Origin of the sequence: Streptomyces chattanoogensis (assembly GCF_001294335.1) — a bacterium.
GTDB lineage: Bacteria > Actinomycetota > Actinomycetes > Streptomycetales > Streptomycetaceae > Streptomyces > Streptomyces chattanoogensis.
This window is the reverse complement of the sequence record NZ_LGKG01000152.1, coordinates 55,903-171,245: the sequence shown is the minus strand read 5'-3', so window position 1 is coordinate 171,245 and position 115,343 is coordinate 55,903. Positions and strand designations below refer to the sequence as shown.

The following is a 115,343-nucleotide window of genomic DNA, read 5'->3' as shown; positions in this document are numbered from 1 at the left end:
ACCGGCGGCCGTACCCGTGGTGACCACCACGCTGTCGGCGCCATGGGCCGGCACATGGCCCACCGCGCGGTTCTCCAGCCCGCGGCGGAGTGCGGCCGCCTCCGCCACGGCGGCCAGCTGGCGGTCGTCGAGCGAGACGGCGCGGGCCCGCTCTCGGGCGATGTCGACGGCGTCGGACTCGACATGGCGGCGGATGCCGCGCTGGACGTCCCGGATCTCCGCCATCTGCCGGTTGGCGCGCCATTCGAGGTCGGCGAACGGCCAGCGGACCGACCACCGCGCGCGCTCCATGGTGACCTCGGGGGTGCCGGCGGTGACGGCCCGCCAGAGGGGCGTGAGGCGGCGCAGGCGGCGCCAGGCGGCGGCCCGGGGGCCGGCGGCGGGCAGGGCGAATCCGGTGAGGACGAGGATCGCCGCCACGGAGGCGCTGAGCGGGGCCACGCCGTTGGAGAGCCAGAGGACCGGGTGGCCCGCCCACGACATGCCGAAGCCGATGAGTTTGCAGGTGCAGTAGAGCAGGCCGAGCCCGCAGCCCGCGCCCATCACCCGCAGACCACGCGCGAGCCAGGAGGCGCCGAACCGGGCGGCGTAGCGCGTGCAGAGCGACGCCAGGCCCGCGAGGCTGGAGCCGAAGATGGCCAGATACAGCACCAGAAAGAGCATCACGCCGGGAGAGCCGGTGTAGGCGGTGCTGAAGTCGCGGGGGTGCTCGACGGCGTCCGGACGGCCGACGGCGAAGCCGACGACGGCCACCGCCCACACCGCCGCCACGCCCCCGACGGCGGCACGCGCCTTGGTCCGCGCGCGGGCCCGCGCGGCCTCGCCCTCGCCCGCCGTCCAGCGCAGCAGCAGGACGAGCGCCCCCGCGGCGAACACCACGACGGAGGAGTAGAGGAAGACCATGGCGAGATTGGCCACGCCGACCAGCCGGTCGAACCAGCGGTAGAGGCTGGGTGCGGAGAAGAGGAAGACCGTCGCCACGCCGCCCGTCATCACACAGGTGAGGCCCAGGTCGGCGTTGCCGCGGTCGCGCATCCAGGCGGCGGACTTGTAGGCGACGAGGGTCCAGGCGACGGCCGCGAAGGAGAGGTAGATGACATCAAACACGCGGCGAGCCCCCGTCCCTCTCCCCGTGCCCGGCCCCATCCCCAGCCTGCTCGTCCCGCTCCTCCTGCTGCTTGCGGATGTGCTGCAGCGCGGGCCCGAGCGCCGCGGCCAGTTCGGCCGCCCGTCCCTCCAGGGGGAGTTCGCGTTCACCGGCCGACGGTGCGACCCGCTCCATCAGCAGCGTGCCCAGCACCTCGGTCTCCCGCTCGGCGAGGTTGTCGTAGCCGTGGTGCCGGGCGAAGCCCGCGGTCAGCCCCATCCGGCGCATGGCGGTGGCCGCGTCGATGGACGGGGTCCACATCCGCAGCGCGTCCTCCGTGATGGCCGGATCCTGCGCATGGCCCAACAGGAGGTGGCTCAGTTCGTGCAGCACGATGTGCGCCTGGTGCCAGGGCGACGTCTTCAGTTCGAAGAAGATCCAGTAGCCGTCGTCGGTGGAGGCCGTCATCCCCGAGACCACACCGTCGAGGCTCATCGGGACCATGTGGACGGGCCGTGCCACACGTGTGGCGACGATGTCGCACATCCCCTGGAGGTCGATGGCGGCGGGCACCGCCAGCTCCTTGATCAGCTGCTTGCACCGCCGGCGTATCTGCCCCACTCGCATGCTCGTCCCGTCCTCGTGCTCGGCCCGCCGCCAGAGAGCGAAGATCTGATCGCGCCCAGCGGTCCGTAGGGGGTCACGTATCGGATCACTCAGCACGCCGCTCACCGCCCTGATCCGGGGGATCGGCCGGCAGATTCATCTGCTGCCGGAACTGGGAGATGATCGTCGTCAGGCTCTCCTGCACCTCCGGCGGCAGCCCGACGGAGCGCAGCGCGATGGCCCGCACCCGCTGATCCCGCATGGCCGCCAGGAAACGGACCTCTTCCTCCACCCGCGCGGCCTGCGGCTGCGAGAGGTCACCCAGCAGATATCCCACCGGTACGGCGAAGAACTTGGCCAGTGCGCGCAGCAGCTCCGGACTCGGGTTCGTACGCCGCCCGTTGCGCAGCATCGATAAGTACTGCTCGGTGACCCTGACCCCGCCGTACTCGCCCGTACCGGCGCTGATCTCGTCCGCCACAAAGGCGTTGGTGTACGGAGCCCCGGCCGGGTGCATATGCGCGAAGAGATGGTTGAGCCGCTCCGCGAGCGTGCTGCCCGCCCCCTTGGACCGGCCCTCGTCCCCTGCCGTCATGCCACCGTCCCCGCCCCTCGGACTCCCGCGGTCCCCTACGGCGGCCGTGGGCCGAGCCCAACGAACAGTTAAGGTCGCCGGGACCTGTGTTCACATCCTTTCATGCCGGGAACGCACTGCACCAGTCTCCTTACGGAACGTCACGACAGCGGACTTAACCGGGAGTTGAGTTCACCCTGCGCACACGGAACGGTCGGCGTCCGGGCTCCCAAGGAGTGCCCGGACGGATGCGGGAGCGGCCGACCCGCCGCCCCTGAGGCCCTCCGGAGACCCTTCGGCCCGGGGGTTAACGTTCCACCATGACCATTTCGAGCCGACCGGGCACAGCGACAGCAACCACCGCGGAAGGTGCCGTACGCGGCACCCACAAAGGCCCGGTGACCGCTTTTCAGGGCATTCCGTACGCCGCGCCGCCGGTCGGTGCGCTGCGCTTCGCGCCCCCGGAGCCGCATCCGGGCTGGTCGGGAATCCGCCCGGCGACGCATTCCGGGCCCGCCGTGCCGCAACACCCTTCGGCGCTGGCCTGGCTCACCGGCCAGGCCACTCCGGAAGGCTCCGAGGAGGGCTGCCTGAACCTCAACGTCTGGAGCCCTGCCGCGGCGGTGCGCGACGCGGGGCCCCGCCCGGTGCTGGTGTGGTTCCACGGCGGCGCCTTCACCAGCGGTTCGGGCGGCGGGGGCGATGTCGACGGCGCCCGGCTCGCCGCGCTGGGCGATATCGTCGTCGTCACCGCCAACTTCCGTATGGGGCCGCTGGGTTACCTCCATCTGCCGGAGATCGGCGCGGACAACCTCGGGCTGCTGGACCAGACCGCGGTACTGCGCTGGGTACGGACGAACATCGCAGCGTTCGGCGGCGATCCGGACCTGATCACGGTCGGCGGTCAGTCGTCGGGCGCGTACTCGGCCCTGCTGCTGGCGCTCTCCCCGGACGCCGGACCGCTGCTGCGGCGGGTGATCGCCCAGAGCGCTCCGCTGAACCTTCCCCCGCAGGATCCGGCGCAGGCGGCCGAGACCGCCGCATCGTATCTGCGGGTGCTGGGCGTCTCCGGGAACACCACGGCGCAGCGGGCCGCCGCCCTCCGCGCCCTTCCCGTGGGCCAACTGCTCGACGGATACCGCGAGTTGCGGAACGAGGCGCTGCGGGCCGGCCGCACCGCGCCGCCGATGTATCCGGTGCTCGGCGGGGCCGGACTGCCCCGGCCGCTGCTCGGCGCGGCCGCCGACGGCGGGCTGCGCGGGATCGACGTCCTGGCCGGGACGACGGCCGACGAGATGGCCGCCTTCTTCGCCCGTGACGAGCGGATCCGCGCGGCGGACCGGGAGGACGCGATACGGATGCTGACCGCCTGGGTGGGCGGCCGCGACCGGGCGGAGGAGATCTACGGCCGGTCCGAGGAACGGCACCCCGGCGCCGCTCCGGCGCGGATCCTCACCGACGCGGCGTCGGACCTCAACTTCCGCACGGGGGTCCGGGAGATCGCCGGACGGCGCGCAGAGCACGGCGAGCCGACGTACGTCTACCGCTTCGACCGGCGCCCGCCCGGCGACGACGGAACCATCGGCGCCGCGCACTGCGCCGAACTCCCCTTCCTCTTCGGCAATCTCGAGGCCTTCCGGGGCAGCCCGCTGCTCGGCGACCTCGGCGGTCCGGGAGACCCACGCCGCGCACGCGCCGAGGCGCTCGCCCGGACGTTCGGTGGGGCGCTCGCCGCGTTCGTGGCGACCGGTTCGCCGAACGGGGAGGGCCTGGCGGCCTGGCATCCGTACACCGAGGAAGCGGCGGACGGGGCCTCGGTCAGGGTGTTCGAGGAGGACGCAGGATCAGGATGAGGTCGCGGGCCTGCCGGCCCCCCCTCAGCGGAGCTCCGCGGTCGTCAGGAGTCTCAGCTGGGCCTCCACCCAGGCGGTGGGCATGCCGTCGGGGTCGCCCTCGGCCAGGGCCTTCGAGAGCGCCGTGACCCGCTCCGCTGCGGTGTGCAGACCCACGGCGGACAGTGCCGCCGCCGCATCGCCGAGGCGGCGGCGGACGCCGGGCGGTACGTGGCGCAGGCCGTGGTGGGCGGCGTCGGCGCAGGCGGCGAGCGCGGTGTGGAGGGCGTCGTCCACCGGGTCGTACGGTCCCTGCCCGTCCTCGGGGGCGGCGTCGAGGTCCGTGGAGCCGTCCCCGGGCGCGAGGTCGGGGAGCACCGGGCCGTCGTCGGTCAGTACGGCGAGGGGGCGCAGGGTGATGCGGCCGCCGGAGCGGTGTACCAGACCGCTGAGGTAGCGGGGGGTGCCGAGCTCCCCTGCCAGGGCGGCGGCCAGGCAGTCCAGCGCCGCCGGGCTCGCGCCGTCGTAGGTGGCGGTCACCAGGGCCGTCGTTCCCGCCGCGTCCGCGATGACGGCGTCGAGCCGCTGGTCGCCGGGGTCGTAGCCGATCGTGTGCACCTCGGCCACGGGCACCGCCCGGACCAGCTCGGCCTCGACCCTGGGGCGGATCAGCTTCGGTGGCAGCCCGGACAGTTGGCGTTCCAGCGTGGCAAGGTCCGGGGCCGTCACGGATGCGGGCAGACGCCGCCAGTCCTGGCTGCCGCCCAGCGGGGTGACGCCGGTCCTGGCGACCCGGCCGGCTGCCAGGCGGACGACCCGGCTCGCGCTGCGGGACGCGGATTCGGTCACCACCTGCCCGGTGGCCAGGGTGCGCAGCGGTATGCCGCCGAGTCTGCGGGCGGCGAGCTGCGCGCCGGTCGGCGGCCGTTCCTCGTCCTCGGGCACCGGCCAGTGTTTGCGGAGCACCAGGACCGTGCCGCTCTCGGGGTGCGCGAAGAACAGCTCGGCGGTGCGCCCCGTGTCGCCGCCGCCGATCCGGCAGCCCAGGCCGGTGAGGTGTACCCGGCGCAGCGGCGTTTCGGCGGGCTCGTCGCTGCCCAGCACCCGGGAGCGGGGGCTGTCGCCGCCGTTGACCGCCGCCCGGTGCCGGGCGTGGAGCTCGGTGAGGAGTTCGGCGAGGCGCTCGGGGCGGTGCCGGGCGGTGCGGTCCCGGTAGGCGTCCAGCTGCTCGACCAGTTCGTTCAGGGCGGCGGCCGGCCAGCGCAGTCCCTGCTTTTCCAGCTCCCGCGCGGCGCGGCGCAGCGCGGCCGTCGCCACGGCGCCCGCGTGCACGGCACCGTCGAGCAGCAGCTCATCGGCCAGGCCGACGACGGAGGCAAGTCCGGGGCGGGTACCGGGGGCGGCGATGGAGCCCTTCGGGCCGCCTCCCACGTCGAGTCGGACGTCATCGGCGTCCAGCCCCCGCTCGTCCGCCGCGCGGAACGCCCATACGGCGAGGACGACCATCTCGTGGCGGGCGGCATCGGCGGCGTCGGTGTGGGCGTAGCGCACCTCGCCGGGCACCAGGAACCGGACCGTGCAGGAGCGCAGTTCCGCGCGCGCCACGGGATCGGCGGGGGTGGGGCGGATCAGCCGCGCCGGGAAGCCGGCGGTGAGGGCGCGGCGGGCGGCGGCGACGGCCGGTGCGCCGTACAGGGCGGTCAGGGCGTCGTCGTCGACGCTGCCCGGTGACCAGGGGGTGAAGGGCCCGGATGCCTCGTCCGTCTGCTGCCGGCCGAACTGCCGTTGGTACGCCAGGACCAGGCCGATGCGGTGACGGCAGACGCCGGACGCCGCGCAGGAGCAGGATGCCTCTTGGAGATCGGCGTCGGGGGGCAGCGCGGTGGTCACGCCGTCGTCGAACCTGCCCCGGACGGTGCCGTCCTCGCCGGTCTCGACGGCCGGCACCGTACCGGCGTCGAGGGCCTTGGCCGCGCGTTTGACCAGGCCGCGGTTGGCCAGCGCGGCGAGCGCGTCGGGGGTGAGGGTGAGCAGGTCGTCGCGGGTCATCGGCCCAGCCTTTCCGCGACGAACGCCGCGAGTTGCCCGGGGGTCATGGCGCCGACATGGGCGCCGGCATCGGCCAGCCGCTGCGCCAGCCCGTGGTCGTAGTCGGGGTTGGCCGCCTCGTCGAGTGCGGCGAGGCCGAGCACCTGTGTGCCCTGCTGCACCAGCTCGCGCACCGTACGGACCAGCCACTGCCCGTCGCCGCCCTCGTAGAAGTCGGTGATCAGCGCGACGATCGTCCGGCGGGGGTTGTCGATGAGCGAGGCGCCGTACGCGACCGCCTTGGCGATGTCCGTACCGCCGCCCAGCTGGGCGGTCATCAGCAGCTCCACCGGGTCCGTGACGTCCTGGGTGAGGTCGACCACGCTGGTGTCGAAGGCGACCAGATGGGTGCGCAGGCCCGGCAGGCCCCACAGGCAGGCGGCGGTGACCGCCGAGTGGATCACCGAGGCCGTCATCGACGCGGACTGGTCCACCAGGAGGATCAGCTGCCACTGCTTCATATGGCGCCGGGTGCGGGAGAAGAACCGGGGGTTCTCGATGGCCAGTCGGCGGGCCTCGGGGTCGTAGTGGGCGAGGTTGGCCCGGATGGTGGCGCGGAAGTCGAAGTTACGCGCCTGACGGAACCGGCTGGGGCGGCGGACCCGGGTGCCGGAGAACGACTGCCGGATCTCGGGTTTCAGCCGCTCCATCAGATCGCGGACCACGGCCTCGACGATGCGCCGGGCGAGGGCCAGCACCTGAGGGTTCATCAGGTGTTTGGTGCGCAGTACGGCGCGCAGCAGCGTGGCATTGGGCTCGATGCGGGCCAGGACGTCCGGGTCGGTGACCACCTCCTGGATGTCGTACGTCTCGACGGCGTCCCGCTCCAGCCGTTCGATGGTCTCCTTCGGGAACAGGCGGTGGATGCCGTCGAGCCACTCCACGGTGGTGAGCGCGGAGGGTTCGGACCCGCCGCTCCGTTTCCGGTCGGCGTCGTGGCCGTCCTCGGCGGCGCCCGCACCGTCGGCTCCCTCCGCACCGTCCGTGCCACGCACCCCGCCGATGCGTATCTGCCGGCCCGCCCGGTCCGGGTCGCGGCCGTAGAGCCATTCCAGTGCGGCGTCGCGCTCGGCGGCCTCGCCCTGCAGGGCACCCGTACGGCGCTCGGCCGGGGCGCCGAGGATCAGCCGCCAGCGTTCGAGTTCGGGGTCCGGCGCCGTCATGAAGTCCCCTTTGTGCGTGTTGAGTTGATGACAGCGGGGTAGTTGCCGACGGGGCCGAGCCCCTCCCGGGCCAGGAGGCGGGTCACCCGGTCCTCCAGGGCCATCGCCTCGGCGGCGAGCACCGGATCGGCCGCCGTCCGGGTCAGCCCCCTGGCCGAGCCGCGCAGCCCCCGGCGGTCCAGCAGGCCGCGGGCGATGGCCTCCCGTTCGCGGGGCGGGAAGTACGCGAACGCCTGACGGAGGGCAGGCAGCGCCACCAGGAACTCGTCCCCCGTCATGGCGGAGACCACGGTGTCCAGCACCCCGAGGACGCTCTCGCTGTCGCGCTCCCTCCCGTCGCCCAGCACCTCGGCCCTGGCCAGCGCGAACAGCCCGGCGAGCCAGTCGCCCAGCACATCGGGGCCGGCCGTCCCGGCGATGGCCTCGGCCGGGTCCGGGGCGGGGCCGGCTCCCTTCCCGTCCTGGCCGTCGCTCGCGTTCTCGCTCTCGCTCCTGTTCTCGTTCTTGCTCCCGCTCTCATTCTCGCTCGCACCGGTGGGCCGTTCGCCGGCCAGCGACCAGCACAGGCCGAAGGCGGCGCCACGCAGATCGGGCGGTGCCGTGGTGTCCGCGCTGATCCGGCGCGCGGTGGCCAGCGCCGGCGCACGGTCCAGGGCGAGTTGCTCCCCGGCGTGCACCAGCGCATCCCGGACCGCCGCCAGGGCATACAGCCGCGCCCGGTCGGCGGGCGCGGGGCCGCCGTGCACCCCCTCGGCCAGCCACAGGATCCGGGTGACGGCGGCGCTGATGACGGCGCCGAGCAGCGGGCTCCTGGCCACCCCCAGGAGGCGGTCATGCCGCCACAGGCCGAGCACGGTGGCCAGCGCCCTGCCGAGCTCGCCCAGGTCCACCGCCGCCGCAACTCCGGCATCGATGGCGTCGATCGCCCCCTCCGAGAGCTCGGCGAGCCCGCAGAGGGCGACGTCGAACAGCACCCCGGCGAGCAGCCCGGCGTCGTTGCCCGCATCGGCGATCCGCTCCCGCAGCAGTGCCGCCGCGGCATCCCGCAAGGTGGCGCCGTAGGCTCCCGCTTCGATCAGCCGGGGCAACCGGCGGTCGGAGAGGGACAGCTGCCAGCGCTCCTTCAGCACCGCATCGGCCCCGGTGGCTGGCCCCGACTGCCGTACGCATCCCGGGATGCCGAGCACCCGCAACCGGTGCAGCACCCTGCTACGGCGCAGCCCCCGGTCGTCGGCGAGGTCCAGGACCGGCGCCGACACCCCGGCCGGATCCAGGCCGACGCGCTCGAGCTGCGCGGTCGCGTCATGGACCAGAGGGGGCATCGGGGTGTCCGGATGCAGCCGGCCGACCCGGTCGCCGCTGAACGCCGCCACGAGCTCCGCCACGACCGGGTGGGCCCCCGGGGCCAGCGGTCCGCGTGCGGCCCAGGGCAGCCGCTGCCCCAGATCGTCCGAGACCAGCGCCCCGGCCAGGCCGTCCAGCACGTCCGTACGGGAGGGGATGCGAGGGCCGCGCAACTGGGCGAGGCCCTCGGTCATGGCACGGGCCGCGATCAGATCCGCGGTGGACACCACCTGCCCGCGCCTCCGCAGCTGGGTCACCGCCTCCGCGGCCAGCCCGTCGGCGGCGGCCCGCGCCCCGCCGTCCCACAGCCGTTGGTAGTACTCGGGCGACGGCATGCCCGACTCATAGCCGGTGAAGGCGTCCAGCCGCCGGAAGGAGTACGGCACGAGGTAACTGGCCGCCACCGCCTCCTCGGGCGGCCGGGGCACCTCGGGCCAGCCGCTTTCCCCGGCCGTCTCCTGGGCGGACAGGGCGCGCAGGGCCGGCTGGTGGAACCCGCCGGTGACGACCACGACCGGCCGGTCACCGGCCTCGGCGACCGCCGCCCTGACCCACCGCGCCATATACGCCTCGCGGGCCAGATCGTCCTCCCCCGCGCGCTCCTCCCCACGGATGAGAGAGAAATAGGCCGAGAGCCGCTCCGCCAGCCCGTGCTCCTCGAGCCCGAGCTCCAGAGGCCCCTTCTCTGCCTGCCCCGTCTCCTCGGGCCTCGTCCCTACCGGCCTCTTCTCCCCTCCTTCTACGGATTCGGCCCCGGATTCGGATTCGGGTTCGGGTTCGGGTTCGGGTTCGGCCTCGGATTCGACCTCGAAGAGGTGGTCCCAAAGGACGTCCTCGTTGTCGATCCCGAAGGTCTTGCAGAGGCGGTCGACCGCCTCCGCACCCCAACGGTCCGCGTCGGCATAGCGGTTGCTGCGCCCTGCGAAGGCGGGGTGCCAGGCGGGCAGGTCGATGAACCGCACCTCGGCGCCGCACGCCCGGCCCGCGCTGAGGGCCACCCACTCCGGGGAGTACGCACACAACGGCGCCCAGGAATTCTGATAGCGCTCGCCGTCCCGGTAGGAGCTGAACACCGCTATCGGCAGGTCATGCCCGAGCAGCAGCTCATCGATCCGGTCGTTGACATCGGCCGGCCCCTCCACCAGGACGAACGCCGGACGCAGCGACTCGATGGTCGAGGCCACCAGCCGGGCGCAGGCCGGACTGTGATGGCGGACCCCGACGAAACGGACTGTCACTTGGCCGTCCCCCCGCCTACCGGTCCGGCAGAAGGTGCCGGGCGCGGTGGAGTGCCTTCCACTGGGCGCCCTTCTTCCGCGGCACCCGCTGCTCCAGATAGCGACGCAGCCGGGCGAGGTCCTCGGCGTTGTCCTTCGCCGCCGTGCCCGCCAGGCACTCCACGATGTCGGCGGGCGTGCCCGCCTCGCCCCGCAGATACCAGCCGCGCAGACCCACGGCGTGGGCGACCGAGACCGCCTCGGCGGTACTCATCACGGTGGAGAGCCGGTCACCCGGCCCGCCACCGCGTTCCGCCTCCGCGCCGCCGGTGCGCAGCTCGCGGAACGTCGTGACCAGCACCTCCAGTACGTCCCGGGGCGCCGGTATCGCCACCCCGGATCGCTGCAGCAGGGTGTTGGCCTCCTGCTCGACCAGGTCGAGCTCGGTCGCCAGGTCGGCGATGGGGAACACCGTCTCGAAGTTGAAGCGGCGCTTGAGGGCCGCGCTCATCTCGTTGACACCGCGGTCGCGGGTGTTGGCGGTGGCGATGACGTTGAACCCCTCGGCGGCGAAGACCATGCCGTCGGCGCCGGTCAGCTCGGGGATGGCGAGCGCCCGCTCGGACAGCAGCGAGAGCATGGAGTCCTGGACCTCGAGCGGACAGCGGGTGATCTCCTCGAACCGCACGATCTTGCCCTCGGTCATCCCGCGCAGCATCGGCGCCGGCACCAGGGACCGAGGAGAGGGCCCCTCGGACACCAACAGGGCGTAGTTCCAGGAGTACTTGATCTGGTCCTCGGTCGTGGCCGCGCCGCCCTGGACGGTCAGGGTGGATGCCCCGCTGACGGCAGCGGCGATCAGCTCGGACAGCAGCGATTTGGCGGTGCCCGGCTCGCCGACCAGCATGAGCCCGCGGCTGGTCGCCAGGGTGACCAGGGCACGGTCGACCAGGGCGGGGTCGCCGACGAACTTCCGGCTGACGCCGCGCTTGTCGTCCCCGACGATGAACCGCCGCGCGGCATCCAGGCTCAGCGCCCAGCCGGGCGGCCGGTGGCCGTCGTCGCCGTCGCGCAGCCGGGCCAGCTCATCGGCGAACCTGGCCTCGGCGGGCGGCCGCTGCGCGACGGCGGTTTCGGTCTCGTCCGGTACGGGTGGGGATGTCATGGTGTGGTGCCTCACGGTCCAGGGGGTCGGTGCAGCAGGTCGCTTCAGCAGATCGGTACGGGAGATCGGCTCGAGAGATCGGCTCAGGCGGTGGGCGCGGTCAGGTCGATGAGGTCGGTGAGCAGTTCGCTGAGGGTGACCGGGTCGATGTCGGCAAAGCGCGGCTCTGCACCGGACGGCAGGAGACGGCCGTCGTCGGAGCAGGCGCTGATCCGGACATGGGTGACGGCCTGCTCGGGGCGTTCGTAGGGCGCTCGGACGACGATGCCCGGGTTCAGGCCGACGACCACACAGCGGTTGCCGGGTATCTCCCGGGAGATCCACGGCTGTACGCCCCCGTCCTGGGGCGCGGACCGCCGCCACCCCCGCTTCTCCAGACCGAGGACCTTGCCGGTGGCCACGGTGAGGTCGTGGAAGCGCTCGAGCTCGGTGCCGTTCCGCTCGTCGTCGCTCAGCGCATGGACGGGCCGTTCGAGCTGGGCGAAGGGCTGGAGGATTTCGTAATCGGCGAACACCTCCGCCCATTCCCCGACCGCGTCGAGGTGGACGGGGTGGACGATGCCGACCGTCGCGGAGTCCGGCAGGGCCAGGGTCTCGTCCTCGACGTCGGCGAGCGTGCGGTCCTCCGCCAGGCGGAAGTCGCGGCGGATGTCCCCGTGTTCACCGGTCCACACCACTCGCCGGGCAAGGTGCCACAGCAGCGGATGATCGGCGAAGGCCGCCCGGAACTCGGCCAGGGACCAGCGGTGCTGCGTCACCATCGCCCGCTCCATGCGCCGGATCTGGTCCGCGGCGACGACCCGTACGTCCTTCTTCAGCCCCGCGAACCGCCGGTGTGCGAGCGGCCCGAGGACCTGGTCGTCGCGGACACCGGGCCGGGGAAGGTTCTTGCGCCGCTTGCCGTCCTCGTCGGTGACATACGGCCGCAGCTGCTCATCGAAGCCGGCGGTGAACCGGCGCCTGCCGTAATCGAGGACCAGGCTGCCGTTCGGCTCCAGGCCGAAGCCGGGCACCAGCCGCTCGGCGAACTGCTCCGCGGTCAGCCCGCGCTCGCGGGCGAGCCGGTCGAGGTGATCCCAGGCCGTCTTCCTGACGCTGCTGTGCCTGGTCCGCTGTGCGATGCCGCTCAGATGCATCAGGGCGACGTCGCTGCCGATGGCGGCCAGCACCTCCACCCCGGTCACCGCCTTGCGGTAGTGGCCCCGCCGCGGCCAGGTGCGGATGAGGTGGGTGAGCTCGCGCGCCGTCTCGTCGCCGCCGAGCCGCTCCAGCGCGGCCAGCGCCCAGGCCGGCTCCTGGCGCGCCTGCCGGAACAGCGCCCAGACGAATTCGTCCAGCGACGCCGGTTCGCACAGCTCCTTGACGACGTCGATACCGGCGGACGCCTGCCCGGCGGGCCCTGCCGCACCAGGATCGGCCATCGCCAGCATCCCCACCAGATGCCGGACGGCCGGCACCGGCAGGGCCTGGCGGCCCCCGCGCACCAGCACCTGCGGCAGCAGATGGACATCGATCTCGTCGCCCGCGGCCGGCACCGCACCGGCCTCGCCCCCGCTCCCCCAGGGCGGGTCGACCAGCACTGCGGGCAGCGCGTCCGGCGTGGCCTCCGCCACCCACTCCCGCGCCCGCATGGCCGCGCCTATCGTCTTCCGGGCGTTGTCGGACAGCGTCGGGACCACGTCCTCGACGAGCGCGGGGTGGGCCCTGAGGTGCTCGCGCAGCAGCCGTCCGGCCATCCGCGCCCTGCGGGAGGCGCCGGTGGCCGCGCCGGCCAGCAGCCGCAGCGCCCGCACCGGGAACCGCTGCTTCGCCTCCAGTACGGCCCCGTGCACGCCCGGCCGACCGAGCCGGGCGGCCAGCGCGCCGAACGCCTCATCGCCCGGCATCGCGGCCAGCACCCCGTACACGGCGTTGAGGTGCCCGGGGTGCGGCACCCGGTCCTCGTCGAGGAGCGCGACCAGCGTCGGCACCAGCGCGGGGCCGACCCCCTCGGCCACGGTGTGCACCACCGCCGGAATCTGCAGCCATGCCTCGCTCTGGCGCTCCCGCAGCAGCGCGAGCTGCTCCCCCGAGCTCAGCGCGCCGACCAGCAGGGGCGAACGCCTCGCATACCTGGCCGTCAAGGGGGTCGCGACCAGCTCGTCCCCCCAGTCCTCCCGGGTGGGCACCAGATAGGAGACCACCACTCGCTGATACTGGGTCAGCCGATGGTCCGCCAGCGCCGCGACCACCTCCTGGTACTCCGCCTCCCCGGCGGCCGCCAGCAGCTCCCGGGTCCGGCGCGCGGCCCCCTCGATGTCGTCGAAACCGGAGGCGGAGCTGTCGTCCTCCAGGACCTTCACCCAGCCGTCGAACGTGGGCTTCTTCTTCCGGTGCAGTACGAGCACGCGGCTGAGCTCCGCGGTGGCCACCGCGGCGAAGAGCAGCCCGTGCTGCGCCGCCCAGGCGTCCGTGAACCCCTCGCACTTCTCCTCGTCCCACCCCGACATCGACCAGATGACCGCCGCGACCACGGCCGCGCCCAGCGGATCCGGCTCCCCGCCGAGATGGGCCCGCGCCGCCTCCGCCATCTCCTTGTTGCTCGAGCTGTGGTCCAGCACCCCGTCCAGGTCGTCCCGGACCTTCGTCAGCCGGCGCCGGATGACGGCCGCCGCCCGCGTGTCGATCTCGACCGGCGGCCCGTCGATCCCTCCGGGCCGCACATGCACCCGCTCCCGCCACTCCTCCGGAACCACGAACGCATCCTCGTCCGCCGCACCGACCGCGCCGCCGCTTCCCCGCTCCGACCCGACCATCCGTGCCTCCCCGTTGAACATCAACATCGGTGGCGCCAAGACTAGTTCGGGGGTCTGACACTGCCCTCCGAGAGGCCATGAGGGCGGGGTGCGTCCCGAATTGCGGGGACCCCTGCACGGCGTATCGCCGCGCGCCGGGACGGCCCGCACCGACCCCGGCTCGAGGACGACCGGACGGTCCGGAAGCAGATCGCCGAGTACCCGACCACCCGTACATCGTGATCTTCCGGGCGCCGCACCGGCCCCGGAAATGACGAGGGGCCCTGCCTCACCGAAGTGAAGCAGGGCCCCTCACCTGGGCCGAAGCCCTGGAAAACCGTCGGGACGACAGGATTTGAACCTGCGACCCCTTGACCCCCAGTCAAGTGCGCTACCAAGCTGCGCCACGTCCCGGTTTGCCCGTTCCGGCGGGGAGATGTCCCGGACCGGCCGTGCACAAGAACAATACCCCATGTCAGCGGGTGGGTGCCGCCATATTCGGGCACGGCGGGCCGGTGGGGTGGGTGGCGGGGATGAGTACCGGTACTCATGCGCCCGCGTCGCGGTGCCGCCACGCTACGCGCATGACTACTCCATCGATTCAGCGGCCGACGACCACGGCGTTCTTCGTTCAGGCCGCGATCTCGTTCGGGCTGTCGCTGGTGGCGCTGGTGATCGGGATCATCAGGCTGCCGGTCGGGCCCTGGGAGCGCGGGTTTCTCGCCCTCGGGCTGGTCTTCGTGGTGTCGTCGGCGTTCACGCTGGCCAAGTGCGTGCGCGACCGGCAGGAGGTCGCCGAGGTGACGAACCGGGTGGACAAGGCCCGGATCGACAAGATCCTCATCGAGCAGGACGTCTTCAACTCGGGCAGCCAGACCTGATCGCGGGCGGCCCGGGCAGGCACCGGGCCCCCGCCTCCCCGTCTTGACCTCAAGGGAACTTGAGGTTGCAGGCTCTGTCGCATGACGCACGCAACCAGCACCGCGATCGCCGCCCCCTCCGGTTTCGCCGAACTGCCGTATCTCATGGGCCTGATGACGGGCGATGAGAAGCACGGCCCGGCCGCCACTTCCACCCTCGATGCCCTCTGGGTGCTGTACGACCGGGTGCTGCGGGTCTCCCCCGCCACCGCCACGCACCCCGGCCGGGACCGTTTTCTGCTCTCCAAGGGGCACGGCCCGATGGCCTACTACGCCGTGCTGGCCGCCAAGGGCTTCTTCCCCGCCGACTGGCTGCCCGGCTTCGGCGGGTACGACTCGCCGCTGGGGCACCACCCCGACCGGCGGCTCGTCCCCGGCGCCGAGATCGGCAGCGGCTCGCTGGGACACGGACTGCCGCTCGGTGTCGGCACCGCGCTCGGGCTGCGGGCGCAGGGCCGTACGGAACCGGCCGTCTGGGTGCTGATCGGTGACGCCGAACTGGACGAGGGCAGCAACCACGAGGCGCTGGCCTACGCGGGCGCCACCGGGCTGGACCGGCTGCACACGCTCGTCATCGACAATTCCTCCGCCACGCACGGCCGCCCCGGCGGGATCGCGGCCCGTTTCGAGGCCGCCGGCTGGTCCGTTGCCACCGTCGACGGCCGCAACCACGAGGCGCTGTACGAGGCCTTCAGCGCGCCGCACCCGGGCCGCCCCCATGCCGTGGTCGCCCGCGTCGAGCCCAAGGACGCCTGACCGGCCGCCCCCTCCCTTCCCTCCCCCCACCAGTACTTCGAACCAGCATCTCGAAAGGTCTCAGTGATGGACGCAATGACGGGCGCAGTGACGGACGCCAGGACGGACGCAGCGGAGACGGTGTCGGACACCATGCGCGAGCGCTTCGCCTCGGTCACCTCGCGGCTGCTCGACGAGGACCCGCGGCTCGCGGTCGTCCTCGCCGAGATCGGCAGGGACGGTTTCGCCGATGCGGCCCGGCGTCATCCGGACCGGGTGGTGAACGTGGGCATCAGGGAGCAGCTGCTGATCGGGGTGGGCGGCGGACTGGCGCTCACCGGGCTCCGGCCGGTTCTGCACACCTTCGCCAGCTTCCTGGTGGAACGGCCCTTCGAGCAGGTGAAGCTGGACTTCGGGCACCAGGGCGTGGGCGGCGTGCTGGTCAGCGCCGGTGGCTCGTACGACTGGCCCAGCGGCGGCTTCACCCATATGGCGCCGGGTGATGTCGGTCTGCTGGACACGCTCGACGGCTGGACCGTGCATGTGCCCGGCCACCCGGACGAGGCGGAGACGCTGCTGCGCCGGGCCGCCGCGGCCGGTGACGACAAGGTGTATGTGCGGCTGTCGGTGCAGGTCAACGAGGCGCCGCGGCCGGTGGACGGGGTCCGTTTCCTGACCTTGCGGGAGGGGCGTGGCGGGGTTGTGGTGGCGGTCGGGCCGATGCTGGACAACGTCCTCGCCGCGACCGGGGGGATGGATGTGACGGTGCTGTACGCGACGACCGTGCGGCCCTTCGACACGGCGACACTGCGGGCCGCGATCGGTACGGGCGGCGCCGCGAAGGTCGCGATCGTGGAGCCGTATCTGGCCGGCACCTCCACCCGCTTCGCGAACGAGGCCCTGGAGGACCTTCCGCACCGGGTGGTCGGGCTCGGCGTCGGCCGCCAGGAGCTGCGCCGTTACGGGGGGATCGACGAGCACCTGGCGGGACACGGACTCGACCCGCACAGCCTGCGCGAGCGGATCGCCGGGTTCCTGGGGCGGTAGCCGGGCGTGCCGGATATGCCAGGTGCGTCAGGTGCCTCAGGTGCGTCAGGTGCGTCAGGTGCGTCAGGTGCGTCAGGTGCGTCAGATGCGCTTGTCCAGCCACGCCAGCAGGTCGGCCTGGACCTCGTCCCGGTTCGTCTCGTTGAGGATCTCGTGGCGGGCGTCCGGGTACGCCTTCCAGGTGAGGTCGCGGGTGCCCAGGTAGCGGAAGTCCTCCAGGAGTTCATGGACCAGGGTCAGGCGCTGGTTGCAGGGGTCCTGGTCGCCGACGGCGACGTGGACGGGAAGGCCGCGCGGGATACGGGCGAGGTTGGCGGGGTCGTTGATCTTGCGGATGGCCTGGATCCAGTCGAGGGCGAGTCCCGCGCAGAAGGGGAAGCCGCAGTCGTCGTCGGCGACATAGCGGTCCACCTCGGCGGCGTCGCGGGAGAGCCATTCGTAGCCGGTGCGGTGGGGGAAGGCGTCGTTGAAGGAGCTGAAGTTACGGGGGATGAAGGACGAGAGGTGGCTCCGGCCGTGGGTGGCGATCTCCGCCTCGAGTGCGGTGACGGAGCCGTCGATGTCCAGGCCGGGCAGGGTGCGGAAGGTGCCGGAGAGGATCAGTCCGGCCAGGTCGGCGCCGTACTCCTGGGCGTAGTCGCGGGCCAGCATCGAGCCCATGCTGTGGCCGAGCAGGACCAGGGGGACGCCGGGGTGCTCGGCGGCGGCGTGGTTGCCGATGCCCTTGAGGTCGGCGACGATCGCCCGCCAGGAGTCCTCGCCGACGACGCCGCGGCCCCCGGTGGCGGGCGCGGTGGCCCCGTGGCCGCGGTGGTCGGAGGCGATGACGCCATAGCCTTGGCCGGCCAGGAAGCGGGCGAAGCGGTCGTAGCGGCGGCCGTGTTCCGCGGCGCCGTGCGCGATCTGGACGAGGGCGCGCGGCCGGGTGGACTCCGGAAGCCAGGTGTAGGTGGCGATACGGGCGCCGTCGGGGGCCTGGTGGAAGTCCTGCCGCATGACCTGCATGGCGTCGTCCATGGCTGCGTCGTCTCCTGACTGCCGGGGTGGTGGCCGAGATCGTCGGCGCCCACTCTTCCGGTCGCGGCGGGGTCCGCCAAGAGGGGCGCGCGTGCCGTGGTTGACCCCTGACCCGCGTGACATGACACGATCATGCGGTTCTTTCCGGGCATCTGTGCCGCAACCCCCTTTCGCAGGAGGAACGTTGGACACCACGGACCGTTGTGAGGGCCTGTCTCCCGAACCGCCGTCGCCCGCCCCGATTCCGCCGTCCGGCCCGCCCGGCCCGCCCGGTCTGTCCCGGCGCAGATTTCTGCAGGGCACGGCGTCGGCCGCCGCCACGACGGGGCTGGCCTCGGTCGCCGCCCCCGCCACCGCATTAGCGCAGGATGCCGGGGCGGCCGGCGCGACGCTTTCCTTCACCGCCGCCACCAATGGCGCGGCCTCCCTCTCCCCGGCGGGTGACCGGCTGATCGCCGAGGTCCAGAACGTCCTGTGGTCGCTGCCCCGCAAGGGCGGCACGGCGGTGGCCCTGACGCCGCCCGATCTGGAACCCACCCGTCCGGTGCACTCCCCCGACGGCCGCCGCATCGCCGTCTGCGCCTACCGGGGCGGCAATTTCCATCTGTGGACGCTCGCCGCCGACGGCAGCGGCCTGACGCAACTGACCGACGGCCCCTGGGACGACCGGGGCCCCGCCTGGTCACCCGACGGGACCCGGATCGCCTTCGCCTCGGAGCGGGGCGGCGATGCGGTGGCGGGCGGGCCGTACCGGATCTGGGTGCTGGAGGTGGCGACGAAGCGGCTGACGCGGGTGACCGGGCTGCCCGGCCAGGACGGTCCCCACCAGGACGGCGCCTGGGAGGACTTCGATCCCTGCTGGTCGGCGGACGGCTCCCGGATCACCTTCGTACGGGGCACGGTCACGGGCACCACCCTGACGTCCCGCACGGTGGCGTCGGTGCCCGCCGACGGCGGCGGCGCGGTGCGCACCGAGCACACGGAGACGGCCGCCGCCCAGGTGATGGCGCCGGCCCTGTCCCCCACCGGGCGGCTGGCCTATCTGCGGACCACCGACTATCCGGGCCCGACCTGCGCCCTGGTGGTCGACGGCGCGCGGGTCGAGGTCGGGGGCGATGTGGAGCCGGTACCGCCGCGCTGGGTCTCCGGGGACGCCCTGCTGCTGACGGTGGGCGGGCAGTTCCGGATCGTCCCGGTGGACGCCCCGCAGCGGGCCGAGACCGTCCCGTTCCGGGCCGAGCTGCCCCTTGACCGCCCGGAGTACCGCGTCAAGGACTACGGTTTCGAGCGGACGGCGGCGGGACCGGTGCGCGGGGTGCATCTGCCCGCCCTCTCCCCCGACGGCCGCAGGATCGCCTTCGCCGCACTCAACTCCCTGTGGATCGCGCCCACTTCGGGCGGCAGCACGCCGCGCCGGATCGTCCGGGCCGCGGCCACCCGGTACGTCCTCGCGCCGAGCTGGTCACGCGACGGCCGTTCGCTGGTCTATGCGGACGACCGGGACGGACTGTTCGCCGTCCGCCGCCGCGATATGGCCTCCGGCGAGGAGACCGTGCTGGCCACCGGCGGCCGGGTGCAGCCGGCGCTGTCGCCGGACGGCGGGCGGCTGGCCGCGCTCGACATGTCGGGGAACCTCGTCGTACGGACCCTGGCGGACGGCCGCGAGAAGGTGCTGGCCGCGCCGATGGGCGGGGGCGGGCTGCCGGGGCGCCCCAGCTGGTCGCCCGACGGCCGCTGTCTGGCGTACTGCGACCGCAATCGGCTCAACCGCCGCTTCCGCGAGGGCTACAACGTCATCCGGGTCCTCGACACCGAGACCGGGAAGGGACGGCTGTACGCGCTCGCCGAGCATGTCTCGATCGCCGACCGGTACGACTCCGGGCCCGTCTGGTCCCCCGACGGCCGGTGGATGGCGGTCGTCGCCGAGTCCGCGCTGTGGGTGCTGCCGGTACGCGCCGACGGCACGCCGGACGGTGCGCCACGGCAGCTGACCGAGGAGGCCGCCGACCATCCGTCGTGGTCCGGCGACTCGGCCACCCTTCTCTATCTCTCGGCCGGGAGGCTGCGGCTGATCGGCGTGGACGGGAGCCGGGCGCGCACCGTCCCGCTGACCCTCGCCCACCGCCCGTCACGCGCCCGGGACACCGTCGTCCATGCGGGCAGGTTCTGGGACGGCACCGGAGCGGAGGTGCGCGAGGACGTCGATGTCGTCGTACGGGACGGGCGCATCACAGCGGTCGAACCGCACCGGCCGCACCGGAGCGGCGCGGCGCGCAGGGTGGACGCCTCCGCAGGGACCGTGCTGCCCGGCCTCTGGGACGCACACACCCACCCCTGGCAGACCACGTACGGCGGGCGGCAGACGGCGCTGCAGCTGGCGTACGGGATCACCACCGCGGTGTCCTGCGGCGGCTTCTCGTACGAGCAGGCCCGGATCCGGGAGGCCGTGGCGGCCGGCGTGCTGGCCGGACCGCGGCTGCTGACCTGCGGGGAGCTGCTGGACGGCGGGCGGGTCGCGTACAGCATGGGGCGGGCGCACCGGACCCGTGCGGGGCTGCGGCGGACTCTGGACCGGGGTGCGGCCCTGGACTGGGACTTCGTCAAGACCTACGTCCGGGCGCCGGGCTGGGTGATGGCGGAGGCCGCGCGCTTCGCGCACCGGCGGCTGGGGGTACGGGCCGGAAGCCATCTGCTGACGCCCGGCGCACAGCTCGGCCAGGACCTGACGACACATCTGCAAGCCACGCAAAGACTGGAGTTCGGACATGCCGTCTCCGGTTCGGCGCACTCCTACCAGGACGTCGAGGAGATCTACACCCGCACCGGCTTCCACCTGATCGCCACCCCGTTCTCGGCGGGCGCGCTGCTCGGTGACGACCCTACGCTGGCGGATGACGACCGGGTGGGGACGCTGATGCCGCCCTGGGACACCGCGTTCGTACGGGAGAACGCCGGGCACCGGCCCACCCCGGCGCAGCTCGCCGACATCCAGCGCGAAATCGCCATCTACCAGAGGATTCTGGACGGTGGCGGACTGGTCGCGCTGGGCACCGATCAGCCCCTCGCACCGGTCGGCCTGTCCCTGCATCTGGGCCTGCGGGCGCTGCACCGGGGCGGCCTCAGTGTGAGCCAGGCGCTGCGGACGGCGACCGCGCTGCCGGCCCGGGCGTTCGGGGCGGAGCGGGACCTGGGGACGCTGGAGGCCGGCAAGCTCGGCGACATGACGCTGGTGGACGGCGATCCGTTCGCCGACTTCGACGCGCTGGTACGGATCTCGGCGGTGCTGCGCGGCGGACGGGTCTTCGAGCGGCGGGAACTGGTCGATTCCTTCCCTGCCCCCGCCTCGTCCGCCTCCCTCTCCGGCCGTTCACCGCGGTCGCCCGCCACCGACTGGCTGGAGGTGGGCCGGCAGCAGCGGCGCGAGTCCTGCTGCGACGCCCGGCACTGAACGGCCTCCGGACCTGCCCGGGAGGCGTGGGGTGGCGCGGTTCCGGGAGGCGTCCGGAACCGCGCCACGGCCGTCGTCGGGCAGGGCTTCGGGAGGGGTTGTGCGCAACTTCCTCGCGCATCAACTCTTCGTGTATATAACGCCAGTTGATGTTTCATGCGACGCGCAGCAGGTATGCCAACGAAGTATTGCGCCGAGTAAGCGACACATCACGTTCCGGAACGACAGTGGCGACGAATCAGACGGCACCGCCAGTGCCGCCCCGAGGCGGGAAGCGACCAGCGCGGGAAGGATCGCGGAGGAGGGCTCGTCTTGCATCGCTATTTCACCGACCAGCGGCATGAAGTGCTCCGGCAGCGGGTGCGGGACTTCGCCGAGTGTGAGGTCCGCCCCCGGATTGCGGAGATGGAGGCGAGCCGTTCCGTTTGCCACGGCCTTTCGCGACTGATCGCCCGTCAGGGGTGGATCGGCGCGACCATACAGCGCGCGTACGGCGGGATGGGCGCCGGGCACATGGCCAAGACCGTCATCATCGAGGAGCTGTCCCGGGTCAGCGCCGCCATGGGCGCCATGGTGCAGGCATCCCAGCTGGGCGTCGCGAAGATCGTCCACTTCGGCAACGAGGAACAGAAGAAGACCTGGCTGCCGGCCATTGCGTCCGGTGACTGCCTGCCGACCATAGCCGTGACCGAACCGGAGTCCGGCGGCCATGTGCTGGGCATGGCGAGCACCGCGGTCCGGGACGGCGACGACTACGTCCTCAACGGCCGCAAGATCTATGTCGGCAACAGCCATGTCGGCGATCTGCACGGCGTGGTCGTCCGCACCGGCGAGGGTTCCAGGGGCCTGTCCGCGTTTCTCGTCGAGTCCGACAGACCCGGCTTCCGGGTCGGGGAGCAGGAGCCCGCGATGGGACTGCACGGCTTCAGCTTCGGCGAACTGTTCTTCGACAACTGCCGGGTTCCGGCGGCGAATCTGCTGGGCCGGGAGGGCGACGGGCTGTCCGTCGCGTACTCCTCCAGCGTGCTCTACGGCCGGCCCAATCTGACCGCGGTCTCGCTGGGGATCCATCAGGCGGTGCTGGACGAGACCTCGCGGTTCTGCGCCGAGCGGCAGCGTTACGGCAAGCCGCTGGCCGAGCTGAGCAACATCAAGCTCAAGCTGGGGCGGATCCAGTCCCGGCTGCTGCTGGCCCGGCTGTCCGCGTATCACGCCGTCCATCTGCTGGACCAGGGGCTGCCGTGCGATGCGGAGCTGATGAACGCCAAGCTGGTCAATGTGGAGTCGGCGCTGGAGTCGGCGCGCGATGCGATGGACATCCACGCCGCGTGCGGCCTGTTCACCGACCGGCCGGTGGAGCGCTTCCTGCGGGATGCGCACCACATCTTCGCACCGGCCGGGACCTCCGATGTCCAGCTGCTGCGGCTGGGCGAGCTGGCGCTGGGCCAGGTGAAGGGCGAGTGGTCGAGCCGGCTGTCGGAGCTGCTGCGCCTGGAACCGTCCGAGCGGCCCGAGGAGGACGCCCCGGCCACCCTGCCGGGTCAGCGCACCGGATCGGGACGTTCCTGGTTCGCGCGGCTCAGGTGAGCAGACAGGCCGCGGCCCCGGTCACCAGGACCGGGGCCGCGGCCCGTCACCCGAAGCGTCCGGTCAGGACGCGTCCGACTGCTGCCTCTGCTGTTGCTCCTGCTCCATGTGATGGATCTACTCGACGAGTTCCGCGGCCAGCGACTTGATGGTCGCCAGCCCCTCCCGCCCCCAAGGGCGCGGTTCGAGGTCCACCACGCAGACGGTGCCCAGCGTCATTCCCGTACGGTCGATCAGCGGTGCGCCCATGTAGGAGCGGATGCCGATCTCGTCGACGACGGGGTTGCCCGCGAACCGGGGATAGTCGCAGACGTCCTCCAGGACCAGCGCCTTGCGGCGGACCACGACATGCGGGCAGTAGCCGTGGTCGCGGGCCATCACCCGGCCCGGCCGGCCGCTGGGCGGCGCCGGGCCCAGCTCGACGGCCCGGTCGAGGTCGGGCGCGTACAGTCCGGCGAAGTACTGCCGCGTCTCGTCGATGAAGTTGACCATGGCGTACGGCGTCCGGGTCGTCCGGGCCAGTTTCCGGGCGAAGTCGTCGAACGCGGGCAACGGGGAGCTGCCGATGCCCAGTTCACGCAGCCGGGCCACCCGCGCCGGGGCCTCGTTGTCCTCCGGGGTGAGCAGCAGACGGCGCGTCGGGTCGTAGGAGACGTACGGGGCGCGGGAGACGGGATGCTTCATGGCAGCTCCGGGGTGGCGGCTAGGGCGGGGGTGAGCAGATGCTCGACGAGCGAGACCAGGATGTGGGTGGCCGAGCTGCACTGGCGGGCGTCGCAGAGCACGACCGGAGTGCTCGCCGAGAGGTCTATTGCGGCGCGGACTTCGTCCGGTTCGTAGTGATAGGAGCCGTCGAACTCATTGACCGCGACGATGAACTGAATGCCGCGCCGTTCGAAGAAGTCGACCGCGGCGAAGCACTGGTCCAGTCGTCGGGTGTCGGCGAGGATCACCGCGCCCAGGGCACCGTTGGACAGCTCGTCCCACATGAACCAGAAGCGCTGCTGGCCCGGCGTGCCGAAGAGATAGAGGACGTGCTCGGAGCTCAGGGTGATCCGGCCGAAGTCCATGGCGACGGTGGTGGTGTTCTTGTCCTCGATGCCCTCCAGATCGTCGGTACCGATGCCGATCTGGGTGAGGAGTTCCTCCGTACTGAGCGGTTCGATCTCGCTCACCGCCCCGACGAAGGTCGTCTTGCCGACTCCGAAGCCGCCCGCGACCAGGATCTTGAGTGCGGTCGGAAAGGGGTCGGACGCGAGATCCCCCGGGGCGCGAGGTCCCGGGGTGTGGGTGTCACAGTCGTTTACGAAGTCCATTCAGCACCGCCTCCAGCAGGGCTCGGTCAGTACGGGACGCGGGGCCTGCCGAAACTGCCGCGGGGGCCCGCGCGGTGAGCGCCCCGCAGTCGACGAGGTCAGCGAGGAGCACCTTGGTGACCACAGCGGGCAGGTGTATGTGGGCGGCGATCTCGGCCACCGAGACCGGGCCCCGGCACAGTCCCAGTACCTGGGCGTGGTCCGGCCCCTGGCAGGCGGGAGTCCGTCGTCCGGTGGCCATGACCATGGTCAGCAGGTCGAAATGCGCGGTGGGGCGGGTCCGGCCGTTGCTCACCGTGTACGGCCGGACGAGCCGGCCCGCCGCGTCGTCGAACCACGCCGGGTCCTGGCCGTCCTGCCGCACCCGGCGCCCCAGCGGCATGGTCACCGACCGCCGGCCGGCGTCTGCTGCCGGGCGGGCGTGGACAGATAGGGCCGCACGCTCTTGACCAGCATCCCCATCTCGTACGACAGCACCCCGACATCGGCGTCGCGCCCGGCCAGGACGGCCAGGCAGGCGCCGGATCCGGCGGCGGAGACGAACAGGAAGCTGGACTCCAGCTCCACGGCGACCTGCAGGACCTTGTCGCCCGGTGCGAAGCGCGCGCCGGTGCTGCGGGCGAGGGAGTAGAGGCCGGAGGCCAGGGCGGCCATGTGGTCGGCGCTGTCCGGGTCGAAGCCGTGGGCGGCCTTCACCAGGCCGTCGGAGGACAGCAGGAGCGCGCTGTCGGTGTGCGGGACGCGCTGTACGAGTCCGGTCAGCAGCCAGGCGAGCTCTCCTTGCTGCTGTGCATGCGACTGCGGGTGCGGCTGCGTGTGCACATCACTCACCATGGTTGTGGTCGTCTCCTCGGGGACGGGCCGTCGTGGCCTCGTGGTCGTGGTCGTCGGATCGCTCGGTGCCGCCGGGACTGCTGGTGTCGCCGCCCTGGCCTGCGGTGTTGCGGTTGCGGTAAGCGGCCAGGCCGGCCGCGTAGGTGTCGTCGCCGAGGCTGAAGCCACGCTGGAAGGTGGCCATCAGGGTCGGGTCGTGGTCGGGTTCGGGGCCCGTGCTCCGGGACGGCAGGATCGGCTCGCCGCGGAGTTCGGGGACCAGATGCGTCTGCTTGATCCGGCGCGGCAGCCGGGGGCGGGTGCCGTCGTCCGGCTCCGCGGGCGGGGCGGGCGGCAGCTGGACGGGGCCGGCGTCGGAGCGGGGGTGCGCGGGGCCGGTGGGGGCCACGGGGCCGGTGGGCGGCATGACCGAGCGGTCGTCGTAGCCGCGCGTGGGGGCCTCGAGCGCGAGGTCGGGCGCGGGCGCGGCGTCGAGGCTCTGGTGGCTCCGGACGTGCCGGCCGTTGTGGGCGTCGGCGTACAGGCCGTCGTAGGCGTCCGCGTAGGGGTACCGGTCCTCGCGCTCCAGCGGCGGCGCGGATTCCATGGCCCCGCCGGCCGCCGCGCCCTGCTCGGCCTGGTCCGCCGGCTTGGCCGGTTCGTCGCCGAGCAGCTCCTGGGGCACGATCAGTACGGCCTGCACTCCGCCGTAGATGTTGCTCTGCAGCTGGACGACGATGCCGTGCCGCCGGGCGAGCGAGGCGACGACGAAGAGGCCGATCCGGCCGTCGCTCAACAGCTCGGCGACATCGACGTTTTCGGGGTCCGCGAGCAGCGCGTTCATCTGCTTCTGCTCGTCCGGGTCCATGCCCAGGCCGCGGTCCTCGACCTCGACGGCGAGGCCGGCGGTGACCAGCTGGGCGCGCAGCAGGATCGGGGTCTGCGGGGCGGAGTAGACGGAGGCGTTCTCGACGAGCTCGGCGAGCAGGTGGACGACGTCGGCGACGGCGTGGCCCTGCAGATGGCCCTCGATCGGCGGGACGAGCTTGACGCGGGGGTACTGCTCGACCTCGGCGATGGCGGAGCGCAGTACCTCGATCATGGAGATCGGGCGGGTCCACTGGCGGCGCGAGATGGCGCCGCCGAGGACGGCGAGATTCTCGGCGTGCCGCCGGGTGCGGGTGGCCAGGTGGTCGACGTGGAAGATGCCCTTGAGCAGGTCGGGGTCCTCGACCGCGTGCTCCAGCTCGTCCAGCAGCAGGATCTCGCGGTGGACGAGGGACTGCAGGCGCCGGGCGAGATTGACGAACACCTCGACCTTCTGCTCGCTGCCGGTGGCGTTGCTGCGGGCGATGGCGACGGCGTCGATGACGGCGGCCTCGGCGGCCCGTCCGGCGGCGGTCACTTCGTGGGCGAGCAGGTCGAGGGTGTCGGCGTCCGGTGCGGCGACGGGGGCGGACTCGGGGTCACGGTGGCGGAGGCGCTCGCCGTGGCGTACCCGTTCCAGAAGGTCGTAGAGGTCGGACTTGCTGCGGGCGCAGACCTCGCGGAGGCGGGCGTAGCGTGCCACGACCGCGCGGGCCTCGGAGTTGGCGGCGGCGCCGGCGATGAGCACGATGACGCAGACCAGGCCCAGCCCGCCGCCCAGCACCGGCCACTCACGGCCGGTGATACGGGCGCCACCGGCCTGGACGGCGAAGGCCGCGACGGCGGTACAGATGACCGCGACGAGCAGACAGGGGACGGCGGCGAGCCGGACCAGGCGGGACCGTATCGCCGAGTCGGCGGTCGACTCCGGGAAGGCGGCCCGGCCGTGCCGTCCGCCTTCCCGCTCCCGCCGCCGGGTGGGGAGGGGTACGGGGACACCTCCCGGGGAACGCTGATCCCCAGAGGAAGTCTCCTCCTCTGGGGACCTGTGAACCTCCGGGGACGTCTGGGTCCCCTGGGGGAATGCGGTAGGCATCGGTGCCCTCCGGATCGGCCGTTGGCAGTTCGCGGAGCACGCACGCTAGTTGTTGCCGGGGTGGGGATCGGACCCACTTCGAGGTTTCGCTACCCCTCGCTACCTCCCTAAGTGGGCGCGACACACACGACAGTGCGAATTTTTCCGAACTCCCGTTCATCACAGGTCAGTTGACAAGTTGAAGACTTGACCAGCTGCGGTCTACTCTGCGACGTTGCCCGGGCGGACGGCGAGGCGCAAGGCGAAACGTGACCCCACGGAGGGGACGCGCATGCCGTTGCGGCACACTCCGAGTTGACCGGAACAGCCGACAACGACCGTGGGATACCGATCGCATGGCACACTTAGCCGTCATCACAGCGCCGAACATCGGGTACCGGAACACCGGAATGGTGACCGTGGACCTCGCCTTGGAGTCACTGCGGCTGCGGACGGCGGCAGCGAGCGGCAAGGACATCGAGGCCACCTGGTACACACTGCACCCACCGGAGAGCGCACCGCTGCGCGACGACTTGCGGGGAGCCGAATTCCCGTTCCGCTTCCGGTCTCTGGACGAGCACCGTGACGAGCTGCGCGACCACGATGCGGTGGTGTTCTGGGGCGATTTCCTGCACGCGCGTCACTATCTGGTCCAGGATGCGACGAACCGGCTCATGGACCACGGCATGGCGGCGGACCGCGCCGCCGCACAGGAGCTGCTGCACCGGAACCTCCTGCTCGCGGACGAGCCGGACGACGTGCTGGCGCGGACGCTGGTGTACGGGGGCACCATCCTGCACAACACCCAGTCCGACCACGACGACAAGGAGTACGGCCCGGCGTTCGCCCGGCTGATGAAGCACAGTCACCGGGTGTGGATGCGCGATCCGATATCGGCGGCGAAGGTCGCGCAGCTGCGCGGGGACCGTACGACGGAGTCCTTCGGGTCGGACGCGGCGCTGCTGTCACGCCCGGTGGAGCTGGGCCTGCTCCCCGCCACACCATGGTCGCAGGGGCTCCCGGAGGGCGAGGCGATCGGGGTGTTCCTCGGGTCGCGTACGGAGATCCCGGAGTGGCTGCCGGGCTTCTGCCACGACGTGGCGGACAGGTTCGGGGCCCGGCTGGAATGGCTGCCGTGGTTCGACCGGAGGGTTCCGGCGGCGGTCGAGCACCTCGCCGTGCGTCCGGGCGAGCGGACCCTCGGGGACCTGGTGGGGGTGCTCCCGCGGTACCGGCTGGTGATCACGGACACCTACCACCTGGCCGTGAACAGCTGGGGGGCCGGGACGCCGGTGATGTGTGTCGGGGCGCCGCAGCCGACGGTGCCGGGGGACGACGACTACCTCTCGCTGAGCGACCTGAAGAAGCACGTCTTCCACCTCGCCTACGACGCGGCCGACTTCTACCTCACCACCGACCCGGACACCCCCGACCGGCTGGCGCGGCGCATCGACCGGCTCGTACGCCTGGTGGAGGGCGGCGGGGCGGCTGCCGTTGCGGGCCGGATCCGTGAGCACGCGGAACGATCGGCCGCGGACGTCGCCGGAGCGCTGGCGTCGGTGCTGTTCGGGCCGTCAGTCTGAGGCCGGGATACCCCTGTCTGTGCCGTCTCCGCCGGCCGGGTCGTGCGGGGTCGGCGTCACCGCTCGCCCGCGAAGTCGAAATCCTCCCGGGTGGCCTGCTGTGTGAGGTCCGGCTCCTCGAGGCGGCGCCACGGGTGGGTGAGGGGAACGGAGACGGCTCGCCACCAGGGGTCGGTGGGGAGGCTTCCGGCAGGCTCGAAGGGCTCGCCGGGCCGGGGGAACGCAGCGGTCTGGCCGGCCTCCTCGGCGGCGTCCTTCGTCCACTCGCCGGGCTGCGCCCACGGATGCAGGGCCAGGTTGAAGGTGCCCCAGTGGATCGGCAGCAGCACCCCGTGCGGCTGGTGTCCTTGCAGGTCAAGGTGTGCCCGGACGCCCTGCGCGGGCGTCATGTGGATGTCGGGCCAGGCTCCGGGGAGCGGTGTGCTGTCCGTGTGGTTCCCGGGCCAGAAGTCGGAGTACGCGCCGACCTGCATCATCGTCGCGTCGAACGGGCCGTGTGCGGCGCCGATTTCGGCGAACCCGGAGAAGTAACCGGTGTCGCCGCTGTGGAAAATGCGGTGGTCGGGTCCCGTCACCACCCACGAGGCCCACAGGGTGTGCTGCAGGCCGCGCAGCCCGCGGCCGCAGAAGTGCTGTGCGGGGGTGGCCGTCAGGGTCAGCGTGCCGACGCGGGTGGACTCGTGCCAGTCCAGCTCGGTGATCCGCGCCGCGGGTACGCCCCAGAATTCCAGGTCGGCGCCGACGCCCAGCGGTACGACGAAGGCGGCGCCGGAGCCCGCCAGGCCCCGGATCGTGGGCATGTCGAGGTGGTCGTAATGGTCGTGCGAGATGACGACGGCGTCGACCGGGGGGAGCTCGGACGGCTCGGCCGGCACCGGGTGCATCCGTTTGGGGCCGATCCAGCTGAACGGTGAGCAGCGCTCACCCCAGACCGGGTCGAAGAGCACCCGCTGCCCGTCGATCTCGGCGAGCACGCTCGAATGTCCCATCCAGGTGATCCGCAAGCCGGATGCCGGCGGCGGGCCCCAGTCGGCGGCGGCCGGGCGATGCACCGGAATCGGGTGGACCGGTGCCCTGCCCCGCCGCGCCTCGCGGCTGAGCTGCGTACGAGCCATCGCCAGGCCGGACCCCCGCAGGACCCGCCGGATCGGCACCGGGTTGCGGAACTGGCCGTCCCGGAACTGCGGTGATCTGCGTATCCTGGCCAGCCGCTCGCCGGTGGGCTCGGCGCCGAAGCTCGCGGGGCGCAGGGCACTGAGGGGCGTACGGCGGGGTCGGGAACCGGTCACGGCACCTCCATGGTCGGGGCGGTCCTCATACGCCAACCACGCGAGCGACCGGGGCATTCCCGGGAAGAGACGCCGGCCCGGGCGGACGGCCGTGGGCGTGCGTCGCCGCCGCCCCGGTCGCAGGCTGAGGGTATGGCCGAACATCCGCCACACCCCCCGCATCCGCCGGATCCCCCGCATCGGCCGCATCCGCCCGTCATCGTCCATCCGCCGTCCCCGGGCGGCGGCCGGCCGGTGACCATCGGGGGCGAGGCCGTGGGGCGCGCCTACAGCGTCGTCGACGTGCTGGAGTTTCTGCGCCGGGCGGGTCTGGGCACGGACGTGGTGACGCTCGACGACCGTGAGGTGATCGAGTGGCAGGGCGGCGATCACGATGTCTGGTCGTGAGGCGGTGCGGCCGCCGCCGGGGCCGTTGGGGTGACGGTGGCGCCACGGGGACGGGCTGATGTCACGTCAGGAACCGGCCGGAACCCCGGCCGCGCGCACCCGATCCACGTACCGACCGTAGTCATCGGGTTACCACATGTGGCGAGCGGTCGCGATCGCCCATAGCTTCGCCTCATGACGAGTCGACAGATGAAGTATGTGGCGTGCCTGGCGGCGGCCACGGTCGGCGGGCTCGGTACGGCCCCGCCGGCCGATGCCTCGGAACAGCATGCGGTCCAGCACCGGCATGCCGTCCACCGGCACGCGATCCACCGGGCCGAGCCGACCATCCAGGCGGCGGTGGACGCGGCGAGACCCGGGGACACCGTCGTCATCCCGCCCGGCGTCTACCGGGAGAGCGTGCTGATCACCAAGCCGCGGGTGACGCTGCGCGGGTCGGGCCCGAAGACGGTGATCTCCCCGCGGGCCGAGCGGGCGGAGAACGCCTGCGGGCAGCAGGGCAACGGCATCTGCGTCATCGGCGGTCCGGGGCACCGTCTGCGGGGCGTGACCATCCGGTCCCTGACCGTCGCGGGATTCAAGAAGAACGGCATCTGGGCCAGCGGGACCAGCCGGCTGCGGGTGCGCAACGTCCGCGCGCGGAACAACGGCCAGTGGGGCATCGCGCTGGAGAAGTCCGTACGCAGCTCCGTGCGGCACAACAGCGTCCGCGGCAACGGCGACGCGGGCATCTTCCTGGCGAACACGGTCGAGGAGGAGGGCGGTGCCACGGACACCCGTGGCACCACGGTCAACAACAACCGTGCCGTGGGGAACCGGATCGGCATCACGATCCGGCGGGTCAGAAACCTGCGGGCGGACGGCAATCGCATCACCGGCAACTGCGCCGGTGTGTTCGTCGTGGGCGACGAGTCCCGGCCCCGGGCGGGGGATCTCTCGGTGAGCGGCAACGTCGTGTCGGACAACAACAAACACTGCCCCGCGACCAAACGGCTGCCGTTCCTCCAGGGCGTCGGCATCGTCCTGACGGGCGCCGAGGAGACCCGCGTCGGGGGGAATCTGGTCCACCGCAACGTCGGCACGTCCCCGCTCTCCGGCGGCATCGTGCTCTTCCCCAGCTTTGCGAAGGCTCCCAACGAGCGCAATGTCATCAGCGGCAACTCCGCGCTGGGCAACCAGCCGGCCGACCTGCTGAACCTGGACCCCGCGGGTTCCGGGAACCGGTTCGCCGGCAATCAGTGCCGGACCTCGAAGCCCGCGGGCCTGTGCTGACGGGTGTGCCCAATTCCCTGAGAAGAATCGAGGCGGAATGACCACCGTAAGCCCCACTCCCCAGCCGGCCATGCGGCTGCGGGAACTCGTCTTCGGAGCCGCCTGTGCGGCGTCCGTACGCGCGGCAGCGAGACTCGGCGTGGCGGATGCGCTGGGGGATGCGCCCGCCACCGCGGAGGAGCTGGCCGCCACGGTGCACACCGAGGCGCGTCCGCTGCAGCGGCTGCTGCGCGCCCTGTCCTGCTACGGGATCTTCGAGGAGACCGACGACGGGAAGTTCGCCCACACCGAGATGTCCCGGCTGCTGCGGGAGGACGTCCCCAACAGCCTGCGCTACATCTCCCTGTGGTGCACCGAGCCCTGGACCTGGGAGGCCTGGCCGCGGCTCGAGGAGGCGGTACGGTCCGGCCGGAACGTCTTCGACGACCTGTACGGCAAGAACTTCTTCGAGTATCTGCACCAGGACGCCCGGGAGTCGGCACAGGTCTTCGACCGCGCGATGACCACCTCCAGCAAGCAGTCCGCGCAGGACCTCGCCGAGCTCCTCGATCTGACGGGGGTGTCCACGGTGGCGGACATCGGCGGCGGTCAGGGGCATGTGCTGGCCAGTCTGCTGGAGAAGCACCCGGACCTCGAAGGGGCGCTGCTCGATCTGCCCACCGTGGTCGCGAACGCGGACCGGCGGCTGCGGGACGGCGGCCCGCTCGCCTCCCGGGTGCGGCTCGTGCCCGGGGACTGCCGGGTGGAGATCCCGGTGCAGGCCGATCTCTACATCGTCAAGAACATCCTGGAATGGGACGACGAGAGCACCCGGCGGACCCTGGGCAACGTCCTGGAGACCGCCCGGCCCGGCGCCCGGGTCGTGATCATCGAGAACCTGGTCGACGACAGCCCGTCGATGAAGTTCACCACCTCCATGGACCTGCTGCTTCTGCTGAACGTCGGCGGGGCCAAGCACTCCAAGGAGAGCCTGATCAGCCGGATGTCGGAGGCCGGGCTGCTGGTGCACGACATCATGCCGGTCAACCCGTATCTGCACGCCTTCGAGTGCACCGTGCCCGGCTGAGCGGTGCCCGGGTCGTGCCCGGGTCGTGATCACGCCGGTGCCCGCGATCCACGGTGATCGCGGGCACCGGCTGCCGGCCGCCGGTCAGCCGGCGGCGTCGCGCTCCCAGCGGTAGAACTGACGGGCCATCGCGTCCTTCGGGCTGCGCCAGGTCTCGGGGTCGTACGCGCTGACGTAGGCCGACAGCTTGTCGCTGATGGAGCGGAACTCCGGGTGGTCCGTCAGCTTGGCGATCTCGGGGCCCGGCGGCCGTTCGGACTCGATGAGGTGCAGATACACCTCGCCGAACTGGAACAGGCTCCGCCGGCTGACGCCGATCAGATGCGGCAGTTCCGTGCGGTCGGAGGCCTCGAAGACCTCGGCGATCTTCGGAGCCGACTCCGGCGCCATGCGGGCGACGATCAGGGCATGGTGCATGGGTGGCTTCCTTTCGGTCGGGAGCGGTCGGACTGCCAGGTCCGGCGGGTCTGGCCTGCCGACATGGTCAGTTGGGGCTGGCCGAGTCCCGGATGGCGCGGTTGCGCGCCTCGATCTTGTCCCGGATCAGCTCCAGCTGGATCTTGGAGTTGCGGTTGATGTGCTCGGTCATGCCCGCGTCGTCGACCGGGGCCTCCGGCTTCATCGCGAAGTCCTGGGTCCAGTACATCCCCGTACCGCCGGGGAGCTTGCGGTACGACCAGTGGATGTCCATGTGCTCGAAGGGGCCGGTTTCGACGCGGCGGGCGCTGACCGTGAGCCCCTTGCGGTCGGTGACCCGCTCCGAGACCCAGCTCCAGACGGTGCCGTTGTCGTCGGGGTGCATGGTCAGCCGGAAGGTCGTCTTGTTGCCCTCGCGGGAGAGCACATCGACCGAGGCGTACTCGCTGAACAGCTGCGGCCAGTTCTCGAGGTCGTTGGTCATGTCCCAGACGAGGTCGAGGGGGGCCGCGATCTTGATGTCGTTCTCGGTGTGGCCGGGCATGTCAGGCTCCTGTCGTAGGCACGGTGTTGACCAGGTCGAGGAAGTCGTGCGGCGTCTTGCTGCGCTCGGCGTCGTTGGGCAGCGACCGGCCCAGCCGGTTCTCCAGCTCGCCGACGATGCCGAGCAGGCCGAGCGAGTCCAGGCCGTAGTCGGCGAAGGTCGCTTCGCGCCGGCCCGCCAAGTCCTCCGGCTTGACGGTGAGACCGGCGGCCGATTTCATCAGCGCGGCCAGCTCGTCGAAGGTCAGTTCAGTGGTCATGACGGGTTTCTCCTTCTCACGAGAGGGACTCGGCGGAGCTCTTGCGCAGCACCAGCGCCGCGTTCGAGCCCATGAGTCCCCGGCTCAGCACCAACGCCGTCCGCAGCTCGGCCGGGCGGGCCGAGCCGGTGACCAGGTCGAGGTCGTAGCTCACCTCGAAGACGTTGGGGGTGGGGGGCACGACGCCGTGCTCCATCGCCAGCACCGCGGCCGCCGCGTCCAGGACGGGGGCGCCGCAGTACGCCCGGCCGGTGCCGGTCTTGGGTGCGGTCACGGGGACCACCTCGGCATGCCGGCCGAGTGCGTCCGCGATCGCGAGCGCCTCGGCGCGGTCGGCCGCCGGCACACCGAAGGCGTCCGCGAAGACCACGTCGATCTCCTCGGGGGCGCACCGCGCGTCCTCCAGTGCCCCGGTGATCGCATGGACCAGCCCCTCGCGGGACTCGCACCAGCGGGCCGCCCCGGTGAAGGTCGCGGCGTGCCCGGCCACCACGGCGCGCACCGGCGCCCCGCGGTCGAGGGCCGACGTCTCCTCCTCGACCACCAGCATCGCTCCGCCCTCGGCGGGGACGAAGCCGCAGGCGGCGTCGGTGAAGGGGCGGTAGGCCCGGTCGGGGTCCGCGACCTTGCTGAGGTCGTCGTACCCGAGCTGGCAGACCACCGAGTACGGGGCGAGCGGCGCCTCGGCGGCGCCGACGACGATGGCGTCGGTACCGCGCTGGATGGTGTGGGCGGCGTGCGCCAGCGCGTCCAGACCGCCGGCCTCGTCGCTGGCCACCACTCCGCAGGGCCCCTTGAAGCCGCCGCGGATGGAGATCTGGCCCGTACTGGCCGCGTAGAACCAGGCGATGGACTGGTAGGGCCCGACGTGCTTGGAGCCCTGGCCCCACAGGTGCTGCAGTTCCCGCTGGCCGAACTCGCCGCCGCCGGAGCCGGCGGCGGTCACCACGCCCACCGCGAACGGCGAGTCGTTGTAGTCGGCACGGCCCAGTCGGGCGTCGTCCAGCGCGAGGTTGGCGGCGGCCATGGCGAAGTGCGTGAACCGGTCGGTCTGCACCAGGTAGCGCTCTTCGATGAGCACCGCCGGGTCGAAGTCGCGGACCTCGCCGGCGACCTTGAGCGGCAGGTTCTCGCACCCTTCCCGGGTGACCAGGTCGAGCACGCTCATGCCCTCTCTGGTCGCCTTCCAGAAGGCCTCGGTGCTCACCCCGTTGGGGGCGATGACACCGATGCCGGTGACGACGGACCGTCGTTGACGGTGTGGCAGCTGATGCAGGGAGCTCATCGGGCCCTCCCACCCTGTCTGGTCAGCACCACCGCGGACTGGAAGCCGCCGAACCCGCTGCCGACCGAGAGCACGGACCGCAGCGGCAGCTCCCGCGCGGTCTTCGGCACATAGTCGAGGTCACACTCCGGGTCCGGGGTCTCGTAGTTGGCCGTCGGCGGTACGACCTGGTGGGCGAGCGCCAGCACACACGCGACGATCTCGATCGCCCCGATCGCGCCGAGCGAGTGGCCCACCATGGATTTGATGGAGCTCATGGGCACGTGGTAGGCGTGCTCACCCAGCGATTTCTTGACCGCGGCGGTCTCGTGCCGGTCGTTCTGCTGGGTGCCCGAGCCATGCGCGTTGACATAGTCGATCTGGGAGCTGTCGACCTTCGCGTGGGCGAGTGCGCGGTTGATCGCCTCGGCCATCTCCAGGCCCTCCTGGGTGAGCCCGGTCATGTGGTACGCGTTGCCGAAGGTGGCGTAGCCCCGTATCTCGCAGTGCACGGTGGCACCGCGGGCGCGGGCGTGTTCCAGCTCCTCGAGTACGAGGACGGCGCCGCCCTCCCCCATGACGAATCCGTCGCGGTGGGCGTCGAACGGCCGCGAGGCATGGGCGGGGTCGTCGTTGTTGGCGGAGGTCGCCTTGATCGCGTCGAAGCAGGCCACCGTGATCGGGGAGATCGGCGAGTCCGACGCGCCGGCGATGCACACGTCGAGCCGGCCCTCCTCGATGGAGTGGAAGGCGTAGCCGATGGCGTCGAGGCCGGAGGTACAGCCCGTGGAGACGGTCTGCACCGGGCCGCGGGCACCGACCTGTTCGGCCACCGCGGAGGCGAGCGAACTGGGCGAGAACGCCCGCTGCAGATGGCGGCCGGCCGGCCGGTGGTCCACGTCCCACAGCTGCCCGACGTGGCTGACGTCGACGTAGTCGTGCTCGAGCCGGGTGGTGCCGCCGACCGCGGTGCCCAGCGACACGCCCATGCGCCAGCGGTTCTCCGCGCCGGTGTCCAGGCCCGCGTTCCGTACGGCCTCCTCGGCGGCGACCATCGCGAACTGGATGTACCGGTCCTGCGCGGCCACCTGGTCCGCGGTCAGCCCGTGGCCGGCCGGGTCGAAGTCGCACTCGGCGGCGATCCGCGAGCGGAAGCCCTCCGGGTTGAAGAGGGTGATACCGCGGGTCGCGGTGCGCCCGGCGGAGAGGAGGTCCCAGAAGGCGGGCACCCCCACACCGCCCGGTGCGACGATCCCGACACCGGTGACCGCCACACGGCGGGTCATGACACCGGCTCCGTACGTTCCGGTGGGCCTGACGGCGCGGTGCCGTCCGTCTCCTCGGTGTCGACATGGCCCAGGTCGGGGCGCGGCGCCAGCGGGCCGAGGTGGAAGACCATCCGGGCCTCCTCGTCGCCGACGTTGCGGAAGCGGTGGCGCAGATACGGCGGGATCAGCAGGCCCTGGTCCGGCCGCAGCGGGTGCGGCTCGCCGTCCAGGTCCACTTCGAGCGCGCCGCGCACGACATAGACGAACTCCTCGGAGTACGGGTGGTAGTGCTCGCCGATGCGCTCCCCGGGCTGCACCAGGGCCATGCCCATGAAGCCGCTGGTGGCGCCCACCGCGGTGGGTGTCAGCATGGCGCGCAGGTCGCCTCCGCGCCGGCGGTTGGGCTTGGTCTCGTTGAGGTCCACGATGCGTGGGCGGTGCGTGGTCATGGCTGCTCCTCCAGGTACGGGGCGGCGTCGGACGTGGGACGTCGTACGTGAGGCCTTCGGCGGCCGGCGGCGGGTCAGGAGTCCGCCGCCCGGCGGTCGGTGATCAGGTCCATGTCGGAGCGCGCCAGGAAGTGCGCCAGCTCCCGGTCGGTCGTCAGACCGCCTGCCTCGTCGGTGTCCATCAGGCGCTTGAAGACGCCCCGCTTGCGGGGACCGCGCACGCCGATGACGAGGTCGGGATCGGTGTCGTCGAGGGGGACCCGGAGGTCGATGAGCCGGACGACGATGTCGTCGCGCTGGAAGACGGTGCTGCCGGCGATCGGGCAGGTGGGGTCGTCCGCGGCCAGCTCGTCCTGCTGGGCCAGCATCTGGGCCAGCGCCATGCCGCAGCCTTCCTTGGCCGCGTAGTACAGCGCGTGCCGCCGTGCGTCGCGGGATTCCGGTCCGGCATTCGCGACGTGGTGTACCGCGGGCAGCGCGGCCCGGGTGAAGAAGACGCGGGCGGAGTTGGGGTCGCTCAGGTCCCGGTCCTGCTCGAGGTACGGGTTGATGGCCTCCTCGACCTCCCGGACCTCGGGCTGTTCCGAGACGTGGCGCAGCGCCGCGACCAGGTCGCCCTGCACCTCGACGGCCCGTACGACGCGGTTGCCGTGCATGAACAGCGAGGTGCGGCGCAGCCGGGTGGTGTCGTCGACCCGGGCCTCGGGCGAGGTGTAGCCGGCCAGGATCTCGGCGACCATCTCCTCGCTGCCGGGCTTGACGGTGAAGGTCAGGGCGTGGCGGACCACACCGTCGCCGACGCGGGGTTCGGCCTGCAGCCGCCCCTTGGAGGGCTCGGGGGCGCGGGTGGTGGCGTTGGTGGTCTCGCGCAGCACGCTGAAGCGCAGGGAACGGGTGCTTCGTACGCAGTCGTGCAGGGGCTGCACCATCTGGACGTGTTCCTCGCTGTTGACCCAGGCCAGGAACGGCGGTGCGCTCTCCCACTCACTGGTGATCAGCCACTGCGAGGGGTTCTCGATGGACTGGCACAGCTGGTCCGTGATGTGACCGGGGACGGAGGCCACCTGGTTGCGCAGGTGCTCGTAGGCTTCGAGGAACCGCTGCTGGGCGCCGTCCTGGAGGTCCAGCATCAGGACGACCCGGAGTCTCGAGCCGTCGAACGCGGACTGCGAAATTCGTTCCGACACTGTTGTCATCGTCTACGCATCTCCCTCGGAGCGGGCTGGCTCCTGTGGTGCGTCGTCAGGTCCGGAGGTCTTCCGGGCACTGACCCGGCGTACGGGGACGACCGGCCCCGCGGCAGGGGATGGCCGACCCGGAATCGATCGTGGCGGGGGTACCCGGGCCGCGCGATATCTGTGAGCCATGCGGGTGAACCATGATCGAGCGCTCCTGCGACCGGGGAAACTCCCCCTCCGTAGTGCCACAGGAGCTGGAGCAGACGATGAACGCAGCGGCAGAAGAGCGGGTTCCGGTACTTGTTGTGGGCGGTTCCCTGGTGGGCCTGTCCGCCTCGCTGTTCCTGGGGCGCCTGGGCGTACGGCACATCCTGGTGGAGAAGCATTCCGATACGTCACGGCACCCGCGCGGGCGGGGGAACAACGTCCGCACGATGGAGCTGTACCGGGTTGCGGGCGCCGAGCAGCGGATCCGCGAGGCCGCGTCCGTACTGGCGGACAACCACGGCATCCTGCAGGCGCCGTCGCTGACCGGCGAGGAGCAGGAGTGGCTGTTCAAGGAGATCGACCCGGGCGGCGGGCTGGCGAAGTTCAGCCCCGCCGGCTGGTGTCTGTGCAGCCAGAACGACCTGGAACCGGTGCTGGTGCGCTGTGCCCGCGAGCTCGGCGGTGATCTGCGGTTCAGCGCCGAGCTGCTCTCCTTCGACCAGGACCGGGAGGGGGTGACGGCGGTGGTGAAGAACCGGGAGACCGGCGAGCACAGCACCGTCCGCGCGGACTACGTCATCGCTGCCGACGGCCCGCGCAGCCCGTCCCGGGAGCGGCTCGGCATCGGGCAGACGGGACCCGGCGACCTGTTCCATAACGTGAGCATCACCTTCCGAGCTCCGGAACTGGCCGCCGCGGTGGGCGACCGCCGTTTCATCGCCTGCTATCTGACCAACCCGGAGGCCGACGGCTGTCTGCTCCCGGTGGACAACGAGGCCGACTGGGTCTTCCACGCCCCCTGGCACCCCGACCAGGGCGAAACGCTGGAGGACTTCACGGACGAGCGGTGCATCGACCACATCCGCCGGGCCACCGGCGTCCTGGACATGGAGGTGCAGATCACGGGCAAGGCCCCGTGGCATGCTGCCGAACGTGTCGCCGAGCGGTACACGGCCGGCCGGGTCTTCCTCGCCGGGGACTCGGCGCATGAGATGTCACCCACCGGGGCGTTCGGCTCCAACACCGGCATCCAGGACGCACACAACCTCGCCTGGAAGCTGGCCGCCGTACTGGACGGCTGGGCAGGTCCGGGGCTGCTGGACACGTACGAGACCGAGCGCCGTCCGGTCGCGAGCGCGACCAGCGCCCGCGCCTCGGCCCGCTCCGCCGAGCACAGCCACCCCGGTTACGCCGCGGCTCCGGGCGCGGGCGGCGGCCGGCAGAGCGGGGTGCTCACCGTCGCACTCGGCTACAGCTATCCGCGCGGCGCGGTGCTCGGCACCGCCCCCGAACTCCCGGTCGTCCCGGCCCGGATGCAGCTGACCGGCGCCCCCGGCACCCGGGCCCCGCACATGTGGCTGCAGCGCGCCGGCGTGCGGCAGTCGACGCTGGACCTCTACGAGAAGACGCTGGTCCTGCTGACCGGCCCGGAGGGCGCCGCCTGGCGCGCCGCCGCCGCGAACGCCGCCGAGCGCTGGTCGGTCCCCCTCCCCTCGTACAGCATCGGCACCCGTCCCGAGGACGATCTGGCCCCCGAGAAGGGCGCCGACTGGGCCGAGGTCCACGGCACCACGCCCCAGGGCGCGGTGCTGGTGCGCCCCGACGGGTTCGTGGCGTGGCGGGCGGAGGGCATGGCGGCCGACCCGGAGGCGGAGCTCGACCGGGTGCTGGCCGCGGTGCTCTGCCGGGGCTGACGGGCCGTCGGACGGACCGGCCGGCCGGGCCCCGCCGCCTCAGTCCTTTCTGCCCACCCCGCCGTAGAACACGATGTCGTTGAGCTCGGCGGCGCCGGGCACCTCGCCGTCCGGCCGCCACAGCGGCACCCGTACGACACCCGGCTCGAGCAGGGTGAACGGGCCGAAGAGCGAGGTGACCTCGGCCTTGGACCGCAGCGTGAGCGGGGCGGCCGACCCCTGGTAGACCTCTTCCACGGCCGTCCGCTTCCACTCCTCCACCCGGCCCTCGGCGTACCCCTCGTAGGGCTCGTAGGTGGAGTGGGTCAGCACGAGATGGCTCCCGGCCGGCAGTGCGTCGGCGAAAGCGGCGACGCAGGCGGCCGGATCGTCCTCGTCCCGGAGGAAGGTCAGGACGATGCACATGACCAGTGCCACCGGCTGCTCGAAGTCGATCAGCGCGCGGACGTCGGGGTGGTCCAGGATCGCTTTCGGGTCGCGGAGGTCGGCGAGCACGAAGGCGGTGCGTTCCGCATTGGTGAGCCGGGCCCCGGCGTGGGTGGCGACGATCGGGTCGTTGTCGACGTACACGACAACGGTGTCCGGCGCGACCTCGCGGGCCATCTCATGGGCGTTGGGCGAGGTGGGGATGCCCGTACCGATGTCGATGATCTGGCGGATGCCGCCGCCGGTCAGCTCCCGCAGGGCCCGGCCCAGGAACGCGCGGTTGGCGACGGCGCTCTCGCGGACCTGGGGGTGCATGGCCAGGACCCGGTCCCCGGCCTCCCGGTCGACCTCGTAGTTGTCCCAGCCGCCGAGGTAGTAGTCGTTCATCCGGGCCGGGTGCGCCTTGCTGGTGTCGATCGCGTCGGCGGAGAAGCCGGAGTGCTCGGGCCCTTTGTCGTAGGGTCCGATCTCCGGGGCCCCGCAGCCGTCCGCTGCGCCCTCGTCCCGGGGAAGGTCCCGGGGGACGTCCTGCCCGCTCATGCCGTCCTCCGCTCCACGCGCCGGCACGGTGCCGCGGTGAGCAGGAAGTCGGCGTGTCCGGCCTTCGCGCCCTCGATGAAGCTCACCATTTCATGGTGGGTGTAGATCAGCGCCGGGCCGTTGGGGTCGGTCGACTGGCGCAGTGCCACCCGGCCGTCCTTCAGGCGCATGGCTTCGACGCACTCGCCTCCGTTTCCGCCACTCCACGGCTTGTGCCAGCCTTCGTTGCCCAGTTCATTGGCGGGCATGCCGTTGTAGATGCGTATGCGATCCATGGGGGGTTAGATCTCCTTGCGAAAGCCACCCAGAATGGCCCCGGTGGTGTGTGCCGGCGCGGCCTGCGCACACATCCGGTCCAGGGCCTCCAGGAACTGCGAGACGTCGTTGCGCTGGTCGAAGTACACGGCTCCGACGAGGCTTTCCGTGTAGGCGATGTCCGGAAGCTCCGGAATCGGGAAGCGGAAAATGTGGAACGGCCCGTACATCGCGGGGTGCGGGCCGGAAGCGAAGGGAATGACCTGCAGCCGGACGTTCGGCTGCGAGGTGGCCTCCATGAGCCGGGTGATCTGGTCGCGCATCACCTTCGGGCCGCCGATCGGGCGCCGCAGGACGGTCTCGTCCATGACCGCCCACAGCAGCGGCGCGTTCTCGCGGGTCAGCAGCGACTGCCGCTCCATGCGCAGCGCCACGATGCGGTCGATGTCCGCGGCGGGGGCGTGCGGCATACCGGCACGCAGGACGGCGGCGGCGTAGTCCTCGGTCTGCAACAGGCCGGGGACGTAGTGCGGTTGATAGGCCCGGATGAGGTTGGCCTCGCTCTCCAGGCTGACGAAAGCACTGAACCACTCGGGGAGTACATCGCGGAACCGGTGCCACCAGCCGGGCTTGTTGGCCTCCCGGGCGAGCGAGAGAAAGCCCTCGATCTCTTCGTGACCGGTGACGCCATAGGTCGCCAGCAGCTTCTCGACGTAGGGGATCTTGAGGCCGACCTCGGCCTTTTCCATCCGCCGTATCGTGGCGTGGGTGACGTCCAGGGCCTGCGCGGCCTGCTCGAAGGACAGTCCCGCTTTCTCGCGCAGGTCCTGCAGTCGCTTGCCGAGCACCACCCGCAGGACGGTCGGCGCTCCGGCCGAACGTGGATCCACCACGTCTGATCCCCTCCAACTGACTTATGTGTTCAGCAGTGTGTCATGTCGTCAGGAAGACGAACAGACTGCATATGCGATTCTGTAAATTGCAGAATGATCCTTGCCATCGTTGACCAACATCGCACATAGTTACGTCGTGGCTTCCTCCAAAAACGCTCCTTCGTTAGGGCGCTGTTGCGGCTATGCCGCTGAGCACCCCCAGGACGCGTTCCATTTGCCGGCGCGGCGCACCTCCGTCCCCGAGGCGCGCAAGCGGGTCATCGCGCTGCTGCGTGAATGGGGCGCGGATCAACAAGTCCGCGACGACGTGGAGTTGGTGGTATCCGAGCTGTTCACCAACGCGGTACGGCACACCGACAGCGAGAAGGTCGGCTGTGAGCTGACCCTCCTCGGGTCGTACCTCCGCATCGAGATCACCGACGAGGGCGGTCCGGGAGTCTCGGCACCGCACGCCCAGCCCGGCAGTCTGGACAAGGAGGGCGGCCGAGGCCTCTTCCTCGTCGGCGCCCTCTCGGAAAGCTGGGGAACGCGCCCCGACGACAGCGGCCGCGGCCGGATCGTCTGGGCCGATCTGCCGTACAGCCCAGCGGCACACTGAGGCCCCGGTCCCCCTCCGCAGAGACCGGGGCCTGACGCATGCCCTCCGGCCGGACCTCACCGCGCCCTGCGCACGGTGCCCGACCGACCGCCGGGGACCGCTACAGCGGCAGCAGATCGGGCCGCTTGGGCTCGACATGATCGCCGGAGGACTCGCCACGCAGCCGGCGTCCGATCCACGGGACGAGGTGTTCGCGCGCCCAGTGGATGTTGTCCCGCCGGGCCTCGGCGGCCGACCGCTCCGCCTCCGGGGGCCACGGCTGGTCCGGGTCGGCCGGCACATTCAGCCCGAGCACCTGCGCCGCGCGCAGCGCCACCCGGGTGTGCCCGTCGGCCGACAGATGCAGCCGGTCGTCGCTCCACGCCCGCCGGTCCTGCACCGACTTCAGCGACCACAGGTCGAGAACCGGGCAGTCGTGCCGGTCCGCGATGGCCCGCACATGTGCCGTATACGTCGCGATCTTGCCGCGCAGATGCTTGAGCACCGGCACGCCCCGGGTGTCGAACCCGGTGCACAGCAGCACCGTTCCGACCGATGTCCGCAGATCGGCGACCGCGCGCTCGTACCGCTCGGCCACCGCGTCCGGGTCCGAGCCCGGCCGCAGGATGTCATTGCCGCCGGCACAGAATGTCACCAGCGAGGGGGCGAGCTCCTTCGCCCGGGGTACCTGCTCCTCGACGATCTGGTCGAGCAGCCGCCCCCTGACGGCGAGGTTCGCATAGCGGAAGTCCCCCTCTTCCCGCTGGTCCGACAGGAGGACCGCGAGCCGGTCCGCCCAACCGATGTACGCCCCGTCACGGCCGGGATCCCCGACCCCCTCGGTGAAGCTGTCCCCGACGGCTGCGTACGACCCGATGGCGCCAAGGGCGCCTCTGTTGATGTTCTTCGAATCGTCTGCCACGTCAGGACATACTTCACCTTGAGAAGTGACTTACGCCACCGTAACCAGGGGTTGACGGGAGGTGATTAATGCCACCAGGTCAAATTCTTCCCAAGCGGGAATAACGAACGATCACAGACTGCTTCATCATCGCTCCATGGGCGGTCCTCCGCGGGGGCCTTACCACGGCTCCGTTGCGGCGTGATTGCCCCTTGCATCGATGTCGTATCGTCGGACGTGCCCCGCCGCGCCGACGGCCGGCGTCGGCGGCCGAACCGAAGGAGCGCCCGTGACGCAGACGCCGCAGGTCCCACAGGACCAGTTCGAGCTCGCGGAGGTCCGCAACTTCCGCGATGTGGGCGGGCTGCCGACCGTGGACGGGCGTCGGGTCCGGGAGGGGCGACTGTTCCGCAGCGGCCACCTCGCCCATGCGACCGAGGCGGACGCGGCGTTCCTCGGCGGCCTCGGGCTGCACACCGTCTTCGACTTCCGCAATGCCGCGGACATCAAGCTCGAGGGCCCCGATGTCGCGCTCCCCGGCGTACGGAACGTGAACATCCCGCTCACCGACCCGGCCGACGGCGCCGAATTCTGGGCGATGGTGCGCGACGGGCAGCTGGACCAGCTCCGGGTCACCCTCGGCGACGGCAAGGCGGCGGCGCGGATGTCCGAGACCTACCGGCACATCATCACCACCCGCACCGAGGACCACAGCCGGGTGCTGCACTCCCTCGCGGAGGACAGCGTCCCCGCCCTGATGCACTGCGCGGCCGGCAAGGACCGCGCGGGTCTGTCCATCGCGGTGACGCTGCTGGCCGTCGGCGTGGAGCGGGACGCCATCGAGGCCGACTACCTCAAGTCCAACGAGCCGCACCGCCGCTACAAGATCCGCCGCTCCGACAACTCCGCGGTCGGGATGTCGCCGGAGGTCATGGAGCTGCTTTCGCCGCTGTTCGGGGCGCACTCCGACTACCTCGCGGCCGCCTTCGAGACGATCGAGCAGACCTGGGGCTCCACCGAGAAGTACCTGGCCGACGGCCTCGGGCTGGCCCCGGCGACCCGCGAGCGGCTGCGCGACCGGCTGCTGACGGACTGAGCCCCGGGGCACCGGGGGACCGAGCCCCGGCACACGCCGGTGACGGCCCGGCGGATCAGCGCGAAGCCGCCGGGCCTCTGCCCGCACCGACCGGCCGTGGCCGGCCCTCGAAGCGCCCTTGCGGCCGGCCCGACCACCTGTCCGGGTCGGTCACCCAGCCCGCGACCAGCACCAGCCCCGACTCCCGGTGCACCGCGAGAAATCCGAAGGGCCGCTGGAAGGTCACCGTGACCATCTGCGACTCCTTACGCGGCACCGCACCCGCGCGCATCCCGACGGCCGTCACGGCCGCCGCCCGGAAGCCCAGCGCATTGAAGGTCGCGGTGACCGTCTGCCGGGCGGACGACACGGCCAGCGGCTGCGGGCTGATCCCGGGGAAATGCCCCCGCGCCGCATGCGTGGCCGTGGCGAGCCCGAACAGCTGCGCCCGCTCCAGCAGATCGTGCTCGGCATCGACGGTGAAGCCCACGCACTTCAGCTTCACGATCGGCCGGTCGTCGAAGCTCGTCACGGTCCGCACCTGCACACCCGGTCCGGCACCGTCGCTCAGCGCCGTACCGGACACCGCCGGATAGGCCCCGCCCAGCGCCGCCACGCCATGGCGCAGCACCTCCCCGCCGGGCATGTCGGCCGGGCCGAGCAGCAGGTGTACGTCCAGGCCGTTGTCGCCGGCGACCTCCGCCGCGGTCAGCGCACCGGCCGGCGTGTGGTGCACCCGTATCTCCTCCGGGTCCCTCCTGATGCGCGAAAGGCCCGTCAGCTCCCGCCCCGCCCAGGGCCCTTCGTCCGGCCGCAGCGGAAACTCCTGGAACCGGCCGGCCCAGGTCGTACGGACCAGCAGCGCGCTCGCCAGGACGAGCAGGATGTCGGCGCCGGCGCGTACGGGCATCCGCTCGATCAGGCCGTCGGTGTGCCGCCGCGCCCAGGCGTCCAGGGCCGCCTGGTCAGCGCGCGCGTCGCCGGTCAGCTCGCCGTGGACGTCCAGCGGAAGGCTGTCGCGCCACTCCGGACGCAGTTCCAGGATGCGCTGGGTCCACAGGCCCAGCGCGGCGTCGACGCCGTCGGCCGCGGTCAGCGCGGCGAGCAGCGCGCTCGCCTCGCGTACGGCGTCCTCCGCCTCCACACCGACCGCCTCGGCCAGTTCCTTGCGGGCCGGCCCGTCCGCCGGGCCCGCGAGCAGGGCCAGCAGCGGCCAGAGCCCCGCTGCGGTCAGGGCCGTGCCCTGCTCCCCCACCGCGTCCCGCGCCCAGCGGGCCGTCAGATCGTTGACGGCCCGTACCGTCGTCGCGGCAAACATCGCATCCCCCGGAGTCGTCAGCGGTTGGCGACCGCCTGCATGACCAGCGTCCGCCCGAAGTCCCACATCAGGCCGCCGCCGTTGTGGGCGTCGTCCATGACGGCCGTGAACGCCTCGACGAACCGGTCTACCTCCGCCTCGCCGATGATCAGCGGCGGAATCAGCTTAATCACCTCGAGGCGGTCGCCGGAGACCTGGGTGAGGATGCGATGGCGTTGCAGCAGCGGCGCCACCACCAGCTGCGCGAACAGCCCCTTGCGGGCGGTCTGCAGCATCCGCCAACGGCCCCGCAGCGCAAGGGACTTGGGCCTGCCGAACTCGATGCCGATCATCAGGCCGCGGCCGCGGACCTCATGCAGCAGCTCGTAGGTGCCGGTCAGCGCCGCCAGCCGCGCGCGCAGCAGATCGCCGGTCCGCCGGGCGTTGGCAACGATCTTTTCGTCCTCCATCACCGTGAGCACCGCGAGACCGGCGGCCATGGCCTGGGCGTTGGAGCCGAAGCTCGCGGAGTGCACCAGCACCCGGTCCATGGACGAGTAGACCTTCTTGAAGATCCAGTCCTTGCCGAGCGTCGCACCGACCGGGACGTAGCCGCCGGAGAGCGCCTTGGCCACACAGACCAGGTCCGGTTCGACGCCTTCCTCGTGCTGGTAGGCGAAGAAGTCACCGGTGCGGCCGAGACCGGTCTGGACCTCGTCGGCGATCAGCAGGGCCTGGTGCCGGTGCAGCAGCTCCTGTGCGGCGCGCAGGAATCCGGGCGGAGTGGGGTGCACGCCCTTGCCCTGGACGGGTTCGACGACGAAGCCCGCGACATCGCCGCGCGCCAGCTCCCGTTCGAGCGCGGCCAGATCGCCCATCTCGACGGCGGTGTCCGGCAGCAGCGGGGCGAAGCCGTCGCGGAAACCGTCCTCGCCGTTGACCGAGAGCGAGCCGGTGGTCAGGCCGTGGAAGGCGTGGGTGCAGTAGAGGATGCGCGGCCGGCCGGTGGCGCAGCGGGCGAATTTCAGGGCGGTCTCGACGGCTTCGGTGCCGCTGTTCCCGAAGAAGACGCGGTCCAGGTGGGGGGCGTAGGCCAGGAGCTTCTCGGCGAGCAGGCCGGGCAGCGGCTGGCAGTCGAAGCGGGTGAGGTCGGGGAGGCCGGCGTCCAGGACGTCGTGCAGCGCCTGGCGTACGACGGGATGGTGGCGGCCGAGGCCCATCACACCGAAGCCGGCGAGCATATCGAGGTAGTCCTGGCCGTCGGCGTCCCAGAAGTAGGCGCCCTCGCCCCGCTCGTAGACCTTGTCGAAGCCGATGGCGTGCAGCATCCGCGGGAGCTGGTGGTTGAGGTGGCGGGCGTGCAGGTCGTACCGCTCGCCGCCGCGCTCGGCGAGCAGTCCGGCCAGGTCGAACCCGCTCACGAGGCGTTCTCCTTGTGAGGCGGCGCGGGGTTGCTGCGGGCCAGCGCGGCGCTGATCGAACCGGCGATCTCGGCCGGGGTGAGCCCCAGGTCGGCCAGCAGTTCACCGCGTTTGGCGTGCGGCAGGAACTGCTCGGGGATGCCGAAGGTCCGCAGCGGTACGTCCACCTCCGCATCGCGCAGCGCCTGGCCGATCGCCGAACCCACCCCGCAGGTACGGGAGTTGTCCTCGACGACGGCCACCATGGCGTGCTGCGCGGCGAGCTCGGGAATGGCGGGGTCGACCGGTTTGACCCAGCGCGGGTCGATGACCGTCGCATCGACCCCGCGCGCCGCGAGGAGTCCGGCGACCCGCAGGCACACCGGCGCCATCACGCCGACCGCGACCAGCAGGACGTCCGGCTGCGGTGCCCGGTGCAGGACGTCGACGCCGCCGATCCGGCCGACGGCGGGAATCGGGTCGTCCACCGTCGCCTTGGGGTAGCGGATGACGGTCGGCGCATCGTCCACGTCCAGGGCTTCGCGCAGTTCGGCACGGAGCTGGTCGGCGTCGCGCGGCGCGGCGATCCGCAGCCCCGGTACGACGCCCAGCACCGACAGGTCCCACATGCCGTTGTGGGAGGCGCCGTCGGTGCCGGTGACGCCGGCCCGGTCGAGGACGAAGGTGACGCCGCACCGGTGCAGTGCGACATCCATCAGGACCTGGTCGAAGGCCCGGTTGAGGAAGGTGGCGTAGACGGCGAAGACCGGGTGCAGTCCGCCGGTGGCCAGGCCCGCGGCGGAGGTGGCGGCGTGCTGCTCGGCGATGCCCACGTCGTAGACACGGTCCGGGAAGGCCTCCGCGAACTTCTTCAGCCCGAGCGGCTGCAGCATCGCGGCCGTGACGGCGACGACGTCCGGGCGCTCGGCGCCGATCCGCACCATCTCGTCGCCGAAGACGGACGTCCAGGAGGGGGCTTCGGCGGGGGTGACGGGCGCGCAGGTCAGCGGGTCCATCACGCCGACGGTGTGGAAGTGGTCCGCCTCGTCCTCGAGGGCGGGCCCGTAGCCGCGGCCCTTCTCGGTGAGGCAGTGCACCAGCACCGGGCCGTGGAATCCGGCGGCGCGGCGCAGCGCGGATTCCACGGCCTCGATGTCGTGTCCGTCGATCGGGCCGACGTACTTCAGGCCCAGGTCCTCGAACATGCCCTGCGGCGCAAAGGCGTCCTTGAAGCCCTTCTTCGCCCCGTGCAGCGATTCGTAGAGCGGCTGGCCGACGACCGGGGTGCGCTGGAGGACGTCCTTGCCCCAGGCCAGGAACTTTTCGTAGCCGTCGGTCGTGCGCAGGATGGCGAGGTGGCTGGCGAGGCCGCCGATGGTGGGGGCGTAGGAGCGCTCGTTGTCGTTGACGACGATGATCAGCGGGCGGTCCTTGGCGGCGGCGATGTTGTTGAGCGCCTCCCAGGCCATGCCGCCGGTCAGTGCGCCGTCCCCGATGACGGCGACGACATGGTCCTGCCTGCCGCGGACCTGGTTGGCCTTCGCGAGGCCGTCGGCCCAGCTCAGCACCGTCGAGGCATGACTGTTCTCGATGATGTCGTGCGGTGACTCGGCGCGCGACGGATAGCCGGACAGGCCGCCCTTGGCCCGTAGCTTCGAGAAGTCCTGCCGTCCTGTCAGAAGCTTGTGGACGTAGGACTGGTGGCCGGTGTCCCACAGGATGCGGTCGGCGGGCGAGTCGAAGACCCGGTGCAGGGCGATGGTCAGCTCGACCACGCCCAGATTGGGTCCCAGGTGGCCGCCGGTGCGGGCGACGGCCTGAATGAGGAACTGCCGGATCTCCTCGGCGAGTTCGTCCATGCGCTCCACGGGCAGCGCCTTGAGGTCGCGCGGCTCTCGGATGTGCTCCAGCAGGGTCATGTCCGGTCCCCCTCCATGGGTCAGCCGTGGTTTCCGCCGGCGGTTTCCTTGATCGCCCGCAGCGACTCCTTCAGGGAGCCCATGGTGGCCAGGACGGCGGTGGGCTCGTAGCCGCAGTGCGCCATGCAGTTGGCGCAGCGCGGGTCCTTGCCCCGGCCGTACTTGCTCCAGTCGGTCTTCTCGATGAGCTCCCGGTACGTCGGGACGTAACCGTCGCTCATCAGATAGCAGGGCCGCTGCCAGCCGAAGAGCGAATAGTTGGGGATCGCCCAGGCCGTGCAGGGGAAGTCCGCCTTGCCCTCCAGGAAGTCGAGGAAGAGCGGGCTGTGGTTGAGCCGCCAGCGGCGGCGGTTGCCGCCCGCGAAGGCCTTCTTGAACAGCTCCCGGGTCTGCTCGACGCCCAGGAAGTGCTCCTGGTCGGGGGCCTTTTCGTAGGCGTAGGCGGGCGACAGCATCATTTCGTCGACCTGGAGGTCGTCGTTGAGGAAGTTGAGGACCTCGATGATGGTCTGCGGAGTGTCGGTGTTGAAGAACGTGGAATTGGTGGTGACCCGGAAGCCGCGCCGCTTGGCCTCCTTGATGGCCGCCACCGCCTCGTCGAAAACGCCTTCCTTCGCGACGGATTCGTCGTGGCGCTCCCGCATCCCGTCGATGTGCACCGCGAACGCGAAATACGGGGAGGGCCGGAAGCTGTCCATCTTCTTGCGCAGCAGCACCGCGTTGGTGCATAGAAAGACATATTTCCGCTTGGCCACCAGCTGCCGCACGATCTCGTGGATCTGCGGGTGCATCAAGGGCTCGCCGCCGGCGATGGAGACCATCGGCGCACCCGACTCCAGCACCGCGCCGACCGCCTGCGCCACCGGCATCCGCTGTTTGAGAACGCCCGCCGGGTGCTGGATCTTCCCGCAGCCCTCGCATTTCAGATTGCAGGCGAAGAGCGGCTCCAGCTCGACGATCAGCGGAAACTTCTCGCGCCGCCGCAGCACTTTCTGTTCAAAGAGATAGGTCCCGACCCGGACGGTCTGGCGAAGCGGCATGGCCATCTGGCTCACCTCCTGGGGAGCGGCAAAGAACGGTGCCATTCGAAGAGGACAGGAAGAACGCAGCGCAGCACACGGAAGGCCGATATTCCACCGCGTACCGTGCCGATCCGTACGAGTTCATGTTCTGGAGCGTCCACGACCACCCGGACGGCCGCAACCGGACGGGCTCCCGCGCGGTGTGCGGCGCGCAGTGTGGCCGCGGACTCCATGTCCACCGCGACCGCGCCGGAGGCATGCAGTGCGGCCCGCTCCGCGCCGTGGACGATGTGGTCGGAGCCGCGCAGCAGGCCGGTGTGGACGGTCAGGCCGCGCTGCCTCAGGGCCTGGAGAAGGGGGCCGTTGTCACGGCAGACGATGTCCCGGGCGCCGGGCCGGTGGTCGCGGGTGGTCTCGGCGACCACCACGTCCCCGGGCCGCATCCCGGGCGCGAGCCCGGCGCAGAAGCCGCTGGCCACGACCGGTGACCGCGCGGTGGCGGCGCCCTCGCACAGCGCGCGTTCCAGGGCGCGCTCGGCCGCCTGGGGGCCCATGCCCGTCCGCAGGGTGACCACCGGCGGGCGGGTACTGCTCCGCTCCCTCCCGCCCCGCAGCGCAAACCGCTCGATGCCGAGCGCGCAGGCGATCAGCAGCGGCGGACCGGCGGCTGCGGGGGCGGGCCTCGGCATCAGTCCCCCAACGGCGCATCGGCCGGTCCGCCGTGGACATAGCGGCCCAGGGCCGTCAGCGGGAAGACCTGGCGGTAGAGGTGGTAGTTGATGGAGAAGTCCCAGGGGAAGCCCGTACCGGTGAAGTACGGCTCGTCCCAGGAGCCGTCCTCCCGCTGGGTGCCGACCAGATAGCGCACCCCGCGCCGTACCGCCTCGCTCTCCCGCTCCCCGGCCGCCAGCAGCGCCATGAGCGCCCAGGCGGTCTGCGAGGCGGTCGACGCGCCGCGCCCGGCCCACGCCCTGTCCCGGTAGGACCGCTGGTCCTCGCCCCAGCCGCCGTCGTCGTTCTGCACCCGCGCCAGCCAGCTCACAGCCCGGCGGACGGCGGGGTGCGAGGCGGGGACACCGGCCGCGGCGAGCGCGGGGAGTACGGATCCGGTGCCGTAGACGTAGTTGGTGCCCCAGCGCCCGAACCAGGCGCCGCTGGGCTCCTGTTCGGCCAGCAGCCACTCGATACCGCGGCGGGTGCGCGGATCGTGGCTGCGGCCGACATCGGCGAGCATCTCGACGACATGGGCGGTGACGTCGGCCGACGGCGGGTCGATGACCTCCCCGAAGTCGCAGAACGGCAGGCGGTTGGGGAACCGGCTGGTGTTGTCGGCGTCGAAGGCGCCCCAGGCACCGTTCTTGGACTGCATCCCGAGGTTCCAGCGCACCGCGCGGCGTACCGCGGTGTCGACCCGCCGGGGGTCGGGGTGCTCGACCCGGCGCAGCGCCAGCACCACCTCGGCGGTGTCGTCGATGTCCGGGTAGTTGTCGTTCTCGAACTCGAACGCCCATCCCCCGGAGGGGAGTTGGGGTCTTCGCACCGCCCAGTCGCCGGTCCGGTCGATCTGCTCGTCCAGCATCCAGTCGACGGCCTTGATCAGCTGCGGGTGATCGGCGGGCAGCCCGGCGTCGGCGAGCGCGATGGTCGCCAGGCAGGTGTCCCAGACCGGGGACTGACAGGCCTCGATCATCCGGGCGCCGTCCTCGCGCCATACGGCGAAGCGGTCCAGCGACGCCAGGCCGCTGCGCAGCACCGGGTGGTCGAGGTCGTAGCCGAGGAGGTGCAGGGCGATGACGGAGTAGACGGCGGGGGGCTGGATGCCGCCCCAGCAGCCGTCGTTCTCCTGGCGCTCGATGATCCAGCGGGCTGCCGTGCGCATGGCATTGCGGCGCAGCCGGCGCGGGGCGACCTTGTGGTAGAGGTGCAGCGCCTTGTCGAGGCGCTGGAAGATGCCGTCCCAGCTGGTGACGGGGGCGAGCGGGCGCGGCGGGTTGGGGCGGCGCGGATCGGCGTGCAGCTCGTCGAGGGCGAAGGGCGCCGGGCGGACCGGGCGCTTGGCCGAGACGATGGTCAGGGCCACTATCGTCTGCCGCGCCCAGCAGCCGAAGTCGTAGATGTTGAGCGGGACCCACTTGGGGAGGTAGAGGAGCTCCGGTGGCAGTTCGGGCAGGTCCTCCCACTTCCACCAGCCGAAGAGGGCCAGCCAGATACGGGTGAAGACCCGGGCGGCGGCGATACCGCCGTGTGCGCGGATCCAGGTGGCGGCCCTGGCCATGTGCGCCGCGTCCGGGGCGTCCCCGGCGAGGCGCAGGGCCACATAGGCCTCGATGGTGGTGGAGAGTTCGCCGGGGCCGCCGTAGAAGGTGGCCCAGGTGCCGTCCTCGCGCTGCTCGCCGCGGATGTGGCGGGCGGCCGCCTCGGTGAGCTTGCGGTCCGGTACGCCCAGGAACTGACGGAGCAGCAGGTCCTCGGCGTCCATCGTGACGTTGGTCTCGAGGTCACCCTTCCACCAGCCGGCGGGGTCCTGGAGGGAGAGCAGATGGTCGGCAGCGCGGGCACTCGCGCGCCGCGCGGCGGTGAGGTCGGTCTTCTCGGCGGTGGCATCGCTGGCCGAAGGGGCCCGGGGCGGCAGCGCCCCGGTGCTTCCGTCGGTCGTCGCTGTCATGGCTTCCCCTTCTGCAGTGAACGGTCAAGGCTCAGCTCAGGGATTCCGTCGGCCGGCGCCCGGCTGGGCGCCGGCCGGCAACTGCGAACTAGTCCGTATCGCTCTGCATGTCGATCCGCGTGTCGATGGTGATCATCTCTCTCGTACGACGACGAAGTCCGCGAGCGCGACCAGCTGCGCACGGACCTTTTCCGGCATGTCGACCTCGTCCAGCGCGGCGACGGCGGTGGCATGCTGGCGGCGGGCCTCCTGGGAGGTCCACTCGCGGCCGCCGGCCTCCTCGATCAGGGCCGCCCGGGAGGCGAACTCCTCCTCGGTGAAGTCGGCGATCTCGGTCTCGGTCTTCTTGGCGTCGGCGGCCAGGATACGGGCGAGGCGCTCGGAGGCGTCGCCTCCCGCGGCCAGCGCGGCGACGACCGGCAGCGACTTCTTGCGCTGGCGCAGATCGCTCCAGGTCTGCTTGCCGGTGGCCTCCGGGTCGCCCCAGATGCCGAGCAGGTCGTCGACGGCCTGGAAGGCGAGGCCGAGGTGGTAGCCGTACTTCTCGAGGGTGTCGGCGGTGCGGTCGTCGACGCCGCCGAGGACCGCACCGATGGAGACGGCGCAGGCCAGCAGCGCGCCGGTCTTGTTGCCCTCCATCTCCAGGCACTCCTCGACGGTGACCCGCTCGCGGTGCTCGTAGGAGATGTCCTGGGCCTGACCGTCGATCAGCTTGCGGGTGGCCACGGTCAGCCGGCGGGTCGCCCGGCCCGCCTCGACGGTGCCCAGCTCCAGCAGTATTTCGTTGGCGAGGGCGAACAGCGCGTCGCCGACCAGGATCGCCTGCGCGGGGCCGTGCACCTTCCAGACCGTGTCGCGGTGCCGGCGCTGTTCGTCGCCGTCCATGAGGTCGTCGTGCAGCAGCGAGAAGTTGTGCACCAGCTCGACGGCGACCGCGCCGGGGATGCCGATCTCGGGGGCCGCGCCCGCGATCTCCGCCGACAGCAGGGCGAGGGCGGGCCGTACCGCCTTGCCGCTGTCGCCCGTCGAGGGGTTGCCCGCGGCATCGATCCAGCCGAAGTGGTAGGCGGCGACGGTGTCCATGGGAGGAGCGAGCCGGCCGACGGCAGCACGCAGCACGGGAGTGGCGAGTGTCCGCCCGCGCTCCAGCAGCGCGGTGACGCTCGCGGTGTCGATAGCTGGGGAAGCCGGATTCACGGTTTCTCCTCTGTTTCCGATGCTCGTGCTCGTGCGAGCACTCGTGATACGCGTCGTACTCGTGGTCATGCCGCCTCCTGAGGCAACTGGCCCTGGGGGAAGCCGAGTTCGGTGAGTGCCTCGCGAGCGGCGGCGGTGCCGCTGCGAACAGCGCTTTCCATGGTCGCGGGCCACCCGGTGGCGGTCCACGCACCGGCCAGGTAGAGGCCGGGGGTTCGGGTGCGGGCGGCGGGGCGGAGCCTGCCGACGCCCGGTGCGGGCGCGAAGGTCGCGGTGCGCTCGCGGGTGACGAAGAAGTCGGTGACCCGCGCGCCCCGGGCGGCGGGCAGCAGCCGCTCCAGCTCGGGCAGATAGCGGGCGCGGAGCTTGGCGACCGGATCATCGATCTCCGCCTGCGCGGCGGACTGGGAGACGGCCAGATACTGGCCCCCCGCACCGTCGGGCGAGCCGGCGAGCCCGGAGGCGTGCGTACGGTCGAAGACCCACTGCACCGGGGAGCCGACGGCGGCGAAGAAGGGGCGGCGCAGCACCTTGCGGTCGTAGACGACATGGAGGTTGAGGATGGGCGCGGTGCCGATCTCCAGCAGCCGGTCCTTGTCGGCCAGCGCGCCGTCGGGCAGCAGGCCGTGCGTCTCGCGCTGCGGTACGGCGAGGACGACGGCGTCGGCGGCCAGCCGCTCGCGGCCGTGCGGGCCGTTCGCCACCGAGACCTGCCAGCCGTCGTCCGTGCGGGAGACGGCCTCGGCGCGGGTGCGCAGCCGGATCCGTACGCCGGCCTTCTCCAGGGCCCTGCGGGCGAGGGTGTCGTGCACCTCGCCGAGCGGCACCCGGGCCCAGCCGATGTCGGCGGCACCCGGCGCGGAGAGCAGTCCGGTCTTGAAGACCTTGGCGGCCAGGCCCATGGAGGCGTCGTCCGCGGTGGCATTCAGGGTGGCAATGCCGACCAGGTCCCACAGCGCCTCGATGGCGCGGGACGACTGGCCGTAGCGCCGCAGCCAGCTGCCGAAGTCCACGCCGTCCAGGGCGGGATCGGCCGGGTCCAGGCCCTTGAGGGCGAGGGTGGCGCGGACGACTCCGGCGCGCTCGGCGGGCGAGAGGTGCGGGTAGGTGGCCAGGCTCTGCGCCAGGTGGAGCGGTACGGGCAGGGCCGTGCGGCGCAGCCGGCCGAGCCGCATCCGGTCGGCGTCGAGGACGGGGACGTCCATCCGGTCCTGGAGGGGCGCCAGGCGGTCGGCGTCGATCCGCTTCAGGAAGTCCGTGTAGGCGGTGCAGCAGCGCAGGTAGACGTGCTGGCCGTTGTCGACGGTCAGCTCGCCCGCGGCGCCGTCGCGGCGGAAGGAGAAAACCAGTCCGCCGAGCCGGGGCCGGCCCTCGACGAGGGTGACCCGCAGGCCGGCGTCGGCCAGCGCGAGCGCCGCCGTGGTGCCCGCGAGGCCGCCGCCGATGACCACGGCGGCCGCCCCCTCGGGGCGGCCGGACGGCCTGGCTGCCGATGTCATGTGATCTCTCCCCATACCGCAGGAAGGGACGCAGACGTCCCGCGGAGGGTTGCCCGGTGGATCATCCGCGCCTCCTGACGGACTCACGGCGGCCGATCGCGCGCGCGTCGAGGCCGGACAGCCCGCGCACCGCGACGAAGGCCTTCTCCCGGCCGGGCAGCGAGACCCGGCCGCGCAGCACCGCCTCGGGGTCCTCGGCGATCCGGGTGAGCAGCCGGTGGTAGATGCCGGCCATCGCGGCCACGCAGGCGCCGCTGCGCCGGTCGAGCATCGGCAGCAGCCGGAAGCCGTCGGCGAACAGCGCGCGGGCGCGCCTGACCTCGAAGTGCACCAGGCCGGTGAAGTCGGAGCCGGGCGGCGGGACCGGTCCGTGGAAGCCCGCCGAGCAGCCGAACTTGGCGAGGTCCTCGGCGGGGAGATAGGTACGGCCGTTGTCCGCGTCCTCGCGGATGTCCCTGAGAATGTTGGTGAGTTGGAGGGCGAGGCCGAGCGTGTCGGCGTACTCGGGGGCGCGCTCGGCGTCCGGTGCGCCGGGCACCGTGCCGAACACCCCCAGCGAGAGCCGGCCGATGCCCCCGGCGACACAGCGGCAGTAGACCTTCAGGTCGTCCCAGGTCTCGTACGTCTCCCCGCGCACATCCGCCAGCACGCCGTCGATCAGCTCGTCGAGCGCGTCGAGCGGCACGGGGAAGCGCCGGGCGGTGTCGGCCAGCGCGACGGCCACCGGGTCGGTGTCGTCGTCGGCGATCCGGCCGTCCCTGATACGGGCCAGCAGTGCGCGGGTGTCCTCCAGGCGCTGTTGTTTGGCGGGTGCCTCCAGGGTGCCGTCGCCGATGTCGTCGACCCGGCGGGAGAAGGCGTAGAGCGCCGACATGGCCTGTCGCTTGTCGGTCGGCAGGAGCCGGATGCCATAGGCGAAGTTTCGCGCCTGCTGCCCGGTGACGGCCTCGCAGTAGCGATATGCAGCGAGCACCGGCGCGGACGCGTGTGCGGTTGCCTCCACGGTCCGGCTCACCCCTCTCTTCGCAATGTCGCCCCCACCTCGCGCAGCAGGCTGAGCTTGGTCGGCTTGGGCGGTCCAGGGAGTACGTCGTGATCGGCGGCCGCGACCGCCTGCAGTGCGGCGCGTCCGCCGGCGACGAAGCCGGCCAGCAGCAGTTTGAGTCTGCCGTGGACGCTACCCACCAGCGGGGTGCCTTGATCCAGCAGGTCACGGGCGCGTTCGGCTTCGTAGGCGATCAACGCGCGCACCGATGCGCCCCCTGTCGGGGCGGCCAGATCGGCCTCGGTGACCCCGAAACGTTTCATGTCCTCGGCGGGGAGGTAGATGCGGTCGCGCCCGAGGTCCTCGGCCACGTCCTGGAGGTGCTCGACGATCTGCAGCGCCGTGCAGATCCGGTCGGAGTGGCGGATGCGTTCGGGGCTGGTGGTGCCGGTGATGCCGAGGACGAGGCGGCCGACGGGGTTGGCGGACAGCTCGCAGTAGGCGGCGAGGTCGTCATAGGTGCCGTAGCGGCTGACGACCTGGTCCTGGCGGTTGGCCTCGATCAGGCCGAGGAAGGGCTCGGGGGTGAGACCGCAGCGGCGGACGGTCGGGCCCAGGCGGCGCATCAAGGGGTGGCTGGGGCCGGGGGCGCGGTCACTGAAGACGCGGTGCAGGTCCGCCTCGAGGGCGTCCAGCATCGCGATGCGGTCCTCGGTCGCCGAGCGGTCCAGGCCGAGGAGGACGGCATCCCCGCCGCCCGGAGCGAGGTCGCCGTCGCCGATGTCGTCGACGAGCCGGGCGAAACCGTAGACGGCGATCAGGTCTGCTCGCCAGGCGCGGGGCAAAAAGAAAGGAGCCACCGGGAAATTCTCGTGCGCGGCCTTGTCGAGCGTGCTGCGCGACGATGCGTCGGCCGGCCCGCCGGTGATCCGCGCCCGCCGATGGATGACGGTGCGCGTCAACGCCTCCCCTTCGCTCACCGCGGGCTGCCCGGCGCGTTTCGGAGCCGGAGCGAACCAGTAGCCATTGCCGTCACGTCTCCCGTTCTACACCGCCAAGCTAAAACATCCCATTTCGGACACGCCGCAGGTCACGGCGCGCCCTGAACGAGCCTTCCTTCGCCCGCTCAGGTGAGCATTGCCCGACTTTTACCACTTGTACCACTTGTGATGTTCAGTACCCGTACAGCTTACGCTGCACGTCTCGCCCGCGTACGCGGGGGTACCGCGGCCCCGGTCGGCGACCAGGCCGGTCTCGGCAACGAACCAACCGTTCCCGGCGCCCGAAGAGTTGACCTTCTGTCAACGCGCGCGGTCACACCCGAAGGCCTCCGCGAGCCGGACTCGCGGAGGCCTTCGGGAGCGGACCGGGTCAGGAAGGCGGGGCTATTTGCCCGTCTCCTTCTCGTACGCCTTGATCACTTCGTCCGTCGGACCGTCCATCAGGAGCTCACCGCGCTCCAGCCACAGGACCCGGTCACAGGTGTCCCGGATCGACTTGTTGTTGTGGCTGACCAGGAAGACCGTACCGGCTTCCTTGCGCAGCTCGCGGATGCGGGCCTCGGAGCGCTTCTGGAACTTGCGGTCGCCGGTGGCCAGCGCCTCGTCGATCATCAGGACGTCGTGGTCCTTGGCCGCCGCGATGGAGAACCGCAGCCGGGCCGCCATACCGGAGGAGTAGGTGCGCATCGGCAGCGAGATGAAGTCGCCCTTCTCGTTGATGCCGGAGAAGTCGACGATCTCCTGGTAGCGCTCCTTGATCTGCTCGCGGCTCATGCCCATGGCGAGCCCGCCGAGGATGACGTTGCGCTCACCGGTCAGATCGTTCATCAGCGCCGCGTTGACCCCGAGGAGGGAGGGCTGGCCGTCGGTGTAGACCTTGCCCTTCTCGGCGGGGAGCAGGCCCGCGATGGCACGCAGCAGGGTGGACTTGCCGGAGCCGTTGGAGCCGATCAGGCCGATGGCCTCGCCCCGGTATGCGGTGAAGGAGACGCCCTTGACCGCGTGCACCTTGCGTACGCCGCGATCGCCGCCGCGCTTGACGATGCGGCTCAGGGCAGCGGTGGCGCTGCCCTTGCCCGTCTTCGCGCCGTTGACGCGGTAGACGATGTGCAGCTCATCGGCGATGACGGTGGGGATGCGCCCCTCTTGGGGGTTGATGTCGTCAGCCACGGCCGTAGCGCTCCTCAGCCTTCCAGAAGTAGATGAACCCGCCGGCGGCGGCGAGCACCGCCCAGCCGAGCGCGAACAGCCAGACATGCGGCGGCAGGTTCTCGTGGGTGTAGCCGTCGATGAGCGCGAAGCGCATCAGGTCCATGTAGATGGCGGCGGGGTTCCACTGCAGGATGTTGGCGACCCACTCGGGGCTCTCCGCGAGCATGGCCCGGATCGAGAACATCACGCCGGACGCGTACATCCACGTACGCATCACGAACGGCATCAGCTGCGCGAGATCCGGGGTCTTGCTGCCCAGCCTGGCCATGATCATCGCCAGGCCCGTGTTGAACAGGAACTGCAGGGCCAGCGCCGGGATGATCAGCAGCCAGGACGGGCTCGGATAGCTCCCGAAACCGATCGCGATGACGAACAGCACGATCATCGAGAACAGCAGCTGCTGGAGCTGCTGCAGCGAGAACGAGATCGGCAGCGTCGCCCGCGGGAAGTGCAGCGCCCGCACCAGGCCGAGGTTGCCCGAAATGGCGCGGACCCCCGCCATCACCGAGCTCTGCGTGAAGGTGAAGACGAAGACGCCCGTGACCAGGAACGGGATGTAGATGTGCTTGTCCATGCCCCGGTCGGCCTTCAGGATCAGGCCGAAGATCAGGAAGTAGACGAGCGCGTTGAGCAGCGGCGTCGCCACCTGCCAGAGCTGGCCCAGCTTCGCCTGGCTGTACTGCGCGGTCAGCTTGGCGCTGGCGAACGCCGAGATGAAGTGCCGCCGGTCCCACAGCTGCCGGACGTACTCCGGCAGGCTCGGGCGCGCACCGCTCTGCGACAGCCCGTACTTCTGGGCCCGCTGGGCCGCGGTGAGCCCTTCGTCGGAAGCTGGCGGGGCACTCATGGCGACCGCACTGTCGTGCGTTGTCTCGCTCACAGTTGACACTTTCGTCCTCAATGTGCGCTGCCGGGGTCACGCCCCGCAACGCGTCTGATGCTCTCGGATACGAGCTTGTCAGATGACGGGAGGGCGGCCCAGTCGGGTCAGTCGCCAAACGGTAGCCCACTTCATGGGACGCCTGTCGCCGCAAGGGCTCGTCCAGCCCTCTTTGAAACCTGCCAGCCAGACCCGCAGCGCAGGCCAGGAGGGACGACGGGCCAGGGTGAGCAGGAACCAGACGCCGAGATAGACGGGAACCAGCACGGCAGGAAGGTTACGGCGGGCCAGCCACACACGGTTACGGGCCACCATCCGGTGGTAGACCGCATGCCGGCTCGGGGCCATGGTCGGGTGCAGCAGCAGCATGTCCGACCGGTAGTCGATCAGCCACCCCGCGTTCAGCGCCCGCCAGGCCAGGTCCGTCTCCTCATGGGCGTAGAAGAAGTCGTCGGGCAGCCCGCCGACCTCCTGGAAGACCGTGGTGCGGACCGCATTGGCACCGCCGAGGAAGGTGGTCACCCGCGAGGAGCGCATCGGGTCCGAAGCCCGCAGCCGCGGTACGTGGCGGCGCTGGGTCTCGCCGGTGTCCGGGTCCGCGATCCGGAAGCTGATGATGCCGAGCTCGGGGTCCGCGGCGAACGCCTCCCGGCACAGCTCGGCGGTGTCCTCCCTGGCCAGCAGTCCGTCGTCGTCGAGAAAGAGAAGAACGTCGACCTCGCTGCCGCCGGGCCCGAACGCCTCGATGCCGACGTTGCGGCCCGCGGGGATACCGAGGTTCTCCGGCAGCTCGACGGTCCGTACGCCCTCGGGGAGCTCGGGCAGCGGCGAACCGTTGCCGACGACGACGATCTCGACCCGCTCGCCGTTCTGCTTGGCCACCGAGTCCAGCAGCGCGCGCAGCTCGTCGGGGCGGTTGCCCATGGTGAGAACAACCGCACCGACGCGCATCTGGGACGCCCCCGTCACTTGAGCCTGCTGGAGGCGAGGATGGACACGAGATGGAGCAGCGTCTGGAGGAGCGCGATGCCGGCGAGCACGGCGACGCCCAGACGGGAGAAGAACAGGTCGCCCCGGATCTGGTCCACGACCGCCAGGGCCAGGATGAGCAGGGAGGCCTCGACCCCGAGGATCAGCCGGTGGAACTTCAGCGCCGCGGCGGCCTTGCGGGCCAGCGCCATGCCCGAGGAGCGCATCTCGGACGCGGTCTCCTTGACCTGCTCCTTGCCGCTCTGCGCGCGGGCCACGCCGACCAGGTCCGTCTCGGCCTTGATCAGGATGGCGCCGAGGGCGGCCAGCGTGCCCAGGAAGGCCCACAGCCAGTCGATCCGGCCCGAGCCCCACAGGTCGGCGGCGCGCAGGCCGAAGCCGACGAGCACGGCGGCGTCGGTGAGGTACGCGCCGACGCGGTCCATCCAGACACCGGCGAGCGAGTACTGCTTGCGCCACCGGGCGATCTCGCCGTCGACGCAGTCGAGCAGCAGATACAGCTGGACCATCAGCACGCCGAGCACGGCGCCCGCGATCCCCGGCACCAGGAGGGCCGGGGCCGCGAGCACGCCGCAGACGGTCATCAGATAGGTCAGCTGGTTGGGCGTGACCTTGGTGTTCACCAGGTGCCGGTCGATGCGCAGGGAGATCTCGCGCATGTAGAGCCGGCCGGCCCAGTGCTCGCCGCTCCGCCGGTCCTTCACACCCGGGGGGTGAACGACCGGGCGGAGCTCAGCTACCGATGGCTTGTGCATAGTCGGCGTAAGCGTCCCTGATCTGGTCGGTGGACAGGTCCAGGTGCTCCAGGATGGTGTAGCGCCCGGGGCGGGTCTTGGGTGCGTACTCGACGGCCGCGACGAATTCCTCGTCGGTGAAACCGATCTCGCCGGGCGTGACCGGCAGACCGTGCCGGCGCAGCACCTCGACCATCAGGTCCCTGGTCTCCTTGTCCCCGCGCAGATGCGTGGCGAACGCGGCGGCCAGGCCGCACTGCTCGCCATGGCTCGCGGCGCGCTTGGGGTAGAGGATGTCGAGCGCGTGGTTGATCTCGTGGCAGGCGCCGGACGCCGGACGGCTGTCGCCGGCCACCGACATCGAGATGCCGGTCAGGACCAGGCCCTCGGCCAGCACCTGGAGGAACGCGTCCTCGCCGACACCGCCGGGGTGCCGCAGCACGGCCTCGCCGGCCTGGCGCGCCATGGCGGCGGCCAGTCCGTCGATCGCCTCGCCGGTCTCGCGGTGCGAGAGCTCCCAGTCCGCGACCGCGGAGATGTTGGAGATCGCATCGCCGATGCCGGAGCGGACGAACCGGACCGGGGCCTCGCGGATGATGTCGAGGTCGATCACCACGGCGATCGGGTTCGGCACCCCGTAGGAGCCGCGGCCCGCGTCGTTGTCGAGGGTGGCGACCGGCGAGCACAGGCCGTCGTGCGACAGGTTCGTCGCGACGGCGACCAGCGGCAGGCCGATCCGCGCGGCGGCGAACTTGGCGCAGTCGATGATCTTGCCGCCGCCGAGGCCCACGACCGCGTCGTAGTGCCCCTTCTTCATGGCGTCGGCGAGCTTGATCGCCTCGTCCAGGGTGCCGCCGCCGACCTCGTACCACTCGGCGCCCGGCAGCGCGGGGGCCAGCCGCTCACGCAGCCGTGCCCCCGAGCCGCCGCTGATCGCGATGGCGAGCTTGCCGGACGCGGAGATGCGCTGATCGGCCAGCAGGCCCGCCAGGTCGTCCAGGGCGCCGGCGTTGATGTCGACGACGACCGGGGACGGAATGAGGCGGGTCAGTACTGGCATGCGATGTCACGGCCCTTCGCCAGGTCGTCGTGGTTGTCGATCTCGACCCACTTGACGTCGCCGATCGGGGCCACGTCCACCTTGAAGCCGCGGTTGACGAGCTCCTGGTAGCCGTCCTCGTAGTAGAGGTCGGGGTCCCGCTCGAAGGTGGTCTTCAGGGCGTCGGCCAGCTCCTCGGCGGCCTCGCCCTCGATGAGGGTGACACCGATGTACTCACCGGTGGCCTCGGACGGGTCCATCAGCTTGGTGATGCGCTGGACGCCCTTCTCGGAGTCCACGATGACCTTCATCTCCTCGTCGGCCAGCTGCTTGACCGTGTCGAGGGCGAGGATGATCTTCTGGCCGTTGCCGCGGGCGGCGAGCAGGGTCTTCTCGACGGAGACCGGGTGCACGGTGTCGCCGTTGGCGAGGATCACGGTGTGCTTGATCGAGTCACGACCGCACCACAGGGAGTAGGCGTTGTTCCACTCCTCGGCCTTGTCGTTGTCGATGAGGGTCAGCTTGAGGCCGTACTTCGCCTCCAGAGCCGCCTTGCGCTCGTAGACGGCTTCCTTCTTGTAGCCGACGATGATCGCGACCTCGGTCAGCCCGATCTCGGCGAAGTTGCCGAGCGTCAGGTCGAGGATGGTGGTGTCACCATCGACGGGCACCAGGGCCTTGGGCAGGGTGTCCGTGTAGGGGCGCAGACGCCGTCCGGCGCCGGCGGCCAGCACGAGGCCGATCATGCGGGTTCTCCTTCATCGTGTACGGCGGGTGCTCCGGAGGAGACCCAGAAGCGGATGCTCTCGGTGAGCACCAGCAGCGCCAGGACCACGGCAAGCGCCGTGAGCGCGATTGTGAAACCTGAGGGGGACAGCGCGGCGGCCAGGACTGTCACTACGAGGACGCGTCCTTCGTGCCCGCCGGTTGCCCGGACCAGCCACCGCGGCGGGGCCCCGGTGCCACCGCGGATGCGGTAGACGGTGTCGTAGTGATGGTAGGCGACGGCCGCGACCAGCCCGAATGCCGCGGGCAGCGCTCCGGGCGCGTCCGCACGGGCGGCCAGCAGCAGGACCGTGCCGTATTCGGCGGCCCGGAACAGGGGCGGCACCAGCCAGTCGAGGGGGCCCTTGAGCGGGCGGGCGACCGCGGCGCCGGCGAAGGCCGCGTAGATGGCCGCGCCGAGCACCGGCCACCAGCTTCCGCCGTCCTTCCACAGCAGCTGGGCCATGAGGAATGCCACACCGGCCACCGCCATCAGGGGGGCCGCCATGTATCCGCGCGAGGCCGGGCCCTTGGACACCAGCTCGGCGACCGGGCCGGAGTCGGCCAGGTCCGCCAGCGCCTGCGCGGCCCGGTCGGTGCGGCGGGCGTGCCGGGTGACCGAGCGCAGCACCCGGCCGGCCGTGGTGTAGCAGGCGGCCAGGGCGCAGCCGATGAGCAGGGCGTAGAAGACGATGCGCGGCGTGGTGAGGGCCGTCAGCACGGCGATCATGGCCCAGCGTTCGCCGATGGGCAGCACGATCATCCGGCGCACCCAGACCGTCCAGCCGACGCTGTCGAGCTTGTCGGAGAGCGCGGCGGTGGGGCTGGTGTTGGCGGTGGCGTCGTGGTTGGCCTCGTTGAAGGCGAAGTCGACGACATGGCGGCAGGTCTGCAGCACCATCGCGCCGAGCGCCAGCGCCCATACGTCGTCCCCGCCGCGCGCCGCCCCCAGGGCCAGGCCCGCGTAGTACGCGTACTCCTTGGCCCGGTCGAAGGTGGCGTCCAGCCAGGCACCCATCGTCGAGTACTGCAGGGAGTAGCGGGCGAGCTGCCCGTCGGTGCAGTCCAGGACGAAGGAGAAGAGGAGCAGGAGCCCTGCGGCGATGAAGCCGCCGCGGCTCCCGGTGGCCGCGCAGCCCGCCGCGATCAGCGCGGTGAGCAGGGACGCGGTGGTGACCTGGTTGGGGGTGAGCCCGCGGCGCGCGCACCAGCGGGCGAGGTAGCGGGAGTACGGGCTGATGCAGAAGGTGGTGAAGAACCCGTCGCGGGACTTCACGGCGGTGCGCAGCCGTACGGCCTCGTCGTCGACCGCGGCGACGGCTTCCTGCGCGTCCTCGCGCTGGGCCGGGGTGAGCGCGACGGCGGCGACCAGGCTGCCCAGCTCGACGCGGTGCAGGCCGATGTCCTCGCGGTCCAGGGACTCGGTGAGGGTGTCGGTGAGCACATCGGTGAGGTGGGCGGTGCCGGCGCCGACCGGGATCTTGGCGGTCGCGCCGACCAGCGCGGTGCGCGCCTCGGGCTGCACGGTGAGCGCGCCCGGTACGGCGGCGGCCGGGAAGCGCGGGTCGGTCAGCGCCAGCCGCAGGGCGTGGAGGTGGCCGATGAACCGGGGGTCGACGACGGCGATCCGCTCCTGGGCGGGCGCGGCGGCGATCAGTTCGACGGCGGCCGTGGCATCGTTCGCCGTGCGGACGTCAAAGCCCAGCGTGCTCAGGTCGGCTTCGAGCGACGACCCGGCAACCGGCGGACCGGTGAGGATGGCGGTCGACAGACGAACTCACTCCTTGGATGCTGACAAGGCAGCACGGGACGGTCCGCATTCGATCCGTATTCGAAACGAACTACCCGGGCAGCGGGCGTGGCACACCTGGCGCCCGGAGGGGCTGGGTGGCACGTCGGCAGAGGCTATCGGATCGCCGGATGCGGCCGTTCACCGCGCATTCACCGCACGATCGAGTGACCGACGGCTGCGCCTGCCGCGATCATCATGGTGGATCGGACGGTCCATGAACAACTGCGGTTCCGACCAGGTGCTCGATCCGGTGCCGGTTATGCGCGGGCTGGTCACGGGTAGTGCGGGTTGTGCCGGGTCGGTGTGGCGAGGGCCATGCGGCCGGTGTGGCCGCTCTCACGGGCCCGCCGCCCGGTGGTCCGTGATCGCACTGCGTCACCGGTGACGGTCCTGCGCGTGCTCCCTCGCCGGCTTTGTGATCGTTGCGCTTGTGATCGTTTTGCATTCGGACACGGATGCGAACATGACAATCCCCGCGCCATCGTGCACCACCTGGCCCGCTGTGCGCCTGATGTGCGCGCAGGTGGGGCAGACTTGGCGTCGAACGACCGACGACAAGGATGGGCATGCCGATCACACCTGCCAACGGACAGACCGCCGGGGACGCGACGGTGAGCACACCGGCCGGCGCCGCCGAACCGATCATGCTGGAGCTGGTCGACGAGGACGGCACGACGATCGGCACCGCGGAGAAGCTCGCCGCCCATCAGCCTCCCGGACAGCTGCACCGTGCGTTCTCGGTCTTCCTCTTCGACGAGAAGGGCCGGCTGCTGCTGCAGCGCCGGGCGCTGACGAAGTACCACTCCCCCGGTGTGTGGTCCAACACCTGCTGCGGACATCCGTACCCGGGCGAGACGCCGTTCGCGGCCGCGGCCCGGCGCACCGCCGAGGAGCTGGGCATCGCGCCCGCGCTGCTGGCCGAGGCCGGCACGGTGCGCTACAACCACCCCGACCCCGCCTCGGGCCTGGTGGAGCAGGAGTACAACCACCTGTTCGTCGGGCTGGTACGGGCCGAGCCCGCGCCCGACCCGGACGAGATCGGCGAGATCGCTTTCGTGACGCCGCAGGAGCTGGCCGAGCGGCACGAGCGGGCGCCGTTCTCCGCGTGGTTCATGACCGTGCTGGACGCGGCGCGCCCGGCGGTGCGCGAGCTCACGGGACGGTCGGCGGGCTGGTAGGGAGCGGGAGGAGCGGCAGCTCGGCCCAGATGGCCTTGCCGCCGTTCGCGGTGTGCTCAACATCGCATTTGCCGCCCGCCTCCGCGGTCAGCACCTTGACCAGCCACAGCCCGCGGCCGCCGACATCACCCTCGTCCGCCTCGAGTGCCTTGGGGCGGTAGGGGTGGTTGTCCTCGACCGCCACCCGCAGCCAGTTCGCCCCGATGGCGAGTTCCACGACGATCTCGGGCGAGAGCAGGGCGGCGTGCTGGACGGCGTTGGTGACGAGTTCGGAGACGATCAGCAGCAGACCGTCCATGATGTCGGCGGCGACCGGCACACGCTGTTCGCCGAGCAGATCCCGTACCGCGTGGCGCGCCTGCGGCACCGACGACTCCAGCGCCGGGGCGGTGAACCGCCAGGCACCTTCGTACGCCAGCGGGGAGGTCAGCTCCTCGGGGGGTTCTGCGGGGGGTCCGGAAGGCATCCTCACAGGAAGAGTGTTGAGAATGCGCTGGTCCGGACCGGCCAGCTGAACACAAGTCAGCGCCTATCGACGCCTTGTGGCCGTTTCGGTGCGATCCGATCGGTCCGGCGACCACTCCTGTCCCCTTTGTTCTGCATTTGCGGACTGCCGCAGGAGGGACACCGAACGGTCCACGCCACACCCCGAAGACCGTCCGTCATACGACAGCAGGCCCGGTGCCTGAGCACCGGACCTGCTGTGTGAGTAGCGGGGACAGGATTTGAACCTGCGACCTCTGGGTTATGAGCCCAGCGAGCTACCGAGCTGCTCCACCCCGCGTCGGTGCACCCCACAGTACGGGTCGCGAGGCGCAGGACCAAATCGATTGATCGACCGCCCGGGCGGCGGCCCCGTGGATGCCCGTCCGCTCACACCGTGCGGTCGGTGATCCGGCCGTCCTCGACCTCGATACGGCGCGTGGTGTGGACCGCGTCCAGCATCCGCCGGTCATGGGTGACCAGCAGCAGCGTGCCCGGGTACGAGGCGAGCGCCGACTCCAGCTGCTCGATGGCCGGGAGGTCGAGGTGGTTGGTGGGCTCGTCCAGGACGAGGAGATTGACGCCGCGGCCCTGGAGGAGGGCGAGGGCCGCGCGGGTCCGCTCTCCTGGCGAGAGGGTGCGTGCCGGGCGCAGCACATGCGCCGCCTTCAGGCCGAATTTGGCCAGCAGGGTGCGGACGTCCGCGGGTGACATGTCCGGTACGCACGCACGGAAGGCGTCCATCAGGGGCTCGTCGCCCAGGAACGATCCCCGCGCCTGGTCGATCTCGCCGACGACCACGCCGGGGCCCAGCGAGGCCTGGCCCTCGTCCAGGGCGAGCCGGCCGAGGAGGGCGGCGAGCAGGGTGGACTTCCCGGAGCCGTTGGGGCCTGTGATGGCGACCCGGTCCGCCCAGTCGATCCCCAGGTCCACCGGGCCGAGGCGGAAGTCGCCGCGACGCACCTCGGCGCCGCGGAGGGTGGCCACCACCGCACCGGCACGGGGCGCCGCGGCGATCTCCATCCGCAGCTCCCACTCCTTGCGCGGCTCCTCGACGACGTCGAGCCGCTCGATCAGCCGCTGGGTCTGCTTGGCCTTGGCGGCCTGCTTCTCGGTGGCTTCCACCCGGCCCTTGCGGGCGATCTTGTCGTTGTCGGGGGCCTTGCGGCGGGCGTTCCGGACGCCCTTCTCCATCCAGTTGCGCTGGGTGTGCGCGCGGGTCTCCAGGGCGGCCCTGGTCTCGGCGTACTCCTCGTACTCCTCGCGCGCGTGCCGCCGGGCCCGCTCGCGCTCCTCGAGGTAGGAGGCATAGCCGCCGCCGTACGTGTTGACCTGCTGCTGGGCGAGGTCGAGCTCGACGACACGGCTGACCGTACGGGTCAGGAACTCGCGGTCGTGGCTGACCAGAACCGTGCCGGCGCGCAGCCCGGTGACGAAGGACTCCAGCCGCCGCAGGCCGTCCAGATCGAGGTCGTTGGTCGGCTCGTCCAGCAGGAAGACGTCGTAGCGGGAGAGCAGCAGCGAGGCGAGCGAGGCGCGGGCGGCCTGGCCGCCGGAGAGGGAGGTCATCGGCTGGTCGAGGCTGACCGTGAGGCCGAGCTGGGCGGCGGTCTCCTCGGCGCGTTCGTCGAGGTCGGCGGCGCCCAGCGCGAGCCAGCGCTCGAGGGCGACGGCGTAGGCGTCGTCCGCTCCGGGGCGCTCCTCGGCCAGCGCCTGGGTGGTGTCGTCCAGGGCACGCTGGGCGTCGGCGACGCCGGTGCGGCGGGCGAGGAACTCCCGTACGGATTCCCCGGGGCGGCGGTCGGGCTCCTGCGGGAGATGGCCGACGGTGGCGGTGGGCGGGCTGAGCGCGAGCTTGCCCTCCTCCGGGGTGTCCAGGCCGGCCAGCAGGCGCAGCAGCGTGGACTTGCCCGCGCCGTTGGCGCCGACGAGGCCGATCACCTCGCCGGGGGCGACGACCAGATCGAGGCCGGAGAACAGGACGCGCTCGCCATGGCCGGCGGCGAGGTCTTTGGCGACAAGAGTTGCTGACATCAGGCCGCCGATCGTATCCGGCGGCCCTGTTGCGGGTCGCTCCAATATCCGGCGGCGGTGGCGATCGGCCTTTGTGCCCGCCGCCGTGCTGATGGGCCGCTCTACTATCCCGGCATGGAACCGGCTCTGAAAACGCATGTCAGCGACGGCACGGCGACCGTCACCATCAGCAACACCGGCAAGCGGAATGCGATGACCGTGCAGATGTGGCGGGATCTGCCGCCGCTGCTGGAGCGGCTGGCGGGCGACCGTGCCGTGCGGCAGCTGGTGCTGACGGGCGAGGGCGGGACCTTCTGTGCCGGGGCGGACATCGGGTCGCTGCGGGAGGCGTCGGGTGAGTCGCAGGGGCTGGCGGTGGCGGCGGAGGAGGCACTGGCGGCGTTCCCCGGGCCGACGCTGGCAGCGATCCGCGGGTACTGCGTGGGCGGCGGCTGCCAGTTGGCGGCCGCCTGCGATCTGCGGTTCGCGGAGGAGGGCGCGCTGTTCGGGGTGACGCCGGCGAAGCTGGGGGTCGTCTATCCGGCGTCCGCCACCCGGCGGCTGGTGCGGCTGATAGGGCCGTCTGCCGCCAAGTACCTTTTGTTCTCCGGGGAGTTGATCGACTGCGCGCGGGCGCTGCGCACCGGGCTGGTGGACGAGGTGCTCCCCGAGGGCGAGCTGGACAAGCGGGTCGCGGACTTCACCGCCGTACTGGCCGCGCGGTCGCTGCTGACGCAGACCGCGGCGAAGGAACTGGCAGGTGGGACGTGGGACGTCCCACCTGCCGAGGCCGAGGAGCGGGGCGCCTACTGGGCCGCGCAGGCGCGCGAGAGCGGCGACACCGTGGAGGGTGCCGCCGCCTTCCTGGAGCGCCGGGCGCCGCGCTTCACATGGACCGCGGGCTGACGGGGCTTCTGCCGGCCCGCGGGCCGGCAGGGGCTACTTCTCGCCGGTCAGCATGTGGCGGCTGTTCTCCCGCATCATCGCGGTGATCTCGGCCGGGGCCTTGTCCGGGGAACCCGCGTCGTACGGCGGCTGCGGGTCGTACTCGATGCCGAGCTGGATCGCCTGGGCGACGGTGTCCCCGGCGATCCGGCCCGCCAGGGCCAGGCCCATGTCGATCCCGGACGAGACGCCGGCCGCCGTGACGTACTTGCCGTCGAAGACCACCCGCTCCCCCGTGGGCTCGGCCCCCAGCGCCGGCAGCTGGTCCAGCGCCAGCCAGTGGGAGGTCGCCCGACGTCCCTTGAGGAGGCCCGCGGCGGCCAGGATCAGGGAGCCGGTACACACCGAGGTGGTCCAGGTGGTGCGGGCGTCCACGGCACGGATCCACGCGTGCAGCGCGCCGTCCTCCATGTGCGCGAGCTGCCCCGGCCCGCCGGGCACGACGAGAATGTCGGGCGCGGTGACGTCCGCCAGCGCGGCGTCGGCGACCAGGCCGAGTGAGCCGGTGTCGTTGCGGTAGGTGCCGGTGCGCTCGGCGACGAAGACCGTCTCCGCACCCGGCAGCCGGCTGAGGGTCTCGTACGGGCCGACGGCGTCCAGGGTGGTGAAGCGGTCGTAGAGGAGGATGGCGATCTGCATTGCGTGGCTCCTGTTGGTAGGGGCACGGTGTGGGTGCCCGGTGATATCCGTCGCCGGTGTTCGGTGGATGTCCGTACCGGCTCGGGGTGGGATTCGGTGGCGGCGGGACGTCGGGTGTGGTGGCGGACGTAGGCGTCGGGTTTGGTGTCGGGCGCGGGCACCAGGTTCGGTGGCGGGCGCGCATGTCGGATTCGGTGACGGGCGCGGACGTTGGGCGTTGGGCGTTGGGCGTCAGGCCGGACGTCGGATGTCGGACCGGACCTCGGACGTCGGACCTCGGACCGGACGTCGGGCGTCGGACCTCGGGCATCGGATACGGATCGGGCGATCACCCTGCGAGCCGCGGGGACCGGGAATACCCCCGGCGACCACCGCGTTGTGGGCCCGCAGGGGGCACTTGCATCCCCTAGGGGATCTGTTCGCACTCCCCCTAAGGGTCGGTTCGAACACCGCCCAGGAGGAGGGCCGTTCAGTCCGCCAACGCAGGCACGGGCTGAAAACGGCGGCGGTATTCGGCAGGGCCGGCGCCCAGCACCCGTACGAAGGCGCGGCGCATCGCCTCGGGGGTGCCGTAGCCACAGTGGCGGGAGACCTCCTCTATGCCGTCGGCGGTGTCTTCCAGGCGGCGCCGGGCGGCCTCCAGGCGGACCCGGTCGACGTAACGGCCCGGCGTCATGCCGACCTCGTCCCGGAACGCGCGGGCGAAGTGCCGGGGCGAGAGTCCGGCGCGGGCGGCGAGGGCGTCGACGGAGAGATCCGCCGCCGGGTTCTCGGTGATCCACTGCTGGACGTCGCGCAGCGGGCGCCGCTCCGCGGTCTGGGCGGCGAGCTGGGCGCTGAACTGGGTCTGGTTGCCGGGCCGGCGCAGGAAGACGACCAGATGGCGGGCGATGGCCAGTGCGAGGTCACGGCCCAGGTCCTGTTCGACGAGGGCCAGCGCCAGATCGATCCCGGCCGTGACGCCCGCGGAGGTGACCACGTCGCCGTCCTGCACATAGATCGGCTCCGGTTCGACGCGGACGGCGGGGAATCGTTGCGCCAGGGTGTCGCACAGCGCCCAGTGGGTGGTCACGCGGCGCCCGTCCAGGAGACCGGCCTCGGCGAACAACAGCGCCCCGCTGCACACCGAAACCTTCCGCCGGGCACCGGGCGCCCGCGTCCGCAGCCAGTCGATCAGCCGGGGGTCGGGGGTACGGGTGCCGTTGCCGCCGGGCACCAGAAGGGTGTGCGGCGGCTCGGCGTCGGCGAGTGCGAGGTCCGGGGTGAGCGTCAGCCCGCTGGAGGTACGGACCGGGCCGCCGTCCAGGCTTGCCGTACGGATCCGGTAGGCGCCCGGGGTGGCGGCATTGGCGCCGCTCAGGACCTCAACCGGACCGGTCACATCGAGGCTCTGCAGGCCGTCGAAGAGGACGACCAGCACATCGCGCTGTTCCATGCCTCCATCCTGGAGAGCGGTGGCGATGGCGGCAATGACGAATAACCCACCTTTCCTGCCACGACCACGGAGCTGTGGTGCCCCGCCGCGGGGCGCAGGCGCGAGGGGGCGGCCTGCGGGCGGACTCATACCAAGCGGTCGGTAACCTGTCGTCATGACCTCTACGAGCGCACTGCCCAAGAACGCCGGGCGCCAGTGTCATCACGTCATCAACCCGTACCACTCCACGCATTACTTCGCGCCGGAGTTCGCCGTCGAGCTGGCCAAGGCCGGCGTCGAGAACCGCCGGGCCGCCTATTTCGCCGCGCGGGGCGCCGCTATGGGCGCCGTGGGCGCCGGCACCATCGCGGCCACCTTCTACAACTTCAACCACGACCTCATCGCGCAGCACGTGCCGCACGTCTGGTCGGTCACCACGCCGGAGGCCGTACTGGAGGCCCGGCTGCGCGCGGCCGACGCCACCCTGCGCCGGCTGCTCGGGGCGGAGGCCGTCGAGTCCCCGGAGATGGCGGAGGCGGCCGGGCTGGCGCTGCGCGCCGCCGAGGGCTGCGCCCGCCAGGCCCGGCCGCTGTACGCCGCGCACGCCGACCTCCCCGTGCCGGACGCCCCGCACCTGGCCTACTGGCACGCCGCCACGCTGCTGCGCGAACACCGCGGCGACGGCCACCTGATGGCGCTGCTGGACGCCGAGCTGGACGGCCTGGAGGCGCTGGTCACCCACACGGCGAGCGGACGTGGGATGTCCTACCAGGGCGTGATGGCCACCCGCGGCTGGTCCGAGGAGGACTGGCGGGCGGCGCAGGAGCGGCTGCGGACCCGCGGCCTCCTGGACGCCGAGGGCGAGTTGACCGAGGCCGGTGCCGAGCTGCGCAAGGACCTGGAGCGCCGGACGGACCGGCTGGACCGGGCCCCGTACGAGCACCTGGGTGCCGAGGGCGTGGCCCGGCTGACCGAGCTGGCGACCAAGTTCGCGGCCGCGGCCGTGAACGCCGGGGCCTTCCCCGCGGAGATGTTCGGCAAGTAGGACTCACCGGAACCGACCGCCGGGGTGTGCGTGCGCCTTCTCACACCCCGGCGCGCGCGGCCGGGCGGTGCGACAGTCCGGCCCGCCACCCGGCACAATGCAGGCTCAGGCAAGCGCTGGAAGGCGGGGCAGGATCAACGTGACGGCATCCACTGTGTCCACTGGGTCTCTCGGGTCCCTCGAAGCGAGGATCGCCGAGGAGCTCGGCGTCAAGGAGCGGCAGGTCAAGGCCGCGGTCGAACTGCTCGACGGGGGCTCGACCGTCCCGTTCATCGCGCGCTACCGCAAGGAAGCCACCGAGATGCTCGACGATGCGCAGCTGCGCACGCTCGAGGAGCGGCTGCGCTATCTGCGGGAGCTGGAGGAGCGCCGGACCGCGATCCTGGAATCCGTACGGTCCCAGGGCAAACTGGACGCCGCCCTGGAGGCGCAGATCCGGGGAGCCGAGTCCAAGGCGCGCCTGGAGGACATCTACCTCCCGTACAAGCCCAAACGGCGCACCAAGGCAGGGATCGCGCGGGAGGCGGGGCTGGAGCCGCTGGCCGACGGGCTGCTGGGGGATCCTTCGGTGGAGCCGGCCGCGGCCGCCGCGGCGTTCGTGGACGCGGACAAGGGGGTCGCCGATCCGGCCGCCGCCCTGGAGGGCGCGCGGGCCATCCTGACCGAGCGGTTCGGCGAGGACGCGGATCTGATCGGCGAGCTGCGCGAGCGGATGTGGTCGCGCGGACAGCTGGCGGCGAAGGTGCGGGAGGGCAAGGAGGAGGCCGGCGCGAAGTTCGCCGACTACTTCGACTTCGCCGAGCCGTTCACCGAGCTGCCCTCGCACCGGGTGCTGGCGATGTTCCGCGGCGAGAAGGAGGAGATCCTCGACCTCGCGCTGGAGCCGGACACCGAGCAGGTGGAAGGTCCGACGTCCTACGAGCAGTCCATCGCCCGGAAGTTCGGCATCGCCGACCGCGGCCGCCCGGCCGACAAGTGGCTGCAGGACACGGTCCGCTGGGCCTGGCGCACCCGCGTCCAGGTGCACCTGGGGATCGATCTGCGGCTGCGGCTGCGGCAGGCGGCCGAGGACGAGGCGGTCCGGGTCTTCGCGTCCAACCTGCGCGATCTGCTGCTGGCGGCACCCGCCGGGACGCGCGCCACGATGGGTCTGGACCCCGGTTTCCGTACGGGCGTGAAGGTCGCCGTCGTGGATGCGACCGGCAAGGTGGCCGCCACCGAGACCATCTACCCCCATGTTCCGCAGCAGAAGTGGGACGCCTCGCTGGCCACGCTGGCGAAGCTGGCGCGTGAGCACGACGTCGAGCTGATCGCGATCGGCAACGGCACCGCCTCCCGCGAGACCGACAAGCTGGCGGCCGATCTGATCGCCGCACAGCCGGAGCTGAAGCTGACGAAGGTGATGGTGTCCGAGGCGGGCGCGTCGGTGTATTCCGCCTCCGCATTTGCCTCCCAGGAGCTCCCTGAACTGGACGTGTCGCTGCGCGGCGCGGTGTCCATCGCCCGCCGCCTCCAGGACCCGCTGGCCGAGCTCGTCAAGATCGACCCGAAGTCGATCGGCGTCGGCCAGTACCAGCACGACCTCTCCGAGGTGAAGCTGTCGCGCTCCCTGGACGCGGTGGTCGAGGACTGTGTGAACGGCGTCGGGGTGGACGTCAACACCGCCTCCGCGCCGCTGCTTTCGCGGGTGTCGGGCATCGGTTCGGGCCTCGCCGAGAACATCGTCGCGCACCGGGACCAGAACGGCCCGTTCCGCTCCCGTAAGGCCCTCAAGGACGTGGCACGGCTCGGCCCGAAGGCGTACGAGCAGTGCGCGGGCTTCCTGCGCATCCGGGGCGGCGACGATCCGCTGGACGGGTCCAGCGTGCACCCGGAGGCGTATCCGGTGGTGCGCCGGATGGTGGCGTCGGCGGGCGGCGAGGTCGGCTCGCTGATCGGCAACACGGCGGTGCTGCGCACGCTGAAGGCCGCGGACTTCGTCGATGACTCCTTCGGTCTGCCGACGGTGTCCGACATCCTCCAGGAGCTGGAGAAGCCGGGGCGCGACCCGCGTCCGGTCTTCAAGACCGCGACCTTCAAGGAGGGCGTGGAGAAGATCGGCGATCTGCAGCCGGGGATGTTCCTGGAGGGCGTGGTGACCAATGTCGCCGCCTTTGGGGCGTTCGTGGACGTGGGCGTCCACCAGGACGGGCTGGTACACGTCTCGGCGATGTCGCGGAACTTCGTCAAGGATCCGCGGGATGTGGTGAAGCCGGGCGACATCGTGCGGGTCAAGGTGCTCGATGTCGACATTCCGCGGAAGCGGATCTCGCTGACGCTGCGCCTGGACGACGAGCATGGCAAGGGCGCACCGGCGGGCGGCGGCGAGCGGCGCGGGGGCGGCGAGCGCCGCGGACCGCGCGAGGACGGCCGGGGCGGTGCGCCGCGGCAGCGGCAGGGCGGCTCCGGCAAGGGCCGGCCGGGGAACGGCGGGGACCGCCGCGGCGGCCGCGACGCCGGACCGGCCAATGACGCGATGGCCGATGCGCTGCGGCGGGCCGGACTGCTGGGCAAGGAGGGCGGCGGCCGCCGGTAGACGGCGGTGGGACGGGCGGGCGGGGCACGGCCCCGTCCGCCCGCGTCCAGCCGTTCGGGCCGGTGGTCAGGTCGTGCTCCGCGGCCCACGCGCGGAGTGCGGCCCCGGCTTCCTCCCGGGACAGCGGGCCGCGGCCGAGGTGGAGTTCTTGCAGGTGGCGCAGGGCCGCTCCGACCATCCGGTTCTGCGGTATGCCGAGCAGAGCCATGACGTCCTTGCCGTTCAGGGGCACCGGTACGCCGGACAGCCGCTCGTACTTGGCACGCTCCGCGGCGGCGCGCTCCGTCTCTTCGCGCTCCGCCCGCACACGCTCGCACCACGCGTCGTAGTCCGCCACGTCGTAGGCCTTCAGGGCGGCGCCCCGCCAGTCCTCCTCGTCCCGGCCCCGGCCGAGCCCCACTTCCAGGAACAGGTCCCAGTACTCCGGCGCTCCGGAGCCGGCCGGGGCCACCCCCAGCCGGGCGAGCACCGCATTGATCGGCCAGTCCCGCCGTGACGCGGTGAACGCCGAGGTGCGCTCCGGCCCCCACACCTGCGCACCGTCTCGCCACAACGACGCGACCTGATGCCCGCTGCCGCCCCAGAATTCCGCTTCCACATGGGCGATCGCCCCGCCCTGGGACATATCACCCAGCATCCGTGGCAGCTCGGCCAGGAGCGAGCCGGTGAGCGGTATCAGTCCCCTGCGCTGCTGAAGCGGGGCAACCAGCGCCTCCGGAACCGCGGCCGCCCAGCTCCGCAACCGGTCGAAGTCCCCTATGGCGGCGTTGAGTTGGTACGACATCCGCTCACGGTAGCCGGGCCGCCGGCAGGGCGCGGATCTTTTTCGCGGGGCTCGCCAAGATCCGTTGTCAGTGGCTGCTGATACGAATAGAAGCAGCGGAAAACGGGGGTGGGACATGGCGTACGACGCGAAAACCGCGGCGCACCGGCCGGTGGTCGATCTGACCGACCGTCGGGCGCTGGAGCGCTGGCGGCCGGCGGAACCGGCGGTGGTGGAGGAGGCGCGGCGGCTGAAGGAGGCCGCGCTGCTGGATTTCGGGCTGACGGATTCCGTGGTCGCGTCGTGGATCTATGCGAAGTGCCATCACCAGATTCCGACGACAGCCGTGGCGACCGCCGCGGTGGTGGCGTCGGGGGACGGCACCTGCCCGCTGCTCTACAACCCTGACTTCTTCGTCCGACTGGGGCTGGAGGGCGTGAAGTTCGTCCTCTTCCACGAGTCGCGGCATCTGGTGCACCGGCATCTGTTCGCCGATCCGGAGCTGCGTGACGACCCGGTCTTCACGCTCGCCGCCGAGGTGTCCATCAATCACGTCGCGCTCGTCCGGCTAGGCCGCAAGGAGCTCCCGCTGCTCGACGGCGCTCCGACGGGCGTGGACCCGCGCGAGGTCCACCGGGACTACGTCGCCGATCTGACGGACCAGGGCCTCGAGCCCCTCGGCTACGACGATTTCGTCGAGACGGACATGAGTGTGTTCCGCGAGCTGAAGCGGATGAAGCAGCCGCCCACGCCGCCGGCGGTCTGTGTCCACCTCGCCGACTCCGCGATGGGCTCCGACCAGGAGACCATCGACGAGGCCGTCTCCTCCGCGCTGCTCAACACCCTGCTGGCCGCGCGCCGTGGACACCCGGGCGCGGAGCGGGAGCTGCTCGATCTGATGGACCGTACGGACGGGACGTCGGAGCATGCGACCAAGATGTGGGGGCGGCTGGGCGCCGGGGCGCTGCGCGGTGAGACCGCGCGGACGGGGAAGGTCGACTGGTGGCAGCGCTGGCTCGTCGATGTCCTGGCCTCGAAGCTCCGCGAGGGTGAGCGGCTGGTCTATCCGAAGAAGCGCGGCGCCCTGCTGGCCGCGCTGGGCCATGACCCGGTGCTGTCGCGGCGCGGTCCGGAGCGCGAGAAGGTGCTGGTCATCGCGTACGACACCTCGGGGTCGATGCCCGACGGCGTGGTGGCCTGGCTGACGAGACTGGTCGGCGAGATCGACGGAGTGACCGCGCACTGGCTGTCGTTCGACGGCGTGGTGATGCCGTTCCGGCCCGGGGAGCGGGTGTACGGCGGCGGGGGCACGAGCTTTCAGGCGGTGGCCGATTACGTCGAGGGCCGTACCGCGGTCGACGGCCGGCTCTTCGACGAGATACCGGACGCCGTCGTGATGCTCACCGACGGCTATGCACCGGCGATCACCCCCGCCGAGCCGGACAAATGGATCTGGCTGATCACCGAGGGCGGCGACGACTGGCCCGACCACCACACCCCGCAGATGGCCTGCCACCGGGTGACGACAGGAGACCGATGAGCACGACCACGCCGACGAAGCCGACGATGCCGACCACGGCGGCGAAGGCCGCCGCGAAGACCGCGCCGGAGGCCGCAGCGGGGACCGGGAAGAAGCGCTGGCGGGCGAACGCCACCTATCCGGTGCCACCCGAGGGCTGGACGGGTGTGTCCCGGCTGGAGTCGTTCATCGACGCGATGATCGACATGGGGCAGACCGGCCAGGTCTTCGGCGAGCACGGCATCGGCAAGACCGCGACCTTCTTCACCCATGTGCCGAAGGCGTACCCGGACGCCGAGCTGGTTTTCGTCCCGGCCGCCAATCTCACGCCCGACGATCTCCTCGCCAACGCCCCGGTGCGCGACAGCAGGACGGGCGAACTGGTCCTGCGGCAGCTGGTGATGAGCCAGCTGCGTCCCGGCAGGCCGTTCGTGCTGCTGATCGACGACTCGCTGCAGGCCGGGTCGACGATCCAGTCGCAGCTGATGCAGATCGCCTGCAACTGGACGCTGGGCGAGTTCGATCTGCGCGCGCTCGGCTGTATCGGGGTCTTCCTCACGGACAACGAGTCGCTGGCGGAGACGGCGGCCCGGCGCAGCGATCTGGCCGTACTGGACCGGATGGTGACGCTCCGGATCACCGCCAACGACACGTCCTGGCGGTACGAGCTGGCCGCGAAGTACCCCCACTGGAATCTGCGCGAGGTGTTCACCACCTGGGCGGCCCTGAACCCCGCACTGCGCGAGCTGCTCTCGCCGCGCACCATCGACCACATCCTGGCCAACGCCCAGGAGGGCTTCCCGCTGCGCTGGGGGCTGCCGCTGGTCAACGGCGAGCGTCTGCGGCTGTGTGAGCAGCGCGCCGACGGCAAGCCCGGCAAGGACCGTACGGCCGAGATCCTGGACCGCATGGCCACGGCGATCGGCGCGGCCAATCCCGTCACGATTCCCGATCCGGTGCGCTCGGTCGTCCGAGCGGCGCTGCGCAACCGCTGGTCGGTGCTGTTGCAGGGGCCGCCCGGGTGCGGCAAGACGGAGCTGGTGCGCGAGACGGTCCGGGACGGACTGGACGGGCGCGAGCCGCTCTACTTCTCCATGCCGGTGACCAATGTCGAGGACCTCTGCGCGCCGATCCCGAGCGCCGACGGGTCGCTGGACAACCTCCTGGCCGGGCCGTTTCTGGGGCCGGAGCCGAAGGTGATCGTCTGGGACGAGTACAACCGCCCCAAGGACAAGGCGGCGTTCGCCAAGCTGATGGAGATCACCCAGGAGTGGTCCCTGGCCGGGCGGCGGATCGAGAATCTGCGGGCGCAGATCGCCGTGCAGAATCCGCCCTACCACCTGGGCCGCAAGCTTCTGGTCGCGCGGAACAACATCGCCCAGGCGACCCGCTTCACCGCCTCGCTGACGATCGAGCCCGGCGACATCCCGGCCAATGAGTGGCTGATCGCGAAGTACGGCGCGGTCGCGGAGACGGTCCTGGAGTGGTGGAAGCACGACATCGACGAGGATGGCCGGGCCTGGATCACCAAGCGCACCATCGAGCGGCTGATCAAGCTTCACCAGCGGGGGCTGCCGCTGGAGATGGGCCTGGTGTATCTGGGCGACGGCGAGTATGCCCCGGTGCCGCTGACCGCCCTGATCGACCGGCTCAGCGAGCGTCCGGTCACCGGGCTGCGGGAGCTGGCCGACGGCATCGATGCCTGGGAGGAGCGGCTGCGGAAGGCGGCGGCCGAGTCGAGCGAGGGGTCCAACGACAGCGATCTGGTCCACCAGATCCTGGCCAACGCAGAGTTGTCGCAGCTCAGAGCGCATCAGGATGCGGTGGCCCGGCTGTTGCCCCTGTTGCCGCCGAAGCTGCGCTCGACGTATCTGGTCGGTGCGTCGAGCGAGGCGCAGCGGTTCTGGATCGAGACGTTCGCGCGCATACCCCGGAAGTGAGGCGGAGCGGGGGCGGGCGCGTATGCGGGGCTCGGCGGGGTTCGGGGGCCTACGCCGTCCCCGCATACCCCCGCAGACGCTCCAGTTCGGCGGCCACGTCCGTCAGCGTGGCGCAGTCCGGGTCGGCCCGCAGCGCGGGGGCGGGTGTGCGGGGAGTGCCGGTGTGCCGGCGCCGCGGGTCCTCGAGGGCGTCGGCCATGGTGGACAGTGCCCGGCACAGCCGCTCGGCCTCTTCGGGGCTCGGGCGGCGGGCGCCGTGGTCGAGGCGTACGGCACAGGCGGTGGCGGCGTCCATGATGCGTTCGGCGGCGGTGACGGCGGTCAGCCAGTCGGGGCTGTGGTCGCGGGCGGTGCGGAGTTCGGCCGCGGCGGTCTCGGCCGTGGTGCGGGCCTCGGCCAGCGCCCGGTAGGCGGCGCGGCGCAGCGCCAGCCGGTCGGTGGGGTCCGCCCCGGGCTCGGATTCCAGGACGTGCCGCAGAAAGCGTTCGGTGGCGCGCAGTGCCGCGGTGACCCGCTGGCCGACCCGTCGGCGGGGGTCCGCGAGGTGCGGCAGATGGCCGACGACGATCACGATGCCGCAGGCGATGGAGGTGTCGACGATCCGCTCGAAGGCGGCCTGGGGATCGCCGCCGACATGGACGAACGACAGCACCATGAGGGTGATCGCCACGGTCTGCAGCGCGAAGTGGCGGGTGGCGAACGGCAGGAGCGCGCCGCCCGCGCCGGCCACCAGGGCGGGCCACCACACCCCCGCTCCCGCCGGCGTCAGCAGCTGCCCCGCCCCGGCGAAGACCAGCACGCCCGCGACGGTCCCGGCGAAGCGGTTGACCGTACGGGAGAAGAGCGGGCCCAGGTCGGGCTTGACGAGGAAGGTGGCGGTCACCGGGAGCCAGTACCAGTGGTCGGCACGCAGCAGCAGGGCCACGGCGGTGCTGGCCGCGATGCAGAGGGCGACCCGCAGGCCGTAGTCCCGTCCGGCCGGTCCCAGGAGGCTGCGGCCGTGGGACGTCGGACGTCCCACGGCCCTCAGCACCCGACGCACCGGCGATGACCACCCGAGACCACCGCGCCGCGGCTCCTCGGGCCGCGACACCGGCTCCGTACGGTCGAAGGCGACCGCCGCGTCCAGCAGGGCACGGTCGAAGGCCCCCCGCGCCGCCGAGCTGGACGCCGGCGCGGACAGCCGCCCGGGCGGCCGCCCGGTGCGCAGACCGTCCGCGAACCGCCGGGGGCTCTCCGCGACACGCGCCGGCAGCGGGCGCGCCTCCCACAGCAGCGCAACGCTGGCCTCGCACAAGGCCGTCGCCGCGGCGAACCGCTCGGCGAGCAGGAGTTCTTCCGCACGGGCGGGACGGAGCAGCAGTCTGCTGGTCAGACGGCGCAGGCGCAGGGCCTCGTCGGCGCGGTCCAGAGCGGCGGTCAGGCGGCGCCGGGCGGGCTCGGCGCCGGAACCGCCCACCGCTCCGAGGGCGTCGGCGAGCGCGTCGAAGACGGTGGCGACGGCGGCCCGCTCACCGCTGAGCGCACCGCCCGCGGAGCGCGGCGAGCGCAGTACGAGGCGCAGCAGAAGCAGCCAGAGGCAGCCGGCCAGGACGTAGAGGGCCTTCTCCCACGGCGCGCCGGGCAGCGGCATACCGGCGCCCAGGATGGTGGTGGCCAGCATCTGCATTCCGGCCGTGGAGCGGACGGGCCCGGCGATGCTGCCCGCGCCGGAGACAAAGCCGACCGCGAACAGCACGGGAACGATCCACCACCCCGCGCCGGCCGCCTGGAGCCCGGCGCCCGTCAGCATGCCGAGCGCCGAGGCGAGGGCCGGCAGGCCGATGTGGACGATGCCGGTACGGCGGGTGCCGGGGCGGTCGTTGACGCCGGCCAGCATCGACCCGAGTCCGGCCAGTACGCCGGCCGCCGTACGGCCGGTGGCGATGCCCACGCCGAGCAACGGTCCCGCGCACAGCGCGCCACGGGCGACGGCCGCCCACGGAACGGGCAGCCGCTGCCAGCGGAGCGGATGGGCGAGCCAGGCGGGCAGGGCGCGCGCAGCGCGGGGCATGGGGCTTCCTCACGGGCCGACGGTGCTCCTACCAGCCTAAGGTCCGGTTTTGTCCGGATGACGGCCGGAGGGTTACACCAAGATCACGCCGGGGTGGCGCGCCCGCCTTCGTATCCGCCGTCCGCGCCACCGGGCATTGCCGCATGAACAGCAACTGCGGTACGTGGCAAACAACTTGGCGGCACACCCGAGCCATCGCCGACCGGCCGCCGCCCGGTCCGGGCACGGCCGCATCGCGCGGGGCCGCCACCGGCACCGCCATCCTCCCCCCTTTTTTCGGCGCCCCCGGATGAGTCCGGTGGGCGCCCTACGGCTCGCCATGCAACCGGCAACGCGAGCGGCGAGACGCCCCCGGCCCCGTCCGACGGGCCATCAGTTCCCATCGGCACCACTGCCGGTGATGCGGAACACGGTCCGGAGCGGCACTTCACGACGGCACCGCGAATGACGACACGTTCATATGACTCGGCGCGCCGCTAACCGATTGTGGGATATGTCGCATTAGCCTTCAGTCACAGCGTGAAGTCGATCAACCACTGATCGCATCCGTTCAATCTCGGGAGAAGAAAAATGCGCAAGCTTCGTACGGCTGCCGTTGTAGTCGCCACTCTCGGCAGCGTCGCCCTGCTCGGCGCCGGTACTGCCAACGCCGCTGGCGGGTACGGCGGCGGCAAGGGCGGCGGTGACGCCTGGAACGTCAAGTCCGGCAGCTCGTGCCGTTCGCATGACCTGAATGTCGACGTCCTCGGTGAGGTGGGGATCGCCAACGGCATTCTGGGCAACGCGCTCAACGGCGAGGGCCCGGCGGGCGCGCAGTCCACCCCGATCGGCTCGAGCATGGGCTGCAACAACATCGTCGGGGGCGGCGGCGGCGAGAAGTAACAAGAAAGGGGCCCGGTGTCCGAGGCGGAAGCCTGGCACCGGGCTCGTTTTTGACCTTTGGCAAGGGAGGGGCGCGGACGTCCTGCGTCCCACGCCCTGCCTCAGCCGTACGGAATTGTCCTCGACCGCACCGCCGCGAGCACGGGGGTGCGCGCACGAGGTGGCGGGACTGGTCCGTGAAGGGGCACCGAACTCCGGCCGAGCGGCCACGGAGGGCCGGCGGTCCCGGCCCTCCGCACACTCACCGCTTCACCCCCCCGTTCACCATCGCCGCTCCGCACTCACTGCTCCGCACTCACTGCTCCGGCTCGGCGTCCGCGGAATCCTCGCGGCCGGACTCGTTCCCCTTCCCGTTGCCGTTCCCCGGCCCGATCCGGAACTCGAAGTCCCCGTCGTACTGCTCATGGCCCGCGATCACGGCCATCTCGACGGCTTCCTCGCCCTTCTGCCCCCGTACGATCAGCGGATCGCTGCGCAGATCCCGCAGCAGCGCCCAGCACATGGCGATCATCACGACCATGAACGGCACCGCGACCAGGATCGTCAGATTCTGCAGTCCGGTCAGGGCGTCGCCCGAGCCGCCGCCGATGAGCAGCATGATCGCGGCGACCGCGCCGGTCACGACCCCCCAGAAGACCACAACGAGGCGGGTGGGCTCGAAGGTTCCCTTCTGGGAGAGGGTGCCCATGACGATGGAGGCGGCGTCGGCGCCCGAGACGAAGAAGATGCCGACCAGGATCATCACCAGGATGCTGGTGACGGTCGCGACCGGATACTGGTGCAGCACATCGAAGAGCTGCCCCTCCGAGGTGGTCGAGCCGTTCAGCCGCCCCGCGTGCTGCAGCTTCATGGCCGAACCGCCGAAGACCGCGAACCAGACCAGGCTGACCACGCTCGGCACGAGAATCACGCCGCCGATGAACTGACGGATCGTCCGGCCGCGGCTGATCCGGGCGATGAACATGCCCACGAAGGGCGTCCAGGAGATCCACCACGCCCAGTAGAAGACGGTCCAGCTGCGCAGCCAGCCGCCCACATCGCTGCCGCTGCTCGCCTCCGTGCGGCCCGCCAGCTGCGGCAGTTCACCGAGGAAGGAGCCGATGGAGGTCGGCACCAGGTTGAGGATGAGCACGGTCGGTCCGACGACGAAGACGAAGACCGCCAGGATCAGCGCCAGCACCATGTTGATGTTGGACAGCATCTGGACGCCCTTGGCGATGCCGGAGACCGCGGACAGGATGAAGGCGATGGTCAGGACGGTGATGATGATGACCAGCAGGGTGGTGCTGACGCTGTCCATCCAGCCCAGCACCTTGATGCCGCTGCCGATCTGCAGGGCGCCGAGGCCGAGCGAGGCCGCGGATCCGAAGAGGGTGGCGAAGATGGCCAGGATGTCGATGACCTGGCCGCCCCAGCCGTTTGCCCGCCGCTTGCCGATGAGGGGCGTGAACACCGCGCTGATCGTCTGCCGTCTCCCCCGCCGGAAGCAGCTGTACGCGATGGCCAGCCCCACGACCGCGTAGATCGCCCAGGGGTGCAGCGTCCAGTGGAACAGCGTGGTGGCCAGCGCCGTGTCCATCGCCTGGGCGGCGTCCTCGGGGGCGGTCCCCGGCGGCGGCTTGACGAAGTGCCCCAGGGGTTCGCTGACGCCGTAGAACATCAGGCCGATGCCCATGCCCGCGCTGAACATCATCGCGACCCAGGACACCGTGCGGAACTCGGGCTGCTCGCCCTCCTTGCCGAGCGTGATCCGGCCGTATTTGCTGACGGCCAGCCAGATGGCGAAGATGACGAAACCGGAGGCGGCGAGCACGAAGGCCCAGCCGCCGTTGTCGATCACCCAGTGCAGCATCGACGTCGAGACGTTCTTGAGCGATGCGGTGGACCCCGCTCCCCAGGCGATGAACGCCAGGGTGAGCAGGGCGGTGACGCCGAAGACCACGCGGTCGGTCTGCGGGGACGCTTCCCGAGGGGTTCCGGGCGGCTCCGCCACGGGCGGCGAGCCGCCTCCGCCTCCTTTTTCGTTGACTGTGTCCGACACTGTTGACCTTTCCGGCCCTTCCGGCCGTCCGACCTGCTGGCCTGCTGGCCGTCTGGCCGTCTGGCTTTCCGGGCTCTTTCAACTGGCCATATTTTTCCTACCAGTTACCCCCTATCACAGGTCACAGACGTCCACCGGCGTCGCGACCGTAAGGTGATATGCGGCCCGTTGGTCCAACAGCAGCGGGATGAGGTTCCGCTCCGACTGACGGAGGGGTACGACCGCGCCTCCGTCGCCGTCCCACCGCCATCTGACGCCGTGCAGGGCGAGTTCGTCCCTGACCTCGCCGAAGCGGTCGGCGTCGAGGCGGTATGCGCACGGCGGGTCGGACAACACCTGCTCATCCGTGGCGGGTTCGTTGTCGGCACCGCCGAGGTAGACCGGCCCGCGATCGGTGTATCCGGCGAGGCGGGCACTCGTGGTGGCCGCCTCGATGCGCGCACGGTGCCGGTCGAGGAATGTGAATGCTCCCTTCAGTGCGGCCAGTTGGGAGATCACTCGCCTCCGGTTGTTGACCGCGGGATCGGCCTTCTCCGCGTCGGTGAGGGCATCGGTCCGGGTCTCGACGAGCAGTCCGACCGAGCCCTTCACCCCCGCCGTGTTGCGCAGGATCCGCTCCTGGCCGTCGCCCGCCACCTGCTTGACGGGGTCGCCGGTCACCGGGTCGGTCCAGATGCCGTAGACCCCGGTGCTGAAGCCGTCCTTCCGGACAGCGGGTTCGACGAATTCCTTCGACAGGGCCGTGGACTCGCGGTGCACCGCGTCCGCCGTGTTGAGGTTGCGCGGCCACAGCGACAGCAGGTCCTTGCTGTAGTACGGGGCGGTGGGGCTGTATTCGTGCAGGTCGTAGATGGTGTCGGGGCGGTAGTCGCGGATCACGGCGGCGATCGCACGGGCCTCGGGCGTCCGCAGGGCGAGGTGGTCGCGGTTGATGTCGCTGCCGTCGGAGTTCTCCCGGGTGTCCGCCGCCCGGCCGTCGGGGTTGGCGGTCGGTACGACCAGCACGCTGGTGCGTTCCAGGAAGCGGCGGGTCGCCCGGTCCTTGGCGTAGGCGAGATCGCGGACGGTGGTGAGACAGGCCTCGCGTCCGGCGGGTTCGTCGCCGTGCTGGGAGCAGATGAGGAGGAGGGACGTCCCACGTCGGACGTCCTGCGGACGCTCGGGGGCCGGGGCGCCGATCCGTACGAGCTGGAGCGGGCGGCCCTGTCCGGTGGTGCCGATGCGGTCGATCCGTACCCGGGGGGTGGCACGGTCGACGGCGGCGAGGAAGGACCGTTCCTCCGGCTGACTGGTCCAGCGGGCTCCGTGGCTGGTCTCGAAGCCCGTACGGGGGAGGTGCGAGCCGGCCGCGTCGGCGGGTGCGACGGGCAGCGCCGTGGCGAGGGTGGCCAGCATTCCGACGGCCAGTGCACCGAGAGCGAAGCTGCGGGAGTGGTGTCTCACGGGGGGTGCCTCCCTTGGATCGAGGGGTTGCGGGAAGGGGGCCGCCCGGGGGTGGGGGCGGCCCCCGGCCGGTCATCCCGCGGACGGGATGCGGCTGATCGTGCGCGGCGGGACGATTCCGTCCAGCCGTGCGCCGGCGGGGTGCGGCGCGGCGCCCGCCGTGGCGCGGGCGAACGCCGGGGCGCCGCCGACCAGCGGCAGCTCGGCGGCGGTACGCGCCAGATCGAGGGTCAGCTTCGGCCTGGACGACGGCGGGTCGATCAGGCCCGCGTCGGTCCCGGCGACGATCAGCGCGAGACGGTGGCCGGCGGGCACGATGTGATCGCTCGCGGCCAGGTCCAGGGTGATCGTGTACGGCTTGCCCGGGGTGAGCGGGCGGCCCTTGTGCTCGTCCGCGTAATTGCCGAGGTCGGCCCAGCCGCGGCTGAAGACGGTGCCTGCCACCTTCTGGGTGTCGGCGGCGGTCTTCTTGAAGCAGCCGGTGTCGCCCTTGGTGCCGGCGCCCCAGCAGGTGCGCTGGGTGAGGGTGCTGATCCCCTCGCCTTCGGCCCCGTAATTGCGGATGGTGTCCGGGCCGAGATCCACCAGGACGGCGGACAGATGCGCGGTCGAGGTGCTCGGGGTGGCGGTGACGGTCACCTTGCCGGAGCCGGACAGCCGCAGCGGTGCGGACAGCGGGCCGGTGGTGAACCCGGCCTTGGCGGGCGTCGGTTGATCGATGGCCGCGGCCCAGTCGGCCTCACTGAGCTTCGGGTCGTCGGTGAAGGCCGCGGTCGCGCCGTGCGGTGCGGGCTTGCTGCCCAGGACGCCGACGCCCGGGGTGGTGCCGTTGCGGGGCCGCAGGGTGGTCGCCGCCGTACCGGCCGCGGGCCACCGGGCATCGGTGGACCACTTGTCGGGGGCCCGCTCGATGTCCGCCATCGGCTCGCGCTGGATGCCGTTGTCGTAGCCCATCAGATAGTGGTCGAACCACCGGTGCAGGGTTTCCACCCATGCGCCACGCCGGTAGTCGAACGGGTCCACATGCCCGGTCTGGGACAGCCAGACCTTCCGCTCGACGCCGTGCCGGGCGAGCGCGTCCCACCACTGTCCGGCGTGCCGGGTGCGGACGTTGAGGTCCTGCATCCCGTGGACCATGAAGACGCTGGCGCGGACCTTGCCCGCGGCGCGGACGTAGTCGCGCTCGGTCCACAGATCCGTCCAGTCCCCGGTCCGGGGTGCCCCGTCGACCAGCTTCTTCTGTACGGCGCCGCAACGTTTCTGCGCCTCGGGGCTCTCGACCGCCTTCGCGAGCGTGTCGGGGCCGGAGTCGTAGAGCGGGGCGCCCTTGGCGAAGTAGTAGTCGTACCAGGAGGAGATCCCGGCTATCGGGACGATGGTCTTGAGGCCCTTGACCCCGGTGGCCGCGACGCCGTTGGCGATGGTGCCGTCCCAGCTCTTGCCGATCATCCCGGTGCTGCCGTTGGACCAGCCGGCGGCGACGGGTCTGCCTCCCGTACGGGCGGAATAGGCGCGCCCTCTGCCGCCCAGCCAGTCGACCACGGCCTTCGCCGACTGGATGTCGGAGCGTCCGCCGATGTCGATGCAGCCGTCCGAGCGGTTGGTGCCCGCCAGATCGACCAGCACGGTCGCATAGCCGCGCGGCACGAAGTAGTTGTCATAGAAAAGGGGGAACTGGACCGGGCGGCCCTTGTCGTCGTAGGTCTTCTTCTGGCTCTCGTTACCGCGTCCGCAGCAGGAGTAGTAAGGACTGGCGTCCATGATCACCGGTATGCGGCGGCCCTGCTGGGCGGGTTCGCGGGGCCGCACAATGTCGACGGCGACCCGGTCGGTCCTGCCGTCCGTGTCGCCGTCCAGCCGGGTGTCCACCCAGACCGTCTCGCGGATCGCATGGTCGTAGGAGTACACGGGTCTGCTCCCGCCGGGCGCCGAAGACGCCGCGGCAGCGCCCGCGTTCGGGCTGATGAGCAGGGGCAACAGGGCGACGGTGGCCGCCCATGCGAAGACTTTCCAAGGGATGCGGGGTTTCCGCGCACGTATGGTCACGGGCGGACGGTAGCGCGGGTCAACTCCCGTACAGAAGGGGGCCTTGCGGGTCCGTGTCCATGAGATGTCGGTCATGTGTCGGATGCGGCCATGGACATGACGATGACCATGATGAGTACATAGGGTCGCGTACATGGGGGTCCCGTACAGGGGGTCCCGGAATCAGGGCCCAAGAGATCCCTCTCCCCACCGACTTGGAGGACTCGTGCGTCACAGACTTATCGTCCCGGGTGCGGCCGTGCTCAGCCTGCTGCTGGCGATCCCGGCATCGGCTGCCAGCTTCGAACCCGGGGCGCCGGGGGTGGGCGACAGCTACTACCCGCAGAGCGGAAACGGCGGGTACGACGTGTCCCACTACGACCTGCGGCTCAAGTACCAGCCGAAGACGGATCTCCTGGAGGGCACGGCGACCCTGCTCGCCACGACCACCCAGGACCTCTCCCGCTTCAACCTGGACTTCGGCCTCAAGGTCAGCGAGATCCGGGTCAACGGCAAGAAGGCCGCCTTCACCACCTCCGGCAAGCACGAGCTGGAGGTCACTCCGGCCGCACCGCTGGAGAAGGGCAAGCAGATCACCGTCGTGGTCCGCTATGCGGGCAAGCCCTCCGAGGTGAAGATCGACGGATACTCCGGCTGGGCGCGTACGCCCGACGGCGGTGTGGTGGCGCAGGAGCCGGACGCCGCCGTGTGGTGGTACCCGAGCAATGACCACCCCACCGACAAGGCGACGTACGACATCTCGGTGGCGGTCCCGGACGGCACCCAGGCGCTCAGCAACGGTGTGCTGCTGTCCGAGACCTCCAAGCTCGGCTGGACGCGCTACAACTGGCGCTCGGACAAGCCGCAGTCGACGTATCTGACCACGCTCGCGGTCGGCAAGTTCGACATCACCAAGGACACCACCGCCAACGGCCTGCCGGTCATCAACGCCGTCAGCAAGGACCTGGGCAGCAACGCGGGCGCGGCGAAGGCCAGCATCGAGCGCACGGCCGAGGTCGTGGAGTGGGAGGAGGGCATCTTCGGCCCCTACCCCTTCAACGCGCTGGGCGGCTACGTGCCGAACGTACCGGCCGGGTACGCGCTGGAGACCCAGACCCGCCCGTTCTACGGATCGAAGGCGTTCGACAAGGGCGCCAACGTCTCCGTGGTCGTGCACGAGCTGGCACACCAGTGGTACGGCGACAGCGTGTCCCTCAAGGACTGGAAGGACATCTGGGTCCACGAGGGCTTCGCCCGCTACTCCCAGTGGCTGTGGTCGGAGAAGGAGGGCGAGGGCACCGCGCAGGAGCTCGCCGACTACGTCTACCAGCAGCACCCGGCCGACGACCCGTTCTGGAAGGTCAAGCCGGGCAACCCCGGCGCGGAGAATCAGTTCGACATCGCGGTCTACGACCGTGGGGCGCTGGCCCTCCAGGCGCTCCGTAACAAGGTCGGTGACAAGGTCTTCTTCGGTCTCCTGAAGTCCTGGCCGACGGAGAACAAGTACGGCAACGCCTCGGTGGCCGACTTTGTGAAGTTCGCGGAGAAGAAGTCCGGGAAGAAGCTCGGCGAGTTCTTCGACACCTGGCTGTTCCAGGCCGCGAAGCCGTCCGTGGGGGCGGCCAAGGGCGTCACGATAGACACGCGGAAGGCGCCGGTGGCGCAGCCGAAGTCGTGGAAGTCGATCGCGGCCACGAACCATGTGCACGAGGCGCACGGGCACTGAGTGGGTGCTTAGTGAGCAGTGAGTGAGGGGCCGGGGGCTTGACGTCCCCGGCCCCTCCGCTGTGTCAGCCGCGCGCCGCCCGGCGTGCCCGGCGCGCGAGCGGCAGATAGCGAAGCCGCTCCGGAAGCACCGGGACCACCACCCGCACCACCCGTCCGAAGCGACGCAGCCGGCGCTCCTGCTCATCGGTCCACTCCAGGCCGATGGCGCGCCGCGCGTCCGGTGGCATCAGCCCGACGGTGACGAAGCGCCGCAGCCGGGCGAAGCGTGGGGAGACCCAGGGCCACGTCAGCCGGAGCAGCGTCAGAAGCCACCGCGGGCCCCGGTCGGGCACCGGTATCGGCCCTTCGGGTGCGATCAACTCCCGTACCACAGTGTTCTGTTCGAGTTCCTCGTCAAGGACCTTGCGGTAGTAGGGCCAGAACTCCTCGATCGTCTGCGGCATATCGCGGTCGTGGATGCCCAGGATCCGGCCGACCTGCAGCCACTCCGCGTACAGCTGCCGCTCCTGCGCCTCGGTGAAGGGGCGGCCGAGGTAGCGCTGCGCATGCCGGAAGACGGGGTAGCCGGTGGCGTGCACCCAGGCGTAGTAGGCGGGGCTGAGCGCGTGGTATTTGCGGCCGTGCGCATCGGTGCCCTGGATGGTCTTGTGCAGCCGCCGCAGCCGGCGCCCCTCCTCGGCGGCCTGCTCGCCGCCGTACACCCACATCTGGAGGGAGACCAGGGAGCGCTCGCCGCGCCCCCACGGGTCGGTGCGGAATACGGAGTGATCGTCGACGCCCGCGCCCACTGCCGGGTGTGCGACCTGCATGGTCAGCGCGGCGGGCAGGGTCAGCAGCATGCGGATGTCGCCGACCAGCGACCAGAGGACCCCTCCGGGCGGTGGGGGCAGCGGATCCGTTCGCTCGGATGCCATCGCGCTTCGTTCTTCGGAATGCATTGCGCTTCGTTCTGATTTCATCCCGTTAATCATCATACGACTCCCCGCAGGGCTCCCCCAGGGCCGGCGGGCACGGGGATCCGTCCCCGGTCGAGGGGTGTCCCGGTACGCCGGGAACAGGGCCGGAGCGATCCGCAGCGGCGGCGGCACCAACCCCCGCCCACGGAGCCGCAGTTCGGCGGCTGCCGCCTCGACCACGGCCGCGGCCGGTGCCTCTCCCCTCAATCCTCGCCGATGTCTCCCTCCCCTCAATCTCCTTCCCCCCAGATGGTTACCTCGAAGTAACCTCAGCTGATTGGATGAGCGTCACCGGATCACGCCCCACCCCACAGGGAGTTCCCGTGTCGCACTCAGCGCTGCGCACGTCCCGGGCCGCCGCGATAGCCGCAGCCCTGGCCGCCGTCGCCCTCACCACCGCAGCACCCGCGGCGTCGGCCGCCGAAACGCCCCGTCTGAAGGTGCTCACCTACAACGTCTTCATGATGAGCAAGAACCTGTATCCCAACTGGGGCCAGGACCACCGCGCGCAGGCGATTCCGGCCGCGGACTTCTTCCAGGGCAACGACGTCGTCGTCCTCCAGGAAGCCTTCGACAACTCCTCCTCCGACGCCCTGAAGTCCAACGCCTCGGCGCAGTACCCGCACCAGACCCCGGTCGTCGGCCGCAGCAAGGACGGCTGGGACGCCACCGGCGGCGCCTACTCGACCGTCACCCCGGAGGACGGCGGGGTGACGCTGCTGAGCAAGTGGCCGATCCTGCGCAAGGAGCAGTACATCTACAAGGACGCCTGCGGTGCGGACTCCTATTCCAACAAGGGCTTCGTCTATGCGGTGCTGGACGTGAACGGCACCAAGGTGCACGTGGTCGGCACGCACACCCAGTCCACCGACTCGGGCTGCAAGGCGGGCGAGGCGGCCGCCGACCGCGCCAAGCAGCTCAAGGAGGTCGATGCCTTCCTCGACGCCAAGAACATTCCGGCGGACGAGGAGGTCATGCTCGCCGGCGACCTGAACATCGACTCGCACAGCGAGGAGTACAGCGCGCTGCTCGGCAACGCCGACGTGGCCCCGGCCGACAGCCGCACCGGCCACCTGTACTCCTTCGACACCCAGGAGAACTCCATCGCGAAGTACCGCTACCCGGACGATCCTCGCGAGGACCTGGACTACGTCCTCTACCGCAACGGTCATGCCCGCCCCTCGGGCTGGCAGAACGGCGTGGTCAAGGAGCAGTCGGCGCCCTGGACGGTCTCCAGCTGGGGCAAGGACTACACCTACACCAACCTCTCCGACCATTACCCGGTGATCGGCTCCGTCGGCTAGTCGGCCGTGCGGCCGCACCGGACCGGGTGCGGCCGTCCGTTGTCCGGCAGCGCGTCGGGCTCTCCTTCGGCAGCCCGGCGCGCTGTCCGGTGAACACGGCGTCCTAGCGCTTGAGATAGGCCAGCACGGCCAGCACCCTGCGGTTGTCGTCCGCCGACGGGTGGATCCGGAGCTTGGTGAAAATGCTTGCGGTGTGCTTGGCGACGGCGCTCTCGCTGATGTGCAGGCCGGCGGCGATGGCCGCGTTGGACCGGCCCTCGGCCATCAGCTCGAGGACATCCCGCTCACGCTGGGTCAGGCCGCCGATCGTGCCCCGGGCGTCGCTGCGCGACAGCAGCCGGGCGATGACCTGAGGGTCCATCACCGTGCCTCCGGCAGCCACCCGGCGGACCGCGTCGATGAACTGCCCGGTGTGGGTGACCCGGTCCTTGAGCAGATACCCGACGCCTCCCTCGCCGCCGGCCAGCAGCTCGTTCGCGTACAGCTGGTCGACGTACTGGGAGAGTATGAGGACGGGCAGTCCGGGCCGCCGGCGACGGGCTTCGAGTGCGGCCTGCAGCCCCTCGTCGGTGAAGGTCGGCGGCAGCCGCACATCGACGACGGCGGCATCCGGTGCCGCGTCCCCCTCCTCGAGGAGCGCACGCAGCAGCGACGGGCCGTTGTCCACCGCGACGACCTCGCAGCCGTGCTCCTGAAGGGTGCGTATCAGCCCGTCTCTCAGGAGGAACAGGTCTTCGGCGAGGACAACGCGCACGGAATCTCCATCGTCACGGTGGTCGGTCCGCCCTGCGGACTGTGCAGGTCGAGGGTGCCGTCGAAGGTATCCAATCGCTGTCGCACACCGGCCAGCCCGGTGCCCCGTGAGGGGTCGGCGCCGCCGTGACCGTCGTCGGTGACGGTTGCGCGCAGCAGCCCGTTCTCGTGGGTCAGGACGATGCCGACCTCGCGGGCCCCGGAGTGCTTCGCCGCGTTCGTCAGCGCCTCGCTCACCGCGAAGTAGGCGGCGGACTCGACCGGTGCCGGGAGGCGGCCCGGCAGCCGGGTCTCGACGTGGACGTCGAGGAAGCTGTCGAGCGCCAGCGACCGGACGGCGTCGCCCAGGCCCCGGTCGGCGAGGACCGGCGGGTGGATGCCGTGCACCAGGTTGCGCAGGTCCTGCAGGGCGCCCTCGGACGTTCGGCGGACGTCCAGCAGGAGCTCGCGCGCCGCCGCCGGGTCCGTCTCCATCAGCCGGGTGGCGCGGTCCAGCGTCATCCCCAGGGCGACCAGCCGGGCCTGTGCGCCGTCGTGCAAGTTCCGCTCGATGCGCCGCAGTTCGGCGGCCTGGGTGTCCAGGGCCCTGGCACGGGTGCCGGCGAGCCGCTCGACGCGCCGGGCGAGCTGGACGCTGCGCGACGCGGAAAGCAGCGGTCGGCTCACCCGGGCGTGCAGCCGGAGCGTGGCGGGGGCGGCAAGCAGTCCGGCAGCCATGAAGGCAAGGCCCAGCAAAAGGGCGGCACACATGGTGGCGGTGCTGTGCACGGGGACGAATGCGTACCAGTTGCCGTCGTTGATGAGCCGCCAGACGAACGGCTGCACCAGTGCGCCGAACACCCCGTACTCGACCAGGGCGAGGGGTACGGCGACGAGGAGGCCGCCGGTCACCGGCTCCAGCCAGGCCCACGCCAGGTCGCGCCAGAACCCCTCATCGGCGATGATCGCGCCCGACCTCTTGCGGGCGTTGAGGGCACGGTCCGCGGGCAGCGGCTCCGGTGGGCCGATACGGACGCCCGTCCACCGGTCGGCGCGTGAACGGGAACGATCGGACAGTACGCGCAGGGCCCGCGCGGCGGGCGGCAGCAGCCGGAAGCCCACGCCCACGGGCATCAGCAGCAGGGCGAGTACCACCAGCGAGCCCACCGCCGACACCGCGAGGGCATGCAGGCTCGCCAGCTGGCACCGGCCGACGGCGACACAGGCGCGGGAGGCGACCGCACGTGGCTTATCGAACATCGTCCATGATCGGGGGGATCCTAGCCGGTTCCGGTGCCGGTGCCGGTGTTGGTGCCTGTGCCTGTGCCGGTGTTGGTGTTGGTGCCGTCGAGCGTGCCCTGCCCGCGCTCTTCCACGTCCACAGTCCCGCCGCTGCCAGGCACGAGGCGCCGAACAGCACCATCGGGAGCACCGCGCCGGACTCTTCGTCCATGAACAGCAGCATGCCGAGGTTGATCAGAGCGTGAAAGCCCCCTGCGAGCAGCAGCCTGGAAGCCCGCCTCCCTTCAAGGGCCCACCCCATCACCACCGACATGGACACGGCCGCCGTCATGAACGCCCCTGCATACACAGGGTGTCCGGCGAAAATCTGGACGTGCCAGACGCCCCACACCACGCCCACCGCGACCGACGCCGCAAGGGGGCCGAAGCGGGTGAGCAGCAGCGGCTGCAGGAAGCAGCGCCACCCGATCTCCTCGCCACACGCGCCGATCAGCTGTGCCGCGGCGATCAACGCGAACGGGGCGCCCGGCCGCGTGGAGTGCGCGTCCCCGGTGAGCGCCGCGTACGCGCCGACGCTCAGCGCGATGATCAGCGGCGCCGTGACGAGCAGGAGCACCCCCTGACGGCTGCGGCCCGGCACGGGTCCGGCGAGCAGCTCCCGCACGCGCCCCGGCCAGAGCAGCGCGGCAAGGCCCACCCCGAGTGCGGGTCCGAACTGTGTCAGCTGGATGACCTCACTCGGTATCCGGGTCGCGGGCTGGAGTGCGCCCAGCGCTCCGGCCGCCACAAAGGCAACGGTGAGGAACAGGGCCATCGCCCTGATGTCGACGGAATTCCTTCGCATGGCACCGACAATGCCGCCCGGCGGGCCCGCCGCCACTGTGTCTGGATGCCGGGCAGGGGTGTACTCAGATACACCCTCGTGAGGATGGGGGCAGGGCGGGCGCGGGCCTCAGTGGTCGTAGACCGTCACCGGTATGCCGTGTCGGGTGAGCCGCTCGGATATCAGCGGCTCCACCCGGGACCATTTGCCGCCCGCCAGCCCGCAGCCGATCCGTGGCATATGGACCGACGCGCCGAGCTCCTGGGCCTTGGCCGCGACCCGGCCGAGCCCCGCGGCGATGGCTTCGTACCGCACCGGGACGCCCTTGCTGCCCGTACGTATGCCGCGCTGCCCCACGACATTGGCCACCCACAGCCGCTCCCCGACCCGGACGAACTGGGTTGCGCCCAGCCCGAAGTCGTTCCCCGCGCGCTCGCGGTGCCACTTCCGGTAGGCGGCCTCCGGCTCCGGCCAGCGCCGGGAGAGAGCCAGGACGAAGCCCTTGCCCCAGCCGCCGAGGTCGTTGCAGACATGCGTGATGATCTTGACGCCCTTGCCCTGCGGCGCGGTGGCGTCCCCCTTGACGTATGAGATCCCCGTGTTCTCAGTCATGCCTCAACGGTAAGGGCGACCACTGACATCGGGCGGAGGAGGGCAGGCCGGGGGCAAGCCGGGGCCAGGGGCAGGCCGGGGCCGCACAGCGTGAGGGCGGCCGCGGAAGCCCTTGGGCCTCCGCGGCCGCCCTCATCACTCAGGCGTGCGCCGGTGTGCGGCTACTTCGCCGCCTCGCGCTCCTTGGCGATCCGGGCCACCCGGCCGCGGACCGCGTACCAGCCGACGACCAGGGCGGCACCGAGGACCGGGATCAGCATCACGGTCTGCCGGCCGACACCGTCGTCGAACCACATCAGCACGATGACGCCGATGAGGAAGATGATGGTGGCGATATCGGTGACCGGCGTGCCGGGGAGCCGGAAGCGCGGGCGCTCGACCAGGCCCGCCTTCGCCCGGCGGACGAACACCATGTGGCAGATCATGATCGTGCACCAGGTGCTGACGATGCCCAGCGCCGCGATGTTCAGCACGATCTCGAACGCCTGGCCCGGCAGCCAGTAGTTGAGCCCGACACCGAGCACACAGACCGCGGAGGTGAGCATGATGCCGCCGTAGGGCACCTGGTTGCGGTTCATCTTGCCGGCGAACTTCGGCGCGGAGCCCGCCATCGACATCGAGCGCAGAATGCGGCCGGTCGAGTAGAGGCCGGAGTTGAGGCTGGACATCGCCGCGGTCAGCACGACGAGGTTCATCACATCGCCCGCGGCCGGGACACCTACGTTGGACAGCACCGTCACGAAGGGGCTCTCGCCGCCGACGTACTTGTTCCACGGCAGCAGCATCGCCAGCAGGACCACCGAGCCGACGTAGAAGACGCCCACCCGCCACATGATGGAGTTGACGGCCTTGGGCACGACCTTCTTCGGGTCGCCGGTCTCACCGGCGGCGACGCCGACCAGCTCGACGGCGGAGTACGCGAAGACCACGCCCTGGAGCACGATCACCACCGGCAGCAGACCGGTCGGGAAGATTCCGCCGTGGTCGGTGATCAGGCTCAGGCCCGGCGTGTGTCCGCCGACGGGGTGCTGGGTGGCCAGCAGGAAGATGCCGATGAACATGAAGACGACCAGCGCGGCGACCTTGATGATCGCGAACCAGAACTCCATCTCACCGAAGATCTTCACCGAGATCAGGTTGATCGACAGCACGACGGCCAGTGCGATCAGGGCCATCACCCACTGCGGGATGCTGGTGAACAGGCTCCAGTAGTGCGTGTAGAGCGCGATCGCCGTGATGTCGGCGATACCGGTCGTGGACCAGTTGACGACATACATCCAGCCGGCGACGTAGGCGCCCTTCTCACCCAGGAACTCCCGGGCGTACGAGACGAAGGAGCCGGACGACGGGCGGTGCACCACCAGCTCGCCCAGGGCCCGTACGACGAAGAAGGCGAACAGACCGCAGACCGCGTAGGCGACGGCCAGCGCGGGACCGGCGGAGTGGAGACGGCCACCGGCACCGAGGAACAGACCGGTGCCGATCGCCCCGCCGATGGCGATCATGTTGATGTGACGGCCCTTGAGGCCCTTGCTGTAGCCCGCGTCGCCCGCGTCCTGCTGCGCGCCGCTCCCCCCGTCAGTTGACCTCTGGGCTGTCTCAGTGACGGTTTCTGTGGTGCTCACTGCTGGTGGATCTCGCTTTCAAGGCAGAGCCGAGACCGGAACCCGCGGATCGCGCGGTCGGCCGACGGCACACCTTCCTGGAAGTCCGCTCCCCCGTCTGTGCGCGAGATCACATGGCGTAAAAACTTTGTAGGAAGCGACGGTATTTCGCCTCGATCACCCGCCGTCGCAGCGTCAGAGAGGGGGGCAATTCGCCACTCTCCGGACTTCGCTCCTCACTCAGCAGTAACAAGCGCTTCACCTGATCGATGTGATTCAGTCGCGCATCCGCGGCCTCAACGGCCCGCTCGACCTCTTTTCGGACGGCCAGATGCCCGGCCGGCTCCCCGAGTGTCCCCTCGATCCCGTGGCGCGCCGCCCAGACGGGGGCGAGCTCCGCGTCCCGCACCAGCAGCGCGACCAGGTACGGCCGGCCCTCCGGCCCAGAACCGGACCACACCGGGCGGCATCGGCGCGGACGCACTCGCCGTCCACACCAGCCGGTCGAACCCGGCCGGCGCCGGCGGCGGATCCAGCACCTCCGCCTTGACCTGACGGAGGAGTGAGAGCCTGAACTACGGCCCGAACGGGGGGGTCCGGAAGGTTTCACAAGAGTGGTGAGACAGCAATACTGTTGAACATGATGGAGTCCGCCACCGACCTCACGGTCGACGAGCTGGCCGCCCGCGCCGGCGTCACGGTCCGCACCATCCGCTTCTACAGCACCCGCGGACTGCTGCCGCCGCCCGAGATCGGCCCGCGCCGGGTCGGCCGCTACGGACCGGACCATCTCTCGCGGCTCGCGCTGATCGAGGAACTCCAGCATCAGGGCCTGACCCTGTCCGCGATCGAGCGCTATCTGGCGCAGCTGCCGCCCGATCTGAGCGCTCAGGACCTGGCCATCCACCGGGCGCTGGTGGCGAGTTGGGTGCCGGACAAGGCGGAGGACGCGACCCGCGAACAGCTGGAGCGGCGGGTCGGCAGGGATCTGACCGAGGAGGACCTGGACCGGCTGGCGGCCATGAGCGTGCTCGTACGGACCGAGGACCCGCGGGTCTTCCAGGTCGATCCGGGCCTGTTGCATCTCGGGGCGCGGCTGCTGGACGTACCGATCGCGCTGGAGACGATCCTGGCCGCACGCACCGTCGTCATCGAGCACACCCGCTCGGCGGCGCGCGAGCTGAGCCGGCTCTTCAAGGACGAGGTATGGGATCCGTACCGGGACGGCGGGCCGGATGCCGAGGACATGGCGCGGATGAAGTCGCTCTCGGCCCATATGCAGCCGATGGTGGTGCAGGCACTGGTCACCGCCTTCCAGAGGTCGATGAAGCAGGAACTGCGGGAGTGGTTCAGCGAGAACGCGCCCGACCGGACCGAGGGCGAGGGGTGAGGGGCGGGCCGACGGGGCCCGCCCCCACAGTGGTCAGTCGCTGAACTTCTCGCCCTTCTCGGCCTTCTCGACCAGCAGCGGGGACGGCGCGAACCGCTCGCCGTACGCCGCCTCCAGCTCGCGGGCGCGCGCCACGAAGCCGGGCAGGCCGACGAGGTGCTCCCGCCCCGGGCCGCCCTGGTATCCGTTGATGTACTGGATCACGCCGCCGGTCCAGCCGGGGAAGCCGATGCCGAAGAGGGAGCCGATGTTGGCGTCGGCGACCGAGGTCAGCACGCCTTCCTCGAAGCAGCGGACGGTGTCCAGCGCCTCGGAGAACAGCATCCGTTCCTGCATGTCGAGGAACGGGATGCCCGCGCCCTCCTTGGCGAAGTGCTCGCGCAGCCCCGGCCACAGCCCGGCTCGCTTGCCGTCCTCGGCGTAGTCGTAGAAGCCCGCGCCGCCACTGCGGCCGGGCCGTTCGAACTCGTCCACCATGCGGTCGATGACGGCGTCGGCCGGGTGCGGCTGCCAGCTGCCGCCGGCCTCCTCGATCGCCCGCCTGGTCTCGTTACGGATCTTGCGCGGCAGGGTGAGGGTCAGCTCGTCCATCAGGGACAGCACCTTGGCCGGGTAGCCGGCCTGGGCGGCGGCCTGTTCGACGGAGGCCGGGTCGAGGCCCTCGCCGATCATCGCGACGCCTTCGTTGATGAAGTGGCCGATGACGCGCGAGGTGAAGAAGCCGCGGGAGTCGTTGACCACGATCGGGGTCTTCTTGATCTGTCGGACCAGGTCGAAGGCGCGGGCCAGGGCCTCGTCGCCGGTGCGCTGGCCCTTGATGATCTCCACCAGCGGCATCTTGTCGACCGGCGAGAAGAAGTGCAGCCCGATGAAGTCCTGGTCGCGCTCGACACCTTCGGCCAGCACCGTGATGGGGAGCGTGGAGGTGTTGGAGCACAGCAGGGCGTCGGGGGCGACGAGGTGCTGGATCTCCTTGAACACCTTGTGCTTGAGCGCGACGTCCTCGAAGACGGCCTCGATGACGGCGTCACAGCCCGCGAGATCCTGCGGGTCGGCGGTGGGCGTGATGCGCGCCAGCAGCTCGTCGCGCTGGGCCTCGGTCGCACGGCCCCGGGACAGCGCCTTGGCGAGCAGGCCCTCGGAGTACGCCTTGCCCTTCTCGGCCGCCTCGGTGGTGACGTCCTTGAGGACGACCTGCATCCCTGCCCGGGCACAGGAATAGGCGATGCCCGCGCCCATCATGCCGGCGCCGAGGACGGCGACCTTCTCGACCTTGCGGGGCTCGATGCCCTTGGGGCGGCTGGCGCCGGAGTTGACGGCCTGCAGGTCGAAGAAGAAGGCCTGGATCATGTTCTTGGAGATCTGGCCGGTGACCAGCTCGACGAAGTAGCGCGCCTCGATGGTCTGGGCGGTCTCGAAGTCGACCTGGGAGCCTTCGACGGCGGCCGCGAGGATGTTGCGCGGTGCGGGGTAGGGCGCGCCGTTGACCTGCTTCTTGAGGTTGGCGGGGAAGGCCGGGAGGTTGGCCGCGAACTTCGGGTGGGCGGGAGTGCCTCCGGGGATCTTGTATCCCTTGACGTCCCAGGGCTGCTGGGATTCGGGGTGGGCGTCGATGAAGGTCCGCGCCTTGGCGATCAGCTCCTCGGGGGTCTCGGCGACCTCATGGACGAGCCCGTTGTCCCTGGCCCGGGTGGCGTTGTACTGGGTGCCCTGGAGCAGCACCTTCAGCAGCGCGTCGGTGATGCCGAGGAGGCGCACCGTGCGGGTGACACCGCCGCCCGCGGGCAGCAGGCCGAGGGTGACCTCGGGCAGGCCGATCTTGGTGCCGGGGGTGTCGAGGGCGATGCGGTGGTGGCAGGCCAGCGCGATCTCGTAGCCGCCGCCCAGTGCCGCGCCGTTGATCGCGGCGACGACGGGCTTGCCGAGGGTCTCGATGCGGCGCAGGTCGCGCTTGATGCCGTTGCCCGCCTCGAAGGCCTGCTGGGCGTGGTCGGGGGTGACGGCGATCAGCTCGCGCAGGTCGCCGCCGGCGAAGAAGGTCTTCTTGGCGGAGGTGAAGACGATGCCGCGGATGCTGTCCTTCTCGGCCTCCAGGCGGTCGGCGACCGCGGTGAGGGAGGCCTTGAAGGCGTTGTTCATGGTGTTGGCGGACTGGTCGGGGTCGTCGAGGACCAGGGTGACGATGCCGGTCTCGTCCTGTTCCCAGCGGATGGTCGACGAGGCAGCGGATTCACTCATGGGTGCGTACTCCGTAGTGGGGTGGGACGAGGGTCAGAGGCGCTCGATGACGGTGGCGATGCCCATGCCGCCGCCGACGCAGAGAGTGGCCAGGCCGTAGCGCTTGTCCTGCCGCTCCAGCTCGTCGATGAGGGTTCCGAGGATCATCGCGCCGGTGGCGCCGAGGGGGTGGCCCAGGGCGATGGCGCCGCCGTTGACGTTGACCTTGTCCAGGCTCAGGCCCATGTCCTTGACGAAGCGCAGCACGACGGCGGCGAACGCCTCGTTGATCTCGACGAGGTCGATGTCGTCGATGGTCAGTCCGGCCTTGGCGAGGGCCTTGCGGCTGGCGGGCGCGGGGCCGGTGAGCATGATCGTCGGCTCGGAGCCGGAGACCGCGGCGGAGACGATCCGGGCCCGCGGGGTCAGGCCGTAGCGCTCGCCGACCTCCTTGGAGCCGATGGCGACCAGCGCCGCGCCGTCCACGATGCCGGAGGAGTTGCCCGCGTGGTGGACGTGGTCGATCTTCTCGACCCAGTGGTACTTCTGCAGGGCCACCGCGTCAAAACCGCCGGCGTCGCCGATGGCGGCGAAGGAGGGCTTGAGACCGGCCAGCGAGTCGGCGGTGGTGCCGGGGCGCGGGTGCTCGTCGCGGTCGAGGACGACCAGGCCGTTGCGGTCGCGTACGGGGACGACGGAGCGCTCGAAGCGGCCGTCCTTCCAGGCCGCGGCGGCCCGCTCCTGGGAGAGCGCGGCGAATTCGTCGACATCGCGCCGGGTGTAGCCCTCGATGGTGGCGATCAGGTCGGCGCTGATGCCCTGGGGGACGAAGCCGGTGTCGAAGTTGGTCATCGGGTCGGCGAACCAGGCGCCGCCGTCGGAGGCCATCGGGACCCGTGACATGGACTCGACACCGCCGGCCAGGACCAGGTCCTCCCAGCCGGAACGCACCTTGGCGGCGGCCATGTTGACCGCCTCGAGGCCGGACGCACAGAAGCGGTTCTCCTGGACGCCGGCGACGGTGTCCGGCAGTCCGGCGGCGATCGCCGCGATCCGGGCGATATCGGAGCCCTGGTCGCCGACCGGGCCGACGACGCCGAGCACGATGTCGTCGACGGCGGCCGGGTCCAGGCCGGGAAAGCGGTTGCGTACTTCGTGGATCAGGCCGACGACCAGGTCGATCGGCTTGGTGCCGTGCAGTGCGCCATTGGCCTTGCCGCGGCCGCGCGGGGTGCGGATCGCGTCGTAGACGTACGCTTCGGTACTCAAGTCAACAAGCCTTTCGGATGAGGGTGAGGCGGGCAGCGGGTGCGGACCGGTGCCGGTCCGGAGACGGTCGGGTGGCCGGGGTCAGCCGAGCAGGGAGCGCCCGATGATCTCCTTCATGATCTCGGTCGTGCCTCCGTAGATCGTCTGGATACGGCCGTCGGTGAAGGCCTTGGCGACGCGGTATTCCGTCATATAGCCGTAGCCGCCGTGGAGTTGGAGGCAGCGGTCGGCAACCCGCTTCTGCAGCTCGGTCGCCCACCACTTGGCCATCGAGGCGTGCACCGCGTCCAGAGCGCCGGCGGCGTGGTCGGCGATGCAGCGGTCCAGGAAGGCGCGGGTGACGGCGCATTCGGTGGCCATCTCGGCTATCTCGAAGCGGATGTGCTGGAGCTTGGCCAGCGGCCGCCCGAAGGCCTCGCGCTCCTTGACGTACCGGCTGGTGATCTCCAGCAGGTGTTCGGCGGCGGCGATCCCGGAGACGGCGATGGTCATGCGCTCCTGGGCGAGATGGGTCATCAGATGGACGAACGCGCCGTTCGGCTCGCCGAGCAGATTCTCCTTCGGTACCCGTACGTCCCGGAAGAACAGCTCGGCGGTGTCCTGCGCCTTCTGGCCGATCTTGTCGAGGTTGCGGCCGCGCTCGAAGCCCTCCATGCCGCGCTCGACGACCAGCAGGCTCAGGCCGTGCGCCCCGCCCTCCGGGGTCGTCTTCGCCACGACGATGACGAGGTCGGCGAGGATCCCGTTGGAGATGAAGGTCTTGGAACCGTTGAGGATCCAGTGGTCGCCGGCGTCCTCGGCGCTGGTGCGGATCCCCTGGAGGTCGGATCCCGCCCCCGGCTCGGTCATGGCGATGGCGGTGATGATCTCGCCGCTGCAGAAGCCGGGCAGCCAGCGGCGCTTCTGCTCCTCGGTGCCGAGCGTCGTCAGATACGGGCCGATGATGTCGTTGTGCAGGCCGACGGCGAGCCCGGCGGCACCGGCCCGGGCGAACTCCTCGGCCAGTACGGCGCTGAAGCGGAAGTCGCTCTGCCCACCGCCGCCGTACTCCTCGGGCACCGCCAGTCCCAGCAGCCCCTGCCGGCCGGCCGCCCGCCAGGCGTCCCGGCTGACGATGCCGTCCTGATCCCATTGCTCGTAATGCGGTGTCACCTCCTTGGCGAGGAAGGTGCGTACGGTCTCCCGGAAGGCGTGGTGCTCCTCGGTGAAGATCTGGCGCGGCATCTGCGCGGTCATCGCTGCGGGCCCTCCTCAGAGCCAGTTCCGGACGGATTCGATCAGCTTCGCGGGCTCGGGCCCTACGGGGTGGACGTTGAGCATCGTCACGCCCGCCTCCCGGAAGGCGGCGATGCGGTCGCGGACGTACCCCTCGGGCCCGCACAGCGACATCAGCTCGCAGAACTCGTCCGGGACGGCCGCCTCGGCCTCCCGCTTCTTCCCGGCGAGGTAGAGCTCCTGGATGGTGTGCGCGGCCTCTTCGTAGCCGTAGGCGACGGCGAGGTCGTGGTAGAAGTTCTTCCCCTTGGCGCCCATCCCGCCGACGTACAGCGCGATCACCGGCCGGGCCAGCTCCCGTACGGCGGCGGCGTCTTCGCCGATGGCCAGCAGGCCCCCGGCGACGGTTTCCAGCGGCCCCAGCGCCGGGTCGCGGCGGGCGGTGCCCTCGGCCAGCGGGGCGGCCCATACCTCGGCCGCCTTCTCCGGGATGAAGAGGGTGGGCAGCCAGCCGTCGGCGACCTCGGCGGTCAGCCGGACGTTGGCGGGGCCGAGGGCCGCGACATAGACGGGGATCTCGGGGCGCACCGGCTGGGTGAGGATCTTGAGCGGCTTGCCGAGCCGGCCGCCTTTTCCCTTCGGCAGCGGCATATCGGTGATGCCGCGGTGGTCGATGACCTCGCGGCGCCAGATGCGGCGGCACAGGTCGATGGTCTCGCGGGTGCGGCCCAGGGGCTTGTCGTACGGCTTGCCGTGCCAGCCCTCGACGACCTGCGGGCCGGAGGCGCCCAGGCCCAGCAGCGCCCGGCCGCCGGAGAGCGCGTCCAGCCCGGCGGCGGTCTGGGCGATCAGGGCGGGGGTGCGGGAGTAGACGTTCAGGATCGCCGAGCCGATCTTGGCGCGCTCAGTGCGGGCGGCCAGGAAGCCCATGATCGTCGGTGAGTCGAAGCCATAGGCCTCGGCGACCCAGATGGCGTCCAGCCCCGCCGTTTCCAGGGCGGCGACCTCTTCGGCGGCGCGGCGCGGATCGCCGGCGTACTGGAGCGTGGTGGCGAGTTCCATCAGCCGTCCGCCTCCTGTGGCTCGGTACGGTCCGGGCCGGCGGCCAGGCCCGGGATCCGCCAGTCGCGGGCGATGTCCGCGGTGTCCGCGCCGGGCTGCGCGGGCGGTCGGCGCAGCGTGCCCGGGGTGTGCGAGAAGCGGGGCGCGGGTGCGGGCTGCGTGATGCCGCCGTGGTCGGCGAAGGTGCCGCGGGCGGCGAGATGCGGGTGGTCCGGGGCCTCGCGCAGGGACAGTACGGGCGCGACGCAGGCGTCCGATTCCTCGAAGACGGCGGTCCACTCCTCCCGGGTACGGGTCTTGAAGCGGGCGGCGATGGCGGTGCGGAGTTCGCCCCAGGCGGCGAGGTCGTCCCGGCCGGGCGCCTCGTCCTCGATGCCCAGCAGCCGGATGAATTCGGCGTAGAAGCGCTTTTCGAGCGCGCCGACGGCCATATAGCCGCCGTCCGCGGTCTCGTAGGCACCGTAGAACGGCGTCCCGCCGTCGAGGAGATTCGCACCGCGCCGGTCCTGCCAGCCGCCGGCCGCCAGCATGCCGTGGATCATCGCCGTCAGATGGGCCGTGCCGTCGACGATCGCGGCATCGACGACCTGGCCCCGGCCGCCTTCGGTGCGGGCGTGCTGGAGGGCCGCGAGGACGCCGATGACCAGATAGAGGGAGCCGCCGGCGTAGTCGCCCACCAGGTTGGCGGGGATGGCGGGCGGGCCGTCCGGCGGGCCGATCATGCCGAGGGCGCCCGTGATGGCGATATAACCGATGTCGTGCCCCGCGGTGCCGGCGAGCGGGCCCTGCTGGCCCCAGCCGGTCATCCGGCCGTAGACCAGACGGGGGTTACGGGCCAGGCACTCCTCGGGGCCGATGCCGAGCCGCTCGGCCACACCGGGGCGGTACCCCTCGATCAGCACATCGGCGCGCTCGGCCAGATCGAGGACCCGGGCCACGCCCGCGGGGTCCTTGAGGTCCACCTGCACCGAGCGTTTGTTGCGGTTGGTGATGTCGTACGCCGGGTCGATGCGCAGCCCGGCGCCTCCGGGGCGGTCGACGCGGACCACGTCCGCGCCGAGGTCGGCCAGCAGCATGGCGGCGAACGGGCCGGGGCCGATGCCCGCGAGCTCGACCACCCGCACCCCGCTCAGCGGGCCGTTACCTGACTCAGCCATCGCGCCCCCCTGTCCTGAGCCGCTCTCCGAAAGCCACTGTGACACTTCTGATGTAACACCCGCGATGTTAAGAACGTGTTCCACTTTCCACAAGCCCCCCGAGCGGTTTCCGCAAGCGGTTCCCACCTGCCTCGGAGTCACCTGCCTGCCACCGGAAAAGGCCCGCGCCGACGATGCTCAACTGCCATCGCCGTCACGGGCCTTGTGCGCTGCCGCCGCTGCGCCGCTACACCCCGTCGAGCTCGGCGATGAGCTTCTTCGGGGCTATGACGCGGTAGGACTCCTCCGTCCAGTCGCAGAGCAGCTCGGCGGCCGGCGCGGCCCGCTCCGCCAGCGGAATCCGCACCCAGCCGGCCTTGCCCAGGCCGTAGCCCGCGGGCTCGGCGCCGGGCGAGGTGAGCGCATGGGCATGCGCCTCCGGGTCCCTGAGCTTGACGGTGATCCCCGGCTGACTGCCGTCCTCGACGCCGAGAAAGACGAAGACCTTCTTGTTGACCTTGATGACGCTCTCGCCCCACGGAAACTCCTCCACCGCTCCGGGCAGCCCCAGCGCAAACGTCCGCACCCGCTCCCGCACCGCCGCCGGACCCGCCGTGCTCGCCATGCGCTCCTCCACGTCCGTTCCCCCTCCCGCACCGCGCGGTGCCGTCTCCGGCGTGTCCCGCGCACGCCGTCCGATCGCATTCCACGCTAACCGCGACCACTGACAACGGCCCGCGGAGCGCCGGACGCGGGGCCGACGGAGGGACATGGCAACCCGGACTCCCGGGCGGACATTGGCGAGGGGGACCCACGGGGCTGCTCCGTCCGGAACCGGCCGCAGCACGGCGTACCGCGCCGGCCGCCTATACGGACCCGGCCGATGCCCCCTCGGCCTGCGGTGGTCCGGCTCCCCCGGCCGCCGGCGCCAGGTGATCATCGGGCGCGTCACGGTCCACCAGACGGGCCAGTCGCCGCGGAACGTCCCCGCCCACCAGGATGATGACGAGAAGCGTCAGCCCGAAGGTGAGCACCGCCAGCGCCCGCCCCAGGGACATCCCCTCCGCGAGCCGCGCCCCCAGGACCGGCGCCACCGCGCCGCCCAGGGCCCCGACGTTGTAGACGAAGCCGAGCGAGGCGGCGCGGGTCGCGGTCGGGAAATGGCCGGCGATGTACTTCGGCAGGATGCCGGAGATCCCCTGACTCAGCGCCAGCAGCCCGAACAGCAGCACCCCGAGCCCCACCAGGCTGTTCCGGACCGCGAAGACCGGGAAGACGAAGGTGAGGGAGGCCAGCAGGGTGCACGCGTACGCCCGCCGGGTGCCCAGCCAATCCCCGACGAACCCCGCCAGCCAGCAGCCCGCCATGGTGCCGAAGCCCGCGAAGAACATGACGTCGGTGACCTGCTCGGCGGTGTACCCGAGGTCGGTCTTGAGATAGGTGGGCAGCAGTGCCTGGACGGGCCAGCTGTACAGGAAGGCGCAGAACACCGTCGCCATCAGGGCCACATACCGCAGCCATCCCTTACGGCCGCCGAGCTGCACCGCGAAGGCGATCAGACACAGCGCCGCGAGGACGGACAGCCAGGGGACATGTCCCTCCCCCACCGGCGTGAAGACGCAGAACAGCGCGCCCGAGGCGGCCACTGTCAGCGCGGCGTTGCACCAGGAGCGCAGGCGCCCGGTGAACAACGGCCGGAACGGATTCGGACGTTCCGGCCGCGCGCCGGCCGCGGCGGAGCCGATCTCGGCCTCCCATGCGCCGGCTTCCGGCAGCGATCTGCGGACCCAGAGCGCCACCAGGACGGGCAGCACACCGATCCAGAACATCCAGCGCCAGCCCCAGTGGGGAACCACCCACCCGTAGAGCTCGGCGGCCAGGACGCTGCCGCCCGCGTAACCGGAGATCAGAAATCCGGAGGCGCGGTTACGCAGCCTGGCGGGCCAGCTCTCCAGCACATACGTCACGCTGGCGCTGTACTCCCCCGCCATGCCCAGGCCGATCACCAGCCGCGCGACGAACAGGCTGGTGTAGCCCCAGGCGAATCCGCAGGCGAAGGTGCCGAGGGAGTAGAGCAGAATGCTGGTGATCATGGCGGGCTTGCGGCCGTAGCGGTCGCCCATCGCGCCCAGTACGGCCCCGCCCAGCCACCGGGTGATGAAGGCGCCGGAGATGAGCGAGGCGGCGGTGGCGGTGTCCAGGTGGAACGCGTCGGCGATCTCGGTCAGGACGAGGGTGATCAGGACGAAGTCGAAGCCGTCGAGGAGATAGCCGATCCAGGCGGCGGCCATCGCCTTCCACTGGCGCGGGGTCGCCTCCCGGTACCAGGGCACGGGGCGCGTCGTCACAGCAGTCCTGCCTCCTCCGTCAGCCGGCGGACGGTTCGGTTGGCCGCGTCGTCCAGCGGCAGCTGCGGGGCCGCGGCGGCCGGGCTGCCGATGACGCCGGGCAGATACAGCGCCGCCTCGAAGGCACCGATGGTGGACGCGCTACGCCCCCTGTCCGCTTCGTCCCCGACGCCCGTGGCGGCGGACAGGGCGGCCGGGCAGTCCCGTGCGGCGGCCTCCGCACTCCGCCGGCCGGCCCTGACGTGCGCGCAGAGCCGCACAGAGCCGGCCGGATCGGCGTCCCCGGCCCCGGTACGACACCATGCGCACCGGCCGGCAGGGCCCCGTCCACGGAGAGCTCGGCCACGGTCGCAAGCACCGTGTCGGCGGGGGCAGCCGGCCGCGCGTGGTCTCGACGACCGTCTCGTTGACGGTCCGACGTCGGACGTCCGACAAGTGGGCGGCCTCCCCGGTGGCACCGAGCACGAAGAGGCCGTCCGCCCCGGCGTCCACCAGATGCTCGGTGCGTGACCCCGCTGAGCGGTGCGGGGAGGGGCGTGGAAGGGGGCATCGCGTCCGGCTTTCTGCCGTACGGTCCGGTCCGGTCCGGTCCGGGTGCGGGGAGGGTGACGGGCGGTTGCCCCGCCGGTTGTCCTGCAGTCGGGACGTGGGACGTGGGACGTCCTATGTCATGCTGAATCTGACCTCGCTCCTACGCCGTGTCAAGACCGCGCGCCACGAGGCGAACCGCCCGTTCGGATCACCAACGACATGGCCGGGGACCGTCATTGACGGGATGTCGGCGATGTGCCTAGGGTCCGGACCTCAGGTCGAGAGGATGCGCGATGCGACGGCAGGACACCTCCGGACGGGCCCATGACCTCGTCCTCTACGGCGCCACCGGGTTCGCCGGGGCGCTCACCGCCGAATACCTGGCCCGGCACGCCCCCGAGGACTGCCGCTGGGCGCTGGCCGGCCGCAACACCGCCAAACTGGAGCGGCTGCGCGACCGCCTGGCCGCCATCGACCCGGCCTGCGCCCGGCTCCCGCTGCTGCACGCCGACAGCGGCGACCCGGACTCGCTGCGCGCACTCGCCGCCGGCACCCGCGTGCTCGCCTCGACCGTCGGCCCGTATCTGCGGCACGGCGAGCCGCTGGTCGCCGCCTGTGCCGCGGCCGGCACGGACTACCTCGATCTGACCGGCGAGGCCGAGTTCATCGACCGGATGTATCTGCGCCACCACGAGACGGCCCGTGCGTCCGGCGCCCGCCTGGTCCACTCCTGCGGTTTCGACTGCATTCCGCACGACCTGGGGGTGCTCTACACCGTCGGCCTGCTCCCCGAAGGCGTACCGCTGCGCATCGACGGATTCGTCCGCAGCAACGCCACCGTCTCCGGCGGCACAGTGGCCTCCGCGCTGACGGCCGTCTCGCGCCCGCTGGCCATGGCGCAGGCCGCCCGCCGGCGCCGGGTGGCGGAGCCGCGCCCCGTCGGCCGTACGGTCCGGGCGCCCCTCGGCCCGCCCGTCAAGAGTGCCGAGACGCATGTCTGGGGCGTACCGCTGCCGACCGTGGACCCGCAGGTCATCGCCCGCTCGGCGGCCGCTCTCGACCGCTACGGGCCCGACTTCCGCTACCGCCACTACGCCGGGGTGCGGCATCTGCCGATCGCCGTGGGCGGGGCGCTGGGGGCGGGCGCGCTGGCCGTGCTCGCCCAGGTGCCGCCCGCGCGACGCTGGTTGGCGGGCCGCGTGGAACCGGGTGAGGGGCCGAGCCGGGAGCGGCGCGCCAGGAGCTGGTTCGCGGTGCGCTTCGTGGCGTCGGGCGGCGGGAAACAGGTGGTCACCGAGGTATCGGGCGGAGACCCGGGTTACGACGAGACGGCGAAGATGCTCGCCGAGTCGGCGCTCAGCCTGGCCTTCGACGACCTTCCGGCGACCGCCGGCCAGGTGACGTCGGCGGTCGCCATGGGGGACGCGCTGACAGCCCGTCTCCAGAAGGCGGGCATCACCTTCCGGGTGGTCCGGGGCTAGGGCCGGACGGGCCGCCGTCCGCGCCCGCGCCTGTGGCCACGGGTTCAGGCGCTCGCCAGCGCCCGCCGGCAGAGGGAATCGGCGGCCCGTGTCGTCTCCGGCAGGCGATATGCGGCCGCCAGATGCAGCGTGTGCGCACACGCCCGCTCGAGATCGACGCGGTGCCCCACGGAGACGAAGACCGGCTTGACGCCCTTCTGGGTACGCAGCGCACGCCCCACCTCCTCGCCGTCGTCACCGGGCGCGTCCCGGTCCAGCAGCGGGGAGGTCGCGCCACGCTCGGGGCCGGGCGGTTCGTACCGGAAGGTGAAGGGGTTCTTGGCGACCCCGATGGTCGGCAGGCCGGTCAGCACGCCAAGGTGGCTGGCCAGGCCGAAACGCCGCGGGTGCGCCTGCCCGTAGCCGTCGCAGACGACGAGGTCCGGGGTATGGGTGAGGCGGGTGAGGGCCTCGAGCACCGTGGGGATCTCGCGGAAGGCGAGCAGCCCGGGGATGTACGGGAAGGAGACCCGTCCGACGGCGGTGGCCTCGTCGACGACGGCGAGGGTGCGGGCGTCGAGGGCCACCGCCGCTGCGGCGACCACATCCCGCTCGTCGTCGTAGGCGACATCCACTCCGACCACCGTGCCCGCGAACCCCGGTTGCGGGCCAGGTTCATCGAGCCGCACATAGGGCCGCAGCCGGTCCTGGACGGCGCGCGCCTGGGCTTCGTCCGTCGGCCAGTGCCGCAGTTCGTCGTCGCACGAGAGGGTTCCGGGAAGGTCCATGGTGACTGTCACGCTACCGAACCGGTGATCGATGTATCCGGCCGCCGCCCCTTCCCTCACCCCACCTCGTCCCACGTCCCACGTCCCACGTCCCGCAACCCAGGACCACGTCCCACACCCCAGGTCCAGGTCCCACATCCCGCCTCCCTCGCACCGATCCGCCGAGGAATCCCCCACCCGGCACCCCGAGTTCCCGCCGCCCCTCCCCCCTGAGGACCGTCATGACCGACGCGCTCTGCTACCTGGACGCCACCGACCTCGCGGCCCGGCTGCGCCGCCGCGAGCTCTCCGCACGGGAGCTCGTACAGGCCCATCTGGACCGGATCGAGCAGGTCAACCTGGCCGTCAACGCCATCGTTACCCTCGACCCCGAGGGCGCGCTGGCCGAGGCCGCCCGCGCCGACGAGCGCCTTTCCCGCAGGTCCGACGTCCCACCTCTGCACGGTCTGCCGATCGCGTTCAAGGACACCCGTCTCACCCGTGGCATGCGCACGACGCACGGTTCACCGCTCTTCGCCGACCATGTCCCCGACGAGGACGACCTGCTGGTCGACCGGCTGCAGCGGGCCGGAGCGATCCGCCTCGGCAAGACCAACGTGCCCGAGTTCGCCGTCGGTTCGCACACCTTCAACCCCGTCTTCGGCACCACCCGCAATCCGTACGACACCACTCGCTCGGCGGGCGGCAGCAGCGGAGGCGCCGCCGCGGCGCTCGCGGCCGGGCTGCAGCCCCTGGCCGACGGCAGCGACATGGGCGGTTCGCTGCGCAACCCCGCGTCCTTCTGCAATGTGGTCGGGTTCCGCCCCACGCCGGGACGCGTCCCCTCCTACCCCGCCGTCAACCTGTGGGACACGCTGTCGGTCCCGGGCCCGATGGGCCGGACCGTCGCGGACACCGCGTTTCTGCTGTCGGCGATGGCCGGTCCCGATCCGCGCTGCCCCCTCAGTCTGGAAACGCCCGGCGCGGCCTTCCGTGTACCGCTCGACCGCGAGCTGCGCGGGCTGCGCCTCGCCTGGGCACCCGACCTGGGGGGACACGCCCCCGCCGACGCCGATGTACTCGCCGTTCTCGAAACCCAGTTGCCGGTCTTCACCGCACTCGGCTGCCACCTGGACCTCGCCTGCCCCGACCTCACGGGCGCCGACGAAGCCTTCCGTACGCTGCGGGCCCACAGCTTCGACCTGGCCTTCGGCGATCTGCTCGGTTCCGCCCGGCAGTCCCTCAAACCCAGCCTCGTCCGGAACATCGAACAGGGCCGGGACCTGACCACGGACGACCTCAACAGAGCCACCGTGGCGCGCAGCCGGCTGCATCTCGGCACGGTGGACTTCTTCTCCCGTTACGACCTGCTCCTCGCCCCGGTCAGCCAGGTGGCCCCCTTCGACGCGGAATGGGAGTACCCGAGGTCGGTCGCGGGCCGACCCACCGAGAGCTATCTGGACTGGATGCGCTCCGCCTACCTCATCTCCCTCCTGGGAGTGCCCGCGCTCTCGGTACCCGCGGGGTTCACGCCCGGCGGCCTGCCCATCGGGCTCCAGCTGATCGGCCCGCCGCGCGCCGATCTCGCCGTCCTCCGGGCCGGTCATGCCTACGAGAGCGCCACCCGGCATGGCAGGCGCCGCCCGGACCTGGCAACGGGGTGACGCGGCCGTGTTGTCTATATTGCCTGCATGTTCGTACTGGAACTGACCTACACCGCGCCCATCGAGCGCGTCGACGCCGCCCTGCAGGACCATGTGGCCTGGCTGAAGAAGCAGTACGCCGCCGGGCACTTCATCGCCGCCGGCCGCAAGGTCCCGCGCGACGGTGGCGTGATCATCGCCACCGGCTTGGACCGCGCCGCCGTCGAGCAGCTGGCGGCCGAGGACCCGTTCTCGATCGCCGAGGTGTGCACGTACCGGATCACCGAATTCGTGGCGACCACGACCGCACCGGCTCTGGAGGAGTACCGGGAACAGCTGCCGTCGTGAGGCACCGCCCCCGGGCCCCGGTGCCCGGGGCATCTCCGCTCGTCCCCCAGCTGGCCGCCGTACCTGCACGGCGGGGCGCCAGGCGTACGGGTCCGTGCCCGGTCACTGAGCCGTTCGGGCGAGCGCCCCGGTCCCATACGGACCGGCGTCGGCCGGCGGACGGGCGGGGGCTTGCCGGGGCGGGTGCCTGCCGGGCGGGTGATCAGAGGGCGGCCTCCGGTGCCGCTGCCGGGCCGGGGTCGGGGTCGGGGTCCGGGGTGGGCCAGCGGCCCCCGTTCCGCCAGTAGCCCTGGATCTCTTCCAGCTGGCGGCCCTTGGTCTCCGGCGCGTTGGCGGAGGCGAAGACGAGGGCGCAGAAGGCCAGGACGCCCAGCCCCGTGAAGGTCCAGGCCGCGCCCGCCCAGGCCATCAGGGTGGGGAAGAACTGGGCGATCAGGAGGTTGGCCACGAGGTCGGCGGTGAGCATCACCGATGCCCCGGTGGAGCGCAGCTGGGCGGGGAACGCTTCGCTCGCATAGACCCAGATCAGCGATCCGAAGCCGAAATTGAAGGCCGCGGTGAACAGCAGGATGGCGCTGAAGCCCACCCAGGTCGTGGCGCCGTGCAGATCACCCATGCTGAAGACGATGCTCAGGACGGCGAGCATGATGACCATCGTGCCGATGCCGGAGAGCAGGACCAGCCGGCGGCCGAGCCGGTCGATGACGAGGATGGCGAGGACGGTCGCGGCCAGTGAGGCGAGCTGCACGAAGGACGGCAGCAGGAAGTTCTGGCCGTTGCCGGTGAAGCCCATTTCCTCGAAGATCTGCGGGCTGTAGTACGTCACGGCGTTGATGCCGGTGATCTGGCAGAAGAACCCGAGCCCGACGACGAACAGCGTGGCACGGGCGTACGGCTTGCGCAGCAGCGACCTCGCCGAACCGCCGCTCTCCTCGGCGAGCGCGGCCGCCACGGCGGCGACCTCGGCACGCGCATCGGTGTCCGGGTCGGTCGTCGCCATCACCTCGACGGCTCGCTCCGTACGGCCCTTGAGCACATACCAGCGCGGTGTGTCCGGCAGCCGGAACAGCGGGATCATGACAAGCGCCGCGGGGATCGCGGAGAGGCCCAGCATCCAGCGCCAGTGGCCTCCGCCGGACAGCCCCCAGTTCACGAAATAGGTGAGGACGATGCCGGCGACGGTCGCCACCTGATAGGCGGCGACGGATGCTCCGCGGATGCGCGCGGGGGTCGATTCGGCGATATAGAGCGGGGCGGCCACGATCGAGATGCCGATGGCGGCGCCGAGCAGGAAACGGACCACATCCAGCACGACGACGTTGGGCGCCAGCGCGGAGAGCGCGACGAAGGCGGCGTACGAGCCGGCGACGATCAGCATCGCGGTCTTGCGGCCCAGGGCGTCCGCGAGCTTGCCGCCGATCAGCGCACCGACGATGGACCCGAACACCAAAATGCTGTTGACCAGGCCTTTTTCCGCCTCGGTGAGATGGAAGTCCCTACTGAGGAAGACCAGGGCGCCGGAAATGCTGCCCATGTCGTACCCGTAGATGACCCCGACGACCGCGCCGGTGAGCGCGAACAGTCTGCCGGTGCGGCGCGGGGACTTGGACGACGGTGGCTGGGGCGTCTCGGAGAGTGTGGCAATGGACATGGGGGAGTCCTTTGTGCGGCGAAGCGGCGGCCCTGCTGCCTGCTGCATGACTGATCTTGCGAGTATTCGGCGCAGTTCGCGCAGTTGTCAACAGATGCGAGGCGAGCCGGGTGCGTCGCCGCAGCCGCCCCTTACGGCCACCCAAACAGCTGCGTATGGCTCCTTTTCCCATGGTTCTTCACCACTCCCCCGCCGCCCCCTCTGCTGCGTCCACTCTTTCGAGGGATGGATCGTCGGCACGAACATGCGTACAGTCGATTGCAACGAAGCAGAAAGTTGCAAGATTGCGCAGTTCCAACCGGAAGCTCGGAGGATTGCGCAACGGCGGTTTCCAGATCACGGATCACGGGAGGGCGTGCAGTGAACGAGACCTCGTACATGGAGCACGAGCTGAACAGTCAGCCGGACACCTGGCGTGAGGCGGCACGGATCGGGGCGCTGACGGGTGGGCCGCTGCCCAAGGCCGGAGAGCGCGTGGCCGTCGTCGGCTGTGGCACCTCATGGTTCATGGCGCAGTCGTACGCCGCACTCCGCGAGGGCGCGGGACTCGGGGTGACGGACCCGTTCGCCGCTTCGGAGGCGTTCCTGGGCGCCGGCCGTGGCTATGACGCGGTGGTGGCCATCACCCGCTCGGGCACCACGACAGAGGTGCTGCGCGTGCTCGACTCGGTCAAGGGGCGGATCCCGACGGTGACGATCATCGGCGATCCCGAGACGCCGGCGGTCGCGATGTCCGACGAGACGGTCGCGCTGCCGTTCGCCGATGAGAAGTCCGTGGTGCAGACGCGGTTTGCGACGACGGCGCTGACGCTGCTGCGCGCGCACCTGGGCGAGGACGTCTCCCGGGCGGTGAGCGATGCGCAGGAGGCGCTGACCGCGCCGTTGGAGCAGGAGTGGGTGGACGCCGAGCAGTTCTCGTTCCTCGGCACGGGCTGGACGTTCGGGCTGGCGAACGAGGCGGCCCTCAAGATGCGGGAAGCCTCACAGAGTTGGACGGAGTCCTACCCCGCGATGGAGTACCGCCACGGCCCGATCTCGATAGCCGCTCCCGGCCGGGTGACGTGGCTGTTCGGGCCGACCCCCGCGGGGCTGGAGGCGGATGTGGTGCGGACCGGTGCCCGCTTCGTCCACCATGCGCGCGATCCGCTGGCCGATCTGGTGCTGGTGCAGCGGGTGGCGCTGGCCCGAGCCCGAGCACGCGGTCTGGACCCGGACAACCCGCGCAGCCTGACCCGTTCCGTGATGCTCGAGGCGCCTGCCGTGCCGTAGCCGCATCGCCGTCCTGCTCCGCCGTCAACTCGCCCAGCATGCAAGGGAGTCAGCATCCCATGCCCCTCGTTCCGACCTCATCCATCGTCGATACCGCGCGGGAGGCGCGGGTCGGTGCCGCGGCGTTCAACGTCATCCATCTCGAAACCGCCGAGGCGCTGGTCACCGCCGCCGAGCGCGCGGACGCCCCACTCATCCTGCAGATCAGCGAGAACTGCATCCGCTACCACGGCAGTCTGCTGCCCATCACCCGCGCCACCCTTGCCCTCGCCGAGTGCTCCGCCGCCCCGATCGCGGTCCACCTCGACCACATCACCGATGCGGAACTGGTCCACGAGGGCATCGCCGCCGGGGTGGGCTCGGTCATGGTGGACGCCTCGGCACTCCCCTACGAGGACAACGTCACCGCCACCGCCGAACTCACCGCCTGGTGCCACGACCGCGAGGTCTATGTCGAGGCGG

General features: G+C 71.3%; 97 protein-coding genes and 2 tRNA genes (2 of these 99 only partly in view). 28 read left to right on the top strand and 71 right to left on the bottom strand.

The window, feature by feature from the left end:
- From ADL29_RS26625 to ADL29_RS26615, 3 genes are all read right to left on the bottom strand, one after another.
- On the bottom strand, positions 1-1,107 hold the 5' portion of the coding sequence (locus ADL29_RS26625; protein ID WP_053926117.1) for an MAB_1171c family putative transporter. Its footprint begins 150 nt before the window's first position; the window shows 1,107 of its 1,257 coding nt (coding positions 1-1,107); the start codon lies at positions 1,105-1,107; its stop codon lies off the left edge, out of view.
- Positions 1,100-1,708: a hypothetical protein gene (locus ADL29_RS26620; protein ID WP_078971304.1), complete on the bottom strand. Its 609-nt coding sequence runs from the start codon at positions 1,706-1,708 to the stop codon at positions 1,100-1,102. Before ADL29_RS26620 ends, ADL29_RS26625 begins: the two co-directional genes overlap by 8 nt.
- A 91-nt stretch (positions 1,709-1,799) precedes the next feature.
- A complete protein-coding gene (locus ADL29_RS26615; RefSeq protein WP_053926116.1) occupies positions 1,800-2,288 on the bottom strand; it encodes a helix-turn-helix domain-containing protein in 489 nt (162 codons plus the stop codon).
- A gap of 299 nt (positions 2,289-2,587) precedes the next feature.
- Here ADL29_RS26615 and ADL29_RS26610 point away from each other — a divergent pair, with 299 nt between their 5' ends.
- The gene (locus ADL29_RS26610; protein ID WP_053926115.1) at positions 2,588-4,120 is read left to right on the top strand and encodes a carboxylesterase/lipase family protein; all 1,533 of its coding nucleotides are present in this window, start codon (positions 2,588-2,590) and stop codon (positions 4,118-4,120) included.
- 24 nt (positions 4,121-4,144) lie between these two features.
- On the opposite strand, the gene ADL29_RS26605 is transcribed toward ADL29_RS26610, so the two are convergent.
- From ADL29_RS26605 to ADL29_RS26580, 6 genes are all read right to left on the bottom strand, one after another.
- The gene (locus tag ADL29_RS26605; protein ID WP_053926114.1) at positions 4,145-6,148 is read right to left on the bottom strand and encodes a hypothetical protein; all 2,004 of its coding nucleotides are present in this window, start codon (positions 6,146-6,148) and stop codon (positions 4,145-4,147) included.
- Positions 6,145-7,350 (bottom strand): VWA domain-containing protein, encoded by a 1,206-nt coding sequence (locus tag ADL29_RS26600; RefSeq protein ID WP_053926113.1) that lies wholly within the window; start codon positions 7,348-7,350, stop codon positions 6,145-6,147. The genes ADL29_RS26605 and ADL29_RS26600 overlap by 4 nt, the downstream gene beginning before the upstream one ends.
- On the bottom strand, positions 7,347-9,932 hold the full coding sequence (locus tag ADL29_RS45505) for a DUF5682 family protein (protein WP_053926112.1): 2,586 nt from the start codon (positions 9,930-9,932) through the stop codon (positions 7,347-7,349). The genes ADL29_RS26600 and ADL29_RS45505 overlap by 4 nt, the downstream gene beginning before the upstream one ends.
- 16 nt (positions 9,933-9,948) lie before the next feature.
- Positions 9,949-11,076: an ATP-binding protein gene (locus ADL29_RS26590; protein ID WP_053926111.1), complete on the bottom strand. Its 1,128-nt coding sequence runs from the start codon at positions 11,074-11,076 to the stop codon at positions 9,949-9,951.
- An 83-nt stretch (positions 11,077-11,159) separates the two neighbouring features.
- On the bottom strand, positions 11,160-13,871 hold the full coding sequence (locus tag ADL29_RS26585; RefSeq protein ID WP_053926110.1) for a DUF4132 domain-containing protein: 2,712 nt from the start codon (positions 13,869-13,871) through the stop codon (positions 11,160-11,162).
- Positions 13,872-14,190: 319 nt separating this feature from the next.
- Positions 14,191-14,264 (bottom strand) — tRNA-Pro (locus ADL29_RS26580).
- A 170-nt stretch (positions 14,265-14,434) separates the two neighbouring features.
- Here ADL29_RS26580 and ADL29_RS26575 point away from each other — a divergent pair.
- The 3 genes from ADL29_RS26575 to ADL29_RS26565 all read left to right on the top strand — a co-directional run bounded on the left by ADL29_RS26575 (position 14,435) and on the right by ADL29_RS26565 (position 16,552).
- A complete protein-coding gene (locus ADL29_RS26575; RefSeq protein WP_053926109.1) occupies positions 14,435-14,731 on the top strand; it encodes a YiaA/YiaB family inner membrane protein in 297 nt (98 codons plus the stop codon).
- 81 nt (positions 14,732-14,812) lie between these two features.
- Positions 14,813-15,526, top strand: a complete 714-nt coding sequence (locus tag ADL29_RS26570) for a thiamine pyrophosphate-dependent enzyme (protein WP_053926108.1) — start codon at positions 14,813-14,815, stop codon at positions 15,524-15,526.
- A 75-nt stretch (positions 15,527-15,601) separates the two neighbouring features.
- A complete protein-coding gene (locus ADL29_RS26565; RefSeq protein WP_053926107.1) occupies positions 15,602-16,552 on the top strand; it encodes a transketolase family protein in 951 nt (316 codons plus the stop codon).
- Positions 16,553-16,633: 81 nt separating this feature from the next.
- Here ADL29_RS26565 and ADL29_RS26560 read toward each other — a convergent pair whose 3' ends face one another.
- Positions 16,634-17,557, bottom strand: a complete 924-nt coding sequence (locus tag ADL29_RS26560) for an alpha/beta fold hydrolase (RefSeq protein ID WP_053926139.1) — start codon at positions 17,555-17,557, stop codon at positions 16,634-16,636.
- 196 nt (positions 17,558-17,753) lie between these two features.
- Between ADL29_RS26560 and ADL29_RS26555 the strand changes: the two genes are divergently transcribed.
- Together ADL29_RS26555 and ADL29_RS26550 are read left to right on the top strand one after the other, a co-directional pair.
- Positions 17,754-21,017 (top strand): amidohydrolase family protein, encoded by a 3,264-nt coding sequence (locus ADL29_RS26555; protein WP_078971302.1) that lies wholly within the window; start codon positions 17,754-17,756, stop codon positions 21,015-21,017.
- Between the two features lie 312 nt (positions 21,018-21,329).
- A complete protein-coding gene (locus tag ADL29_RS26550) occupies positions 21,330-22,604 on the top strand; it encodes an acyl-CoA dehydrogenase family protein (RefSeq protein ID WP_053926106.1) in 1,275 nt (424 codons plus the stop codon).
- A gap of 117 nt (positions 22,605-22,721) precedes the next feature.
- Here ADL29_RS26550 and ADL29_RS26545 read toward each other — a convergent pair whose 3' ends face one another.
- The 5 genes from ADL29_RS26545 to ADL29_RS46110 are packed head-to-tail and all read right to left on the bottom strand — an operon-like array spanning position 22,722 to position 26,696.
- Complete coding sequence (locus ADL29_RS26545) at positions 22,722-23,288, bottom strand: GAF domain-containing protein (protein ID WP_053926105.1); 567 nt, start codon at positions 23,286-23,288, stop codon at positions 22,722-22,724.
- Positions 23,285-23,920: a GTP-binding protein gene (locus ADL29_RS26540; RefSeq protein WP_046924835.1), complete on the bottom strand. Its 636-nt coding sequence runs from the start codon at positions 23,918-23,920 to the stop codon at positions 23,285-23,287. Before ADL29_RS26540 ends, ADL29_RS26545 begins: the two co-directional genes overlap by 4 nt.
- Positions 23,898-24,302, bottom strand: a complete 405-nt coding sequence (locus ADL29_RS26535; protein ID WP_053926104.1) for a DUF742 domain-containing protein — start codon at positions 24,300-24,302, stop codon at positions 23,898-23,900. Before ADL29_RS26535 ends, ADL29_RS26540 begins: the two co-directional genes overlap by 23 nt.
- A 2-nt stretch (positions 24,303-24,304) precedes the next feature.
- The gene (locus ADL29_RS26530) at positions 24,305-24,754 is read right to left on the bottom strand and encodes a roadblock/LC7 domain-containing protein (RefSeq protein WP_046924837.1); all 450 of its coding nucleotides are present in this window, start codon (positions 24,752-24,754) and stop codon (positions 24,305-24,307) included.
- The gene (locus ADL29_RS46110) at positions 24,744-26,696 is read right to left on the bottom strand and encodes a sensor histidine kinase (RefSeq protein ID WP_053926103.1); all 1,953 of its coding nucleotides are present in this window, start codon (positions 26,694-26,696) and stop codon (positions 24,744-24,746) included. Before ADL29_RS46110 ends, ADL29_RS26530 begins: the two co-directional genes overlap by 11 nt.
- 335 nt (positions 26,697-27,031) lie before the next feature.
- On the opposite strand from ADL29_RS46110, the gene ADL29_RS26520 reads away from it, so the two are divergent.
- The gene (locus ADL29_RS26520) at positions 27,032-28,258 is read left to right on the top strand and encodes a hypothetical protein (protein ID WP_053926102.1); all 1,227 of its coding nucleotides are present in this window, start codon (positions 27,032-27,034) and stop codon (positions 28,256-28,258) included.
- 56 nt (positions 28,259-28,314) lie between these two features.
- Here ADL29_RS26520 and ADL29_RS26515 read toward each other — a convergent pair whose 3' ends face one another.
- Positions 28,315-29,547 (bottom strand): MBL fold metallo-hydrolase, encoded by a 1,233-nt coding sequence (locus tag ADL29_RS26515; protein ID WP_053926101.1) that lies wholly within the window; start codon positions 29,545-29,547, stop codon positions 28,315-28,317.
- A gap of 132 nt (positions 29,548-29,679) precedes the next feature.
- Here ADL29_RS26515 and ADL29_RS26510 point away from each other — a divergent pair, with 132 nt between their 5' ends.
- The 3 genes from ADL29_RS26510 (at position 29,680) to ADL29_RS26500 (ending at position 32,272) form a co-directional block, all read left to right on the top strand.
- Positions 29,680-29,934: a hypothetical protein gene (locus ADL29_RS26510; protein WP_053926100.1), complete on the top strand. Its 255-nt coding sequence runs from the start codon at positions 29,680-29,682 to the stop codon at positions 29,932-29,934.
- Positions 29,935-30,108: 174 nt separating this feature from the next.
- Positions 30,109-31,206: a right-handed parallel beta-helix repeat-containing protein gene (locus ADL29_RS26505; protein WP_063788541.1), complete on the top strand. Its 1,098-nt coding sequence runs from the start codon at positions 30,109-30,111 to the stop codon at positions 31,204-31,206.
- Between the two features lie 37 nt (positions 31,207-31,243).
- Positions 31,244-32,272, top strand: coding sequence for a methyltransferase (locus ADL29_RS26500; protein WP_053926098.1), 1,029 nt, complete (start codon positions 31,244-31,246; stop codon positions 32,270-32,272).
- Positions 32,273-32,356: 84 nt separating this feature from the next.
- Here the strand turns inward: ADL29_RS26500 and ADL29_RS26495 are convergent, their stop codons facing one another.
- From ADL29_RS26495 to ADL29_RS26465, 7 genes are all read right to left on the bottom strand, one after another.
- Positions 32,357-32,689, bottom strand: a complete 333-nt coding sequence (locus tag ADL29_RS26495) for a TcmI family type II polyketide cyclase (protein ID WP_046924842.1) — start codon at positions 32,687-32,689, stop codon at positions 32,357-32,359.
- A gap of 67 nt (positions 32,690-32,756) precedes the next feature.
- Complete coding sequence (locus ADL29_RS26490) at positions 32,757-33,233, bottom strand: SRPBCC family protein (protein ID WP_046924843.1); 477 nt, start codon at positions 33,231-33,233, stop codon at positions 32,757-32,759.
- Position 33,234: 1 nt separating this feature from the next.
- Positions 33,235-33,492, bottom strand: a complete 258-nt coding sequence (locus ADL29_RS26485; protein ID WP_053926097.1) for an acyl carrier protein — start codon at positions 33,490-33,492, stop codon at positions 33,235-33,237.
- 16 nt (positions 33,493-33,508) lie between these two features.
- A complete protein-coding gene (locus ADL29_RS26480; protein WP_053926096.1) occupies positions 33,509-34,777 on the bottom strand; it encodes a ketosynthase chain-length factor in 1,269 nt (422 codons plus the stop codon).
- The gene (locus ADL29_RS26475; protein WP_053926095.1) at positions 34,774-36,042 is read right to left on the bottom strand and encodes a beta-ketoacyl-[acyl-carrier-protein] synthase family protein; all 1,269 of its coding nucleotides are present in this window, start codon (positions 36,040-36,042) and stop codon (positions 34,774-34,776) included. The genes ADL29_RS26480 and ADL29_RS26475 overlap by 4 nt, the downstream gene beginning before the upstream one ends.
- Positions 36,039-36,473, bottom strand: coding sequence for a cupin domain-containing protein (locus tag ADL29_RS26470; protein ID WP_046924847.1), 435 nt, complete (start codon positions 36,471-36,473; stop codon positions 36,039-36,041). The genes ADL29_RS26475 and ADL29_RS26470 overlap by 4 nt, the downstream gene beginning before the upstream one ends.
- Positions 36,474-36,547: 74 nt before the next feature.
- Positions 36,548-37,669, bottom strand: a complete 1,122-nt coding sequence (locus ADL29_RS26465; protein WP_053926094.1) for a SchA/CurD-like domain-containing protein — start codon at positions 37,667-37,669, stop codon at positions 36,548-36,550.
- A gap of 248 nt (positions 37,670-37,917) precedes the next feature.
- Between ADL29_RS26465 and ADL29_RS26460 the strand changes: the two genes are divergently transcribed.
- Positions 37,918-39,552, top strand: a complete 1,635-nt coding sequence (locus ADL29_RS26460) for an FAD-dependent oxidoreductase (protein WP_053926093.1) — start codon at positions 37,918-37,920, stop codon at positions 39,550-39,552.
- A 39-nt stretch (positions 39,553-39,591) separates the two neighbouring features.
- Here the strand turns inward: ADL29_RS26460 and ADL29_RS26455 are convergent, their stop codons facing one another.
- The 3 genes from ADL29_RS26455 to ADL29_RS26445 are packed head-to-tail and all read right to left on the bottom strand — an operon-like array spanning position 39,592 to position 41,666.
- Positions 39,592-40,518 (bottom strand): SAM-dependent methyltransferase, encoded by a 927-nt coding sequence (locus ADL29_RS26455; protein ID WP_078971300.1) that lies wholly within the window; start codon positions 40,516-40,518, stop codon positions 39,592-39,594.
- Complete coding sequence (locus tag ADL29_RS26450; RefSeq protein WP_046924850.1) at positions 40,515-40,793, bottom strand: DUF397 domain-containing protein; 279 nt, start codon at positions 40,791-40,793, stop codon at positions 40,515-40,517. Before ADL29_RS26450 ends, ADL29_RS26455 begins: the two co-directional genes overlap by 4 nt.
- 6 nt (positions 40,794-40,799) lie before the next feature.
- Entirely contained in the window at positions 40,800-41,666 is an 867-nt protein-coding gene (locus tag ADL29_RS26445; protein WP_053926092.1) for a helix-turn-helix domain-containing protein, read from the bottom strand.
- Between the two features lie 214 nt (positions 41,667-41,880).
- On the opposite strand from ADL29_RS26445, the gene ADL29_RS26440 reads away from it, so the two are divergent.
- On the top strand, positions 41,881-42,264 hold the full coding sequence (locus ADL29_RS26440) for an ATP-binding protein (RefSeq protein WP_046924852.1): 384 nt from the start codon (positions 41,881-41,883) through the stop codon (positions 42,262-42,264).
- Between the two features lie 100 nt (positions 42,265-42,364).
- On the opposite strand, the gene ADL29_RS26435 is transcribed toward ADL29_RS26440, so the two are convergent.
- Complete coding sequence (locus ADL29_RS26435) at positions 42,365-43,165, bottom strand: SGNH/GDSL hydrolase family protein (RefSeq protein ID WP_053926091.1); 801 nt, start codon at positions 43,163-43,165, stop codon at positions 42,365-42,367.
- A 268-nt stretch (positions 43,166-43,433) separates the two neighbouring features.
- Here ADL29_RS26435 and ADL29_RS26430 point away from each other — a divergent pair, with 268 nt between their 5' ends.
- On the top strand, positions 43,434-44,240 hold the full coding sequence (locus ADL29_RS26430; protein WP_053926090.1) for a tyrosine-protein phosphatase: 807 nt from the start codon (positions 43,434-43,436) through the stop codon (positions 44,238-44,240).
- A gap of 55 nt (positions 44,241-44,295) precedes the next feature.
- On the opposite strand, the gene ADL29_RS26425 is transcribed toward ADL29_RS26430, so the two are convergent.
- The 17 genes from ADL29_RS26425 to ADL29_RS26345 form a co-directional block, all read right to left on the bottom strand.
- Positions 44,296-45,537, bottom strand: coding sequence for a serpin family protein (locus tag ADL29_RS26425; protein ID WP_063788540.1), 1,242 nt, complete (start codon positions 45,535-45,537; stop codon positions 44,296-44,298).
- Between the two features lie 17 nt (positions 45,538-45,554).
- The gene (locus ADL29_RS26420; RefSeq protein ID WP_053926089.1) at positions 45,555-46,937 is read right to left on the bottom strand and encodes an aspartate aminotransferase family protein; all 1,383 of its coding nucleotides are present in this window, start codon (positions 46,935-46,937) and stop codon (positions 45,555-45,557) included.
- A complete protein-coding gene (gene dxs / locus ADL29_RS26415) occupies positions 46,934-48,835 on the bottom strand; it encodes a 1-deoxy-D-xylulose-5-phosphate synthase (protein ID WP_053926088.1) in 1,902 nt (633 codons plus the stop codon). The genes ADL29_RS26420 and dxs overlap by 4 nt, the downstream gene beginning before the upstream one ends.
- Positions 48,836-48,855: 20 nt before the next feature.
- Complete coding sequence (gene hpnH / locus ADL29_RS26410; RefSeq protein WP_053926087.1) at positions 48,856-49,881, bottom strand: adenosyl-hopene transferase HpnH; 1,026 nt, start codon at positions 49,879-49,881, stop codon at positions 48,856-48,858.
- A gap of 5 nt (positions 49,882-49,886) precedes the next feature.
- Positions 49,887-50,546: a phosphorylase family protein gene (locus ADL29_RS26405; RefSeq protein WP_053926086.1), complete on the bottom strand. Its 660-nt coding sequence runs from the start codon at positions 50,544-50,546 to the stop codon at positions 49,887-49,889.
- Entirely contained in the window at positions 50,546-52,522 is a 1,977-nt protein-coding gene (shc, locus tag ADL29_RS26400) for a squalene--hopene cyclase (RefSeq protein ID WP_053926085.1), read from the bottom strand. Before shc ends, ADL29_RS26405 begins: the two co-directional genes overlap by 1 nt.
- Before the next feature lie 132 nt (positions 52,523-52,654).
- Entirely contained in the window at positions 52,655-53,719 is a 1,065-nt protein-coding gene (locus ADL29_RS26395) for a polyprenyl synthetase family protein (RefSeq protein ID WP_053926084.1), read from the bottom strand.
- A 65-nt stretch (positions 53,720-53,784) separates the two neighbouring features.
- A complete protein-coding gene (gene hpnE / locus ADL29_RS26390; protein ID WP_053926083.1) occupies positions 53,785-55,218 on the bottom strand; it encodes a hydroxysqualene dehydroxylase HpnE in 1,434 nt (477 codons plus the stop codon).
- 61 nt (positions 55,219-55,279) lie between these two features.
- Positions 55,280-56,233 (bottom strand): presqualene diphosphate synthase HpnD, encoded by a 954-nt coding sequence (gene hpnD, locus ADL29_RS26385; protein ID WP_046924862.1) that lies wholly within the window; start codon positions 56,231-56,233, stop codon positions 55,280-55,282.
- Positions 56,230-57,132, bottom strand: coding sequence for a squalene synthase HpnC (gene hpnC / locus ADL29_RS26380; protein WP_053926136.1), 903 nt, complete (start codon positions 57,130-57,132; stop codon positions 56,230-56,232). Before hpnC ends, hpnD begins: the two co-directional genes overlap by 4 nt.
- A 456-nt stretch (positions 57,133-57,588) precedes the next feature.
- The gene (locus ADL29_RS26375; protein ID WP_046924863.1) at positions 57,589-58,374 is read right to left on the bottom strand and encodes an ABC transporter ATP-binding protein; all 786 of its coding nucleotides are present in this window, start codon (positions 58,372-58,374) and stop codon (positions 57,589-57,591) included.
- Positions 58,367-59,296: an ABC transporter permease gene (locus tag ADL29_RS26370; protein ID WP_053926082.1), complete on the bottom strand. Its 930-nt coding sequence runs from the start codon at positions 59,294-59,296 to the stop codon at positions 58,367-58,369. Before ADL29_RS26370 ends, ADL29_RS26375 begins: the two co-directional genes overlap by 8 nt.
- Before the next feature lie 78 nt (positions 59,297-59,374).
- A complete protein-coding gene (locus tag ADL29_RS26365) occupies positions 59,375-60,247 on the bottom strand; it encodes a glycosyltransferase family 2 protein (RefSeq protein ID WP_053926081.1) in 873 nt (290 codons plus the stop codon).
- 14 nt (positions 60,248-60,261) lie between these two features.
- Positions 60,262-61,041 carry a CDP-alcohol phosphatidyltransferase family protein gene (locus ADL29_RS26360; RefSeq protein WP_078971309.1) on the bottom strand — a complete coding sequence of 260 codons (780 nt, stop codon included), beginning with the start codon at positions 61,039-61,041 and terminating at the stop codon, positions 60,262-60,264.
- Positions 61,019-62,080, bottom strand: coding sequence for an iron-containing alcohol dehydrogenase family protein (locus ADL29_RS26355; RefSeq protein ID WP_053926080.1), 1,062 nt, complete (start codon positions 62,078-62,080; stop codon positions 61,019-61,021). The genes ADL29_RS26360 and ADL29_RS26355 overlap by 23 nt, the downstream gene beginning before the upstream one ends.
- Positions 62,068-62,805, bottom strand: coding sequence for a phosphocholine cytidylyltransferase family protein (locus ADL29_RS26350; RefSeq protein WP_053926079.1), 738 nt, complete (start codon positions 62,803-62,805; stop codon positions 62,068-62,070). The genes ADL29_RS26355 and ADL29_RS26350 overlap by 13 nt, the downstream gene beginning before the upstream one ends.
- A complete protein-coding gene (locus ADL29_RS26345; RefSeq protein ID WP_053926078.1) occupies positions 62,802-64,595 on the bottom strand; it encodes a DUF5941 domain-containing protein in 1,794 nt (597 codons plus the stop codon). The genes ADL29_RS26350 and ADL29_RS26345 overlap by 4 nt, the downstream gene beginning before the upstream one ends.
- Before the next feature lie 587 nt (positions 64,596-65,182).
- Between ADL29_RS26345 and idi the strand changes: the two genes are divergently transcribed.
- Positions 65,183-65,794 carry an isopentenyl-diphosphate Delta-isomerase gene (gene idi / locus ADL29_RS26340; RefSeq protein WP_053926077.1) on the top strand — a complete coding sequence of 204 codons (612 nt, stop codon included), beginning with the start codon at positions 65,183-65,185 and terminating at the stop codon, positions 65,792-65,794.
- On the opposite strand, the gene ADL29_RS26335 is transcribed toward idi, so the two are convergent.
- From ADL29_RS26335 to ADL29_RS26325, 3 genes are all read right to left on the bottom strand, one after another.
- Positions 65,769-66,260 (bottom strand): ATP-binding protein, encoded by a 492-nt coding sequence (locus ADL29_RS26335; RefSeq protein ID WP_053926076.1) that lies wholly within the window; start codon positions 66,258-66,260, stop codon positions 65,769-65,771. The two genes, idi and ADL29_RS26335, sit on opposite strands and share 26 nt — an antisense overlap.
- Positions 66,261-66,504: 244 nt before the next feature.
- Positions 66,505-66,578 (bottom strand) — tRNA-Met (locus tag ADL29_RS26330).
- A gap of 89 nt (positions 66,579-66,667) precedes the next feature.
- Entirely contained in the window at positions 66,668-68,311 is a 1,644-nt protein-coding gene (locus ADL29_RS26325) for an ABC-F family ATP-binding cassette domain-containing protein (protein ID WP_053926075.1), read from the bottom strand.
- Between the two features lie 114 nt (positions 68,312-68,425).
- Here ADL29_RS26325 and ADL29_RS26320 point away from each other — a divergent pair, with 114 nt between their 5' ends.
- Positions 68,426-69,196, top strand: coding sequence for an enoyl-CoA hydratase/isomerase family protein (locus ADL29_RS26320; RefSeq protein ID WP_053926074.1), 771 nt, complete (start codon positions 68,426-68,428; stop codon positions 69,194-69,196).
- A gap of 33 nt (positions 69,197-69,229) precedes the next feature.
- Here the strand turns inward: ADL29_RS26320 and ADL29_RS26315 are convergent, their stop codons facing one another.
- Together ADL29_RS26315 and ADL29_RS26310 are read right to left on the bottom strand one after the other, a co-directional pair.
- Complete coding sequence (locus ADL29_RS26315; protein ID WP_053926073.1) at positions 69,230-69,874, bottom strand: DJ-1/PfpI family protein; 645 nt, start codon at positions 69,872-69,874, stop codon at positions 69,230-69,232.
- Between the two features lie 469 nt (positions 69,875-70,343).
- Positions 70,344-71,309: a GlxA family transcriptional regulator gene (locus ADL29_RS26310; RefSeq protein WP_053926072.1), complete on the bottom strand. Its 966-nt coding sequence runs from the start codon at positions 71,307-71,309 to the stop codon at positions 70,344-70,346.
- A 154-nt stretch (positions 71,310-71,463) separates the two neighbouring features.
- Between ADL29_RS26310 and ADL29_RS26305 the strand changes: the two genes are divergently transcribed.
- The 4 genes from ADL29_RS26305 to ADL29_RS26285 all read left to right on the top strand — a co-directional run bounded on the left by ADL29_RS26305 (position 71,464) and on the right by ADL29_RS26285 (position 79,130).
- Entirely contained in the window at positions 71,464-72,333 is an 870-nt protein-coding gene (locus ADL29_RS26305) for an SCO6745 family protein (RefSeq protein WP_053926071.1), read from the top strand.
- A 139-nt stretch (positions 72,334-72,472) separates the two neighbouring features.
- Entirely contained in the window at positions 72,473-74,908 is a 2,436-nt protein-coding gene (locus ADL29_RS26300; protein ID WP_053926070.1) for a Tex family protein, read from the top strand.
- An 899-nt stretch (positions 74,909-75,807) separates the two neighbouring features.
- Complete coding sequence (locus ADL29_RS26290) at positions 75,808-77,211, top strand: DUF2201 family putative metallopeptidase (RefSeq protein WP_053926068.1); 1,404 nt, start codon at positions 75,808-75,810, stop codon at positions 77,209-77,211.
- On the top strand, positions 77,208-79,130 hold the full coding sequence (locus tag ADL29_RS26285) for an AAA family ATPase (RefSeq protein WP_078971298.1): 1,923 nt from the start codon (positions 77,208-77,210) through the stop codon (positions 79,128-79,130). The genes ADL29_RS26290 and ADL29_RS26285 overlap by 4 nt, the downstream gene beginning before the upstream one ends.
- Before the next feature lie 49 nt (positions 79,131-79,179).
- Here the strand turns inward: ADL29_RS26285 and ADL29_RS26280 are convergent, their stop codons facing one another.
- Positions 79,180-81,183 (bottom strand): FUSC family protein, encoded by a 2,004-nt coding sequence (locus ADL29_RS26280; RefSeq protein WP_053926067.1) that lies wholly within the window; start codon positions 81,181-81,183, stop codon positions 79,180-79,182.
- Between the two features lie 570 nt (positions 81,184-81,753).
- Between ADL29_RS26280 and ADL29_RS26275 the strand changes: the two genes are divergently transcribed.
- Positions 81,754-82,065 carry a hypothetical protein gene (locus ADL29_RS26275; RefSeq protein ID WP_053926066.1) on the top strand — a complete coding sequence of 104 codons (312 nt, stop codon included), beginning with the start codon at positions 81,754-81,756 and terminating at the stop codon, positions 82,063-82,065.
- A gap of 295 nt (positions 82,066-82,360) precedes the next feature.
- Here ADL29_RS26275 and ADL29_RS26270 read toward each other — a convergent pair whose 3' ends face one another.
- The 3 genes from ADL29_RS26270 to ADL29_RS26260 form a co-directional block, all read right to left on the bottom strand.
- Entirely contained in the window at positions 82,361-84,058 is a 1,698-nt protein-coding gene (locus ADL29_RS26270) for a BCCT family transporter (RefSeq protein ID WP_053926065.1), read from the bottom strand.
- 162 nt (positions 84,059-84,220) lie between these two features.
- Positions 84,221-85,501 (bottom strand): M14 family metallopeptidase, encoded by a 1,281-nt coding sequence (locus ADL29_RS26265; RefSeq protein ID WP_053926134.1) that lies wholly within the window; start codon positions 85,499-85,501, stop codon positions 84,221-84,223.
- Positions 85,502-85,621: 120 nt separating this feature from the next.
- On the bottom strand, positions 85,622-87,670 hold the full coding sequence (locus tag ADL29_RS26260) for a Xaa-Pro dipeptidyl-peptidase (protein WP_078971297.1): 2,049 nt from the start codon (positions 87,668-87,670) through the stop codon (positions 85,622-85,624).
- Between the two features lie 130 nt (positions 87,671-87,800).
- On the opposite strand from ADL29_RS26260, the gene ADL29_RS26255 reads away from it, so the two are divergent.
- Positions 87,801-89,300 (top strand): M1 family metallopeptidase, encoded by a 1,500-nt coding sequence (locus tag ADL29_RS26255; RefSeq protein ID WP_053926063.1) that lies wholly within the window; start codon positions 87,801-87,803, stop codon positions 89,298-89,300.
- A gap of 64 nt (positions 89,301-89,364) precedes the next feature.
- Here ADL29_RS26255 and ADL29_RS26250 read toward each other — a convergent pair whose 3' ends face one another.
- Positions 89,365-90,216, bottom strand: coding sequence for an oxygenase MpaB family protein (locus tag ADL29_RS26250; RefSeq protein WP_053926062.1), 852 nt, complete (start codon positions 90,214-90,216; stop codon positions 89,365-89,367).
- 365 nt (positions 90,217-90,581) lie between these two features.
- Here ADL29_RS26250 and sph point away from each other — a divergent pair, with 365 nt between their 5' ends.
- Positions 90,582-91,562: a sphingomyelin phosphodiesterase gene (gene sph / locus ADL29_RS26245; protein WP_053926061.1), complete on the top strand. Its 981-nt coding sequence runs from the start codon at positions 90,582-90,584 to the stop codon at positions 91,560-91,562.
- Positions 91,563-91,665: 103 nt separating this feature from the next.
- On the opposite strand, the gene ADL29_RS26240 is transcribed toward sph, so the two are convergent.
- The 6 genes from ADL29_RS26240 to ADL29_RS26215 all read right to left on the bottom strand — a co-directional run bounded on the left by ADL29_RS26240 (position 91,666) and on the right by ADL29_RS26215 (position 97,059).
- Entirely contained in the window at positions 91,666-92,316 is a 651-nt protein-coding gene (locus tag ADL29_RS26240) for a response regulator transcription factor (protein WP_053926060.1), read from the bottom strand.
- Positions 92,280-93,554 carry a sensor histidine kinase gene (locus ADL29_RS26235; RefSeq protein ID WP_053926059.1) on the bottom strand — a complete coding sequence of 425 codons (1,275 nt, stop codon included), beginning with the start codon at positions 93,552-93,554 and terminating at the stop codon, positions 92,280-92,282. The genes ADL29_RS26240 and ADL29_RS26235 overlap by 37 nt, the downstream gene beginning before the upstream one ends.
- Positions 93,544-94,380 carry a CPBP family intramembrane glutamic endopeptidase gene (locus tag ADL29_RS26230; protein WP_245689639.1) on the bottom strand — a complete coding sequence of 279 codons (837 nt, stop codon included), beginning with the start codon at positions 94,378-94,380 and terminating at the stop codon, positions 93,544-93,546. Before ADL29_RS26230 ends, ADL29_RS26235 begins: the two co-directional genes overlap by 11 nt.
- A gap of 108 nt (positions 94,381-94,488) precedes the next feature.
- On the bottom strand, positions 94,489-94,971 hold the full coding sequence (locus tag ADL29_RS26225) for a macro domain-containing protein (protein WP_053926057.1): 483 nt from the start codon (positions 94,969-94,971) through the stop codon (positions 94,489-94,491).
- Between the two features lie 161 nt (positions 94,972-95,132).
- Complete coding sequence (locus ADL29_RS26220) at positions 95,133-96,596, bottom strand: amino acid permease (RefSeq protein ID WP_053926056.1); 1,464 nt, start codon at positions 96,594-96,596, stop codon at positions 95,133-95,135.
- A 109-nt stretch (positions 96,597-96,705) separates the two neighbouring features.
- On the bottom strand, positions 96,706-97,059 hold the full coding sequence (locus tag ADL29_RS26215; protein ID WP_211274393.1) for a hypothetical protein: 354 nt from the start codon (positions 97,057-97,059) through the stop codon (positions 96,706-96,708).
- A 156-nt stretch (positions 97,060-97,215) separates the two neighbouring features.
- On the opposite strand from ADL29_RS26215, the gene ADL29_RS26210 reads away from it, so the two are divergent.
- Positions 97,216-97,965, top strand: a complete 750-nt coding sequence (locus ADL29_RS26210) for a MerR family transcriptional regulator (protein ID WP_053926054.1) — start codon at positions 97,216-97,218, stop codon at positions 97,963-97,965.
- 33 nt (positions 97,966-97,998) lie between these two features.
- Here ADL29_RS26210 and ADL29_RS26205 read toward each other — a convergent pair whose 3' ends face one another.
- From ADL29_RS26205 to ADL29_RS45485, 9 genes are all read right to left on the bottom strand, one after another.
- Positions 97,999-100,203, bottom strand: coding sequence for a 3-hydroxyacyl-CoA dehydrogenase NAD-binding domain-containing protein (locus ADL29_RS26205; RefSeq protein WP_053926053.1), 2,205 nt, complete (start codon positions 100,201-100,203; stop codon positions 97,999-98,001).
- Positions 100,204-100,236: 33 nt separating this feature from the next.
- Entirely contained in the window at positions 100,237-101,451 is a 1,215-nt protein-coding gene (locus ADL29_RS26200) for an acetyl-CoA C-acetyltransferase (RefSeq protein ID WP_046924894.1), read from the bottom strand.
- An 81-nt stretch (positions 101,452-101,532) separates the two neighbouring features.
- Positions 101,533-102,675, bottom strand: a complete 1,143-nt coding sequence (locus tag ADL29_RS26195; RefSeq protein WP_053926133.1) for an acyl-CoA dehydrogenase family protein — start codon at positions 102,673-102,675, stop codon at positions 101,533-101,535.
- A gap of 27 nt (positions 102,676-102,702) precedes the next feature.
- On the bottom strand, positions 102,703-103,728 hold the full coding sequence (locus tag ADL29_RS26190; RefSeq protein ID WP_053926052.1) for an LLM class F420-dependent oxidoreductase: 1,026 nt from the start codon (positions 103,726-103,728) through the stop codon (positions 102,703-102,705).
- On the bottom strand, positions 103,728-104,885 hold the full coding sequence (locus tag ADL29_RS26185) for a CaiB/BaiF CoA transferase family protein (protein ID WP_211274392.1): 1,158 nt from the start codon (positions 104,883-104,885) through the stop codon (positions 103,728-103,730). Before ADL29_RS26185 ends, ADL29_RS26190 begins: the two co-directional genes overlap by 1 nt.
- A 226-nt stretch (positions 104,886-105,111) precedes the next feature.
- Entirely contained in the window at positions 105,112-105,489 is a 378-nt protein-coding gene (locus tag ADL29_RS26180; RefSeq protein ID WP_046930525.1) for an MmcQ/YjbR family DNA-binding protein, read from the bottom strand.
- A gap of 241 nt (positions 105,490-105,730) precedes the next feature.
- On the bottom strand, positions 105,731-107,212 hold the full coding sequence (locus tag ADL29_RS26175) for a sialate:H+ symport family MFS transporter (protein ID WP_053926050.1): 1,482 nt from the start codon (positions 107,210-107,212) through the stop codon (positions 105,731-105,733).
- Complete coding sequence (locus tag ADL29_RS45490) at positions 107,209-107,472, bottom strand: hypothetical protein (RefSeq protein WP_053926049.1); 264 nt, start codon at positions 107,470-107,472, stop codon at positions 107,209-107,211. The genes ADL29_RS26175 and ADL29_RS45490 overlap by 4 nt, the downstream gene beginning before the upstream one ends.
- The gene (locus tag ADL29_RS45485) at positions 107,354-107,677 is read right to left on the bottom strand and encodes a hypothetical protein (protein WP_245689640.1); all 324 of its coding nucleotides are present in this window, start codon (positions 107,675-107,677) and stop codon (positions 107,354-107,356) included. Before ADL29_RS45485 ends, ADL29_RS45490 begins: the two co-directional genes overlap by 119 nt.
- 359 nt (positions 107,678-108,036) lie before the next feature.
- Here ADL29_RS45485 and ADL29_RS26165 point away from each other — a divergent pair, with 359 nt between their 5' ends.
- Positions 108,037-109,224 (top strand): saccharopine dehydrogenase family protein, encoded by a 1,188-nt coding sequence (locus ADL29_RS26165; RefSeq protein ID WP_053926048.1) that lies wholly within the window; start codon positions 108,037-108,039, stop codon positions 109,222-109,224.
- Positions 109,225-109,268: 44 nt separating this feature from the next.
- Here ADL29_RS26165 and ADL29_RS26160 read toward each other — a convergent pair whose 3' ends face one another.
- Complete coding sequence (locus ADL29_RS26160) at positions 109,269-109,991, bottom strand: endonuclease V (RefSeq protein ID WP_053926047.1); 723 nt, start codon at positions 109,989-109,991, stop codon at positions 109,269-109,271.
- Positions 109,992-110,212: 221 nt separating this feature from the next.
- Between ADL29_RS26160 and ADL29_RS26155 the strand changes: the two genes are divergently transcribed.
- Both ADL29_RS26155 and ADL29_RS26150 read left to right on the top strand, forming a co-directional pair.
- Positions 110,213-111,634: an amidase gene (locus ADL29_RS26155; RefSeq protein ID WP_053926046.1), complete on the top strand. Its 1,422-nt coding sequence runs from the start codon at positions 110,213-110,215 to the stop codon at positions 111,632-111,634.
- 27 nt (positions 111,635-111,661) lie between these two features.
- The gene (locus tag ADL29_RS26150) at positions 111,662-111,961 is read left to right on the top strand and encodes a YciI family protein (RefSeq protein WP_053926045.1); all 300 of its coding nucleotides are present in this window, start codon (positions 111,662-111,664) and stop codon (positions 111,959-111,961) included.
- A 202-nt stretch (positions 111,962-112,163) separates the two neighbouring features.
- Here ADL29_RS26150 and ADL29_RS26145 read toward each other — a convergent pair whose 3' ends face one another.
- On the bottom strand, positions 112,164-113,612 hold the full coding sequence (locus tag ADL29_RS26145; protein ID WP_053926044.1) for a sugar porter family MFS transporter: 1,449 nt from the start codon (positions 113,610-113,612) through the stop codon (positions 112,164-112,166).
- 360 nt (positions 113,613-113,972) lie between these two features.
- Between ADL29_RS26145 and ADL29_RS26140 the strand changes: the two genes are divergently transcribed.
- Both ADL29_RS26140 and ADL29_RS26135 read left to right on the top strand, forming a co-directional pair.
- Positions 113,973-114,881: an SIS domain-containing protein gene (locus tag ADL29_RS26140; protein ID WP_053926043.1), complete on the top strand. Its 909-nt coding sequence runs from the start codon at positions 113,973-113,975 to the stop codon at positions 114,879-114,881.
- A gap of 59 nt (positions 114,882-114,940) precedes the next feature.
- Positions 114,941-115,343, top strand: the 5' portion of a protein-coding gene (locus tag ADL29_RS26135) for a class II fructose-bisphosphate aldolase (protein ID WP_053926042.1). 491 nt of this gene lie beyond the right edge of the window; 403 of the gene's 894 nt are visible here — the first part of the coding sequence; it begins with the start codon at positions 114,941-114,943; its stop codon lies beyond the right edge, outside the window.

Bases quoted from the DNA above. Each gene is read 5' to 3' on its own strand.
- ADL29_RS26405 (WP_053926086.1), bottom strand. From the start codon at position 50,546: ATGCCGAGGCCCGCCCCCGCAGCCGCCGGTCCGCCGCTGCTGATCGCC.
- ADL29_RS26545 (WP_053926105.1), bottom strand. From the start codon at position 23,288: ATGAAGCATCCCGTCTCCCGCGCCCCGTACGTCTCCTACGACCCGACG.
- ADL29_RS26570 (WP_053926108.1), top strand. From the start codon at position 14,813: ATGACGCACGCAACCAGCACCGCGATCGCCGCCCCCTCCGGTTTCGCC.
- ADL29_RS26310 (WP_053926072.1), bottom strand. From the start codon at position 71,309: ATGGAACAGCGCGATGTGCTGGTCGTCCTCTTCGACGGCCTGCAGAGC.
- ADL29_RS26510 (WP_053926100.1), top strand. From the start codon at position 29,680: ATGGCCGAACATCCGCCACACCCCCCGCATCCGCCGGATCCCCCGCAT.
- ADL29_RS26605 (WP_053926114.1), bottom strand. From the start codon at position 6,148: ATGACCCGCGACGACCTGCTCACCCTCACCCCCGACGCGCTCGCCGCG.
- ADL29_RS26260 (WP_078971297.1), bottom strand. From the start codon at position 87,670: ATGACCGACATCTCATGGACACGGACCCGCAAGGCCCCCTTCTGTACG.
- ADL29_RS46110 (WP_053926103.1), bottom strand. From the start codon at position 26,696: ATGCCTACCGCATTCCCCCAGGGGACCCAGACGTCCCCGGAGGTTCAC.
- ADL29_RS26480 (WP_053926096.1), bottom strand. From the start codon at position 34,777: ATGAGCTCCCTGCATCAGCTGCCACACCGTCAACGACGGTCCGTCGTC.
- ADL29_RS26360 (WP_078971309.1), bottom strand. From the start codon at position 61,041: ATGCACAAGCCATCGGTAGCTGAGCTCCGCCCGGTCGTTCACCCCCCG.
- ADL29_RS26155 (WP_053926046.1), top strand. From the start codon at position 110,213: ATGACCGACGCGCTCTGCTACCTGGACGCCACCGACCTCGCGGCCCGG.
- ADL29_RS26455 (WP_078971300.1), bottom strand. From the start codon at position 40,518: ATGAGCGGGCAGGACGTCCCCCGGGACCTTCCCCGGGACGAGGGCGCA.
- ADL29_RS26275 (WP_053926066.1), top strand. From the start codon at position 81,754: ATGCGCAAGCTTCGTACGGCTGCCGTTGTAGTCGCCACTCTCGGCAGC.
- ADL29_RS26475 (WP_053926095.1), bottom strand. From the start codon at position 36,042: ATGACCCGCCGTGTGGCGGTCACCGGTGTCGGGATCGTCGCACCGGGC.
- ADL29_RS26600 (WP_053926113.1), bottom strand. From the start codon at position 7,350: ATGACGGCGCCGGACCCCGAACTCGAACGCTGGCGGCTGATCCTCGGC.
- ADL29_RS26160 (WP_053926047.1), bottom strand. From the start codon at position 109,991: ATGGACCTTCCCGGAACCCTCTCGTGCGACGACGAACTGCGGCACTGG.
- ADL29_RS26210 (WP_053926054.1), top strand. From the start codon at position 97,216: ATGATGGAGTCCGCCACCGACCTCACGGTCGACGAGCTGGCCGCCCGC.
- ADL29_RS26485 (WP_053926097.1), bottom strand. From the start codon at position 33,492: ATGACCACTGAACTGACCTTCGACGAGCTGGCCGCGCTGATGAAATCG.
- ADL29_RS26365 (WP_053926081.1), bottom strand. From the start codon at position 60,247: ATGCGCGTCGGTGCGGTTGTTCTCACCATGGGCAACCGCCCCGACGAG.
- ADL29_RS26305 (WP_053926071.1), top strand. From the start codon at position 71,464: ATGACCTCTACGAGCGCACTGCCCAAGAACGCCGGGCGCCAGTGTCAT.
- ADL29_RS26265 (WP_053926134.1), bottom strand. From the start codon at position 85,501: ATGCTGGCCACCCTCGCCACGGCGCTGCCCGTCGCACCCGCCGACGCG.
- ADL29_RS26320 (WP_053926074.1), top strand. From the start codon at position 68,426: ATGGAACCGGCTCTGAAAACGCATGTCAGCGACGGCACGGCGACCGTC.
- idi (WP_053926077.1), top strand. From the start codon at position 65,183: ATGCCGATCACACCTGCCAACGGACAGACCGCCGGGGACGCGACGGTG.
- ADL29_RS26575 (WP_053926109.1), top strand. From the start codon at position 14,435: ATGACTACTCCATCGATTCAGCGGCCGACGACCACGGCGTTCTTCGTT.
- ADL29_RS26530 (WP_046924837.1), bottom strand. From the start codon at position 24,754: ATGGTGAGTGATGTGCACACGCAGCCGCACCCGCAGTCGCATGCACAG.
- ADL29_RS26470 (WP_046924847.1), bottom strand. From the start codon at position 36,473: ATGACCACGCACCGCCCACGCATCGTGGACCTCAACGAGACCAAGCCC.
- ADL29_RS26500 (WP_053926098.1), top strand. From the start codon at position 31,244: ATGACCACCGTAAGCCCCACTCCCCAGCCGGCCATGCGGCTGCGGGAA.
- ADL29_RS26325 (WP_053926075.1), bottom strand. From the start codon at position 68,311: ATGTCAGCAACTCTTGTCGCCAAAGACCTCGCCGCCGGCCATGGCGAG.
- ADL29_RS26335 (WP_053926076.1), bottom strand. From the start codon at position 66,260: ATGCCTTCCGGACCCCCCGCAGAACCCCCCGAGGAGCTGACCTCCCCG.
- ADL29_RS26490 (WP_046924843.1), bottom strand. From the start codon at position 33,233: ATGCCCGGCCACACCGAGAACGACATCAAGATCGCGGCCCCCCTCGAC.
- ADL29_RS26535 (WP_053926104.1), bottom strand. From the start codon at position 24,302: ATGCCGCTGGGGCGCCGGGTGCGGCAGGACGGCCAGGACCCGGCGTGG.
- ADL29_RS26350 (WP_053926079.1), bottom strand. From the start codon at position 62,805: ATGATCGGCCTCGTGCTGGCCGCCGGCGCCGGACGGCGTCTGCGCCCC.
- ADL29_RS26590 (WP_053926111.1), bottom strand. From the start codon at position 11,076: ATGACATCCCCACCCGTACCGGACGAGACCGAAACCGCCGTCGCGCAG.
- ADL29_RS26290 (WP_053926068.1), top strand. From the start codon at position 75,808: ATGGCGTACGACGCGAAAACCGCGGCGCACCGGCCGGTGGTCGATCTG.
- ADL29_RS26195 (WP_053926133.1), bottom strand. From the start codon at position 102,675: ATGCCGCGCCAGATCTTCACCGAGGAGCACCACGCCTTCCGGGAGACC.
- ADL29_RS26225 (WP_053926057.1), bottom strand. From the start codon at position 94,971: ATGACTGAGAACACGGGGATCTCATACGTCAAGGGGGACGCCACCGCG.
- ADL29_RS26355 (WP_053926080.1), bottom strand. From the start codon at position 62,080: ATGCCAGTACTGACCCGCCTCATTCCGTCCCCGGTCGTCGTCGACATC.
- ADL29_RS26315 (WP_053926073.1), bottom strand. From the start codon at position 69,874: ATGCAGATCGCCATCCTCCTCTACGACCGCTTCACCACCCTGGACGCC.
- ADL29_RS26250 (WP_053926062.1), bottom strand. From the start codon at position 90,216: ATGGCATCCGAGCGAACGGATCCGCTGCCCCCACCGCCCGGAGGGGTC.
- ADL29_RS26540 (WP_046924835.1), bottom strand. From the start codon at position 23,920: ATGGACTTCGTAAACGACTGTGACACCCACACCCCGGGACCTCGCGCC.
- ADL29_RS26185 (WP_211274392.1), bottom strand. From the start codon at position 104,885: ATGGCTGAGTCAGGTAACGGCCCGCTGAGCGGGGTGCGGGTGGTCGAG.
- ADL29_RS26520 (WP_053926102.1), top strand. From the start codon at position 27,032: ATGGCACACTTAGCCGTCATCACAGCGCCGAACATCGGGTACCGGAAC.
- ADL29_RS26450 (WP_046924850.1), bottom strand. From the start codon at position 40,793: ATGGATCGCATACGCATCTACAACGGCATGCCCGCCAATGAACTGGGC.
- ADL29_RS26565 (WP_053926107.1), top strand. From the start codon at position 15,602: ATGACGGGCGCAGTGACGGACGCCAGGACGGACGCAGCGGAGACGGTG.
- shc (WP_053926085.1), bottom strand. From the start codon at position 52,522: ATGACAGCGACGACCGACGGAAGCACCGGGGCGCTGCCGCCCCGGGCC.
- ADL29_RS26165 (WP_053926048.1), top strand. From the start codon at position 108,037: ATGCGACGGCAGGACACCTCCGGACGGGCCCATGACCTCGTCCTCTAC.
- ADL29_RS26495 (WP_046924842.1), bottom strand. From the start codon at position 32,689: ATGCACCATGCCCTGATCGTCGCCCGCATGGCGCCGGAGTCGGCTCCG.
- ADL29_RS26145 (WP_053926044.1), bottom strand. From the start codon at position 113,612: ATGTCCATTGCCACACTCTCCGAGACGCCCCAGCCACCGTCGTCCAAG.
- ADL29_RS26460 (WP_053926093.1), top strand. From the start codon at position 37,918: ATGAACGCAGCGGCAGAAGAGCGGGTTCCGGTACTTGTTGTGGGCGGT.
- ADL29_RS26285 (WP_078971298.1), top strand. From the start codon at position 77,208: ATGAGCACGACCACGCCGACGAAGCCGACGATGCCGACCACGGCGGCG.
- ADL29_RS26505 (WP_063788541.1), top strand. From the start codon at position 30,109: ATGACGAGTCGACAGATGAAGTATGTGGCGTGCCTGGCGGCGGCCACG.
- ADL29_RS26425 (WP_063788540.1), bottom strand. From the start codon at position 45,537: ATGTTTGCCGCGACGACGGTACGGGCCGTCAACGATCTGACGGCCCGC.
- ADL29_RS26180 (WP_046930525.1), bottom strand. From the start codon at position 105,489: ATGGCGAGCACGGCGGGTCCGGCGGCGGTGCGGGAGCGGGTGCGGACG.
- ADL29_RS26465 (WP_053926094.1), bottom strand. From the start codon at position 37,669: ATGACAACAGTGTCGGAACGAATTTCGCAGTCCGCGTTCGACGGCTCG.
- dxs (WP_053926088.1), bottom strand. From the start codon at position 48,835: ATGACCCTGCTGGAGCACATCCGAGAGCCGCGCGACCTCAAGGCGCTG.
- hpnH (WP_053926087.1), bottom strand. From the start codon at position 49,881: ATGGCCATGCCGCTTCGCCAGACCGTCCGGGTCGGGACCTATCTCTTT.
- ADL29_RS26610 (WP_053926115.1), top strand. From the start codon at position 2,588: ATGACCATTTCGAGCCGACCGGGCACAGCGACAGCAACCACCGCGGAA.
- ADL29_RS26150 (WP_053926045.1), top strand. From the start codon at position 111,662: ATGTTCGTACTGGAACTGACCTACACCGCGCCCATCGAGCGCGTCGAC.
- ADL29_RS26235 (WP_053926059.1), bottom strand. From the start codon at position 93,554: ATGTTCGATAAGCCACGTGCGGTCGCCTCCCGCGCCTGTGTCGCCGTC.
- ADL29_RS26205 (WP_053926053.1), bottom strand. From the start codon at position 100,203: ATGAGTGAATCCGCTGCCTCGTCGACCATCCGCTGGGAACAGGACGAG.
- ADL29_RS26585 (WP_053926110.1), bottom strand. From the start codon at position 13,871: ATGGTCGGGTCGGAGCGGGGAAGCGGCGGCGCGGTCGGTGCGGCGGAC.
- ADL29_RS26190 (WP_053926052.1), bottom strand. From the start codon at position 103,728: ATGGAACTCGCCACCACGCTCCAGTACGCCGGCGATCCGCGCCGCGCC.
- ADL29_RS26280 (WP_053926067.1), bottom strand. From the start codon at position 81,183: ATGCCCCGCGCTGCGCGCGCCCTGCCCGCCTGGCTCGCCCATCCGCTC.
- hpnE (WP_053926083.1), bottom strand. From the start codon at position 55,218: ATGACATCGGCAGCCAGGCCGTCCGGCCGCCCCGAGGGGGCGGCCGCC.
- ADL29_RS26560 (WP_053926139.1), bottom strand. From the start codon at position 17,557: ATGCAGGTCATGCGGCAGGACTTCCACCAGGCCCCCGACGGCGCCCGT.
- ADL29_RS26615 (WP_053926116.1), bottom strand. From the start codon at position 2,288: ATGACGGCAGGGGACGAGGGCCGGTCCAAGGGGGCGGGCAGCACGCTC.
- ADL29_RS26230 (WP_245689639.1), bottom strand. From the start codon at position 94,380: ATGCGAAGGAATTCCGTCGACATCAGGGCGATGGCCCTGTTCCTCACC.